This is a genomic window from Paenibacillus sp. MAHUQ-63, assembly GCF_028765165.1.
GTDB lineage: Bacteria > Bacillota > Bacilli > Paenibacillales > NBRC-103111 > Paenibacillus_E.
Map to the genome: position 1 here is coordinate 287,742 of NZ_JARADB010000003.1, position 115,343 is coordinate 403,084.

Annotated in this window: 97 protein-coding genes (2 of these 97 cut by a window edge); 22 read left to right on the forward strand and 75 right to left on the reverse strand. The window is 53.2% G+C overall.

What is annotated here, in order from left to right:
• On the forward strand, positions 1–487 hold the 3' end of the coding sequence (locus PUT07_RS17620) for a UxaA family hydrolase (protein ID WP_274469634.1). 674 nt of this gene lie to the left of the window's left edge; only the last 487 of its 1,161 coding nucleotides appear in the window; its start codon lies beyond the left edge, outside the window; the stop codon is at positions 485–487.
• Here PUT07_RS17620 and trhA read toward each other — a convergent pair.
• The 3 genes from trhA to PUT07_RS17635 all read right to left on the reverse strand — a co-directional run bounded on the left by trhA (position 482) and on the right by PUT07_RS17635 (position 2,966).
• A complete protein-coding gene (gene trhA, locus PUT07_RS17625; protein WP_274469635.1) occupies positions 482–1,126 on the reverse strand; it encodes a PAQR family membrane homeostasis protein TrhA in 645 nt (214 codons plus the stop codon). The genes PUT07_RS17620 and trhA overlap by 6 nt on opposite strands.
• A 110-nt stretch (positions 1,127–1,236) precedes the next feature.
• On the reverse strand, positions 1,237–1,866 hold the full coding sequence (locus tag PUT07_RS17630) for a glycerol-3-phosphate acyltransferase (protein WP_274469636.1): 630 nt from the start codon (positions 1,864–1,866) through the stop codon (positions 1,237–1,239).
• A complete protein-coding gene (locus tag PUT07_RS17635) occupies positions 1,863–2,966 on the reverse strand; it encodes a glycosyltransferase (RefSeq protein WP_274469637.1) in 1,104 nt (367 codons plus the stop codon). The genes PUT07_RS17630 and PUT07_RS17635 overlap by 4 nt, the downstream gene beginning before the upstream one ends.
• Positions 2,967–3,147: 181 nt before the next feature.
• Here PUT07_RS17635 and PUT07_RS17640 point away from each other — a divergent pair, with 181 nt between their 5' ends.
• The 5 genes from PUT07_RS17640 to PUT07_RS17660 all read left to right on the forward strand — a co-directional run bounded on the left by PUT07_RS17640 (position 3,148) and on the right by PUT07_RS17660 (position 9,153).
• On the forward strand, positions 3,148–3,666 hold the full coding sequence (locus tag PUT07_RS17640; RefSeq protein ID WP_274469638.1) for a hypothetical protein: 519 nt from the start codon (positions 3,148–3,150) through the stop codon (positions 3,664–3,666).
• Between the two features lie 2,637 nt (positions 3,667–6,303).
• Positions 6,304–6,513 carry a hypothetical protein gene (locus PUT07_RS17645; protein WP_274469640.1) on the forward strand — a complete coding sequence of 70 codons (210 nt, stop codon included), beginning with the start codon at positions 6,304–6,306 and terminating at the stop codon, positions 6,511–6,513.
• A gap of 20 nt (positions 6,514–6,533) precedes the next feature.
• On the forward strand, positions 6,534–7,292 hold the full coding sequence (locus PUT07_RS17650; protein WP_274469641.1) for a hypothetical protein: 759 nt from the start codon (positions 6,534–6,536) through the stop codon (positions 7,290–7,292).
• A 121-nt stretch (positions 7,293–7,413) separates the two neighbouring features.
• Positions 7,414–8,289: an AraC family transcriptional regulator gene (locus PUT07_RS17655; RefSeq protein WP_274469642.1), complete on the forward strand. Its 876-nt coding sequence runs from the start codon at positions 7,414–7,416 to the stop codon at positions 8,287–8,289.
• 45 nt (positions 8,290–8,334) lie between these two features.
• Complete coding sequence (locus PUT07_RS17660) at positions 8,335–9,153, forward strand: helix-turn-helix domain-containing protein (protein WP_274469643.1); 819 nt, start codon at positions 8,335–8,337, stop codon at positions 9,151–9,153.
• Between the two features lie 421 nt (positions 9,154–9,574).
• Here PUT07_RS17660 and PUT07_RS17665 read toward each other — a convergent pair whose 3' ends face one another.
• From PUT07_RS17665 to iolD, 10 genes are all read right to left on the reverse strand, one after another.
• Entirely contained in the window at positions 9,575–9,745 is a 171-nt protein-coding gene (locus tag PUT07_RS17665) for a hypothetical protein (RefSeq protein ID WP_274469644.1), read from the reverse strand.
• A gap of 24 nt (positions 9,746–9,769) precedes the next feature.
• A complete protein-coding gene (locus PUT07_RS17670; protein WP_379239926.1) occupies positions 9,770–10,741 on the reverse strand; it encodes a formylglycine-generating enzyme family protein in 972 nt (323 codons plus the stop codon).
• A 147-nt stretch (positions 10,742–10,888) separates the two neighbouring features.
• Complete coding sequence (locus PUT07_RS17675; RefSeq protein WP_274469645.1) at positions 10,889–11,899, reverse strand: LacI family DNA-binding transcriptional regulator; 1,011 nt, start codon at positions 11,897–11,899, stop codon at positions 10,889–10,891.
• A 94-nt stretch (positions 11,900–11,993) separates the two neighbouring features.
• Positions 11,994–12,806, reverse strand: a complete 813-nt coding sequence (gene iolB / locus PUT07_RS17680; protein WP_274469646.1) for a 5-deoxy-glucuronate isomerase — start codon at positions 12,804–12,806, stop codon at positions 11,994–11,996.
• A 17-nt stretch (positions 12,807–12,823) separates the two neighbouring features.
• Positions 12,824–13,867: an inositol 2-dehydrogenase gene (iolG, locus tag PUT07_RS17685; protein WP_274469647.1), complete on the reverse strand. Its 1,044-nt coding sequence runs from the start codon at positions 13,865–13,867 to the stop codon at positions 12,824–12,826.
• The gene (fba, locus tag PUT07_RS17690) at positions 13,864–14,742 is read right to left on the reverse strand and encodes a class II fructose-1,6-bisphosphate aldolase (protein ID WP_274469649.1); all 879 of its coding nucleotides are present in this window, start codon (positions 14,740–14,742) and stop codon (positions 13,864–13,866) included. Before fba ends, iolG begins: the two co-directional genes overlap by 4 nt.
• A gap of 50 nt (positions 14,743–14,792) precedes the next feature.
• On the reverse strand, positions 14,793–16,238 hold the full coding sequence (locus PUT07_RS17695) for a CoA-acylating methylmalonate-semialdehyde dehydrogenase (RefSeq protein ID WP_274469650.1): 1,446 nt from the start codon (positions 16,236–16,238) through the stop codon (positions 14,793–14,795).
• Between the two features lie 42 nt (positions 16,239–16,280).
• Entirely contained in the window at positions 16,281–17,291 is a 1,011-nt protein-coding gene (gene iolC, locus PUT07_RS17700) for a 5-dehydro-2-deoxygluconokinase (protein ID WP_274469652.1), read from the reverse strand.
• Positions 17,292–17,298: 7 nt separating this feature from the next.
• Positions 17,299–18,207 carry a myo-inosose-2 dehydratase gene (iolE, locus tag PUT07_RS17705; RefSeq protein WP_274469653.1) on the reverse strand — a complete coding sequence of 303 codons (909 nt, stop codon included), beginning with the start codon at positions 18,205–18,207 and terminating at the stop codon, positions 17,299–17,301.
• 18 nt (positions 18,208–18,225) lie between these two features.
• The gene (gene iolD / locus PUT07_RS17710) at positions 18,226–20,091 is read right to left on the reverse strand and encodes a 3D-(3,5/4)-trihydroxycyclohexane-1,2-dione acylhydrolase (decyclizing) (RefSeq protein ID WP_274469655.1); all 1,866 of its coding nucleotides are present in this window, start codon (positions 20,089–20,091) and stop codon (positions 18,226–18,228) included.
• Positions 20,092–20,321: 230 nt separating this feature from the next.
• On the opposite strand from iolD, the gene PUT07_RS17715 reads away from it, so the two are divergent.
• The gene (locus PUT07_RS17715; protein ID WP_274469656.1) at positions 20,322–21,116 is read left to right on the forward strand and encodes a CPBP family intramembrane glutamic endopeptidase; all 795 of its coding nucleotides are present in this window, start codon (positions 20,322–20,324) and stop codon (positions 21,114–21,116) included.
• Positions 21,117–21,253: 137 nt separating this feature from the next.
• Here PUT07_RS17715 and fdhA read toward each other — a convergent pair whose 3' ends face one another.
• From fdhA to PUT07_RS17745, 6 genes are all read right to left on the reverse strand, one after another.
• On the reverse strand, positions 21,254–22,468 hold the full coding sequence (fdhA, locus tag PUT07_RS17720) for a formaldehyde dehydrogenase, glutathione-independent (RefSeq protein ID WP_274469657.1): 1,215 nt from the start codon (positions 22,466–22,468) through the stop codon (positions 21,254–21,256).
• A 257-nt stretch (positions 22,469–22,725) separates the two neighbouring features.
• A complete protein-coding gene (locus tag PUT07_RS17725; protein WP_274469658.1) occupies positions 22,726–24,003 on the reverse strand; it encodes a polysaccharide lyase family 7 protein in 1,278 nt (425 codons plus the stop codon).
• Between the two features lie 715 nt (positions 24,004–24,718).
• Positions 24,719–25,720 (reverse strand): aldo/keto reductase, encoded by a 1,002-nt coding sequence (locus PUT07_RS17730; protein ID WP_274469660.1) that lies wholly within the window; start codon positions 25,718–25,720, stop codon positions 24,719–24,721.
• Positions 25,721–25,959: 239 nt separating this feature from the next.
• Positions 25,960–26,106 (reverse strand): aspartyl-phosphate phosphatase Spo0E family protein, encoded by a 147-nt coding sequence (locus PUT07_RS17735; protein ID WP_274469661.1) that lies wholly within the window; start codon positions 26,104–26,106, stop codon positions 25,960–25,962.
• Between the two features lie 150 nt (positions 26,107–26,256).
• Positions 26,257–28,095 carry a PAS domain-containing sensor histidine kinase gene (locus PUT07_RS17740; protein ID WP_274469662.1) on the reverse strand — a complete coding sequence of 613 codons (1,839 nt, stop codon included), beginning with the start codon at positions 28,093–28,095 and terminating at the stop codon, positions 26,257–26,259.
• A 146-nt stretch (positions 28,096–28,241) separates the two neighbouring features.
• A complete protein-coding gene (locus PUT07_RS17745) occupies positions 28,242–29,135 on the reverse strand; it encodes a phytanoyl-CoA dioxygenase family protein (RefSeq protein WP_274469663.1) in 894 nt (297 codons plus the stop codon).
• A 170-nt stretch (positions 29,136–29,305) separates the two neighbouring features.
• On the opposite strand from PUT07_RS17745, the gene PUT07_RS17750 reads away from it, so the two are divergent.
• On the forward strand, positions 29,306–30,163 hold the full coding sequence (locus PUT07_RS17750; protein WP_274469664.1) for an AraC family transcriptional regulator: 858 nt from the start codon (positions 29,306–29,308) through the stop codon (positions 30,161–30,163).
• A 39-nt stretch (positions 30,164–30,202) separates the two neighbouring features.
• Here the strand turns inward: PUT07_RS17750 and PUT07_RS17755 are convergent, their stop codons facing one another.
• Positions 30,203–31,402: an ATP-binding protein gene (locus PUT07_RS17755; protein WP_274469665.1), complete on the reverse strand. Its 1,200-nt coding sequence runs from the start codon at positions 31,400–31,402 to the stop codon at positions 30,203–30,205.
• Positions 31,403–31,611: 209 nt separating this feature from the next.
• On the opposite strand from PUT07_RS17755, the gene PUT07_RS17760 reads away from it, so the two are divergent.
• Complete coding sequence (locus PUT07_RS17760) at positions 31,612–32,769, forward strand: glycosyltransferase family 4 protein (RefSeq protein ID WP_274469666.1); 1,158 nt, start codon at positions 31,612–31,614, stop codon at positions 32,767–32,769.
• A gap of 15 nt (positions 32,770–32,784) precedes the next feature.
• Positions 32,785–34,098, forward strand: a complete 1,314-nt coding sequence (locus PUT07_RS17765) for a UDP-glucose dehydrogenase family protein (RefSeq protein ID WP_274469667.1) — start codon at positions 32,785–32,787, stop codon at positions 34,096–34,098.
• A gap of 337 nt (positions 34,099–34,435) precedes the next feature.
• Here the strand turns inward: PUT07_RS17765 and PUT07_RS17770 are convergent, their stop codons facing one another.
• From PUT07_RS17770 to rbsK, 22 genes are all read right to left on the reverse strand, one after another.
• A complete protein-coding gene (locus PUT07_RS17770) occupies positions 34,436–35,155 on the reverse strand; it encodes a ThuA domain-containing protein (protein ID WP_274470864.1) in 720 nt (239 codons plus the stop codon).
• A 23-nt stretch (positions 35,156–35,178) separates the two neighbouring features.
• Positions 35,179–36,237, reverse strand: a complete 1,059-nt coding sequence (locus PUT07_RS17775) for a Gfo/Idh/MocA family protein (protein ID WP_274469668.1) — start codon at positions 36,235–36,237, stop codon at positions 35,179–35,181.
• Positions 36,238–36,259: 22 nt separating this feature from the next.
• Complete coding sequence (locus tag PUT07_RS17780; protein ID WP_274469669.1) at positions 36,260–37,297, reverse strand: LacI family DNA-binding transcriptional regulator; 1,038 nt, start codon at positions 37,295–37,297, stop codon at positions 36,260–36,262.
• Between the two features lie 34 nt (positions 37,298–37,331).
• Positions 37,332–37,886: an HAD family hydrolase gene (locus PUT07_RS17785; protein ID WP_274469670.1), complete on the reverse strand. Its 555-nt coding sequence runs from the start codon at positions 37,884–37,886 to the stop codon at positions 37,332–37,334.
• Complete coding sequence (locus PUT07_RS17790) at positions 37,876–38,895, reverse strand: ABC transporter ATP-binding protein (RefSeq protein WP_274469671.1); 1,020 nt, start codon at positions 38,893–38,895, stop codon at positions 37,876–37,878. The genes PUT07_RS17785 and PUT07_RS17790 overlap by 11 nt, the downstream gene beginning before the upstream one ends.
• A 2-nt stretch (positions 38,896–38,897) precedes the next feature.
• A complete protein-coding gene (locus PUT07_RS17795; RefSeq protein WP_274469672.1) occupies positions 38,898–39,941 on the reverse strand; it encodes an ABC transporter ATP-binding protein in 1,044 nt (347 codons plus the stop codon).
• Between the two features lie 29 nt (positions 39,942–39,970).
• Entirely contained in the window at positions 39,971–41,116 is a 1,146-nt protein-coding gene (locus PUT07_RS17800) for an ABC transporter permease (RefSeq protein WP_274469673.1), read from the reverse strand.
• A 2-nt stretch (positions 41,117–41,118) separates the two neighbouring features.
• Entirely contained in the window at positions 41,119–42,117 is a 999-nt protein-coding gene (locus tag PUT07_RS17805; protein WP_274469675.1) for an ABC transporter permease, read from the reverse strand.
• A gap of 76 nt (positions 42,118–42,193) precedes the next feature.
• The gene (locus tag PUT07_RS17810; protein ID WP_274469676.1) at positions 42,194–44,167 is read right to left on the reverse strand and encodes an ABC transporter substrate-binding protein; all 1,974 of its coding nucleotides are present in this window, start codon (positions 44,165–44,167) and stop codon (positions 42,194–42,196) included.
• A gap of 790 nt (positions 44,168–44,957) precedes the next feature.
• Positions 44,958–45,932: a substrate-binding domain-containing protein gene (locus PUT07_RS17815; RefSeq protein ID WP_274469677.1), complete on the reverse strand. Its 975-nt coding sequence runs from the start codon at positions 45,930–45,932 to the stop codon at positions 44,958–44,960.
• Positions 45,929–47,692 carry a sensor histidine kinase gene (locus tag PUT07_RS17820; RefSeq protein ID WP_274469678.1) on the reverse strand — a complete coding sequence of 588 codons (1,764 nt, stop codon included), beginning with the start codon at positions 47,690–47,692 and terminating at the stop codon, positions 45,929–45,931. The genes PUT07_RS17815 and PUT07_RS17820 overlap by 4 nt, the downstream gene beginning before the upstream one ends.
• Complete coding sequence (locus PUT07_RS17825; protein ID WP_274469679.1) at positions 47,689–49,296, reverse strand: response regulator; 1,608 nt, start codon at positions 49,294–49,296, stop codon at positions 47,689–47,691. Before PUT07_RS17825 ends, PUT07_RS17820 begins: the two co-directional genes overlap by 4 nt.
• A 139-nt stretch (positions 49,297–49,435) precedes the next feature.
• Positions 49,436–50,440 (reverse strand): ABC transporter substrate-binding protein, encoded by a 1,005-nt coding sequence (locus tag PUT07_RS17830; RefSeq protein WP_274470866.1) that lies wholly within the window; start codon positions 50,438–50,440, stop codon positions 49,436–49,438.
• A 72-nt stretch (positions 50,441–50,512) separates the two neighbouring features.
• Positions 50,513–51,511 carry an ABC transporter permease gene (locus tag PUT07_RS17835; RefSeq protein WP_274469680.1) on the reverse strand — a complete coding sequence of 333 codons (999 nt, stop codon included), beginning with the start codon at positions 51,509–51,511 and terminating at the stop codon, positions 50,513–50,515.
• Positions 51,512–51,527: 16 nt separating this feature from the next.
• Positions 51,528–53,024 carry a sugar ABC transporter ATP-binding protein gene (locus tag PUT07_RS17840; protein ID WP_274469681.1) on the reverse strand — a complete coding sequence of 499 codons (1,497 nt, stop codon included), beginning with the start codon at positions 53,022–53,024 and terminating at the stop codon, positions 51,528–51,530.
• 824 nt (positions 53,025–53,848) lie between these two features.
• Positions 53,849–54,748, reverse strand: coding sequence for a hypothetical protein (locus PUT07_RS17845; RefSeq protein WP_274469683.1), 900 nt, complete (start codon positions 54,746–54,748; stop codon positions 53,849–53,851).
• Between the two features lie 180 nt (positions 54,749–54,928).
• Positions 54,929–56,539 (reverse strand): extracellular solute-binding protein, encoded by a 1,611-nt coding sequence (locus tag PUT07_RS17850; RefSeq protein ID WP_274469684.1) that lies wholly within the window; start codon positions 56,537–56,539, stop codon positions 54,929–54,931.
• A 43-nt stretch (positions 56,540–56,582) separates the two neighbouring features.
• Positions 56,583–58,856, reverse strand: coding sequence for a helix-turn-helix domain-containing protein (locus PUT07_RS17855; protein WP_274469685.1), 2,274 nt, complete (start codon positions 58,854–58,856; stop codon positions 56,583–56,585).
• A 231-nt stretch (positions 58,857–59,087) separates the two neighbouring features.
• The gene (locus PUT07_RS17860; RefSeq protein ID WP_274469686.1) at positions 59,088–59,969 is read right to left on the reverse strand and encodes a carbohydrate ABC transporter permease; all 882 of its coding nucleotides are present in this window, start codon (positions 59,967–59,969) and stop codon (positions 59,088–59,090) included.
• A gap of 10 nt (positions 59,970–59,979) precedes the next feature.
• Positions 59,980–60,936 carry an ABC transporter permease gene (locus tag PUT07_RS17865; RefSeq protein ID WP_379239942.1) on the reverse strand — a complete coding sequence of 319 codons (957 nt, stop codon included), beginning with the start codon at positions 60,934–60,936 and terminating at the stop codon, positions 59,980–59,982.
• A gap of 63 nt (positions 60,937–60,999) precedes the next feature.
• Positions 61,000–62,622 (reverse strand): extracellular solute-binding protein, encoded by a 1,623-nt coding sequence (locus PUT07_RS17870; protein ID WP_274469687.1) that lies wholly within the window; start codon positions 62,620–62,622, stop codon positions 61,000–61,002.
• Positions 62,623–63,178: 556 nt separating this feature from the next.
• Positions 63,179–64,081, reverse strand: coding sequence for a ribokinase (gene rbsK, locus PUT07_RS17875; protein WP_274469688.1), 903 nt, complete (start codon positions 64,079–64,081; stop codon positions 63,179–63,181).
• A gap of 243 nt (positions 64,082–64,324) precedes the next feature.
• On the opposite strand from rbsK, the gene PUT07_RS17880 reads away from it, so the two are divergent.
• Entirely contained in the window at positions 64,325–65,083 is a 759-nt protein-coding gene (locus tag PUT07_RS17880; protein WP_274469689.1) for a phytanoyl-CoA dioxygenase family protein, read from the forward strand.
• Positions 65,084–65,121: 38 nt separating this feature from the next.
• Positions 65,122–65,964: a helix-turn-helix domain-containing protein gene (locus PUT07_RS17885; RefSeq protein ID WP_274469690.1), complete on the forward strand. Its 843-nt coding sequence runs from the start codon at positions 65,122–65,124 to the stop codon at positions 65,962–65,964.
• Between the two features lie 63 nt (positions 65,965–66,027).
• Here the strand turns inward: PUT07_RS17885 and PUT07_RS17890 are convergent, their stop codons facing one another.
• The 7 genes from PUT07_RS17890 to PUT07_RS17920 form a co-directional block, all read right to left on the reverse strand.
• Positions 66,028–66,855, reverse strand: a complete 828-nt coding sequence (locus PUT07_RS17890) for a carbohydrate ABC transporter permease (protein ID WP_274469691.1) — start codon at positions 66,853–66,855, stop codon at positions 66,028–66,030.
• Between the two features lie 13 nt (positions 66,856–66,868).
• Complete coding sequence (locus tag PUT07_RS17895) at positions 66,869–67,612, reverse strand: carbohydrate ABC transporter permease (RefSeq protein WP_274469692.1); 744 nt, start codon at positions 67,610–67,612, stop codon at positions 66,869–66,871.
• Between the two features lie 166 nt (positions 67,613–67,778).
• Positions 67,779–69,119, reverse strand: a complete 1,341-nt coding sequence (locus PUT07_RS17900; protein ID WP_274469693.1) for an ABC transporter substrate-binding protein — start codon at positions 69,117–69,119, stop codon at positions 67,779–67,781.
• A gap of 312 nt (positions 69,120–69,431) precedes the next feature.
• The gene (gene glpK / locus PUT07_RS17905; protein WP_274469694.1) at positions 69,432–70,943 is read right to left on the reverse strand and encodes a glycerol kinase GlpK; all 1,512 of its coding nucleotides are present in this window, start codon (positions 70,941–70,943) and stop codon (positions 69,432–69,434) included.
• Between the two features lie 2 nt (positions 70,944–70,945).
• Entirely contained in the window at positions 70,946–71,890 is a 945-nt protein-coding gene (locus tag PUT07_RS17910) for a transketolase family protein (RefSeq protein WP_274469695.1), read from the reverse strand.
• A 1-nt stretch (position 71,891) separates the two neighbouring features.
• Entirely contained in the window at positions 71,892–72,737 is an 846-nt protein-coding gene (locus tag PUT07_RS17915; protein WP_274469696.1) for a transketolase, read from the reverse strand.
• Positions 72,738–72,750: 13 nt separating this feature from the next.
• A complete protein-coding gene (locus PUT07_RS17920) occupies positions 72,751–74,184 on the reverse strand; it encodes an L-fucose/L-arabinose isomerase family protein (protein ID WP_274469697.1) in 1,434 nt (477 codons plus the stop codon).
• A gap of 273 nt (positions 74,185–74,457) precedes the next feature.
• Here PUT07_RS17920 and PUT07_RS17925 point away from each other — a divergent pair, with 273 nt between their 5' ends.
• Positions 74,458–75,501, forward strand: a complete 1,044-nt coding sequence (locus tag PUT07_RS17925) for a LacI family DNA-binding transcriptional regulator (RefSeq protein ID WP_274469698.1) — start codon at positions 74,458–74,460, stop codon at positions 75,499–75,501.
• A gap of 65 nt (positions 75,502–75,566) precedes the next feature.
• Here PUT07_RS17925 and PUT07_RS17930 read toward each other — a convergent pair whose 3' ends face one another.
• Together PUT07_RS17930 and PUT07_RS17935 are read right to left on the reverse strand one after the other, a co-directional pair.
• On the reverse strand, positions 75,567–75,989 hold the full coding sequence (locus PUT07_RS17930; protein WP_274469700.1) for a universal stress protein: 423 nt from the start codon (positions 75,987–75,989) through the stop codon (positions 75,567–75,569).
• Positions 75,990–76,063: 74 nt separating this feature from the next.
• Positions 76,064–77,272, reverse strand: coding sequence for an MFS transporter (locus PUT07_RS17935; protein ID WP_274469701.1), 1,209 nt, complete (start codon positions 77,270–77,272; stop codon positions 76,064–76,066).
• Between the two features lie 168 nt (positions 77,273–77,440).
• On the opposite strand from PUT07_RS17935, the gene PUT07_RS17940 reads away from it, so the two are divergent.
• From PUT07_RS17940 to PUT07_RS17965, 6 genes are read left to right on the forward strand one after another with little or no spacing between them, the layout of a single operon-like run.
• Complete coding sequence (locus tag PUT07_RS17940) at positions 77,441–79,000, forward strand: spore germination protein (protein ID WP_379239949.1); 1,560 nt, start codon at positions 77,441–77,443, stop codon at positions 78,998–79,000.
• A gap of 18 nt (positions 79,001–79,018) precedes the next feature.
• Positions 79,019–80,212 (forward strand): Ger(x)C family spore germination protein, encoded by a 1,194-nt coding sequence (locus PUT07_RS17945; protein WP_274469702.1) that lies wholly within the window; start codon positions 79,019–79,021, stop codon positions 80,210–80,212.
• Positions 80,213–80,217: 5 nt separating this feature from the next.
• Positions 80,218–80,460 (forward strand): hypothetical protein, encoded by a 243-nt coding sequence (locus PUT07_RS17950; RefSeq protein ID WP_274469703.1) that lies wholly within the window; start codon positions 80,218–80,220, stop codon positions 80,458–80,460.
• Between the two features lie 30 nt (positions 80,461–80,490).
• Positions 80,491–81,594 (forward strand): GerAB/ArcD/ProY family transporter, encoded by a 1,104-nt coding sequence (locus tag PUT07_RS17955; RefSeq protein WP_274469705.1) that lies wholly within the window; start codon positions 80,491–80,493, stop codon positions 81,592–81,594.
• 16 nt (positions 81,595–81,610) lie between these two features.
• Positions 81,611–82,729: a GerAB/ArcD/ProY family transporter gene (locus PUT07_RS17960; RefSeq protein ID WP_274469706.1), complete on the forward strand. Its 1,119-nt coding sequence runs from the start codon at positions 81,611–81,613 to the stop codon at positions 82,727–82,729.
• 7 nt (positions 82,730–82,736) lie between these two features.
• Complete coding sequence (locus PUT07_RS17965; RefSeq protein ID WP_274469708.1) at positions 82,737–82,937, forward strand: hypothetical protein; 201 nt, start codon at positions 82,737–82,739, stop codon at positions 82,935–82,937.
• 866 nt (positions 82,938–83,803) lie between these two features.
• Here PUT07_RS17965 and PUT07_RS17970 read toward each other — a convergent pair.
• From PUT07_RS17970 to PUT07_RS18020, 11 genes are all read right to left on the reverse strand, one after another.
• Entirely contained in the window at positions 83,804–84,778 is a 975-nt protein-coding gene (locus PUT07_RS17970) for a 2-hydroxyacid dehydrogenase (protein ID WP_274469709.1), read from the reverse strand.
• Positions 84,779–84,819: 41 nt separating this feature from the next.
• On the reverse strand, positions 84,820–86,034 hold the full coding sequence (locus tag PUT07_RS17975; protein WP_274469711.1) for an MFS transporter: 1,215 nt from the start codon (positions 86,032–86,034) through the stop codon (positions 84,820–84,822).
• Between the two features lie 26 nt (positions 86,035–86,060).
• Positions 86,061–87,632, reverse strand: a complete 1,572-nt coding sequence (locus tag PUT07_RS17980) for a response regulator transcription factor (protein WP_274469712.1) — start codon at positions 87,630–87,632, stop codon at positions 86,061–86,063.
• Positions 87,629–89,422, reverse strand: a complete 1,794-nt coding sequence (locus PUT07_RS17985; RefSeq protein WP_274469713.1) for a sensor histidine kinase — start codon at positions 89,420–89,422, stop codon at positions 87,629–87,631. The genes PUT07_RS17980 and PUT07_RS17985 overlap by 4 nt, the downstream gene beginning before the upstream one ends.
• A 91-nt stretch (positions 89,423–89,513) precedes the next feature.
• Complete coding sequence (locus tag PUT07_RS17990; protein ID WP_274469714.1) at positions 89,514–90,341, reverse strand: carbohydrate ABC transporter permease; 828 nt, start codon at positions 90,339–90,341, stop codon at positions 89,514–89,516.
• Between the two features lie 29 nt (positions 90,342–90,370).
• Positions 90,371–91,243 carry a carbohydrate ABC transporter permease gene (locus PUT07_RS17995; RefSeq protein WP_274469715.1) on the reverse strand — a complete coding sequence of 291 codons (873 nt, stop codon included), beginning with the start codon at positions 91,241–91,243 and terminating at the stop codon, positions 90,371–90,373.
• A gap of 129 nt (positions 91,244–91,372) precedes the next feature.
• On the reverse strand, positions 91,373–92,506 hold the full coding sequence (locus PUT07_RS18000; RefSeq protein WP_274469717.1) for a Gfo/Idh/MocA family protein: 1,134 nt from the start codon (positions 92,504–92,506) through the stop codon (positions 91,373–91,375).
• 20 nt (positions 92,507–92,526) lie between these two features.
• The gene (locus tag PUT07_RS18005) at positions 92,527–93,327 is read right to left on the reverse strand and encodes a sugar phosphate isomerase/epimerase family protein (RefSeq protein ID WP_274469719.1); all 801 of its coding nucleotides are present in this window, start codon (positions 93,325–93,327) and stop codon (positions 92,527–92,529) included.
• 50 nt (positions 93,328–93,377) lie between these two features.
• The gene (locus tag PUT07_RS18010; RefSeq protein ID WP_274469720.1) at positions 93,378–94,712 is read right to left on the reverse strand and encodes an extracellular solute-binding protein; all 1,335 of its coding nucleotides are present in this window, start codon (positions 94,710–94,712) and stop codon (positions 93,378–93,380) included.
• Positions 94,713–94,870: 158 nt separating this feature from the next.
• Positions 94,871–95,884, reverse strand: coding sequence for a glycosidase (locus tag PUT07_RS18015; protein WP_274469721.1), 1,014 nt, complete (start codon positions 95,882–95,884; stop codon positions 94,871–94,873).
• Between the two features lie 557 nt (positions 95,885–96,441).
• Complete coding sequence (locus tag PUT07_RS18020; protein ID WP_274469722.1) at positions 96,442–96,933, reverse strand: CBO0543 family protein; 492 nt, start codon at positions 96,931–96,933, stop codon at positions 96,442–96,444.
• Positions 96,934–97,024: 91 nt separating this feature from the next.
• On the opposite strand from PUT07_RS18020, the gene PUT07_RS18025 reads away from it, so the two are divergent.
• Positions 97,025–97,870, forward strand: coding sequence for a hypothetical protein (locus tag PUT07_RS18025; protein ID WP_274469724.1), 846 nt, complete (start codon positions 97,025–97,027; stop codon positions 97,868–97,870).
• Between the two features lie 42 nt (positions 97,871–97,912).
• On the opposite strand, the gene PUT07_RS18030 is transcribed toward PUT07_RS18025, so the two are convergent.
• Entirely contained in the window at positions 97,913–98,368 is a 456-nt protein-coding gene (locus PUT07_RS18030; protein WP_274470871.1) for a GNAT family N-acetyltransferase, read from the reverse strand.
• A gap of 260 nt (positions 98,369–98,628) precedes the next feature.
• Between PUT07_RS18030 and PUT07_RS18035 the strand changes: the two genes are divergently transcribed.
• Positions 98,629–99,255, forward strand: coding sequence for a nitroreductase family protein (locus tag PUT07_RS18035; RefSeq protein ID WP_274469725.1), 627 nt, complete (start codon positions 98,629–98,631; stop codon positions 99,253–99,255).
• Positions 99,256–99,378: 123 nt separating this feature from the next.
• On the opposite strand, the gene PUT07_RS18040 is transcribed toward PUT07_RS18035, so the two are convergent.
• The 9 genes from PUT07_RS18040 to PUT07_RS18080 all read right to left on the reverse strand — a co-directional run bounded on the left by PUT07_RS18040 (position 99,379) and on the right by PUT07_RS18080 (position 110,466).
• Positions 99,379–100,359, reverse strand: coding sequence for an aldose 1-epimerase (locus tag PUT07_RS18040; RefSeq protein WP_274469726.1), 981 nt, complete (start codon positions 100,357–100,359; stop codon positions 99,379–99,381).
• 1 nt (position 100,360) lies between these two features.
• Entirely contained in the window at positions 100,361–101,392 is a 1,032-nt protein-coding gene (locus PUT07_RS18045; protein ID WP_274469727.1) for a LacI family DNA-binding transcriptional regulator, read from the reverse strand.
• A gap of 91 nt (positions 101,393–101,483) precedes the next feature.
• The gene (locus tag PUT07_RS18050; protein ID WP_274469728.1) at positions 101,484–101,798 is read right to left on the reverse strand and encodes a MocE family 2Fe-2S type ferredoxin; all 315 of its coding nucleotides are present in this window, start codon (positions 101,796–101,798) and stop codon (positions 101,484–101,486) included.
• Positions 101,795–102,892: a fatty acid desaturase family protein gene (locus PUT07_RS18055; protein WP_274469729.1), complete on the reverse strand. Its 1,098-nt coding sequence runs from the start codon at positions 102,890–102,892 to the stop codon at positions 101,795–101,797. The genes PUT07_RS18050 and PUT07_RS18055 overlap by 4 nt, the downstream gene beginning before the upstream one ends.
• Before the next feature lie 849 nt (positions 102,893–103,741).
• Positions 103,742–104,575, reverse strand: coding sequence for a nucleotidyltransferase domain-containing protein (locus PUT07_RS18060; RefSeq protein WP_274469731.1), 834 nt, complete (start codon positions 104,573–104,575; stop codon positions 103,742–103,744).
• A 68-nt stretch (positions 104,576–104,643) separates the two neighbouring features.
• Positions 104,644–107,277 (reverse strand): GH116 family glycosyl-hydrolase, encoded by a 2,634-nt coding sequence (locus tag PUT07_RS18065; protein WP_274469732.1) that lies wholly within the window; start codon positions 107,275–107,277, stop codon positions 104,644–104,646.
• Positions 107,278–107,330: 53 nt separating this feature from the next.
• Complete coding sequence (locus PUT07_RS18070) at positions 107,331–108,209, reverse strand: carbohydrate ABC transporter permease (RefSeq protein WP_274469733.1); 879 nt, start codon at positions 108,207–108,209, stop codon at positions 107,331–107,333.
• Positions 108,210–108,226: 17 nt separating this feature from the next.
• Positions 108,227–109,120 (reverse strand): carbohydrate ABC transporter permease, encoded by an 894-nt coding sequence (locus PUT07_RS18075; RefSeq protein WP_274469735.1) that lies wholly within the window; start codon positions 109,118–109,120, stop codon positions 108,227–108,229.
• A gap of 77 nt (positions 109,121–109,197) precedes the next feature.
• Positions 109,198–110,466: an ABC transporter substrate-binding protein gene (locus tag PUT07_RS18080; protein WP_274469736.1), complete on the reverse strand. Its 1,269-nt coding sequence runs from the start codon at positions 110,464–110,466 to the stop codon at positions 109,198–109,200.
• A gap of 403 nt (positions 110,467–110,869) precedes the next feature.
• Here PUT07_RS18080 and PUT07_RS18085 point away from each other — a divergent pair, with 403 nt between their 5' ends.
• Entirely contained in the window at positions 110,870–111,871 is a 1,002-nt protein-coding gene (locus PUT07_RS18085) for a LacI family DNA-binding transcriptional regulator (RefSeq protein ID WP_274469737.1), read from the forward strand.
• Positions 111,872–112,910: 1,039 nt separating this feature from the next.
• Here the strand turns inward: PUT07_RS18085 and PUT07_RS18090 are convergent.
• The 3 genes from PUT07_RS18090 to PUT07_RS18100 form a co-directional block, all read right to left on the reverse strand.
• Complete coding sequence (locus PUT07_RS18090; RefSeq protein WP_274469738.1) at positions 112,911–113,795, reverse strand: carbohydrate ABC transporter permease; 885 nt, start codon at positions 113,793–113,795, stop codon at positions 112,911–112,913.
• A gap of 17 nt (positions 113,796–113,812) precedes the next feature.
• The gene (locus PUT07_RS18095) at positions 113,813–114,703 is read right to left on the reverse strand and encodes an ABC transporter permease (protein ID WP_274469739.1); all 891 of its coding nucleotides are present in this window, start codon (positions 114,701–114,703) and stop codon (positions 113,813–113,815) included.
• A 117-nt stretch (positions 114,704–114,820) separates the two neighbouring features.
• On the reverse strand, positions 114,821–115,343 hold the 3' end of the coding sequence (locus PUT07_RS18100; RefSeq protein ID WP_274469741.1) for an extracellular solute-binding protein. Its footprint extends 1,196 nt past the window's final position; the window shows 523 of its 1,719 coding nt (coding positions 1,197–1,719); the start codon falls outside the window, past its right edge; its stop codon occupies positions 114,821–114,823.

Genomic DNA, 115,343 nt, shown 5'->3' on the forward strand with positions numbered 1-115,343 from the left:
CGATATGCGCGGCGGCAATCCGAGCCCCGGGAACATCGCCGGCGGGCTGTCGACGATTGAGGAGAAATCGCTCGGCTGCATTTCCAAATGCGGCACGCATCCTATCGAAGATGTGATCGGTTATGCGGAGCAAATCCCCGGGCACGGACTGTTTTTCATGGATTCGCCAGGGAATGATATCGAATGCGTATCCGGGATGGCTGCCGGCGGCGCACATATCGTCTGTTTTACGACAGGGCGAGGAACGCCTACGGGGGCCGCTGTCGTCCCGGTCATTAAGATCACGGCGAACCAATTCACTTATTCCTCCATGGAAGACAACATGGATGTGGATGTGAGCGATATGCTGGCGGGCACTCTTCATTTGAACCAAGCCGGCGAACGTATATGGCGCGAAATTTGCGAGGTGGCCGAAGGTAAGCTGACAAAAGCCGAAATTCTGGGCCATCAGGAATTCAGCATTAACCGGATCGGGCCGAGCTTATAACAATGCCGGCATCACAAAGGAATACACGGCGATAAAATGGCAGCCGCTCCCGGCAAGCACGAAAAGATGCCAAATGGCATGATGAAAGCGCAATCTGCGCCAGAGGAAGAACAATAGTCCGATGATGTACATCATCACGCCTGCTAAAACCCAAACCATCGCCACATTGGGCAGCAGCGCCTCCAGCGGAACGATGAACGCTCCCATGAATCCGGCCATCAGCAGGTATGTGAGCAGCCCCCAGGGGATGAACCGCCGAATGATGAAGCGAATATAGCGTACGGCGCACAGAGCTAAAGCCCATATGAGCAGCAAAAGCGTATAGCCCAGCTTACCCTGCAGCGTAATCATCAGAAACGGCGTATACGAACCGGCGATGGCTATGAAAATCGCGGCATGATCCAACCTCTCGAAGCGCTGGCCCCACTTGGGCGTCCGGGAACAATGCAGAAGCGTTGAAGACAGAAAGACGAGGCAGAAGGACAAGCCATATATGGTGCAGCTGACGGTGTAGGCAAAATCCTCGAAAACCGCGGCCCGCTGCAGCAGCAGCACAAGCCCGAATGCGCTTAGCGCCGCCCCGATTCCGTGACTTAATGCATTTAGGCGTTCTTCTTTTAAATGCAGGCTATGATCCATACAAAGGGGTCACTCCTTTCCCAATTACGCCCTAGTTTCTCCCATGAGAGGAACTAGTATGTAACCGAAACGGTGTGACCCCTTTGTCATTCCATGCGCTGCGCCGGACTCTATTCCCCTTGTTTGGAGCCCTTTTTGTTCAAATAATACGCCAGCTCCTTTCGATGCTTATACACGATCAACGCCATATTCCCCAGCCAAATCCATAACAGCGGCCCGGCAAAATCTCTCACGAATAGATACGGGCCCAACAACAGGACGCCGAGTACGACCTGCAGACCGTCCGTCGTGGAGGAAACCGGGCTGCCTCTCTTCACTGTCTTGGTAACGGCCATGCTGGCTGCCAGTATGACTGCCAAGACAAGCGAAGCTTCGAACTTCGTGAGCGCGCTCCAGACGCCGAAAGTTACGGCGATCGCCTTACCTCCTTTTCCTTTCAGAAACGGCGAAAAAGCGTGCCCGACAATAGGTGCAAGCGCAACAGGCACGATCGCCAATCCTTGCACCCGGGACTGCTCGAGATGGATTCCGAGCAGCCAGACAAGGATGGCATATCCTTTGAGGAAATCCAGCGCTATGCCTGCCAGTCCGATTCGGTACCCCGCCGCTTTCCATAAATTCAATGCTCCCGGATTGCCGTCTCCGACGTTTGTCAGGTTGTGCCGGGCAAGGCGGCCGAGCCAATACGAGAACATGAGCGAACCCGATACGAATGCGCAAACCGTCCATACGAGGATCATGGCTCCCGCCTGCTTCCTACGCGGACCTGTCTGCCTTTCCACGCCACGTGTCCCCGGAAGACGACTTGATATGCGGAATACGCCATGACCGCAATGAGAAATAACGTTGAACATATATGCAGCACCAGCATGATCCATCCAAAAACACCGATATACCTGACCAAATAAAACATCTGCAGCGTGTAGATCAGATAGCCCATGAATAACGGCAGCCACCACGAGGTGCCCAGAAATAAAAAGAACGATTCCGAGACAATCAGGCCGACCACCCAAACAGCGATCAGCGCGATCGTCCGTCCGGTTAGCTTGGATGTGCCAAGCACCGCGCCTTTGCCGAATCCCTGTACTTGGCTCTCCAGCCCTTGGGGATACATGCGGAAAGAGACCAAACCATAGCCGATGAAATTGGTTACCGCGATACCCGCCTTCCGGAAGGCAGCACCCAGATTGAGATCGTCCAGCATTTCCGATTTGATGCCCTCGTGGCCGCCGATTTTCTCGTAGTCCTCCCTTGTCGTAACGATGCAGGAACCGTATAGCCCTTTCCGGGGATTATTCCTCTCGAATGGAGACGTGAACGCAAACACGCCGAGGAAATTGAAGATAAGCGCCAGCCGCTCCACAAATTTCACCGTATAGTGAAAAGGCACTACCGAAACCGCGCCGCCGGCCTGATGCCGCGCCATGACGAGCGATTCCAGCGCTCTTGGCACCAACCGGATATCGGCGTCCAGGAATACGAATACATCCCCGCCGGCATGCAGATAACCGTTCCAAACAGCCCAGTTTTTACCTGTCCACCCTTCCGGCAGCTGGCTGTTCCGGATGACGGTCACACCATAGCTCTCCGCTATTTCCCGGGTGTCGTCCTCCGAGAAGTCGTCCACAACAATGATCTCGTAAGGCTCCAGTGTTTGCACCTTCAGCGCATGCAGCAGATGCGGCAGGTTGTACGATTCATTTCTCGCCGGAATAATGACGGACAGCTTCACTTGATGCATGCCTGGCACATAGGCCGGCCGAAGCACATTTTTGCGAAACAGCAGAAACCCGCAGAGACAACCGATGACGCAAATTGCCGCAATCGTCGCGTTTGCCACTTTTTAGCCCCCTCTCACTCGTTTTCTATCACCGCTCTTATCTGGTGTGCATATCCAGCTTGTAATCGATATATATGAGGAGCGAGGGAATTTTACGCCAAGGGGTGTGAACGGGAGCATGCTGTAACCATTGACGGAGCGAAGCTAGTTGTCTACAATCGGGCAGAGGAGTGATGGGAATTTGTTGGAAACGAATGCGATGCAAGATTGGGAAAGTTGGAATGACGAAACGTTGGTTTCGGCTTGCTTTGCCCCGCTTATCCGGTTGTACAAACAATTAAGCAGCGGCGATGGCGATGTGGCCGGTTTATATCGGCAAATGAGCTCTGGCCAGCAAGCGTTGTTTATGTTCCAGACGTATTACCTCCATGCGATGAAGTCTGCCGAGGAGCTGTATTGGTGGAGTGCATACTTCATGGCCCAAGGGGAACGATGGGCTGCACTCAAGGCGAAGATGCGCGAGCTTGGGGATTCTGAGTTCATTACGCTGCTGCAGGAAGTGGAAGATTATCTGCGAACTCGCGAGCATCCGTACGAGCTTTCTGAATTTGCTGCGGTATCGCGGGAGGATCTGCGATCCGATAAGGAGCTGTGCAGGTTCATCGAGTCCGCCTATAAGCGTCTGCAGCAGGTTAGCGACGGAACGATCCGACGGTTGGCGGATTGGATACGATCCGCACCTCATGTTTTTTTAACCTAGAGGTTTTTATAACTGTTCTCAAACAGGGGCGTCCGTGCAGGTTTTGTAACCTGGGACGGCCCTTTTTTTGCTTGGTCCGTGTAAGGTTGGCGGTGACGTGGTGCTGAGTAGCTGATTTGTCGGGCATGGCGCTGACGTGGGGTTGCTGATGTGTTCGGCGTGGCGCGATGTTGAGTAGCTGATGTGTTGGCGGTGACGTGGTGTTGAGTAGCTGATTTGTGGGCGTGGAGCGGTGTTGAGTAGCTGATTTGTGGGCGATGACGGGGTGCTGCTGAGTAGCTAATGTGTTGGGCGTGGCGTGGTGTTGAGTAGCTAATGTGTTGGGCGTGGCGTGGTGTGGAGTAGCTGATGTGTTGGGCGTGGCGCTGGTGTGGAGTTGCTGATGTGTTGGACGTGGCGCTGGTGTGGAGTAGCTGATGTGTCGGGCATGGCGCTGACGTGGAGTTGCTGATGTGTTGGGCGTGGCGCTGACGTGGAGTTGCTGATGTGTTGGGCGTGGCGCTGGTGTGGAGTAGCTGATGTGTCGGGCATGGCGCTGACGTGGAGTTGCTGATGTGTTGGCGATGGCGTGGCGTGGAGCAGCTGATGTGTTGGTGGTGACGTGATGCTGAGTAGCTGATGTGTTGGGCAAAGCATGGCGTGGAGTAGCTAATGTGTTGGGGTGACGTGGTGTTGAGTAGCTGATGTGTCGGGCATGGCGCTGACGTGGGGTTGGTGATGTGTTGGGCGTGGCGCGATGTTGAGTAGCTGATGTGTTGGCGGTGACGTGGTGTTGAGTAGCTGATTTGTGGGCGTGGAGCGGTGTTGAGTAGCTGATTTGTGGGCGATGACGGGGTGCTGCTGAGTAGCTAATGTGTTGGGCGTGGCGTGGTGTTGAGTAGCTAATGTGTTGGGCGTGGCGCTGGTGTGGAATAGCTGATGTGTTGGCGGTGACGTGGTGTTGAGTAGCTGATGTGTTGGGCGTAGCATGACGTGGTGTAGCTAATGTGTTGAGCGTGGCGCCGGCGTGGAGTAGCTGATGTGTTGGGTGTGGCGCTGGCGTGGAGCAGCTGATGTGTTGGTGGTGACGTGGTGTTGAGTAGCTGATGTGTTGGGCGTAGCATGACGAGGAGTTGCTGATTTGTTGGGCGTGGCGCTGGCCGTGGAGTAGCTAATGTGTTGGCGATGGCGTGGCGTGGAGTAGCTGATGTGTTGGCGATGGCGTGGCGTGGAGTAGCTGATGTGTTGGCGATGGCGTGGCGTGGAGTAGCTGATGTGTTGGTGGTGGCGTGGCGTGGAGTAGCTGATGTGTTGGTGGTGGCGTGGCGTGGAGTAGCTGATGTGTTGGTGGTAACGTGGTGCTGAGTAGCTGATGTGTCGGGCATGGCGCTGACGTGGGGTTGCTAATGTGTTTGGCGTGGCGCGATGTTGAGTAGCTGATGTGTTGGGCATGGCGCTGACGTGGGGTTGCTGATGTGTTGGGCGTGGCGCGATGTTGAGTAGCTGATGTGTTGGGCGGTTGATCTCCCAGTGGCCAGCGGAAATACAATGCCTTATTCCCGCCTAATCGAGGAAATGGCGCAGCTGTGAGGAAATACGATCCTCTATTTCGCTGATTTAGGCCTGAATGATAGGTTTCAGGCGCAAATAAGATACTCTATTTCCGCCCAACCCCGAAAATTGACCGAATCCGATCCAATAACGAATCGTATTTCCCTTGCTTAAGAAAGGAGCCTGCCTATCGACGGCTCGTTGGGCACATCAGCCAATCCGCTTGCCGTCAATGTCCATCCTAATGGAGTGTGGCGTTGAGTAGCTGATGTGTTGTTAATGCTGTCAGGGCGGGCAGTTGATCTCCCCTCCCAGCGGCCAGCGGAAATACAATGCCTTATTCCCGCCTAATCGAGGAAATGGCGCAGCTGTGAGGAAATACATTCCTCTATTTCGCTGATTTAGGCCTGAATGATAGGTTTCAGGCGCAAATAAGATACTCTATTTCCGCTCAACCCCGAAAAGAGGCCGATTCCGATCAAATAACGCATCGTATTTCCCTTGCTTAAGAGAGGAACCTGCTTATCGACGGCTTGTTGGGCACATCAACCAATCCGCTTGCCGTCAATGTCCATCATAATGGAGTGTGGCGTTGAGTAGCTGATGTGTTGTTAATGCTGTCAGGGCGGGCAGTTGATCTCCCCTCCCAGCGGTCAGCGGAAATACAATGCCTTATTCTCGCCTAATTGAGGAAATGGCGCAGCTGTGAGGAAATACGATCCTCTATTTCGATGATTTAGGCCTGAATGATAGGTTTCAGGCACAAATAAGATACTCTATTTCCGCCCAACCTCGAAAATAGGCTGATTCCTATCCAATAACGCATCGTATTTCCCTTGCTTGAGAGAGCAGGCCTGCCTATCGACGGCGCGTTGGGCACATCAGCCAACCTGCTTGCCGTCAATCGGTTACCTTCCCCCGCTGTGTCCGTTAGCCGGAAGCGATGCCACCGTATTTCCTCACCCACTGTTTCCGTTAGCCAGACGCGGGGCCACCGTGTCACCTTCCCCCCTGTGTCCCCAACCGAACACATCATGTTCACCTCATGCGATCCCTCCACCAATTGTGCTATAATAATCCATATCAACTCATTGGAGGCATTCCGACATGAAAATATACGTCATCCTCGCTTTCGACGGCGAAGCTATGGAGAATGTGTACGTAGGCACAGACGAGGAGAAAGCGCTGTCGCTTAAGCCTGACGACTTCGAGAACTGCGACGCCCTGTTCGTGGAGATTTGGGAAGACGGCGAGAAAACCGACGACTTCCGGCTAGTCGAAGAAACGGATAACGACGATACCGAGCAAGATACATAGAACGAAAGGCGGCACCGAACATGGTTCAAGCGTTTATGATACATCCCGAAACTTATACGACCTTCGATGACGAAGACGAGCTTTTGGAGCAATGCAAGGAATGGGGCTTGCTGTCCGAGAAAGCGGTCAAAACCAAGGTCTTTTATTACAAAGGCGGCGGCGCGAACATGACCTGCAGCATCGTCGGCTACGTGGACAAGATGACGGCTGTCATCGAGTTTGACAACAAGCAGCTGCACTGCATCCACCCTTCTTATCTCAAGGAAATGCAGGCTGCAGGTTACAGCCAGCGGCTGGCGGCTGGCGCTGAAGATCCGGCTGGAACAGAGGCCGAGACGCAGCAAGAAGAAGAGGCCCAGGCAAGCGCCGAAGCGGCAGCAATCGGAGAAGAAGCAGCGGAAGAGGCTGCACCGAAAGCACCGAAGGCTGCCAAACAGCCCAAAGAGAAAGCGAAAAAAGAAAAAGCCCCGAAGCTGGAGCTGCCTGAAGAGAAAGTCAAAATGATCGCGACCGTTCAAGAGTTCACGACGGTTCCGAACAATTTCTCCGATAATGACGACGAAGTCATCATCTATGAAGCGGTGTCCATTCTCGAGCCTTCCCCGCTCGACATCGGGACGGCTTGGTCCAGCCACAGCAACACGCTGAAGAAGCTGGAGCTGGCCGTCGGCGACACGATCTCCTTCGAGTGCAAAATCGTAGCCAAGAAGCTCAGCAAGCATCCTGTGCCTTACAAGATTAACAATCCTGCCAAGCTGCAAAAGGTTGACGCTGATTAACACGAAGCCACGCCTCCGCTTGGCCATGCAACACGAACAATCATAAGCTTAATCCTGCAGCATCCACGTGCCTGGATTAAGCTCTTTTCACGCTGCCGCGGCAGCAGAGGGATGTGCCTCAATGACGAATATCAACAATTTCAGCTTCAGCGAGATTCCGCTGTACTTCGCTTACCGGCGTCGAACGCTCGGCCATGAACAATATCACGGCACCTTCCACGCGCATCAAGGGGTCGAAATTCTTTATATCCACGAAGGAGAAGGCACGCTGATCGTCGACCAGCAAAGCTACAAGGTCGCAGCCGGCACGCTCTGCATCTTCCAACCGTATCAACTGCACCATATCCAAATGAGTCCGGATACGCCGTTTACACGTTCCATCGTGCACTTCGAGCCTTTCCTGTATGAATCGTATTTCGAGAAATGGCCCGGTTTATTGACGTTTTTCAAGCAAATGTATACAAGCAAGCTGCCGGCCCCCTGCATCTATGACATCGCTGACCCGGAGCCGCTCATTTCTTTGTTTCCCAGTCTGGCGGAGAAGCTGCCGGCACTGCCGAAGCAGGATTATTTGGAAGAATTCTCCTTGTTCCTCGTTACGTTCTTCCGGGCGTTCCGGCAGCTGTGGGAGCGGAGCGAAGTGCAGTTCGCTTCCGGCACGGCGCGCCACAAGCATCAAGCGGAGCGAATACTCACCTGGCTGGAAAGTCATTACACGGAGCCGCTTCGGCTGGAGCACATGGCCGGCGAGCTGCATCTCTCCCCTTACCACCTGTCACATCTGTTCAAAGAGTGCACGGGGAGCTCCATATCCGATTATGTGACGGCGCGCAGAATGCAGCAAGCGGTCATGCTGCTCACATCAACCGAGCAGTCGATCGCCCAAATCGCCGAAAACATCGGCATCACGAACAGCTCTCATTTCTGCAAAACGTTCAAAAGCCGCATGGGCAGCACGCCGCATCAGTTTCGCCTGCAATGGCGGAAGCAGCGCTGAACCGCAGCGCCCAAGCTCATTTCGTTAAAGAAGGTGCAGCCTACGATGGAGCATGAGCTATCTCATTACTATTTTCCCCCGTATATTACGCTGGCCCATATGTTCCATGCGCCCAAGGGTTGGGCGATTCATAACCGGGAGATGACGGAGTTCGTCCTGCAGTATGTTGTGGACGGCTTCGCCCGCTACCCGATCGGTGAGAACGCTTACGAGACACGGCGCGGCGACCTGCTCTTTCACCGCCCGCACGAGCGCCACTCCATCCTAACGGTGGATGACAGCCCTTATGTGTGCATCTCGCTCGTCTTCCATTTCGGCTCCGCTGCATTTCCTTACGACGAGCTGTTCAAACGCCGGCATCTGCTCGGCAACTTCGCCGACCATCCCGTCGAAACGATGCTCTCGCAGCTCGTTTCCCACTACCGGCTGCCCGGGCTCGCGCATCAGCTGCACTGCCAAAGCCTGCTGATGCGCATCTTGGCGGAAGCGGCACAAGACATGGAGGCGCCCGGGCTTCCGGCGAAATCCGATGCGGCGCAGATGCCGAAGCTCGTGCTGATCAAAAATTATTTGAACGACCACTACAACCGGAATATCCAAATGAATGAGCTGGAGAACGTCTCCGGACTCAGCAAAAATTATATTCTCGCACTCTTCCGCAAGCATGTCGGGATGCCGCCGATGCAGTATTTGACGTGGATTCGCGTCAACAAGGCGAAGGAGCTGGCCATTCAAACAAGCCTGTCCGTCAGCGAAATTGCAGGTCGCGTCGGATACGCTGACGTCCATACATTCGGGCGCATGTTCAAGAAAAAGACCGGACAAAGTTTATCCCAGTTTTGTGCGAATTTGATTTATTCATGAAGATTGCCGATCCGATATTCTTTCGGCGGTGGGTTAACCCGTTATTCTACTTTCACTCGCACCTCCAACTCAGTGGAATCACACTCTGCGTCCCGTCCGCCAATCAGCCAGTTCCCTCCGTCATCTCCTCTAACGGACACAGGAGACGCTATTTCACCAACATACTTCCGTTCTCCATTCTACCGGACTGGAGTGACACTATTTGCCCATTTTCAGCCGATTTCCGACATTTCAGGCCAAATAACGGCACCTCAGTCCGTTAGCTCCACAGGTAACCGGAATTCCGGCAAATAACGCCCGCTCAGTCCGTTAGAGCAAACCGACGACGGCAACGTGTCCACACAAAGCGCAAAGTAAAAAGCCAAAGCAAAAAGGCCGCTGCAACAGCGACCTTAACAGCGACCTTCTCACGCGTAAAACGCTACCTTTTCAGCTTTCTCCTGGCTTCCAGCTCTTTCTTCAGCGCCTGCTCGACGGATTCGGCAAGCATATCGAACTTCTCCGCAACGGTATAATTCAGCACCTTCCCGCAATGCGTGCACCGATGCATCTGAAGCTCCGTCATCCTGGAGCAATTCCCGCATCTGATCATGGCAGACTGACCTCCTGTCGAGCGTTACTCGGCATCCGCCGCACAGCGGAAACCAATATTGCCGGTTGAACTGTCCGGCGTATTTTTGCTTCGCGCCGCAACACGGTACCGGTTGCAGTACGATTTGTGGCACAGATAGGAACCTCCGCGCATCACGCGGGCTTGTCCGGAAGGCGGCCCCTGCGGGTTCACGCGCTTTCCTTTGATATGATAATCCGGGCTGAACCAGTCCGAACACCATTCCCACACGTTCCCCGCTACGTTATACAAGCCATACCCGTTCGGCTCAAAGGCGTTAACCGGCGCAGTGCCCGCATAGCCGTCGCTGGCGTTGTTTTTGATTGGAAATTTCCCCTGCCAAATGTTACACATATGCTTGCCGCCCGGCTTCAGCTCGTCCCCCCAAGGATAGCGCTTCTGCACCAGACCGCCGCGCGCGGCAAATTCCCACTCCGCTTCGGTAGGCAGCCTTTTCCCGGACCACTCGCAGTACGCCAGCGCATCCCGGTAAGACACGTGGACCACAGGATGGTCCCATCTGTCCTCGACGTGCGAATCCGGACCTTCCGGATGCGCCCAATAGGCACCTTCGACGACCCACCACCAAGGTGTTTGCTGCACCGCCGACTTCACCTTCTGAGCTGTCGCTTCGGATACGAAAAGGTGGAACACGAAGGACCAACCGAAGGATTCCGCTTCCGTCCGGTAACCTGTTTCATCGACGAATTGCTTGAACTCCCGGTTCGTTACCGTGCACGGATCTATATAAAAAGGCTTAATCGTGACCTCGCGCACCGGTCCCTCACCGTCAGCGGGAAACCCTTCCTGATCGTCCGTTCCCATCAGATAGGCACCGCCGCTTATATAGATCATCTTGGACTTGTCCAGCGGCTGCCTGACGATCCCGCCATTCTCCTTCTCGCGATAAGCAGGTTCTGCATGTACCTGCGCTGCGGTCTCCCGGCCGGCAGAACAACATGATTTGTTAGCTTCCAAAGCAAACAACCTCTCTTCATAACAAAATGATGATGGCACCCTATGAAATACTCGACATAAATAATGCTCCTCTTATACAGCTAAGCATATCACCTTCCGCACAAACAAGAAAGGTCAGCCCGCAAGTACCAGGCTGACCTTTCTCTATCAATCTCCTATTGAGGCGGTTGATTTGCGCACGACTAGCTTCGGCTCAAGCACATGCGCCGGCTTCGCTTCCGACGGATTCGTCAGCTGCCCGATTAACAGATCGACAGCCAGCTTACCCATCGCCTCGATCGGCTGAGCGACCGTCGTGAGCGGCGGGTCCGTGACGGAGGCCAAGATCGTATCGTCGAAGCCGACGATAGACAACTCCTCCGGCACGCGCACGCCGAGCTCCTTGGCGGCTTGCAGGGCGCCTATCGCCAGCAGGTCGTTGCAGCAGAACAGCGCTGTGGGACACTCGGCCTGCCGCAGCAGCTCCAGCGTCTGCCGCTTGCCGCCCTGCAGCAGATCGAAGCCGCCGGGCTTCACCCAGGCGTCCGGCAGCTCGCAGCCGGCTCCGGCCAGCGCGTCGCGGAATCCGCGAATCCGCTCCCGGGAGGAGCTGACCTTCAAGTGCTCGGCCAGCACGGCGATCCGGGTATGGCCAAGCGCCAGCAAATGCTGCCCGGCCAGCTTGCCGCCGTCGAAGTCGCCGACGTGCACCGTCTGCACATAGGCGCTCGGCATCTCCCGGGCAATCGACACGATCGGCACCGATTTATCGACCAGAGGAGCGAGCAGCTCCAGATTGTCCATCCCGGTACCGATAATCATGCCGTCCACGCTTTTCTGCTGCAGCAGCGTCAAATACCGCTCGATACGCTCATCTTCGTTATGTGTGGAACAAATCACGATACTGTAGCCGAGCTTATGCCCCTGATCCTCCACCGCATGCGCGATTTCGGCAAAGAACGGATTCGAGATATCGGGCACAAGCAGTCCGAGCGTATAGGTCCTTTTGCCGGTCAGAGCCGCTGCGATCACGCTGGGACGGTAATTCAAGCGCTCCATCACGGAGAAAATTTCGTTGCGCCGCTCTTCGCTGATCTTCCCTTTTCCGTTAATCACTTGCGAAACGGCTGCTATGGATACGCCCGCTTCACGGGCCACATCATAAATGGTTGCCTTCATTTGCTTCTCCCATCACTTTCACATTATGTTCTATTATGCTCAGAAGGCACCTAAGTTGCAACCCGCAGGCAATAACCATTCGCTTCCCACACCGCTATTCGCGAGGCTTCGCCATTAACCAGGCATGATCGGGATCGTTGTGAAACTTCCATGTGCGGACAGGGCCTGCCATCACATTCAAATAATATACTTCATAGCCCGGCGGCGCGCAGACGGGATGGTAGCCCTTAGGCACAAGCACCGTTTGCCCGTCACGAACGATCAGCGTCTCGTCCAGCGAGCGATCGTCCGTGTACACCCGTTGAATCGCGAAGCCCTGCTCGGGCTGAACATGGAAGTAATAGGTTTCTTCCAGCAGCGATTCGTCAGGCAGGGAGTCGCGGTCATGCTTATGCGGCGGATAGCTGGACCAGTGGCCGTCCGGCGTGAAAACTTCCACGACTAGAAGGCTGTCCGCAGACTCCTGTTCCGGGAGAATGTTATGGATTTGGCGCTCGATATGGCCGTATCCGCGAGTCTCAATGCCGACCTGCGACGGCTCGATGAGTCTTGCCGGATAACGCCCGAAGCCGGGAGCGGCACATACCGCCAGCTCCACATCCGTCAGCGCAGTGACCTCGTAGCGATCCTCATTCGGCACATACACGGAATAAGGCGGAATTTTCTCGAAAACGCTCATCCGCTGCCCGATTCCCCGCCACGCTGCCAGCTTCGTCGAAACATCCGCTTTCCCGCTAAGCAGGACAAGGCACACTTCCTGGCTTCCCGTTTCACGCCGCAGAGATGCTCCCGCTGCCACCTTCACGACCTCAAAACCTACGTATTCCCAGCCGGCGGACGCCGGCGTGACGCTCAGGACGACGCCTTCGCCATCCGCTTCTTTGGCTTTTACAATTAAATCCGGCATACTTCCTTCACGCCTCCTTATTGAACGACAGGCTGCTGCGTCCGCAGTTCATTAATTTCGTTGATTTTCACAGGGCGCTTCAGCTGGCTCGACAGCTTCGCAGCAAGCGCGATGCGCTCCGCCTGCAAGCCGTCAAACCCTTCTACCGCAAGCGGACGCCCGCCGGTCAAGCTCTCGATGAACATTTGCGTCTCCAGCGTGTAAGCGGCATTATAGCGCTCCAGGAAGAAATGCAGCGGCTTATCCCGCATAATTCCTTCGGCCGTGGCAATTTCCGCCGTATTCGGATGATCGTTCGTCACAGCGACGCTGCCCTTGGAACCGAATACTTCGACTCGTTGATCATAGCCGTATACCGCTTGGCGGCTGTTGTCGATGACGCCGAGCGCACCGTTCGCGAAGCGAAGCGTCACAATCGCCGTATCGACATCGCCATGCTCGGCGAAGACCGGGTCGATCAGCACGTTGCCTTGCGCGTACACTTCCTCTACCTCGGAGCCGGTGACATAACGGGCCATATCAAAGTCGTGGATCATCATATCCATGAAAATTCCGCCGGATACTTTGATATAATCCGCATGGGGAGGATTCGGGTCGCGTGAAGTGATTTTCACGATGTGCGGCTGGCCGATCGTACCGCCCTGCACATGCTCGCGAACCCTGATGAAGTTATGATCGAACCTGCGGTTGAACCCGATCTGCAGCTGTACGCCTGCTTGGCGCACAGCTTCAAGCGCCTCCTCGGTTTGTGCAATGTCCATGGATACCGGCTTCTCGCAGAAAATATGCTTGCCCGCTTGAGCCGCCTTCTTGATCAGCGGCACATGCGTATCCGTCGACGAGCAAATGAAAACAGCATCGATGTCGGGATTCGCGAGCAGCACATCGCTGTCCTGCACGACCTGTCCGATCCCTCTTTCAGCCGCCCACGCCGCCAGCTCCGCTCCGGCGAATAAATCGCTGACCGCGACAACTTCGACTTGGGGCAGTCTTAATAAATTGTCGGTATGAATTTTTCCGATGCGTCCGGCACCGATAATGCCTACTCTAATTTTGTTCATAGTCCGAATCCTCCCGCTTTCCCTGCGCTCCCGAACAACTGGATCTTCGCCTTCACTGCAGCCTTAATCGCTTCCCGCGCCGGTATCAAGTAATTGCGAGGATCATACGCTTCCGGGTGCTCGTTCAAATAGTTCCGAATCGCCGCCGTGCAAGCCGCTTGGTTATCTGTATTGACATTGATTTTGCAAGTGCCTAAAGCAATCGCTTGGCGGATTTCTTCCTCCGGCAGTCCGCTGCCGCCATGCAGCACGAGGGGCAGACCGGTCAATCGCTGAATCTCCGCCATCCGCTCAAAGCCCAGCTTAGGCTGGCCGCGGTAAGGTCCGTGCACGGAACCGAGAGCGGGGGCCAGGCAGTCGATCCCGGTCTGATACACCAGCTTCACGCACTCCTCCGGGACCGCATACATCCCCTCGGCTTCGTCCACGACCAAGTCGTCTTCGCGCCCCGTAATTCGCCCAAGCTCCGCTTCCACGGTCGCGCCAAGGACATGCGCGACTTGCGTCACCCGCTGTGTGAGCTCGATATTCGCCTCAAGCGAATGATGCGACGCATCGATCATAACCGAGGTGAATCCGGCGTGAATCGCTCTCACGCAGACCTCGTACGTCGAGCCGTGATCCAGATGCAGGGCAACCGGGACCGTAATGCCGTAATGCTCGATGAGACTCTTCACCATCCCGGCGATGCAGGGAAGGCCGCCCATATATGGAATGTACGGCTCGCTGACACCGAGAATGACAGGCGCCTCCTCTTCCTGCGCCGCTTGCAGAATCGCCTGCGTAAATTCCAAGTTATTCAAATTAAACTGCCCGACAGCATACTTCTCCTTGAGCGCCGCTTGCAGCATATCTTTCATCGAAACCAGCGTCATGCTTCCACCCCTTGTGCGTATCTGTGCGACTTATGATTTGAGCTATGGCGTTACCAACGGGCTGTTACCATTTTCTTGCGTGTATAAAATTCAACGCCATCCATGCCGTTCGCATGAAGGTCGCCATAGAATGATTTCTTCCAGCCGGAGAATGGGAAGAACGCCATCGGTGCCGGTACGCCGAGGTTAACGCCCAGCATGCCCGCATCGATCGTATCCCGGAACTGCCTTACGGCGCTTCCGCTGTCCGTGAAAATACAAGCGCCATTGGCAAAATCCGAGGCGTTCGCCAAAGCAATCGCGTCTTCCAGCGTTTCAACTCTTACGATGGAAAGCACCGGAGCGAAAATTTCATCCTTCCAAATTTTCATCCCGCACTGCACCTGATCGAAAATAGTCGGCCCAACGAAATATCCTTCACCGCCGGCTGCCGCATCTTGGCGACCGTCACGCAGGAGCAAGGCCCCTTCCTGCTCGCCGGACTGAATGTACTGCAGCGTTCGGTCCTTGTGCGAGCCCCGGATTACCGGACCAAGGAAAACACCTTCCTCGTTGCCGTTGCCGATCGTAATTTTGTCCGCCGCTTCAACCAGCTTCTGAACGAGCGCATCGCCGACACCGCCGACGGCGACGACTACCGAGCACGCCATACAGCGTTCGCCGGCAGAGCCGAAGGAAGCATTGATAATTTCTTTCACCGTCAGCTCCAGATTGGCGTCCGGCATGACGATCGAGTGATTTTTGGCGCCGGCCAGCGCCTGCACCCTTTTGCCGTGAGCGGATGCCGTAGTGTAAACGTACTCGGCGACAGGCTGCGAGCCGACGAACGATACCGCTTTGATATCCTTGTGCTCCAGAATGCCGTTCACCACATCATGTGCGCCATGAACAACATTCAACACCCCGGCCGGCAAGCCTGCTTCGATGAACAGCTCAGCCAACCGGTTCGCCAGCAGCGGCGTACGCTCGGACGGCTTCAGGACGAACGTGTTGCCGCAAGCAATCGCCAGCGGGAACATCCAGCATGGCACCATCATCGGGAAGTTGAACGGTGTTATGCCGCCGACCACGCCAACCGGATAGCGGTACATGCCGGATTCCAGACCCGTTGCGATATCCGGCAGCTGCTTGCCCATCATGAGCGTCGGCGCGCCTGCTGCGAACTCGACGCACTCAATGCCGCGAAGCACTTCGCCATAGGCTTCCGTGTAGCTTTTGCCGTTCTCTTGGGTCACGAGGCGGGCCAGCTCTTCCCAGTGATCCACGAGCAGCTGCTGGTACTTGAACAAAATGCGCGCTCTGCGCGGAACCGGAGTAGCGCTCCAAGCCGGAAATGCTTGCGCGGCCGCTCGCACAGCCTGGTCTACGTCCTCTTTGGTGGAGATCGGTACCTGCGCGATAATTTCTTCTGTTGCCGGATTATAAACAGCTTCGGATTGTGTCGAGGCCGATGTCACCCATTTCCCGCCGATCAAGTTTTGCAATACTGCTGTCATCGTAAAATCCCCTTTCATTTATGGCCGGATATGCAATCTATGTTAGGAAGCCGTAATTTCATTGCGGTTGCAGCGTTCGATATAATCATGCACCTGCTCGGCCGTAGGCATCGCATCGGAGCAGCTGTGACTGGATATGACGATGCAGGCGGCAGCGCTGCCGAATTCCATGCTCTTCTCCAGCGTCCAGCCCTGCATGACGCCATAGAGGAAGCCGGCAGCATAGGAGTCCCCTGCGCCGAACGTCTTGACGACTTTGGCCGGGAAGCTTTTGGCCCGGTGGCCTTGACCGTCCTGGGTATAGGCGATGGAGCCTTCCTTCCCATGCTTGATAATGACGATTTTGGCAGCGTAATCGAACCATTTGGCAGCTGTCACCTTGTCGTCGTGAGCGTCATTATTCTCGAAGCGCTCCATCATATCGAACTCTTCGCGCGTGCCGAGGATGATGTCGCATTTTTCCGCTGCCAGGTTATAATAAACCGCCGTTTCCTCCGGCGATGTCCATGTGTACGGACGGTAGTCAAGGTCGAAAACGATCACAGCGCCATGCTTTTTGGCATAGCTCAATGCTTGGAAAACCGCTTCACGCGATGGACTTTTGGCCAGCGCCGTCCCGGAAATCAGGAGCACCTTCGCCTTCGCGATCAGCTCTTCCTGCACCTCGCCAGGTGTAAGCTTCAAGTCAGCCGCGTTGTCACGGTACATGAGAATGCTGCAATCCGTCGGACTTTTGATCTCGGTGAAAGCAAGCCCTGTCACGGCGCCGGTCGTATCCGTCACCACATTCGCCGTATCGATCCCGTTGCGCTGCAAATAGTCCGCAATGAAGCGGCCCATCTGATCGTTGGCGATTTTGCCGATGAAAGCCGTATCCAGTCCCAAGCGTGCCATGCCGATCGTAATGTTCGCAGGCGAGCCCCCGACGTATTTCGTGAACGTCATCGTTTCCTCCATCGGCCGATGAATCTCGTTCGCATTCAAATCGATGCACAAGCGTCCGATGGCTGCAAAGTCGAGCGTCTTATTCGTAGGAAAGGTTACATAAGTCATGGATTCTCTACCTGCTTTCTTGGGATATGATAGTGTGGATAAAATCAAGCGACTTCTTCGCATAGTCATAAGCGGGATGCGCAGCGGGATCCTGCTCCCCTTCCAGCATCGCCCAGCCGCTATACTTACGGTCAAGCAGCTCCCGGAAAATCGGGGCAAAATCCAGACATCCGTCGCCCGGAACCGTGAACACGCCTTGACGGATGCACGTTACGAAATCCGCGTTCGCCGCGCGTGCCTGATCCAGCACCTCCTGACGAATATCCTTCAAATGAATATACGCAATCCGGTCGTAATGCTTGCGCAATACTGCAAGCGGGTCTGCGCCGCCGTAATACGCGTGCCCGGTGTCGAACAATAAGTACACAAGACGGGGATCGGTCAGCTCCATCAAACGGTCAATCTCTTCCGGCCGCTCCACCGCCGTGCCGCCGTGATGATGATAGGTCAACTTGAGTCCGTATTCCTGCGCAATCGCTCCTGCTGCATTCAAGCCCTCAGCCAGCGAGGACCAAGCCGCATCGTCGAAACGCAGCACTTCCTTCTCATGCGGCGTACGTCTGGGGTCAAAGTGCAGCGATCCCCCGACCTCGCAGGTGGAGATCACCTTGCTGCCCATCCCCTGCAGAAATTCCACATGCTTGCGGTAGGCCTGCAGCTCCTCTTCGCGGTACGCAGGATCGGAGAACAACACCGATTTCCATTGCGAAACGAGCTGGATGCCGCGCTTCGCCAGCTCTTCCTTGAGCAAGGCAGGATCTGTCGGGTATTTACGCCCCATCTCCGTGCCTGTCAAGCCAAGAGCTTGAATCTCGTCAACGATTTGCTCGAACGTGGTGTCCGCTCCGTGCTCCTTCACATCTTCGCCGACCCAGTTAATCGGATGAATGCCTAATTGAAAAGGCAGCTTGCCCATGTCGCTTTCCCCTCTCATTCAGATGATCGTGACTGCCCGTTCGCGGGCCTTCATGTTCTCGTGAGCCTTCACAACTTTACTGGAGACGGATACCTCCGGCACGCCTACATTCCACCAGGATTCGTAACCGTCCGTATTCGTGCCCGGAACGACCGCGATTTCGACCAGCGTTGTGATCTTCTCTTCTTTAGCTTGTTCAAGCGCTTGTTGCAGCTCCTCAGCCGTAGTCGCTTTGTAAGCTTGAGCCCCAAGACTGCGGGCATGCGCGGCGAAATCGATGCTCATGAATTCACCCGTCAACCGGCCCGTTTCCTGCGAGCGGTAGCGGAATTCGTTCCCGAAGCCGTCGCTGCCCTGGCTTCGCTGCAGATTATGAATGCATTGGAAGCCGTGGTTATTGAACAAGAGCACCGTGATTTTACGCCCTTCTTGCAGGGAGGTTACCAGCTCCGAATGCATCATCAGATAGCTGCCGTCGCCTACGAGCGCATAGACCTCGCGGTTAACCTCCGCAAGCGCGGCGCCGAAGGCTCCGGCAATTTCGTAGCCCATGCAGGAGAAGCCGTATTCCATGTGGTACGTCTTCGGTTCCGCCGAGCGCCACAACCTGTGCAAATCGCCGGGCAGACTCCCCGCCGCGCACACGATGACCGATGTGGGAGCGATCGTTGCGTTGATCACGCCCAACGCCCGCGTTTGGGCAAGGCCCGACTCATGCTCCGCTGCGTACAGGCGGTCGACCTCGGCGTCCCATTGCTGCTTGAGCGCGGCAATTTCCCCGCTGCCATAGCCGGTCTTGTAGGCCGCTTGTGCAAGCGCTTGCTGCAAAGCGCCGAGCCCCTCGCGTGCATCGGCTGAGATGGCCGTGCCGCTAAGCTTCGCTGAGTCGAAGCTGCTAACGTTGATGTTGACGAACTGCACGTCAGGATGGGCAAAGGCCGACTTCGACGATGTCGTGAAATCGGAATACCGCGTGCCCACGCCGATGATGACATCCGCTTCCTGAGCCAGCCGGTTGGCCGCAAGCGCGCCCGTCACACCGATCGCGCCGACGTACAGCGGGTGGTTCCAAGGCATGCTGCTCTTGCCGGCTTGCGTCTCGGCTACGGGGATGCCGAACGCTTCCGCGAAGGCGGTAAGCTCGCTCGAGGCGGACGCGTACAGCACCCCGCCGCCTGCGATGAGGAGCGGCCGGCGCTTGCCTTGGATCAGCTGTGCCGCACGCGCTACCGCAGATTCGGCGGCCGGCCGGCGGTCGATATAATGGACTTTCTTATCGAAAAAAGTTAAAGGATAATCATACGCCTCTGCCTGCACGTCCTGCGGCAGGGCAAGGGTCACCGCTCCGGTATCGGCCGGATCGGTCAGGACCCGGATTGCCTGTACGGCAGCGGTCATCAGCTGTTCCGGCCTTACGATCCGGTCCCAATATTTGCTCACCGATTTGAAAGCATCCGTCGCGGAAATCGTGTAATCCTGAACGGACTCCAGCTGCTGGAGCACGGGGTCCGGCTGCCTCGAAGCGAAATTATCCCCCGGCAGCAGCAGCACGGGAATCCGGTTCACCGTCGCCGTTGCCGCGGCTGTAACCATATTGAGCGCGCCTGGGCCGATCGAGCTCGTGCACGCATAGATTTGGTGCCGGTTCCGCTGCTTTGCGAAAGCGATTGCAGCATGCACCATGCCTTGTTCGTTCTTGCCCTGCACATAGGCAAGGCTGCCGGCGCTGCGCTCCAGCGCTTCGCCAATTCCCGTTACGTTACCGTGGCCGAAAATGCCGAAAACGCCTTCAACAAACTTCTGCTCAACGCCGTCAACCGAAATATACTGGCTGTCCAAAAATCGCAGCAGAGCTTGGGCCATCGTCAATCGGATTGTGCTCATGGGTATCACGATCTCCTTTTTTCTCCCGAGGGATTAAGCGCTTAATCTCTCATAGTCTAAGCGCTTGATCCCCTTCTAGGTTAAGCGCTTAATTTGATATTACTACAGCTCTTCGAATGCGACAACTATTTTTTTCCTGCGTATATGTTCTTACACATAAAGTCTATTTCCGGTAACTGGCAAATATGTTGATTACGCGAGGAAATACGCTGAAACGAGGTGCAGAATACATGAGAAATATACGAATCTTCTCCCTCATCGCACTGGGCTGCGGATGGATAGGACGGCTGATAGACTTGAAGGCCGGCATGGATGCCGGCGGCAGTCTGGGGCAGCTCCTATGGATCGTCTGCCCGCTGTTGTGCATGGTTGTGCTGCGGGCGTTCGGGGGCGATGGCTGGAGGGACCTGGGGATTCGGCCGCAGGTCCGCGAACAAGCGCTCTTTTACGCGATCAGCCTCCTGTTCTCCCCCTGCTGCGCACTGCTCATGATGTGGATCGTTCAAGCCAATGGACTCGGTACCGTCACGTTCTCAGCACCGGTTCTGGCTGCGATCGGCACGGCTTTGCTGCCCAGCTTGCTCAAAAACCTATTCGAAGAATTCGCCTGGCGCGGTTATTTGGCCCCTAAGGTATACGGGCGAGGTTGGCCTACATGGCTGGCCCACGCGTACGTCGGCCTGATCTGGGCGGCCTGGCATTTGCCCTACCTGCATCTGTTCGTAGATCCGACAGCCGATTGGTTCTATCCGCGTTTCCTGCTCGGTATCGCCGCACTCTCCGTCGTCTATGGGGAGATCCGGCTCCTGACAGGCAGCGTATGGCCGGCGGTCGTCATGCATGCGGCCGGTAATGCCGTTATCGACACGCTCATTCTGCGCAAATACTTCGTCATATCCAAGGAATATGAATATATCCTGATGCCAAGTCCTGACGGCCTGCTCGCCATCGTGTTCGCCGCCTTGACCGGCTGCTGGCTGTATGTCATCCGCATGCGGCGGTCTGCTAGCTCCTCAGCCGGCTGACACAGGCGAGTTTTCCCCTGCCGTGAAGGCAGCTCGGGGTCATCGGCGTAATCAACCCCGGATTGCCCCCGGCGGAAACGGCAAAAAAAGACATTCACCGGCCGAACCGTTCGTTCACCGGGAATGTCTCTCATCTTCTATTTCACAAGTCCGTGCGGATCGATAACGTACTTGCGTGAAACTCCGCGATCGAACGCCTGATAGGCATCCGGCGCCTCCTCCAGTGAAATCTTCGTCGCATTCACGGCTTTGGCGATTTGCGCCCGGCCGCTAAGGATAGCCATCATCAGATCGCGGTTATACTGCATGACCGGCGTTTGGCCTGTGACGAACGTATGAGATTTCGCCCAACCGAGTCCGATGCGAATTTTGAGCGTGCCGATTTTGGAATCTTCATCGACGGCACCGGGGTCGCCGGTTACGTACAATCCCGGAATGCCAAGTCTTCCGCCGGCTCGTGTAACTTCCATGATGGAATTGAGCACGGTTGCCGGCGCTTCTCCATGCGCCTTCCCATGGCCATGCGCCTCGAAGCCTACGCAGTCAATCGCGCAATCCACTTCAGGCACGCCCAGTATCTGCTCGATTTGCTCCGCCAAATTCGCGTGCTCCCGCAGATTGACCGTCTCGCAGCCGAAGCTCTTCGCTTGGGCAAGCCGTTCGGCGTTCAGATCGCCGACGATGACGACCGCTGCGCCCAGCAGCTGTGCGGAATGTGCCGCAGCCAAGCCGACTGGGCCGGCCCCTGCCACATACACGGTTGAACCCGGTCGAACGCCGGCGCTAACCGCCCCATGATAACCTGTAGGGAAAATGTCCGAAAGCATCGTGAGATCGAGAATTTTCTCCATCGCCTGCGCTTTGTCCGGGAATTTCAGCAGTTGGAAATCGGCGTAAGGCACCATCACGTACTCGGATTGTCCGCCAACCCAGCCGCCCATGTCCACATAGCCGTATGCCGAGCCGGGACGGTCCGGGTTCACGTTCAAGCAGACGTTCGTGTTGCGTTCTTTGCAGTTGCGGCATCGCCCGCAAGCGATATTGAACGGCACGGAGACCAGATCGCCTTTGCGGATAAACTCCACATCACGTCCGACCTCGATCACTTCGCCGGTAATTTCGTGTCCTAGAATAAGCCCGGAAGGCGCCGTCGTTCTGCCTCTCACCATGTGCTGGTCGCTTCCGCAAATATTCGTTGTGACCACTTTCAGAATAACGCCATGCTCACATTTCCGACCGACGTTTAATGGGTTGACGCCAGGCCCATCGTGCAAGACGAGGTCCGGAAATGCCGTATCCCGCACTTCCACGCTTCCCGGTTTGTTATACACAACCGCTCTGTTTCCTGCCATACGCGTATTCCTCCAATTGAAAATAGGTTTGTGGATAAAGCGTTTCCATAAGTACAATGCATTTCAATATATGAGACAAGCCGGCCGAAGTATTCGTCTTCGTCCTACTTTTCATTGTACAGCCCTTCCGGGACGAAGTAAGTAGCCAATACTATCAATCTAGTGGCCGAAATCACCATCATGCAGCCGAAAAAAAGAGCCTGCCGTCGGCTCTTCAACTAAGAAGACGCCGACATGGCAGAGCTCTTTTAGCGAAACTATTGATGGGTAACCGAGTACTCATACACCCAATTCTCGGCATATGCGTCCGGACTCTCGCCCGGTGCTGTGGAGTCGTTGGATTGGGTGTAGTTGCCGATTTTGAAGAAGCAGCCTGTCACATCTTTCGTTTGCGTATAAGGTACGGGTTGACCGTTGTACTCATAAGAAATCACACCGTTCGCGACGATGATTTTCACCGTAAATAATGTCCCTAGCGTATAGTTGCTATCGAGCAAATAGCCGTGCGAATTGTTTCCGTCCGTGATGTAAATTTTGGCCGTCGTCGATACGCCGCCGGGATTGTTCCCCTCCACGCGGAACACGGTTACGTCATCGTCGCCGTCATGAATTTGTCCGACAACAGTGTGCGGTTTCACAGTCGTCAGGTGAGTGACCTTTTGCTTAATGTACATAGTATGTGTCTTGCCGTCGTTACTTCCCCAGGCCATCTGGCTGCTGGAATCGCCGCTCGTATATAGATCATTCATCTCACGAAGCTCACTTCTCGGGTTGTTGGATCCGGAGGTCGTGACAGCGCCATGGTTGGCCCGGAATTGAACCGCATAGCCGTCGGCATCGTGCACCACTTTGAACCAAGGGTCAATGGAGTACGTATCAAGGGCAGGTTGCAGCACTTCCAAGGGGCTTGTGGAACCCGATTGTTTCGGAATCGGGAGTGTGATCTTCCAATTTTTCAAGTAAAGGACTTGGGAAGGCAGCGTTGGTGCGTTTGGCGGCGTAGATGTTGGTGCGGGAGTCGTAGTAGGCGTTGGGGTTGGCGTCGAGCCTGAGCTGCTGTCCAGTGTAAAATCATCAAAACGGGCGTCCGAAGACGTTGTTCCTCTGGCGAAAATGACGGCGCTCGTATTGGACGCACCGGTCGTAAAGTTGACGGTAAACTGCGTCCAGGCTGATGTGCTGCCGCCGGCTGTGACTTCGTTGCCGCCGTACGAATTCACTCCGATGACACCTGATCCGAGGATCCAGGCTTTGAGTGTATAGCTCGTATTGGCCGTCAGCCCGGAAATCGTTTGCTTATAACCGCCGCCGGTGTCGGTCGATTTCGCCGAACGGCTGCCGCTATGATAGTCGCTGGTGGAGATCGCAGCGGAACCGACCTTGGTCCACCCGGTTGCATCGCTTTCAAAGCCGGGGTTGGCGATGGCGATTGAAGCTGCCGTCACCGAAGTGACGCTGCTGAAGATAAGTGCCGTCGACAGAAGTAAAGAGAGCATCACCAAGTAATGAATCGGTTTGATGAACATAAGTCGCATAATAATCCTCCTCGTCTCTCATTCATATACAAGACTGGATTTCTGTGCAAACACACTTCCACTTTTCGAGCGATCAGACGATTTGAGCCTTCGGGAACATCGGATGATGAAATTGACGGCATGCACTTGACAGCTTCCCACCCCCTTCTATGTTCGAATTGGAATGATCAATTCCATGTAAGCGCTTAACAATGTTCATTATAGTTGCTTATTTCCCGTTTCTGGTAGTGTTTTCTTTAGGTTCACTTGTGTTATTCATCGTATAGGCGCACAAAAAAACCGTCAGCGGATGAACTTCATCTCCCATGTTAGACTTAGTCTCTAACCATTAGAGTGTAGTTCAGCAGCTGACGGTTTTTAGTGGTTCGACGCTCACTCTGGAGAGCGGCATGCCCATGCGGGCTCGCCAGGCCCGGCTAACGGACACAGATGCCGTTATTTGCGCGAAAAACATCGCTCTTCGATTCTAACGGACACAGATGCCGCTATTTACTATCAGCGGGGCCAAATCAGCCCCAATTGAGCAAAATAACGTCTCTGGTGTCCTTTAGGTGGCTAATTCGGCCCTTTTGCCTCGAATAAGGGCTGCTGTGTCCGTTAGCGAGGTGCGCGCTCGCTCTGACTCCGGCTCCTTCGACCTAGCTCACGCTGGATCGGCGCCTTTGCCGCTAGCCCGCGCTGCCCCAGCGCTCCTCGCCGCTAGCTCGCGGCGCTGTCAATTCCGCACCAGCTGCGCCGGCTCCCCGCTCGCCGCCTCGTCAATCTCCCGCAGCTCTTCGGCGGTGAGCTTGTCGCTGAGCGCCGGCCACACATCCGTGATATGATGCGGCTTGGAGGCGCCTAGTATCGCGGATGTGACGCCCTCTCGGCTCAGCACCCAGCCGAGCGCCAGCTGCGCCAACGACCAGCCCTTGCGCGCTGCGATCGGCTTCAGCCGATCGACGATGCGGAAGTGCCGCTCCTGCTCAAGCAGCGCCTGCAGCCGCTTCTCATTCGCCGCTCCCCGCGTTCCCTCCGGCGGCTCCGCGCCGAATGTGTACTTTCCGGTCAGCAAACCGCGGCCGAGCGGGCTGTAAACGATGACGCCGACGCCCTCGGAGATGGCGAACGGCAGCAGCTCCTGTTCAATGCCGCGCGCGATCAGGCTGTATTCCGGCTGAACGCTCTCGAAGCGTTCAAGCCGCTGCAGCGCCGAGATGCCGTGCGCTTTGGCAAGCTGCCAAGCGGCGTAGTTCGATGCGCCGATATAACGCACCTTCCCTTGCCGGACAAGGTCGTCGAGCGCCCGCAGTGTTTCTTCCAGCGGCGTCTGCTCATCGAATCTATGTACTTGATACAAATCGATATAGTCGGTCTTCAGCCTGCGCAGGCTGTTCTCTACCGCCCGATGAATATGGTAGCGGCTTTGCCCGGCATCGTTGGGCCCCAGCCCTACGCGGCCATGCACTTTGGTAGCCAGCACGATATCATGACGGCGCGCCCCCAGCAAGCTGCCGAGAATCGTCTCGGACTCACCGGTGGCAAGCGGGTTGTTCGTGTCCATGCCGGAGCCGTACACATCCGCCGTATCGATGAGGGTAATCCCCGCATCCAACGCCGCATCCAGCACTTCGGCCGACTCCTTCTCCCCGATCCATCTGCCGAACGCCATCGTGCCCAAGCTTATTTCCGATACCCGCAAACCGGTTCTGCCTAAACGTCTTTGTCCAATACTCATCCCTTCATCTCCCTGTCATCGTCGTTTTCCTGCATTCATTCCAACATGTGCCAGCCTGTCCCGGAAGTCATACAACGCAAAAAGGAGGCAGTCCAAGCCAGGATTGCCTCCGTCCATACGGTAGGTGAAATGATACAGTCAAAACCGAGCTCTCCACTCGGAATAACTTCATCTTATCACCTCGTTGAATAATCGTCAATCGGTCAGAGTCGAGCTCTCGGAGCCGATCCCTTGTCCGTTCATTTCATCACGTAATACCTGACGATGTATTCATCCAATTGCTGGCTGATCGCGACGACCTTCTCATGAGTGAAGCATCCGTGCAATTCAGCCTCCTGGATCATTTTTAGTCGCAAAGCTTCAATTTTTTTCAGAAGTAACTCCATCGCCATTTTCACACCAATTCTGTTCTTTTTCGTTAGTAACCCCATTATATACGAGGATGCCGCAGAAGTTTGTAAAAGTTTGTCGACGTAATTCAACGAATTTATGAAATTTTTTTTCAAAGAATTGAAACGTTGTAATCGTAGAATATACTAGATTCTTGGCAGCTCGATTTCGACGGTGGTCCCGGCATCCAGCTTACTGAGAATCTTCATCGTCCCTTGATGGGCCTCGATAATGCGATAGCAAACCATAAGTCCCAAGCCCGTTCCCTCCTCCTTCGTGGTGAAGAAAGGATCTCCCAACCGGGGCAGAAGCTCATCCGGAATTCCAGCGCCGGTATCGATAATTTTGACGGTTAGCCGGCTATGACCGAGCGGTTGCAGAACGACTCGAATGCTGCCGCCTGCCGGCATCGCCTCAACGGAATTTTTGATCAAATTGATAAAAACTTGCTTTAATTGGCCCTCATCGCTGTTCACCAAATACGCCGAATTCCGACTATAAACGAAATGAATATTCACATTATGCAGCAATGCTTGAGGTTCCAGCAAAGAAATGACATTTTCCAGAATGTCACAAACGCTTTTATGAGCAAATCGGCTGCTTTGCGGCTTCGCAATTAGCATAAACTCATTGACGATCGTGTTAATACGGTTTAATTCGACCAACATAATATCCGCATATTCAACAACTTTAGTAGGCGCCGCACTTTTGATCAGCTGCAAAAAGCCGACAAGCGATGTAAGCGGATTGCGAATTTCATGCGCAATGCCCGCCGCCAGCTGACCGACGACTGACAGCTTCTCCGATTGCCGGAGCATCTCTTCAGCGACCTTGCGCTCCGTAATATCGCGCAGCACGGTTTGAATGACTGGCCGGTCCAGATAAGAATGCAATACGACCGACGAAGCTTCTACCTCAATATGCTCGCCATGCAATCCGAGGAGGTTCACTTCAATGAAAGGGATGAAATTATCCATCAAGACAACTTCTTTGATCCGGCGTGTCACCCTTTCATAATGATCCGGGTGCACAAAATCGTAAACGGATTTCCCGATCAGCTCATCCGGCGCTTGCGCCCCCAGCAATTTCATGCCGATATCGTTGACATAACAAATAATGCCCTCCTGATGAACGACAATCGGTTCCGGAAGCAGCATCATCATGCGCCTATACTCTTCGTCCCGCTCACGAACGATGCTCTCCATCACTTTCTTATGGGTAATGTCCCGGCACAGCAGCTGAATGGATGACTTGCCCAAATATTCGATAGGGACAGCCCGGATCTCCACATCGATCACTTGCCGATCGAGCCGCAGCAGCCTTTTCTCCATCACATCGCTAAAATGCCGTTCTCTGAGAATCAGTTCAATCTGCGCCTGCATCTCTTCACGCTCATCCGGATGGATGAAATCCAAAGCGATACTGCCAAGCAGCTGCTCCGGCGCTTCTGCCCCCACCAGCTTCAGCGCCGCCGGATTCACGTAGGTGATAACGGACTCGCCGTACACGATAATCGGTTCCGGGGACAGCTCGACCAAATTCCGGTACCGTTCCTCGCTTTTCCTCAACTTCTCGTCCTTCCGCTTCCGTTCCGATATATCTCTAGCCACTACCGCTAAGGCAAAAATCGTGCCTGCCGCATCCTTCAGTGGGGAAACGGTGATACTCGCATGAAACGCATCGCCGTTTTTTCGCAGCATTAACGTTTCATAGCATTGTGCGCAATCCCCTTGGGCAACGCGCAGATGAATGCTTTTGACGCGTTCGGCCTCATCGCTAGGGACAGCGATCAGCTGTTTTCCGTATATTTCGCTGTTAGTCCAACCGTACATATGTTCATACGCTTGATTTACCTTCAACACGCGATGATCCAAACCGGTTATGGCAACACTTGCATTTGTGTGGTAAAAGCAGACCTCAAATAGCTGATTGATTTGGTGCATCCAATCCGTTTGCAATACTTCTCTCTCTATCCTTTTATCCATGCTGATACTCCCACCCTATCCATCACACTAGCTGTTAAGTATCAATTCTATATTTCTCTTCATTTTCCTTTCCTTTTGAAAGAAAACACGAAAAGGAGCCGCTCACGGGGAGCCTGCTCCTTGAACTTTATTTCAGTACGCGTTCACTAAATAGCCGAATTAGGGACCGGCTGCTCCGGCGTATGTTCCATGCGATTGTTCAGCCAGTCCTCCAGCGTCGCTACCCGTTCCGGGTATTTGTAGCTGCGAGCCAGGAAGCCTGCGCCATGCTGCGGCATCGGGTCCTGATCGGTAGGCTGATAGCGGAGATCCACGCTCCATCGCACCTCATCTGACCTGTTCGGTGTGGACATATGCAAGCAGCGGTCATTGAACAAGATCGCGCTTCCTGCCGTCACGGGCAGCACGACGGTTTCGGTTTTGCCCAGCTGGCTTTCATGTAAAGCCGTATAACCCGTGCCAGTCTCCGATTCCCGGTGCCACTTCAGTAAGCGCTTACGATGCGTGCGTGGCTTAATATGCAAACATCCGTTCACTTCATTGGCGTCGACAAGCGGTATCCATACCGTAATTACGGGATTGGAGTTCGCATCCGGCCAGTACGATTTGTCCTGATGCCACGGGACGGCGCCGGCGGCGACTTTCGGAATTTTCGGTCTCGTATTGTAGACCGGGTTGGAGAACAGCTCGCCGCCGATGAGCGATTCCACCGCATCCAGTATTTTGGGATTGCTCATGAGATGGAAGTAACCGGGGATCCGGTCTCTCCAGCTTCTGCCGTAATTCAGGAAATGCTCCGGCGTTAAATCTTGAAAAAGCTCTGCTAACCGGTACTTGAACGGCCTGTCTTCGAGCGTATCCGTAATTAAGCCTGCCTGCAAGAGTTCGTTCGCGATCGCAGACACCTTGGCCGTCATCGCTTCGATCGCCGGGGCCATATCATCTTCCTGTAGTAAATTCGGCAAAACGAGGTACCCTTCCGACTGATAGAAATCGAACTGCTCTTTACTTAAACTTCCGCCTGAATGTTGGGCTGACATCACAATCATTCCTCCTTAGCGTTATTCTACACAATATAAATGTAGCACCTGAGGAAGCAACGGTATTTAGCCGGAGGTTCAAAGATTGATCAAATCTTCCGGCAACTTCTTTTCAAGCAGCAGGAGATCAAGTATAGTAACACTAACGGCTATGTATGGAGGGATGTTCCGTGTCTGCAAGGCATTTAACCGAAATCAAGCCGTCCATTCGGGTGGCTCATCATTATCGCTTCCCAAATGAGAGAAACGGCAGCGAATCGGGACGAATCGGCTACTGCTATGCGTTCCACCTCGTATCCGGCGGCAAAGGTACCGTTACCGTACCTTCCGGCAGCTTCCCGGTCGCGAAAGGCGATCTCCTATATTTCCCTCCGACCATGAAGCATGCCTTTCATTCCGACGCCCTTAGTCCCCTTTCGACATACAATATATACTGCGACCTATGGCAGGCCAACCCGGAAGCCGCCCAACGGCATCTCGTTTGGAAAGATGCCGACTTCGACACCAGTCTGCTTACGGTCATCGTGCCCAATGACGAGCTTGACAGCTTGCCCAACCTGCTCCATTTGCAGCATCAAAGCCCGATAACGGACTTGTTCGTCCGAGTCGTGGAGAAGTACCAAAGCGACGCCTCTTACTCCGGTGCAATCGCCAAGAGTCTGCTGCATGCTTGGCTGCTGGAGATCGTACAATTCAATCATCATGCACCGTTCGTTGACTTCCGCATCAAGCCGCTGCTTGACGCCATCAACAAGAATGCCGGATCGTACGAAGCCTGGCTGCAGATGAGCAGGCTGAAGAAAACGCAGTTTCACCAGCTGTTCAAGCAAGCGACCGGCATGTCACCCAAAGCGTATTGGACATCCGTGATCATGAAACAAGCCGCCGCAGCCTTGCGCGAGAGCAACCGCTCGGTTACCGACATCGCCGAAGACTTCGGCTACTCTTCCATTCATCACTTCAGCAAGCAGTTCACGCTTTATTTCGGCATTGCGCCGTCCCAATACCGGAACCGGCAGCGGTCATAATCCAAAGAAGCTATCCCGGCAACGGGATAGCTTCTTTGATTATAAAGCGGCGAGCAAACGCTCCCGGTCGCAAGCCCCCATCGCCAAATGAAGCAGGTGAGCCAGCAGCTTCTTCTGCTCCGGATTCAGCCGGGTGAACACACGGGGTTCATGCTGGCACAAATCCCGGATGGCGGCTTCCAGCTCCGCTTTCCTCACGGTGTCCTCCGGCTTGTCCGTAAATGCCGGAAACGCCTTGGCTTCGGCGAATTCCTGAAGCACATGATCGGATAATATTTGCAAATAAGGTCTTCTTTTCAGCTTAATGAACGCATTGATTTCTTCCAGCAGGAATTGAAAGGCGTCGCTTTTCCTGCTGACACCGAAAGCCGCCTCCACCTGACCGCTCTGGTCTTCACTTTCGAAGTCGAAGTAATCGAAGAGCTTGCTTTGAATATAAACGCTATGATAGAACGAGTCTCCTTTATTATTAAAAGTTGTCGGCTGCTTGTGCTTCTCGTCCCGGTGAGAATCGATGAAATACAATTTCGAATATTCCTGATTGATCCGGTCCTGCCAGCGAACGTATTTGATTTTGAAGACGGTTTGAGTGCCGGGATCAACCAGCGTAAAGCATTCTTTCTCCCCGATCAGGTCCGCGTAATTCAACGGTTCGCCATTCACGCGCAAGGCGAAGCCCTTGTCCGCATGCAGCTCCAGGAACCAGCCGAACTCTTTGCACAGGAAAGCGAGCAATTCCTCTGGAACGAAATCTTTCATTATATTATGAAACGTAACGGTTGTCCCCGGATCATCATCCGTCAGCTCCGCTTGGGTTACTTGGTAGATGTCCAACCGATTGCCGGCAATATGAATCGTATACGTATTCTTGAGGAAACCGTCCTCATAGGTCGTTCTCCAAATCGCATCGGTAGCGAACCGATGAAAGGTCAAGCGTCCGATCCCGTTCTTCCCGTGCATGGCCGAAGTCGTTCGGGTCCGCCTCTCCGGATCGATCCCTTTCTCCGATTCATAGAACGGCGTAAACTTCCGCTCCAGCTCCCTCCTGTCAATGCCATAGCCGTTATCGGCAATGACGATATAATCGATGCCGCCGAGCACATTCGGATGAAGCGTGATGTCCACTTCGGTCGCCTGCGCGTCAAACCCGTTCCAAATATATTCTGAAATGGCCTGCAAATAATCAAATTTACGCAGCGTTTTTTCGATCCCTTTTGAGGATATTTGTATTTTGCCCACAACGATCTCCTCCTTAACGAGTGAACTCTGCCTGCCTCTCTATCATATTCCAAATCTCTCAATCCGTATGTCGATTTCTGAAAGCCTATTGAAATTGATTTTCGACAAAATCGGGATACCGCTTTTAAAATTAATTAACACCAGGTTAACGTTCCACGAATAAAACGGTGCTACGCTTGACGTATCCAGGAACGACAGGAGGGATCCCTATGCGCCTTGCGTTGTTTACCGATACCTATGTTCCTCAAATGAATGGCGTTGCCCTAACGCTAGGACGGCTCACTGACCATCTGCACCGCCGTGGCATCGAACATCTTGTCTTCACGCCGAAGTGCACCGATGAAATGGCTTACTCCGAATTAATCCGCCCCGTTCCGTCTGTCCCATTCTTTCTGTACCCGGAATGCCGGATCGCCCTGCCCAATCTGCTGTCGCTTCGCAGCGAGCTTGACCGATTCCGTCCTCACCTCATCCACTTGGCCACCCCGTTCAATATCGGCTTATGCGGTCTGCACTATGCCCGCAAGCACCGCATCTCACACGTCGCTTCCTACCATACCCATTTCGACCGATATTTGGTTTATTATCGCATGAAACGCGCCATCCCCTTCTACTGGTCCTATATGAAGTGGTTTCATCAGTCCTGCGACGCTATCTTCGCTCCATCCGCCGATACGATCCGGGACCTGCAATCGCAAGGCTTCGCCAACTTGCTGCTATGGTCGCGAGGCGTGGATTGCAGCTTGTACACCCCGGAGCGGAGAAGCGATGCCATCCGCGCGAAGTACGGCATAACCGCTCCGTTCCTTCTCCTCTATGTAGGGCGCATCGCCCCTGAGAAAGATATCGATACGCTAAGCGCCGTCATGCGCGAGATGCCGGACTCCTTGAAGTCACGCGTTCATTGGCTCGTCGTCGGCGACGGTCCGCAGCTCCCCGAGCTGCGCGAGCAGGCTCCCGGCAATGTCACCTTCGCCGGATACAAGCAGGGCGAGGAACTGGCCGAAATCTACGCTTCCTCGGATCTCTTCGTCTTCCCTTCCAGCACCGAGACGTTCGGCAATGTCGTTCAAGAGGCGATGGCATCGGGACTCCCTGTCATCGGCGCGAACAGCGGCGGCGTTCGCGATATGGTTGCGACCGGACGTACGGGCATGCTCTGTACGCCCCGTGAGCCCGAATCGTTCATTCGCGCTATCGAGGCCTGCGTCGACGGCTCCGAGCAGCTGGCCGGTTACCGGCAAGCTGCCAGAACATTTGCTTTGGGCCGCTCATGGGAAGCTATTTTCGACGGCTTGCTTCAGGACTACGCACAAATGATCGATGCCCGGCGCATCGGAAGCAAACCGGGATTCTATACCGCTTAGGAGGGAGGAACTGCCATGCGCTTAACGATTGTGGGAACGGGATATGTCGGGTTGGTGGCTGCCGTATGTTTGGCCAAACTGGGCCATGAAGTCATTGCGGTCGACCGGGAGTCCATTATTCGCGGATTAATGGAGAGGAACCTGCATGTATGGGAACCTCAGCTGGAGACGGAGCTTGAGGCGTGCTGTGCCAGTGGCAGGCTGCACTTCGAGACCGACTTGCTTGCGGCCTCGGCGGACACCGACGCCTTGATGATCGCCGTCGGCACACCTACCCGCGAGGATGGTCATACGAATCTGAGCTACGTGTATGAGGTGCTTGCACATCTGATGCAGTCCGGCGTGTGCCCTCCGCTGGTCATCGTGAAGAGCACCGTGCCGGTCGGCACCTGCGACGAGCTGGAGGAGAGCCTCCATGCGGCCGGACTGCGTACGGAAGTCGCCTTCAATCCGGAATTCCTGCGCCAGGGCAGCGCAGTCCGCGACTTCATAGAGCCCGACAGAATCGTGCTCGGCTGCAAGTCGGCGCATGCCGAGGCTCAGCTCCGGGAGCTGTATGAAGGGATCGAAGCGCCTGTCTATGTCTGCGACAGACGAAGTGCCGAACTGGTCAAATATGCGTCCAACGCCTTTCTGGCGATGAAAATATCGTTCGCCAACATGATGTCCGACGTCTGTGAAGGATATGGCGCCGATATTCGGGACGTCATGCACGGGGTAGGCGCGGACCGGCGGATCGGGCCGGAGTTCCTTCAAGCTGGCGTGGGCTATGGCGGTTCCTGCTTTTCCAAAGATTTGCAATCCCTGCTGACCTCCGGGAAGCTTGTCGGCAGCTCGCTCCCCCTGCTGGAGGCAACCGCCAAAATCAACGATCAGCGCATCCCGCGACTGATCGCCAAGCTGATTTCTCTATGGGATAGCCCCATGGGGAAGAGACTGTGCGTATTAGGCATCTCGTTCAAGCCCCAGACGAATGATGTCAGGGACGCACCGTTCCTCACCCTGCTCGCGCAATGCAAGCGGCATGGCATCGAAGTGCGCGCCTACGATCCCGTCATTCGTCAAGTTGCCAAGGCTAACGTCGACGTGGTCGATTCCCCATACGCCGCAGCCGCCGGGGCGGATGCCGTCATGATCATGACGGAGTGGCCGCAGTTCGCCGAGCTGGATTGGCCGTACCTGCTGCATCTGATGCGGCGTCCGCTGGTGCTCGATGGCCGCAATCAGCTGCCGGGCGACGTCGTCTCGCGCTTAATGGATATAGAAGGCGCGGTCTACATGCCCATCGGTCGCCCCATGGAACGCCAATCCCATTATCAGCGGAAATAAAATTTGCCGATTGCGGAGCCTGGCCGGGCCCACAATCGGCAAATAACTCCGTTGCCATTCCAAAGAGGCCCTTAATCATCGAAAAAGGGCCCCTGTGAGGCTGTCGATTAACTGTGCGCAGTTTTAACGTAAACGGACACATGCAGAGAATGTATGTGATTTTTCGAATATATATACAGAATTAGGGCTCAAATCACGTTTTGTATATGAAATTCCGAATAGAATCGACTGATTCTTGGTATGTGCCGCTCATTATGTATGATTTTTCGCATACATTTTGTGGTCTCCCACAAGTAATCGACAGTCCCCCTGAGTTCTTTAGCTATCGCCGAACCGTCTACTTCTTAATCGCCTCCAGTGGGGCATGATGCCCGTAGAACGTTTTCTCCCGACGGACCGGAGCCGTCCATTCGACCGCATTGGCGATCACCCGGTGCACATCTTTGTTGTGATAGGTAGGGTATGTCTCATGACCCGGGCGGAAATAGAAAATGCGTCCCTGTCCACGGCGGTACGTGCAGCCGCTGCGGAACACTTCACCGCCTTCGAACCAGCTGACGAAGATGAGCTCATCCGGCACCGGGATATCGAAATGCTCGCCGTACATTTCTTCTTCGGCCAGATCGATATAAGGTCCGATTCCGGCTACGATCGGGTGCGAAGGGTCTACGACCCACAAGCGCTCCTTCTCATCCGCTTCTCTCCACAGCAGGTCGCAGGAAGTGCCCATCAGCTTGCGGAACAGCTTGGAATGATGGCCGGAATGCAGCACGACCAGCCCCATCCCTTCATGCACGCGGGCGCAAATCCGGTCCACGACGTGATCCTGAAACCCTTGATGATCGACATGCCCCCAATAAATAAGAACGTCGGTCCCGTCCAGAACCTCCTGCGTCAACCCATGCTCGGGCTCCTGGAACGTCGCTGTGCGAATGTCGAAGCCCGCTTGCCCGATGCCGTCGGCAATGGCGCCGTGCATTCCTTTGGGATAAATCCGGGCAACCTCCTCTTTGCGCTGCTCTTGCAGGAACTCATTCCAGATCGTTACTTTGATCATCATGCCCACTCCCTTATCGTCATCTATAAGCTTCGCGTAACCCCATCCTGCGCGGAATCAATAATCGCTTGCAGCACCCGCTGGTTCCGGTAACCGTCGGCAAACACGGGCAGCAGCGAGGACGGCGCCTGCTCCAAATAATCGATGAAATCCTGCAGCATCGGCTTCATCTCTTGCTCATCCAAGTGAATGACTTTCTCGGTGAGGGTCAGCTTCTCGCCCTCTCTTAACGTCAAATGGACCTCATTCGGCTGTTCCACACAGATGCTGACCGTGCCGAGATCCCCGAACAGCGTAACTTGAAATTGGTTTTTCGTACCGATCGCATTCTTATGCGTATAGAAAGAGCCCATCACGCCGCCTTCCAACACGCACTGAAACCCAGTGAAATCGTCGACATCCACAGCCGTGAGTTCCCCTGTCCGGGGGTCCTTCCTGTGATCGATGAACGTGCTCATCAGCCCGCTGACCTGCTGGAATTCCCCGACGAAGAAGCGTGCCGCATCCACCATATGCGAGCCGATGTCGGCTAATATGCCGGATCCCGCCATTTCTTTGCTGAACCGCCATGTGTAGCCTTTATCGAACATTGGGGCGTTTTCTTCTTGCAAATAGTGTGCGGCTATATGCCGGATCGGACCTAAGGCTCCTTGGTCCACAAGCTGTTTGACGTACTGGAAGCAGGGGCGGTAACGGTACGAGAATCCGATCATGCATGGAATGGGATTGCGCTCATACAATTCCGCCAGTTCATTCGCTTCTTCGATCGTACGTGTAAAAGGCTTCTCGGAGAAGATCGGCTTCCCGCGTTCAATCGCATATTTCAGAATATCGTAATGATACTTATTGGATACTCCGGACAAAATAACGTCTACTCGCGGATCGTCGATCAACCCCCTGTAATCGGTGAACCTTGCTTCATCCGGCAAATTCAAACGATCGCCCGTTGTCCGGACCGCCTGCTCGTTCACGTCGCAGATCGCAGCCACTCGCGTGCGGGGAACTTTGGACAACTGATTCATGTGATAGTCGCCGATTCCCCCAAGTCCGATAATGCCTACGTTCCATACCTCTTTCTGCATCTTCCTTCCCTCCCGTTACGCTCTAATCTTCCTGATCAATCGTCTGGCAGGAATTTCGCTCGATGATTTTACTGGCGATGATGACATTGCGGGGAGTGTTCCCCGGCCGTACGCCCAGTTGGCTCATCAGCAGCCGAACGGACTCCGCGCCCAATTCCGAAGGGAGCAAGTCCATGCTCGTGAGCGGCGGGTTCGCCTGCACCATCATGGACATATCGCCGCATATGACGAACAGCGAGATATCTTCCGGCACGCGGAGCCGCAAATCTTTGAGCGCGTTGAGCACGCTGAACGCCGTACGGTCGTCGTCCGCAATGATGGCGGTTACTCGCTTCTTGGATTCGCCGATGACGCTCATCGTCTTCTCATACCCGTAATCCATGTATTCGTTTGAACTCATATCCGGCTTATGATGGATCATATGCGGTTCCACCTGCAGCCGGTAATCGTTCATCGCTTGCATGAAGCCCCTTATGCGATCGATCGAGACGGTCATGCGCTCATTGGCATTCAGAAACATGATGTGGCGGTGCCCACGGCCGATCAAGTATTCGCATATTGAATAAATGACTTCCCGATTATCGTTGTCCACGCTGTAAACGTCACGAACCGTCGCGTTCATCACCCGTCCAACGGTAACGAATGGAATTTGTTCGCTATCCAGCAGTGCAATTCGCTCATCATCGGTCACGGGCTGCATAACGACAGCCCCGTCGATCGGGTAGCTCGACAGGAACGGGGTCTGGACCTTCATCTGCGGAATCATATCGAGCAGCACCCGGTACCCGTAGTAGGAGGCTTCGAGGATAACGCCGTTAATGAACTGTGTATGGAAGGCGCTGAAAAGGAAGCTGCCATGCGGGATCGTGAGCCCGATCGCCATCGTCTTTTTCGTTACCAGGCTGCGTGCGATATGGTTAGGCACATAATTCAACTGCCTGGACACACTCAGTACACGCTCCTTGACCTCGTTGCTGGTCGGTCTTTTCTGGCTGAACACATTGGACACGGTCCCTTTCGAGACTTTCGCCAGTTTGGCGACATCATCGATTTTTGCCATAGCCACCTAAACATCCCTTCAACTAACGTTCCGGTTATGCCAGCTTCGCATTGAGTTCCTCAACCAGGTCGATAAGCTCAAGCGGATCGTTGATCGTGTATCGGGGGATTTCGCTCTCATCCGCATGCAGCTTCGGATAACGCGGCGTCCAGCTCAGGAAAACGCTCGTGATGCCCAATTGATTCGCCCCCTTCACATCCCGGCTCAAGTTATTGCCCACCATGATCATTCGCGGAATGTCTTCCAAGGTTAGATCCAACGCGCCAATCGCCGCCTTGAACATGCGGGGACTCGGCTTGTAAGCTTTCACCGTTTCGGAGTACACCATGGTCGTGAAATAGTCATACAGGCCGTTTTGCGTCAAAATGTTTTTGAACGACTGCGCGTTCCCGTCCGCAACGATAGCCAGCGTATACCCCCGCTCAGCCAGCGTTTTGACCATCACATCCGCGCCGGGAATCACGTTCGCCCGAATGACGATATCGTGGTCATCCCGAATCTCCGTCCCTTCATCGATAATCGTATCTCCGCAGTCCAGCAAAACGATCAGCTTCTTGGCATTAGGGTTCAACTCTTTGTCATGACTCATGGGTTACACCTCTCAGCACTAATTGGCTCGCATAATGGCATGCGGCATAATGTTCCTCTGTGATTGCCTGCAATTCCGGCTCCTCCCGCATGCATTTATCGGTTTTATACCTGCATCTGGGATGGAAATGGCACCCGCTCGGCGGATTCGCCGGATTCGGGACCTCACCCTCCAGAATGATCCGCTCCTTCTTCACATTGGGATCCGGCTCTGGCACCGCCGACAGCAGCGCCTCCGTGTACGGATGCAAAGGATCGTCAAACAGCGCATCCACTGGCGCGAGCTCAACGATTTTGCCCAAATGCATCACCGCTACTCGGTCGGAAATGTTCTGCACGATGGACAAATCATGGGAAATAAAGATGTAGGTGATCTGCAGCTGCTCCTGCAAGTCTTTCAGCAGATTAATGATTTGTGCTTTGATCGAGACGTCGAGCGCCGATACCGCTTCATCGCAAACAATAAGCCTCGGCTGGGAGATGAGCGATCTGGCGATGGCGATCCGCTGCCGCTGCCCGCCGGAGAACGCATGCGGATACCGGTCGAGATAGCTTGCGTTAAGTCCTGTTTGCTGCGCGATCTGCGTAATTTTCTCATCCAGCTCCGACTTGGAAAGCTTGAAATTCGCCAGCAGCGGCTCGGCAATAATATCATAAACACTCATTCTCGGACTAAGCGAAGAGAACGGGTCTTGGAAAATCATTTGAATATCTTTGCGGTACTTCTTGAACTCCTTGCCTCTCAATCCGAGGAAATCGACCTGCTCCCCGGTTTCGGGATGGTAGTAGACCGAACCGGAAGTGGCGTCCATGCCCCTGACGATGCACCGGCCTAAGGTCGTTTTCCCGCAGCCGGATTCGCCGACGATACTGAGCGTCTCCCCCTCCATAAGCTCGAAGGAAACATTGCTTAGCACACGGACCGAGGTTGGTTTGCTGAACAATTTGTTTTGGGATTTCACCTGGAAATCCTTATTTAACCGGTCGACTTTCAAGATCGATTTGGCCATCCTTATTCTCCCCCGCCCTCATGCTTGTAAAGAAAGCAGCGAACCATATGGTTCTCCGAAATAGCCGTTTTCGGTACGGCTTGCGCATTGCAAACGCCATCGATCCTTTGTTGGCAGCGGTCGTAGAAACCGCACATCGGAGGCATGTTCGTCGCCACAGGCACCGTTCCGTCGATGGATTCCAGTCTTGCGCGCCGGTCGGTGGACAACTTAGGCATCGATTTGAGCAGTCCTTGCGTATAAGGGTGCTTCGGATTGTTGAATATTTCCTTCACGGGAGCCTGTTCCACGATTTTCCCGAGATACATGACGGCCACTTCGTCGCACATTTCCGCAATAATTCCGAGATCGTGGGTGACGAGCAGGATGGCCATGCCGAACTCCCGCTGGAGCTGCTTCATCAGCTCCAGCACTTGAGCCTGAATCGTCACGTCCAGCGCTGTCGTCGGCTCATCGGCGATGAGCAGCTCCGGGTTGCACGACAAGGCCATCGAGATCATCGCCCGCTGCCGCATCCCGCCGGAGAATTCGTGCGGATATTGATCGAAGCGTTTCTCTTGGTCGGAGATGCCGACTTTGCCGAGCATTTCGAGCGCAATGCGCTTGGCTTCCTTTTTATTCTTCGTGCGATGAATCAGGATCGATTCCATGATCTGATTCCCGATCGTATACATAGGGGAGAATGCCGTCATGGGTTCTTGGAAAATCATCGCGATTTTCCTTCCGCGAATGGAGCGAATTTGCTTGCTTCGCGGATGCAGCGACAGCAAGTCGAGCTCATTCAAATTTTTCTCCGATTCAGAGTGATACACAATCTTCCCTGTCGTCTCGCACTCTTTGGGATTAATCGAGATGATGGCCCGGCTTGTTAAGCTTTTGCCGCAGCCGGATTCGCCGACGAGCCCCAGCGTTTGGCCCTTGCGGATTGTGAAATCGACGCCATCCACGGCCTTCATCTCGCCGTTATCCATCTGAATGCGAATCTTGAGGTCTTGAACCGACAGAAGAGGGCGATCGGGTAGTGAAACGGAAGCTTGCGATGCCATACTTTCCCCTCGCTTTGCGCTAGATTGGATTATTTCTTGTAAGGATCCGCCGCATCGCGCAATCCGTCGCCAAGAAAGTTGAACGTCAATACGGTTACGATGACGAAGCCCAACGGGATCAGTTTCCAAGGATAGAGGGCCACGTTCTCGATTTGCTGGGCTTCCTGCAGCAGCACGCCCCAACTGGTCGCCGGCGAGCGGATGCCGAGGCCCAAGAAGCTCATCGCCGTCTCGCCCAGAATCATGCCGGGGATCGCTAACGTCGTGGCCACGACCAAGTAGGAAATAAATCCGGGCAATAAGTGCCTGATAATGATCTTGGCATCGCTCACACCGGCTATTTTGGCGGCAAGCACGTATTCCTCATTTTTCAAGGAAATGAATTTCCCCCGTGCTACCCTCGCCAACTCCGTCCAGCCGATGAATGCGAAAATGATGACGATGTAGAGATACATGGTCACGACGGGGATCCTGGCCGGAATCGCCGCCGACAAGGCCATCCATAGCGGCAGCGTCGGGAACGAGCGAATAATTTCTATCGCCCGCTGAATGACCGAATCGATCCAGCCGCCGAAATAACCGGATACGCCGCCGATGAATAAGCCAAGAACGAAGGAGATGGCGACCCCGATGAGCGGTATGCTCAGTGAAATCTGACTGCCGAGCAGCACACGCGATAACAGGTCTCTGCCCATTCCGTCGGTGCCGAATAGAAAAATGCGGCCGGGCGCATCGACGCCGAATAAATGAATGTCGGTTTTGAACAAGCCTAGGAATGTATAGCTCTCCCCTTTCACGAGAAATCGCAGCGGGTGACGAACCTTCTCGTCCTGTACGAAAATCTTGCGCAGCGTCACCGGATCCCGGCCGCTCTTGAGCTCGTTCACGAACGGTCTGAAGTGAAACTTGCCTTCCGCATCGTGAAAGCTTAGTTTCACCGGTGGCGCATTCACATACTTGCTGTCATAGCTTTGCAACCCGTATGGCGCGAGAAATTGGGCGAAAATCGCCGCAAGATAGAAGCAGGCCAGGATGACAAGGGAAATACGGGCCAGCTTGTGCCTCTTTAACCGGCGGTACATGAGCCGCCATTGCGAGCTATGCGAAAGGTCGTTGCGGGGGGCTGCCGCCGGCGGCGCTACACCTTGTTTGCCTGGAATAGGAATTGTTCTCATGGTCAATTACCTCTGAACTCTGTGCGAATTTTTGGATCGAGCCATGCCAATAAAATATCCGAGATCAATGTCCCAAGCACGGTCAACACCGCCATGAACAGAAGCCAGGTGCCGGCCAGATACATATCCTGTGCAAGCAGCGCATTGTACATCACCGGTCCTTGGATCGGCAGATTGAGCACGATGGCGGTAATCGTCGATCCGGTGAAAATCGAGGTCAGCGACCAGCCGATCGTGCTGACGATCGGATTCATCGCCGCTCGCGTCGGGTACTTGAGCAAGATTTTCGTTTCCGACACCCCTTTGGATCTCGCCGTCACGACATTCGGTTTGTTCAGTTCGTCGAGCATCTGCCCCCGCATAACGCGAATCAGCTCCGCCGTATTAGCCAAGCCGATGACGATGACAGGAATGATCATGTGCTTCAGCAGATCCAGCACTTTGTCCATCGACCATGCGGCATTCACGAACTCACTGGAGAACAAGCCGAGCAAAGGATCGCCGAAATAAACATAGGACAAGTACATCAAAATAATCGCCATGAGGAAATGCGGCGTCGCCATGCCGAGAAATCCGATGGCCGAGAATATATAGTCACCGATCGAATATTGTTTCACCGCACAGTAAATGCCGATCGGAACCGCAACCGCATACGTGAAAGCCATCGTGACCAACGAGACGATAATCGTCAGTCCCATGTACTGCGATATGACAGTCATCACCGGCTTGTTGTAAGAGAACGAATATCCGAAGTCAAATTTCGTAATCATATTGCTCATCCAGGCCAAATATTGGATAAACCAGGGCTGATCCAACTTCAGGCTGGCTCTCATTTCGGCGATATTTTCCTCTGTCATGACGTCGCCGGCCACCGACATTTTGGCCGCATACGTGGAGACATAATCGCCTGGCGGAAGCTGAATGATATAGAAGACGATCATCGAGATAAAGAAAACGACCGGGATAACCAAGATAATTCTTCTCAAAATATATTGGAGCATCTCTACCCAATCCTCTCCGTTTCATTCGAAGACAGGGGGAGGCGTGCTCCCCCCGCTTCATCATGCCAACGATGCTTTACTGTTTGATGAAAAATTGCGCCGGATGCCCGTGGCCCAAGCTGCGGAATTCGTCCGAATATACGAGTTCTTTGGGCACGTTGCCCATCTTGTTGGAAACGACAACGAGGCGCGGAGTCGGGCCGGCATAGCCGATGACCCATTGGTTTTTCTGATGCAGCTTCACGATTTCGTTACTCCATTTCACAATATCTTCTTTGGTGGTGGAGGCTTTTACTTTATTCCAATAGTCCAGAATGAGCGCTACGTCGCCTTCCGGCTTCACGCCTTCTTTGCCTCCGGATGAAGAATACAAGCCGTAATGTCCGTACCAAGGCGTAAGCACGCGGAGCGGTACGAGCGTATCCGGGCGGAAGGCAACGTTGACCAGGGAAATGTTTTCTGTCGTGGCCGGTATTTTATTGGCATACTTCATTTCCTGATGAGTCCCTTGATCCACAACTTTGAGATCGACTTTAATGCCGACGGCTTCGTAATACTTCTTCACAAGCTCCAGGAAGCTCGCCGTGTTCGTGCTGCCTTCGATGATTGTAATCGTGAGATCCGAGCCGTCCGTGTTTAGGCGGAAATTATTTTTATCGCGCTGGGTTAACCCGATCTGATCCAACAATTGATTCGCCCGATTCACATCGAACTTGCTCCATTGATCGGCCCAGCCTGCTTGGTAGCCGACAAGTCCTTCAGGGACGGAAGCCTGCTGCGGGGCGCCCAACCCGTTCGTGACGATTTCGGAAATTTCCTTCCGGTCTACGGCGACGGACAGTGCCTCACGGAAACGAATATCTTGAAACAGCTTGCGGAGATTCGGATCGGCGATCGTTTGATTCAGCTGTATGCCCGCGCTCGACCAATTCGGTGTCGTCCACGGCAGCACTTGGAAGCCGGCCTTTTTCTCATTTTCCTTGAGTACGGTGAAATCTTTGAAATCGAAATCGAGCAGGTTATAGTCCCCGGCAAGAGTTCCCAGGATCCGTTGGGCGGGATCTTGCACCTTCGTCGCCACGATGCGGTCCATGTAAGGAAGCTGATTGCCTTCCTTGTCAACTTTCCAGTAATACGGATTGCGCTCCATAATAAACTGATCGCTGTTCGGATCGTTCTTCGCTACCCACGCCCGCAAGGTTGGGATTTGCGGATTGACCCAGTAATAGTAGCCCGTTTGGACCAAGAACGTTTTGACATCTTCGTAGCCCCACTTTTTCGCAATCTCCAGCGCTTTGTCTTGGCCGACAAATTCGGGAAGAATCGTCTTCTGGAAGTGCGCCGGCGCGAAGAACCACTTGTTGTCGATCGCAACGCGCTCCAGGAATTGCACGCTCGGATACTTGTGCGTCACTTTGAAGGTGTAGTCGTCCACTTTGGTGACCTTCGCCAAAGCCTTTTCGCCTGTGACAGGATCAACCGAGTAATAGGCGTCGTATATTTTTTTGCCGAACGTCTCTTTGGTCAGCATATGCTCCCAGTAGAACAGCACGTCGTCGGCCGTGAACGGCATACCGTCCGACCACTTCATGCCTTTGCGCAAATGTATCGTGAATTCCGTTGAATCCTTGTTCACTTCGTAGCCTTTGGCCACGTTAGGCTCAATCGTGCTGCCATCCTTGTTGAAGCGGAATAGCGCCTCTTCCGTCGGCTGACCTACGGCCCAGCGGTCGTTCGGCCCGCTCCAAGGCATTTTCCAGTCGCCGCCGTATTTGCCGATCTCTTGGGTAACCGTTTCCACCATAATGTCTTCCTTCGCCGGCATCCTTTCGGCGACAGGTTTCAGCGTGCCTGCGCTGACCAGCTTGGTTAGCATCGGCGCTTCTTTGTACCCGTCCGTTTTGACGGGAGCCGAGGCTACCGGAGCCGTTGTCGCCTCCTTGCCGGCCGGGCTGGCCGTTGGACTCGTTTCGCTTGCGCTCTCACAGGCTGTAAAAAAGGCTGCAATCAACACCATCATCAAGCCGACATAGAACCTCTTCGTGTTCAAGCCTATCCCCTCCGTAATTTAATTGACATTTCCATCTTTCTGAATGCTGCCGGAAATCAGGTCTCTTCACCCCCTAGGTATAGTTCAACTAGTTTCGACTGCGTTCAACTGCACATACAGGAACAGCGTGTATTAAACCGGTTTAATTAGGATGACGGCTTTACGGAATTGAACTTTCTTCTGAGTTATCTAGGAGGGAAGTTAAACCGGTTTAATCAGCTGCAAACAACGATATAAGCCTGTAATCCGGAAATGAGTGAAGCGCTTAATCTCACATGCGGTTAGGACACTGGGGAGCGGTTAAACCGGTTTAACCGTGCACAAATCCGATGAGCGATTATTTACACGTGATAGAGTGCTGTCCTCTGCGCTCGTAAGAATCATTTGGTTAAACCGATTTAATCATGGCCGCCTACATTTGTAAGCGCTTTATAGTTGGTATCGTACAGCGGATTCCTCTAAAATGCAACAGCTTTTTTTGGAAGAAATTAGTGTCGATAAACAGCGAAAAACCGCGATTCGTTTCGCGGTTTTTCGGGCGGATTCGATATGAGATTATCTAGCGGACAGACGAGACGCTATTGTCTCTTCTTGCCCAGTTCCTCAAATCTAACGGACAGGAGAAACGCTATTCAGTTTTTTTCAATCATATTGCTAATCATTCAGGACTGATAACGGCAACTGTGTCCGTTAGAGACTCAAAAGCGCTTATTTTCACTGAATAGCGGTAACTGTGTCCGTTAGGGTCAGCCAAGTCACACTCCCGTCCACCCCAGCTAGTTACACAACGCTATGGCTGCTTATCCACAATCGGAAACAGCAGCTTCTGGTTCTGTTTGCTGTACATATTACTTTTCCATATGACCTCGGAGCCCGTGTCGATCCATAACTCCGCTTTCTTGCCGGCACTCAGCTGTACGGCCGTTTTCAACGCTACGTAGCCCATATTGAACGGCTTCTGCACGACGATGGCTTGAATGATCTCCTCCTCGAGAAAGCCGATCTCTTCGTAGGAGCTATCGAAACCGATGAGCTTCACCTCCCCGGGCTTCCTCAAGTCGCGCAGCGCCTTGGCGGCGCCAAGTGTCGACGGCTCGTTCAAACCAACGATCGCTTTCAATTGCGGATAGTCCGTCAGCAGCGCTTTCGTAATCGCATAAGCCCGATCCGAAGAACCTTCGCTATAGAGCGTATCCAGCAGCCTGATCCCGTTCTCCTTCTGAAGTACTTCGCGGAGACCTTTCTCCCGCTCGATTGAAGTGGAGGAACCTTTGACGAAATTCAATATCGCAACCTGGCCCTTCTCCGGGAGGGCTTGAACGAGCGCATGAGCAGCCTTCCTCCCTGCTTCTGCGTTGTCTGTTGCAATGAAAGACTTGGATATACCGCCCTTCAAGCCGGAGTCGACGGTCACGAGCGGGATGCCTGCCCGTACGATTTCCTGGGCGACGGGCACGGTCCGCTCATAATCCAAGGCTGCCAGAACGATAGCCTTTGGCTTCAAGGCGATCATCTCGCGCAATATTCGAATCTGCTCGTCGACATCCTTCTCCGCATCCGTTCCGACGACCTTCACCTCCGTCCCCGTCTCTGCGGCGGCGGCCCAAACGCCTTGCTCGACGACCTGCCAAAATTCAATGCCTCTGTCAACCGTCTTCGGTACGAACACGATCGGCCGGTCGTTCCCTCTTGCAGCATTCAAGCTAATGATATAGAGGAGTATAGCTGCAATTCCAACGAAGACGGGTAAAATCCAGCGTTTCATGACTCCACCCCTCCCGTTCCGGAACGGGGAATTCGCAATGTCACCGTCGTCCCCTCTTCAGGCTCGCTCTCAAAAGTCAAGCCGTAGCCGTGACCGTAAAACAGCTGAATGCGGTGATGCACATTGCGCACGCCCAAGCCTTGCTCCTTCGTCCCGCTAAGCAGAGACATCACCTTGACTTGATCCATACCGAGACCGTTATCGCTTACGGTAATATGAATGTCGCCGTCAACCAGCTTCCCGGCAATACGGATGTGCCCATGCTCTTCCATACGCCTGATGCCATGGTAGATCGCGTTCTCAACGAGCGGTTGAAGAACGATCCTCACAATGCGGCAATCATACAGCTCACTGTCAACCTCAATCTCATACGAGAACTTCCCCGTGTAGCGCATGGATTGAATCGTGAGATAATTGGACAAATGTTCCAGTTCCAAGGAGACGGGCACCTCCTGCTCCCCCTTGCCGATGCTGTAGCGCAGCATTTTCGATAATGCCATCGTCATCCCGACGACCTGCTTCATCCTGTTCGTTTCGGCCATCCATATGATCGATTCCAGCGTGTTATACAGAAAATGCGGATGAATTTGCGATTGCAGCGCTCTGATCTCGCTCTGTCTGAGCAGCGCCTCCTCGTGAACAATCCGCTGCATCAGATCTTTGATTTTCATAATCATGACATTGAACGACCGCGCCAGCTTGCCGATTTCATCCCCCTGGGCGATGTCCGCCCGAATATCGAAATTGCCCTGCTCCACCTGCTTCATGTTCGCCTCCAGCCGCTTGATCGGTCCGCTTAGCGTATAGGACAGCACGATGGAGATACCGAGTGCGACAATCAAACAAATGCTCCCCCACAACGCAGTGGACAGCTGAATATTTTTCTTATTGCCGACCAGCTCATCGGGGTATGTGACACCGACGATTTTCCACCCGAAATTTGTCGTTCGAATCGACAAAATCTTCTTATGTTCGCTATCGGGCAGCACAAGCTGTCCATCCTGCGAAGCCAGAATAGCGTCGATCGGCTCGCTTTTCAAATTCGTGTGAATGATTTGCTGCTGCGGATGATAGACGAGATCGCCTTTGGAATTAACGATGAAAATATATCCTCGCTTGCCGAGCTGAATACGGCTGAACAAATCGTTGATGATACTGTAGTTCAAATCAACCAGCAGTACCCCGGTTGCTCCGGCGCTATCGTCCCCACGAAAGGTTTGGCTCATGGAGATAACCCAAGGATATTCTCCGGGGTACACATGCTCGACTTGTGACGAGGAAATATAGATCGAACCGTTCTTCGCTTTGGTGTACCAATCTTGAGCAATCAAATCCGGGTAGCTTTTCACGGATCCGTGAGACCTGTCGGCGATCACGGTGCCGTTAGAGCCGACGAACAAGATTGCGCTAATATCGTTGCGGGATTGAACGATGACGTGCAGCGAATTCTCGATGGCGGCAACCAAGCTCCGGCCACTCGCGGCATGGGGGTCCGGCATGGCCAAATATTGCCCGATCTGCCCGTTGCTCGTCAACAAGGAGGAGATGCTTTTCATATTGTCGATGTACGTCTCGATCGTCGTCCCGACCTGATTTATCAGCTCATTGGTATACTGGACGGAATTATCCGTCACGGAATCCGACGACAGCCGGTACGTGTTATAGCTGAGAATAAGCGTCGTACCGATGATCAGACAGAAGAAGGCCGATGCGATGCTCGTATGAATGGATTTAAACCGGAAGAATCGCCTTGGTTTCAAGTGAGTTCCCCTCTCACGGAGGCTCTGTATTCTTTGGGTGTCATGCCATGATGCCGTTTGAAAATGACGCTGAAGTACTGCGGATCGCCATACCCGACTTTTGCTGCGATTTCGTAAGCTTTCAGGTTCGTTTCGACAAGCAGCTCCTTCGCCTTGGCCAGCCTGACCCGGGTCACATATTCGATGAAGGATATCCCCTTCTTTTGTTTGAAAAGACCGCTGAAATAATTCATACTCATATACGCTTGCTGAGCGGCGTCGTTCAAGGTCAAATTTTCATTGGCGTAATTTTCCAGAATGAACACTTCCGATCTATGCATCAACGAATCGACATCTTGCGCCATCTTCAGGGTCACTTGTTCAAACAACTGCACACACAAGGTCTCCAGCCACACTTTGACTTCGTCCAGCGTCTTATACGCCCTGACCTGACCCAGCAAATCGCCGGACGCCATAACATCCAATCCGGAATCTTCGAACAACGGAATAATCGAGACCAGGAAGCGCTGCACATAAATATAGCAGCGGTCCACAGACGATTGGGAGGCGCGCAGCTCGTTCATCCATTCCTGCAGCAGCAGGCTGAACATCTCCCGGCTTCCCGTTTTCAGCGCTGCGATCAGCTTGCGTTCCCATTCTGCGTGATGAATCTGGAGCTGCCCTTTGCCATGCACGATATCTTCAATGGAAATAATTTTGTTTCTGCCGACCAGAAACCGGTAATCCAGTGCCGTTAGCGCTTCGGAATACGATTTGGCAACCTCCTCCGGATGGAGATAGGGCCGGCCGATGCCGATCGATACAGGCAGCCTCACATATTTCTCGATGCATTCGGCAGCCTGCTGGGCATACTTCTGAACAGCCAACATGAGCGAAGAGCGTTCTCCGGAGAAGAGAATGCCGATCTTCTCATCCCTTGTCCGAAACACGATGCCCCCTTGCTCCAATTCGAATATTTCTTGAACAATATTATAAACGGCAAACCGCAGCAGCTCGGCTTCCGAACTACGTCCGGCGTCATAAGGATGTTGAAACTGTTCTACATCCAGCGATAAGGCCACGTAATACGGACCGGGCAGAGATAATTGAAAAAAAGCGAATTTCGCATGAATGTCGCTTCGCTTCACTTCCGTCGAAACCATGCGTTCCAGGAATTGTTCGCGCAGTAAAGGCAAACTCAAGTTCAACTGGCTTTGCAGTCTGAAAATATCCGCATTTCTTAGCTTCTTCTCATCCAGCTCTTTCCGCAAAAGCGCCAGAATGTTTGTGAACTCCTCCTGGCTGACGGGTTTCATGATATAATCGTACACTTTCAGCTTCACGGCTTGCTTCGCATATTCAAATTCACCGTAACCGGTCATGATGACGACGGCGATATCCCGGTACCGGTCGGCAACCGCAGCCGCCAGCGCAAGTCCATCCATGTGCGGCATGGAAATATCGGTTATGATCACGTCCGGCCGCCGGTGCTCCAGAGACTCCCACGCGTCGCGTCCATCCCCGTAAGAGCCGATCAGCTCAAACCCGCAGTCCGTCCAGTTCACGGTTGCACGAATACTTTCCCGCACCGCTTCCTCGTCATCGACGATGATTATTGTATACATGAGATCACCTCGGGTTACGAAACGAATATACCTGCTATAAGCGGCTTTCCATAGTTTCGATAACAGCGCTTACATTTCCTGTTTATTCCCTCAAAAAAGAGGCTGCCCTGTCAAGGAACAGCCCCCTTCCGCGTGGTAACTAATTGTACAGCAGCGCTTTGATTTCGGGCGAATCGAGATTCGATTTGTCGTACCAATGGAAGCCGGTATCGATCATTTTCTCAACCTTCTCCCCTTTGCTTGCCATGACAGCCGCTTTGACGGACCAATATCCGATGCCGATCGGGTCCTGCGTGATCGCGCCGGCCATTTTGCCGCTCTTGATCGCATCGATTTGCGCCTTGCCGGAGTCGTAACCGATAATGACGATTTTATCGTTCTTGAGTTCCGTTACCGCGTTGACGACACCGATCGCAGAACCTTCGTTCGCTCCGAAAATCCCTTTCAGATTAGGGTGCCCCTGAATAATGGCTTTGGCCAAATCGGTCGATTTCAGTTGGTCTCCGCCGCCGTACTGGATGTCGACGATCTTGATGTTGGGGTGCTTCGCTTTCATCTGCTCCACGAAGCCGTCTCGGCGGTCAACGCCCGTGCGGCTCGTTTGGTCATGCACGACAAGCGCGACTTCGCCGGCATCGCCGATCTTCTCCGCCATTTTGTCGGCGGCTAGCGCTGCGGCCTTCTTGTTATCCGTCGCAGCCGTCGTCACCGGAATATCACTGTCAACGCCCGAGTCGAACCCGATGATCGGGATATTCGCCGATTTGGCTTTCTGCAGGAGCGAGACGGACGCTTTGCTGTCCAGCGCGGCGAAAGCGATGGCCGTCGGCTTTTTGTCTAAAGCCGCTTGCAGCATCTCGATTTGTTTATCCACCTGCGATTCGGTCTCCGGTCCTTCGAACGTTATCTGCACGTCGAATTCCTTGGCCGCTTTCTCCGCACCCTGCTTCACAGCTTGCCAGAACTGGTGCTGAAAGCCTTTGGAGATCACCGGAATATAGGCTTTGGCGCTGCCTGAGGATGAGGTTTGTACGGCAGGCGCTGCGCTCGAACTCGCCGGTGCGCCGGAGCCGCAAGCTGTCAGAAGTGAAGCTGTAAGCGTGAATACCGTCGCTGCCAAAATCATTGTTTTCATTTTCTTCATCATGTCATCGTCTCCCATATCATTTTATTGGTATATAAATTCCTGGAAAGAATGAATACCTTGGGCGAGTGGTCAGCCTGCTTTGCGCCGGCGTATAATATCGGCGTAGACGGCGAGCAGGACGACAATTCCGACGATCACCGTCTGCCATTCTTGCGGCACGGATAAGATTCTTAGGCCGTTGGTCATTACGCTCATAATTAAGGCGCCGATGACCGTTCCCAGAATGGACCCTTGGCCGCCGCTTAAGGAGGTGCCCCCGATAACGACCGCGGCAATCGCTTCCAGCTCATAGCCCATACCGAGTGCGGGCTGCGCCGAATCAAGACGCGAGGCGATCATGACGCCCGCGATGCCGCTAAACAAGCCGGTCAGCACATAGATGGCTATTTTCCACTTTTGCGTGTTCACACCGGATAATCGCGTGGCCTCCTCGTTGCTGCCGAGAGCGAAGTTATAGCGGCCGATGACCGTCTTGGTCAGCAGCAGGCTGGATATGATCGCCAGTCCGAAGAAGATCAGGATCGCATTAGGTACCGCGAAGCCTGGAATCACTTTCTCCAGCGCCGTTCCCATGGCAATTTCGCGAAATGCCGGCGTTTCGTTGAAATAAATCGGTTTGGCGTGGGAAATGACAAGTGACAACCCTTTCGTAATCATCATCATGGCGAGCGTTGCGATGAAAGGGGGAATATTCATTTTCGCTACCGCAATTCCGCTGAATAGACCGCATACGAGACCGGCTGCAATCCCTGCTGCGATGCCGACCGGTATCGGCATGTGCCAATTCGTAATGAAGACTCCCGTCATAACGGCAGCGAACGTCATCACCGTACCGACGCTAAGATCGATGCCTCCCGCAATAATTACGAATGTTGAGCCTAAGGCCAGTACACCGATTACAGCGGTCGATAAAAGGATGCCGACAATGTTCGAGAACTGCAGGAAATTGCTGGAGGATACCGAGAAAATGACCACCAATATCGCCAAGCTGGCGAAAGCGAGCAATTTCTGAGTAGCCGCCGTCTTCCGGAAAGCCAGCTTCGGGTTTTTCATACTGCTTACTTGCATAATGGACCGTCCCTTCTTAATTTCGGCTTGTCGCTAGGCGCATAATATTTTCTTGGGTCGCTTGCTCGCCAATCAGCTCACCGGTTATTCGGCCTTCGCACATGACGAGAACCCGGTGGCTCAGGCGCAAAATTTCCGGCAGCTCGGAAGAAATCATCAGAATCGCCTTGCCTTGCTGCGCCAGCTGTTCCAGCAGCGCATAAATTTCCGCTTTCGCCCCGACGTCGATCCCTCGGGTCGGCTCATCGAATATAAGCAGCTGACAATCCCGGTACAACCACTTGCCAATGACGATTTTCTGCTGATTGCCGCCGGACAGAAACTTGGCCTTTTGCCGGATGCCCGGCGTTTTGATTTTCAACGCTTCTACATAACTGGCCGACACTTGCTCGATTTCGCCTTCTCGCATCCAGCCGAATCGCATCAGCTTGGTCAGGGAAGGCAGCGCCATATTCGCCCCGACGTCCATGTCGACTAGCAGGCCATAGCGTTTACGGTCCTCCGATAAGTAGCCGATTCCATGCTTCACAGCGTCGTGGGTGCCCCGAATGCGCACCTGCTGTCCGTTCACATAAATCTCGCCGGCATCCAGCCGGTCTGCGCCGAAGATCGCTCTCGCCACTTCAGTGCGCCCCGCTCCCATTAATCCGGCAACTCCGACGATTTCTCCGGCCCGGACCGTGAATTGGATGCCTTCGAACGCTTTGGCACGGCTCAGCCCTCTCACTTCAAGCACCGTCTTCGCTTGGCCGGGCTTCTCCGGCTTACGCTTCTCAACTTGAAGCTCCCGCCCTACCATCATGGAGATGACGCTGTCCATGGACGTATCTTTCGTTTTGACCGTGGCAATGTAGCGGCCGTCCCGCATGACGGTGATGCGGTCGCTTATGACACGCAGCTCTTCCATGCGGTGCGAGATGTAGACGATCCCAACGCCTGAACTGCGCAGCCTGGCAATCATGCGGAACAACTCGCCGATTTCGGCGTCCGTCAGGGCAGCGGTAGGCTCATCCATGATGAGAACGTCGGACTTGAAGGACAACGCCTTGGCGATCTCGATCATCTGCTGCTTGGCTACGCTCAGCTCGGAAATTTTCATGCGCGGGTCCAGATCCAGATTCAGCTGCTCCAGGAGCTCTACCGTATCCGCGTTCATTTTCTTCTCATCCAGCAGCATTCGCACCTTCCTGCGGGGTTCCCGGCCGATAAACATATTCTGCGCAATCGTCAAATCGGGAATTAAATTGAGCTCTTGATGAATGATAGAAACGCCGAGCGATTGCGCCGCTTTGGTATGCGGGATGTGCACCTCCCGGCCTTTCAGGAGCAGGCGGCCCGCGTCTTTCTGATAAATGCCGGTCAAAATTTTCATTAGGGTCGACTTGCCTGCCCCATTCTCGCCTACCAATGCGTGGACCTCTCCGGGCGCCAGCTCGAATTGACAGTCTGAAAGCGCCTGGACGCCAGGGAAGCCTTTGTAGATTCCTTCCATTTGTACGAGCGGATGTGTCACTGCTGCCCCTCACCTCGATATCGTTGTACTGATTACATCTTAGCTGTAAACGCTTTATCTGAGAGTGGAGTATTTTCCTGAAAAAGTTGAATATTTACCGATAGATGGGTGGAATGGTTGGATGGGATGATGCGGGGATGTCAAAAAGACCTCCGTTCCCAGCCATTCCGAGGAATGAGTTGAGATGGAGGTCGGTGAAAATGCAAATGCCGAACAAAGAGCAGCGTTAAGTCATGGGTAGGGCGTCCATAACGGGAAGTTCTCCCGTTAATCTACCCTGCTGATGAGCGCGCGGGTAGGATAACGGGATATTCTCCCGTTAAATCTGCGAAAAGTGGCTGCTGTTTGCGAAATCTGAGATTTTTAGCAGGAGAAATTCCCGTTATTAACTTCCTGAGGCAAAAAATCGTCAATATAACGGGAGAATTTCCAGTTAATCAAACTGATGCTACTTTTCCTATGAGTGACTTTTGGCGGCCTTTGCAACTTTTATTGAACTCGAGTGACTCCGTGCGTCTTATATACAACTTCTAGCGATTTCAAGTGACTCTGTACGTCTTATGCAACTTCTAGTGATTCTAGTGACTCCGTGCTCCTTAAACAACTTCTAGTGAATTCAAGTGACTCCGTACGTCTTATGCAACTTCTAGTGATTTCTAGTGACTCCGTGCACCTTATGCAACTTGTTGTGAATTCGGAATGATCGCCTATGGGTTTCCTTGGTTTCCTTGGTTTCCTTGGTTTCCTTGGTTTCCTTCGTCGCCTTGGTCCCGTCGCCTTGATCGCCTTTGACTTCCCTACCCGCGTTTCCTCCCAACAGCATGTCACAGCTGCGGCACCTGAAACCCGTCGGATTCAGCATTCACATCCGTATACCCGGCGCGCAACAATGACAAATACGATGTTGGGTTCGCGGCATGCCGGTAGATCGGCATGGCAGTACCGGCCATCAGCCCGTCATAAGCTGCATTTAATGCAGTTCCTACGCCTCCGTCATTATTGACTCCTCGCTTCTCACGGGGCAATTGGGTAGCTGGGTGCGCAGCAGAGAACATGACATACCAATATCTGTCATCAGCATCGATTTCAGGGTACCCTTCCGTGGTGCCGTTTTCTTCATACAAGGAAATCCCGCGCAGAAACTTTCCATTATTGGCAGTCATGACCATAACGCCTTCCTCCTTACTTTCGATAACATCGATAATTTGCGGCAAAATGTCTTTGGAATCCGTCAGATTGTGCTGAATCGACCAGCCATGCCACTGCTTTAAAGTTGCGAGATACCCGGCAGCCTTGTCACTCGCCGCAGGAAAGACATCCGAATTAAATGAAGCGGCGCTTGGTACATACTGCTTGCCATCCCACTTCAAAATGCTTGGCATTTGCGGTTCTTCCACCATTTCAGCATCCTGTTCATCTTCGGCAGGCGCTTTCGGCTCCTTGTGCATTAACCGGGCATTCCATTCGCCTTCCCATTTTAAGCTGGAACCTGCGCCCGACCATTTCAATTGCACGATTCGGTCATTCACTGCTGAATCCCGTTTATTTTGTACGATTTGACTTACGGCCTTATTGCCAATCGTTCTCTGAAGCTGAAGGACTCCCGTTGCAGTGAACGGATTCATTCCCAGCGCTAAGCTGCCTGGACGTGCAGACTTCATTGGACTTGGTGTATGGGATCTATCAGAAATCGGCGTTCTTCTAGCAACATGATCCGAAAGCATGCGTTTCGATTCCTCCCTCAGCCTTACGTTTCTATGAAAATATTACCAAAATAATGGGTGGAAGAGAAGCCTGCGGATGTTCTGGCAGGAAGCTGCGGATGCTCTAGCAGGGAAGCTGCCGATATACCCGCAAAAAATCAAAAACCCTTAACCCTGCATCGGACAGGGCTAAGGATCCGGTTACCTTTTCTCATACCTGGCAATCGCCAGTCTTTGAATCTCTAAAGCGCGATCAATTTTGGAAGCCTTAATCTTGCTTACGTAGCTGTCGAAGGCGTTCACGGGCTCGACGCCGAGAATCATTTTGAGCGACATCTCGTCAACCAGCGTCGTCACGTCGTTCATGATGGACGACAGCTCGGCGCTCTCCATCTCCGTCTTCGGAATTTGCGGCATCATATGCCGGTCCACATTCGTATCCGCCCAGACCATGATCGCCGACCGCTGCTGCGGCAGCGTATAATATTGCTCCATGTAGCGGATGTCCTGGACGAACGGCCCGAAGTAGCTCGCTCGCGTATACATCGCCAAAGCCTGCGCAGGCGCCAGCTTATCGGGATTTTTCAGCACTTCGTCCGAATAGGTTGGGTACCCGTCCTTCATCACGTAGCTAAGTCCTTCGATGCCGAAGTTGAACAGCATGTGCCCCTCCTCGCCATACCCGTAATCGAGCAGCTTCACCGCTTCTTCCGCGTGCTTGCTCTTCGTCGAGATCGCGACTCCGCCTGTTCCGACGTACGCATAACTGCGCTGGCCGAATTCCGGCTTGTCGCCTTTCTTCAGCACCGGATAAGGCGCCGCATCGAACAAGGCATCCTTCTCTTTCTCCACCACAAGAGGCTGCCATTTGCCGATGCCCGCTCCGGCGTTCCAGATCGTCGCCCCGCTCCGGCCGTTAATCATATTGGAGTCCATCGTTTTCGTATCGACGGTGGCGATATTTTTATCGATCAGCCCCTCGGCGTACCATTGGTGCATCGTGGCCAGAAACTGCTTGTACCCTTGCTCCATCGGCCCGAACTTCACTTGTCCGTTATCGAGGTAGAACCCTTTTTTGACCCCGTAAGCCCCTACAAAAGCTCCGCCCTCAATGCCGAACAACGGATTGGGAACGCCCAAGAACGTCAAAGGAGCCTCTACACCCTTCTTCTCCTTGAACGCCTTCAGCACGGTATACCATTCATCCATCGTCTCCGGCGTGTCGAGTCCGAGCTCGTCCAGCCAATCCTTGCGAATGATCGGTCCTTGGTACGTGCGCAGCAGATCATCCCCCCGAATGAATGGGAACACATAGTAGCTGCCGCTGTCCGTCTTCACCTGCTTGTCGATATCGGGATGCTCGGCCAAAAACTTTTTCAAATTCGGCGCATGCTGGTCAATCAAATCGTTCAGCCGCCTAATATAGCCATCCTTAATGGCCTTCTCCGGCCCGCCCGGGAAGCTGTCCCACTCAAACTCCATCATATCCGGCAAATCTCCGGAAGCCAGCAGCACATTCATCGCTTCTTTGGCCTGATTGGCCGGAGGCTGAATGAATTTGAGCCGGACGCCGGTCCGCTTCTGCCACTCCTGGAAGAAAGGGACATCCTGTGTATTCGGCTTCACGCTGGCTGCATTGCCATTAAGCTCGGCCCAGTAGGTCATCGTTTGGCGGGCGGCATCAGGCGGCACGGATGCCTTGGTCGCTGCCGGCGGCTCCGGCGTAGCGGACGGCGATACCGCCGAGCAGGATGTCAATGCGAGAGTGCAAATCACCGCTAGCAGGAAGATTGATTGTGGTCGTAAACTCATCTGTTGAACCTCCGTAAGCTGGAATACCATGGCGGCGTGCTTGTCAGTGCATTTCTTTATATTTGCCTGGCGTGATGCCCTCATATTTCTTGAAAACGCGAATGAACGTCGCCACTTCATTATATCCGACGCATTTGGCAATGTCCGAAATCGAATCCTGCTTGTAGCCGATCATCCGCTTCGCCTGCTGAATGCGGAATCTCGTAATATAGTCCAGCAGCCCTTCTCCGGTCTGATCCTTGAACAGCTTCGAAACGTAACTGCCTTTGAGCTCGAACCGCTCGCCGATCGTATTCACATTCAGATTCGCATCCTGATAATGCTCCTCGATGTATGCCATCACTTTGGCGATCAGCTCCCGCAGCGTCTCTGCCCGCTCCTTGGTCAGATTCGTCTCCACCTTGGCGGCGGCGAATGCACATACCTCCTTGAGCAAGCTGAGCAGCTCCTGCTGCATCTCGAGAATCGTGTCGCACGCGATGATGGAGTCCATCCACAACGGATTATCCCCCAGCAAGCGGCTTTCACCGTCCCCAAGCTCGTTGATCGCCTTCACCATCGTCCCGACAAGGTTGAAAATCAAGCATCTGGCCAGCGTCAACGAGACAAGCGGCTTATTGAAATTCCGCTCCATGATTTCGCTCATACTGGCGGCAGCCTGCTCATAATCGCCGATCTTGATCAAATTGATGATCTGCTGCTCCACCTGCAGCGGATAATAGTAGCCGAGTTGGAGCTTATCGGCCGTATCGATGCGAATCTCGTCGTACGTAATGATTTCGCGTTTGCCGCGAACCATTTTGTACTCCATGGCATCCAGCGCCTCGCTATAAGCTTCAGCCACATTAAACAGCGAAGAATGAATGCCTCCGATCGAAATCGTGAGATCCATGTGGAACCGCAGCAGGAACCGTTGAGCCTCGGCGGCAATCCATGCCAGATCTTCCTTCAGCTTGGCGGGGTCCTTATCGGCGAAATTCACCAGGCAGACCATCATCTCATCCACTTCAGCCATATAACCATGATGATGACGATGTCCGACGAGCTCCTCGACGACATTCGTAATAATGAACTGGATCAGCTTCCTGCGCTCATTCAGATCCATGCCGGGCAAATTGTTGGATAGATTATCGTTGTTCTCGACGGCGAAGAGGATAACGGCAAACTCGTTGGAGACGAGCTCCATATGAAAGGATTTGAACGCCTCCTCATAAGAGATGAGCGTGTCGATCTTCCCTTTCAGCAGCCGGCCCAACATATTGGAACGCAGCACGTACTGATGGGACTGCAGCTGCATCGCCATCCTCTCTTTCTCGCTCCGCGTGTCGGATATCGCCCGTTGAATGAAGCTCAATTCATTCCCGTCGATCCGCGCTTCGGACGTACTCTTGTCCGACACCGACTGCACAAGCCTTTGGATCGGCGAATAATTGCGGCGCATGAAGAACCACGTCAAAATGACTGCGCCTATTAGCGAGATTAATATACTGACGTATGTGAAATTGCGGACATACTCCGCCTTCTCCCAATAAATGCGGCTAGGAATCAGCAGCACATACTTCAGATCGGAAACGGCCGATTGCATATAGAAAAGTTCCGACTCCCCGTTCTTCGCCGGCGTGTACGCTACGTGATCCCGGTCGAATACCTGCTCCATGATCAGGTCGGGATTCACCGAGCCCGGCAAATTGGAGAGCAGCACTTGATTGTCATGGTTAAGGATTAAAATTTGCCCGCCGCTGAAGCCCGAAATCGTTTCCATGGCTTTCTGGAACCGTTCCATATCGGCCATTACGACGACGGTACCCGTCTGATTGCCGTTCAAATCCTTAGGCAAGTGGGCAATATACGCGATGGACGTCTGAGGATCCGCCGAATCCGCGTGTGGCAGCAGCAGGAACTGATTGTTGGCTGCGTTGTTGATCGTATCCAACCACTGTTCGTAACGCATAGCCCCCGTATTATGGATCGTATCCCACGCTGTCTTCATATCCCGGATGTTGCCGGGTCTCAGAATCGAACCGTTCTGATCCCAGGTCACATAAAATTCGTCAACCGTCGCATAGGACGTCTGGTACATGCGAAACTCTTTGACAAGCTGAAAAGCCAGAAATTGATCGTCGCCTTCGCGAACGTTCGAATACATCAACGTTTGGAGCTTCGTGTTCCACGTAATCTCCATATTCAATCGTTTCATGAGATCGATTTGCGTATCGATCGTGTACCGCACTTGCTTAAGCAGCGAATCGTTCGCCCGGTGAATTTCGCTTTTCAGCGCGTTGCTGGATTGCGAATAAATAATTAAGCTCATCATCATCGGGATGAACAAAACAGCACTGTAAGAAATTAACCACGTGAAAATAATACTTTTGCGCTTTTGCCATAAAAAACCGAGTTTAATATGGATCTCCTCCCATTGAATGATCGATATAGGTCTGCAGGGATTAACTCCACTTACCTATATTATACCGCGATCTGCAAGGGGAGGAATGTTCAAAAAAGCAAAACGAATTGACAAAAGCTCTATTCCAAGCGAAATCGCCCGATTTTACCCTTTCAATGAGCCGACCATAACCCCTTTGACGAAGAAGCGTTGAACAAAAGGATAGATGCAGAGAACCGGCAATGTCGCTACCATAATCGTTGCATATTTGATCGTTTCCCCGATCTGATGGCGGTCGCCCGCGTCCGCCCCCACTGACATGCTGTCCGTCGAGTTGGCGATCAAGATCTCCCGCAGCACCAGCTGCAGCGGGAACAGGTCACGGCTCTTGATGAAGACGGAGGCATAGAACCAGCCGTTCCATTTGTCCACCGCATAGTACAAGATCATGACGGCGATAACAGGCATCGAGAGCGGGAGAATGATCCGGAACAAAATCGTAAAATGATTCGCACCGTCCATTTTGGCCGACTCCTCCAAGCTGTCCGGGATGGACATGAAAGCCGTGCGCATGATGATCAGGTTGAATGTACTCATGGCGAAAGGAATGATCGTCGCCCAGAGGGAATCGAGCAGTCCGACATTTTTGACGACCAGATACAGAGGAATCAGCCCGCCGTGGAAAAACATCGTAAAGACGATGATCAGCATGAACGCTTTGTTCCAGATGACATTTTTCCGGGACAGCACATATGCGCCCAGCGCCGTCATGAGCAAATTAACCGCAACGCCTGCCACGACGATAAACATCGTATTCCGGTAGCCGATGAGAATGCCCGGGTTTTTCATGACGCCTTTGTACGCTTCCAGAGAGAAACCGAGCGATTTCAGCAAAATGCCTTTGTGGGCCACCAAACGGCCGGCGTCGCTTAAGCTTGCGAAAAGAACATACAGCAGCGGGTACAGCGTAACGATGACGAGCCCAAGCAGGAGCAAATAAATCGCGATGTCGAACAATTTTTCGAGCAGAGAGAACTGTTTTTTCATTGCTTTCACCTCACCATAAGCTGCTTTCGTTAACTTTGCGGCTGATGTAGTTCGCGGAAACTAGAAGAATCAGGTTGATGACCGAATTAAACAAGCCTACGGCCGAGCTGTAGCTCCATCCGAACTCCAAAAGCCCTTTCCGGTAAACGAAAGAGGAGATCACGTCAGCCGTTTCATACGTAACGGGGTTGTACAACAATATAATTTTCTCGAATCCGACGTTCAGCAAATTCCCCATCCGCAAAATAAACATGATCGCGATCGTCGGCATAATGCCCGGCAGTGTAATGTAAACGATCTGCTTCCAACGGCTGGCGCCGTCCATTCGGGCCGCTTCGTACTGCTCCTGGTCGATCCCCATCAGCGCAGCGATGTAAATGATCGACTCCCAGCCGACGCGCTGCCATATTTCGGAGAGGATATAAATCGGTCTGAACAGCTCCGGCTTCTGCAGCATCGCTTGGCCGTCATAGCCGAACAGCATGGCAATTTTGTTAATCACGCCGTCCGCATTCGTGAAATCGGTGATGATGCCGCAAATGACGACCATCGAAATAAAATAAGGCATGTACGTGATCGTTTGCGCAACGCGCTTGAACATTTTGCTCCGCACCTCGTTAATGAGGAGTGCCAAGATGATCGGCGCCGGGAACTCGAATAATAAGGAATAGAGCGAAATGACGACCGTATTTTTCAGGATGCGCCAGAAATAATAGGAGCTGAAAAAGTCCTGAAAATGTTTAAAGCCGATCCAGGGACTACCGAGTATCCCCTTCATTGGCGAATATTCTTTGAAGGCAATTAAAGCCCCGTACATCGGTGCGTAGTGGAAAATGAAATAATACGCCAGCACGGGTATCATCATGATATACAAATATTTATTCAGCATGAAATCGCGAACATAGCGGTTAACCGTCACTTTTTTACCGGCAAGCTGGGCTCTTTCCAGTCCTCTGGTGTTCTCCATCTTCATCCTCACCCCAATTCATAATCAGGAGAGAGGGCTTATACAAGCCCTCTCCGTCTGTCTTTAACGCTTGTTGTAACGGTCAAGCGCCGCCTTCTGGATCGCGATGGCGCGATCGAGGTTCAGCGACTTCATTTTCGCAATGTAACTCTCGTATTGGCTCACAGGCTCATTGCCCAGAATGATTTTGAGCGTCATTTCGTCAACCAGTGTGTTGATGTCATTCATAATTTTCGCGTATTCGGAGCTTTCCTCAGGGGTTGGCGTGAGCGGCGGCAGACTGTATTTGTCCACATCCGTCTTCTTCCAGATGTTAACGGCCTCTCGCTGCGTCGGCAGGGTGAAGAACTGCTCCGCATAGCGTTTATCCTGGATGAACGGCCCGTTGTAGCTGCCCCGCACATACATCGACATCGCTTGTGCCGGCGCCAATTTGTCCGGATTCTTCATCAGCAGATCGGTATACTTCGGATAGTCGTTCTCCATGTTGTAGGAGACGCCTTCCGTACCGAAGTTGAAGAACATGCGGCCTTCGTCGCTGTAGCCGTAATCGAGCAAACGGGCTGCCAGTTCCGGATCCTTGGCCTTGGACGTAATCGCCACGATACCGCCGGAGGAGTAAGGCTTATCCTTCTGGCCGAATTTCGGGGTGTCGCCTTTCTTGAGCACCGGATACGGCGCTGCCACCAGCTGCACTTTCGGATCTTTGGCTTGGATGAGCGGCTGCCATTTGCCGATTCCGCCGCCCGCATTGCCGATGCTGGCTCCTGTGCCGCCGGATGCGAAGGAGCCGTCCAGCGCTTTCGTATCGACCGTCGCGATATTTTTGTCCAGCAAGCCCTCTTTATACCAGGAGTTGAACAAGCTTAGATACTCCTTGAAGCCTTTCTCCGCAGGGCCGAACTTAATCTCCCCGTTTTCCAAATAAAATCCGCGGTTCACGCCAAAAGCTCCGAGGAAGGCGCCGTTATACGATTCATTGAAGAAGCGCGGCTTGGAGATGAAGGAAAGCGGTGCGGCAGCGCCTTTCTTCTCTTTGAACGCTTTGAGCGTAGCCGTCCACTCATCGATCGTTTCCGGTACCGGCAATCCCAGCTCGTCCAGCCAATCCTTCCGAATAATCGGGCCTTGGAAAACCTGGAGATACTCATCGCCGCGGATGAACGGGAACGCGTAATAGCTGCCGCTGTCCGTTTTGACCATTTTGTCGATTTCCGGATGTTCCTTCAAATATTTCTTCAAGTTCGGCGCGTACTTATCGATCAGATCATTCAATTTCAGAATGTAACCGTCCTTGATCGCTTTCTCAGGTCCTCCAGGGAAGTCGCTCAGGAAGTTGTATTCGATCATATCCGGCAGATCGCCGGATGCCAGCATCACGTTAAGCGCCTCTTTCGTCTGCCCCGTCGCCGGTGCCGTAAACTTCAGCGGCACGCCTGTTTTCTTCTGCCATTCCTGGAAGAAAGGCACATCGGAATGCGCTGTTTTTACACCCGTCAAGTTCCCCGTCAGCTCGCCCCAATAGGTCAGCGTTTTATCCGTTTTAATCGGGTACGTCGTCGCGCTTGCTGCCGCAGGCGCTCCCGTTTCTTTCGTCGCAGGTGTGGATGCCGTCTGAGAGGAGCAGGCGATCATTACCGAGCTCATCATGATGACGGTCATCGATGAAGCTAACATTTTCTTCATTCATGGACCCTCCATTAAGTTTATGGGTGAGATGCATCTCTTCCTTAAGCCTACTGGAAGGCGGCCGCTAAACCTATGCGTAAATTGCAGAAACGAATGGTTAATTTCGGACTCCGCCATTGACGATTTCACAAAAAGCATCGCCAATTTCGCAAAATGAGGCGGAAGAAAGCGGTCAGTCGTCCAATCCATCACGCTTAATGCCCGCAAGAAAGCTCGGCTCCTCCTAGAGAGCCAAGCCTCTACCGAGAGTCCCGCCCATAGCGGGAATTTCTCCTGTTAAATACAGCCTGGCGGATCCTCGAAGGCTGAATAACAGGAATTCCTCCCGTTATTCAGCCCATACTCGCAGCCTTTACGCGAAATGGGGATAAATTAACAGGAGGAATTCCCTTTATTCGTACAACTGGGCTAATTTTCTCGCGAATAACGGGAGAAATTCCAGTTACGACCTGCGGCTGACCAAGAAAAGCTCGGCTCCCTCAACGAGAGAGCCCCGCCCTGCCGCAGTTCAAAAAAAAGCTGCCGAGGATATCCTCGGCAGCTTTCCGGCATGCTACAAGTCGTTCAGTTCTTCTAAAGTGGGCATGCCCGCTTGAGCGCCGAAGCGAGTAACGGACAGCGAAGCCGCCCTCACCGCGAACTGTGCGGCATCCGATACGGCGAGGCCGCCGGCCCAAGCGACGCAGAAAGCGGCATTGAAGGCGTCGCCCGCTCCGGTCGTATCCACGACCTGCACGCTGGGCGCCGCTACGGTATGCAGCCTGCCGTCTTGCAGCAGCGAGATCCCTTTGCCTCCGCGGGTTACGAGCAGCTTAGGCCCTGCTTCCTCCCACCGCTGCATGCCCGCTTGCAGCTCGTCCTCGCTTGCGTAAGCAGCCCCGCTGAGCAGCTCGAACTCCGTCTCGTTCGGCGTGATGAAATCGGCGAGCTGCAGCAGCGCTTGGGGCAGCTTCACCGCCGGAGCCGGGTTAAGCACCGCGGGGACGCCGGCCGAACGTGCGATCTGCAGCGCCGCTTGCACGGCTTCGAGCGGAATCTCCAGCTGCACGAGAAGCACATCGGCTTCTTGGATGAGAGCCGCGTGCCGGGTCACGAGCTCCGGCGTTACGCGCCCGTTCGCGCCCGGAACGACGACGATGCAATTATCTTCCGGCGTATGCATAATCGTCGCCGTCCCGGTTGTCCCTTCCATGCGCACGACGGCTTCCGTATGGATACCATGCTGCTCCAGCTGTGCTAGCAGCACGTCGCCGAAGGCGTCCTGACCGACAGCGCCGATCATAGATACGTGTGCCCCCAGCTTCGCACAGCCAACGGCTTGATTGGCTCCTTTGCCGCCGGGAATCGTATGTAACGCATCGCCGTGGACCGTCTCTCCGATTCGCGGCATTTTCCTCATCGATACGACCAAATCCATATTCAAGCTGCCTACAACCGCTATACGTGAATGCTTCAACCTGATTGCCTCCTTGATATCTGTTACTAGTGCCATCTCCATACTTGTCCATTCTCATACCTTCAACCGTGTTCTACTAGCGTATCATTCATACGGAAGGTTTTCCAACCGAATTTTATTTATCAATTGCAGACACAAACTTTTGATTGCCCGTGCATTTCAATCCCCTTCTGAATCAACTACGATTAAGTTAATAAACAGCTCTTCACATCAGTTTAATACTCAATCTAGGAGGCTTCTTGTATGGATATTCAAGCGCAGTCAGCAAGGTTAAATCCGCTAACGCCGGAACAAATCAAACAGTACCACGAGGACGGGTATCTCATCATCAGCAAAGGGTGCAGCGATGATCTGATCGATGCTTTTAATTCGCACATTCATTCGATTCGTTCCTCCGATGCGATGCCCGAGTGGGCGAAGCCAAGAAAAGGCGGAGCCGCAGTGGATGACAAGGACCGCTTCTCCGTCCGGCTGTTCAATCCTCACCTGCATGACGGTTTCGCACTGCAGATGATGAAGCTGCCGATTGTGCGCGGTGCGTTGGCCCAAGTTCTCGGCGATGAAGCGTCCGGCGTGCAAAGCATGTACTTTTACAAAGAACCCGGATCCCCCGGACAAGCGGCGCATCAAGATTATTATTATATCAAGAATGACCCGAATACGCTGACCGCCGCCTGGGTCGCCATGGAATATACGAATGAAGAGAATGGCTGCTTGTATGTCATTCCCGGTTCTCAGAAGCTCGGCATTCTGCCGCATGGAGATGTGAAAAATTTACAAGAGCACGAAGCTTGGACCCACGAGGTGGAAGGCATCGATTTGACGAAGGAAATTCCGGTTATTTTGGATAAGGGGGACGTCTTGATATTTGACAGCAACCTGATTCACTCCTCTACGCGAAACCGATCCGAACGTTGGAGACGTTCCTACGTATGCCATTATATTCGTCACGACTCCACAATCGAAAGAGAAGATTTGAAAAAGAAAATCCCCCTTGTATAATGAAGGAAAAGGCTGTCCGAGAGGGATGGAATGAACGTATGGGAACAGATGCCAGGGTGGAAGTCCTTCCACCTTTTTTGTTTGTAACCAGCGCCTACGCAGGCAGTGTGGTTTATGGCCCCGGAGGGAAATACGGACCGCGCATCCAAATGGATTTGCAGCTTGTCCTGCTGCATAGCGGCTCCATGACGGTAGAAATTGACGGCGTTCCCCACTCGGTTCCGACCGAGAGCGTTGTTCTGCTCAAACCGGGACACGAGGAGCTGTTTCATTTCAATGAGAAACGGGACACGTGGCATCGATGGATCGCGGTAACGACCGAGCCGCTTTCCGCGCATGCAGAGACTTACTTCGAGTCGCTGCCCCTGTACATCCCCTTGACGGCTCGGCTCAATCAGTTGACGAATATGATGATGTCTCTGCAAAACGACGGATGCACGCCGGCGGATGAAGTCGTGAAATCCCTCGGCCGTTCCGCCGTGTGGTTGTATGCGACAGAGCACAAGCATTTGGGACGGAATCACCTGAAGCATCCGGCTGTTCTTCTTGCTGTGGAAGCGATTCACGAAAGATTCGGCGAAGAGCTCAGCCTGAGCGATCTATCCAAGATTACCGGCAAAACGCCCGAGCATATCATCCGCCTGTTCCAGCGCGATGAAGGGGTCACGCCAATCCAATATTTATGGCAGTACCGGGTCAAAAAAGGCTTGGAATTGCTGCGCAGTACAGGCCTGAACATCGGTGAAATCGCCGAACAGTCCGGCTTCAAAACCTCTTACCATTTCGCCCGCACCATCAAGCGCCATACCGGTCTGACGCCTAGTGAAATTCGTAAGGAACACTACAACAAGCCCTTTCGCTCCGGAGAACCGAAACTATAGGCTTGCCGCCAGACAGATAAAGCCCGGCCGGCGCTTATACAGCGCACTGCCGGGCTTTCATCGTTAACCTTTCACCGCACCTGCGGCCACGCCGCTGATGAAATATTTCCTGCCGACGATACTCAGAAGAACCAATACGGGAACCGCCATTAGAAATGCTCCCGTAATCGGCGTAGCATAATCCTCTTTATAAGGATTGTTCATCGTCGAGATGCCGACTGAAAGGGTCATTTTGTGCTCGGAAGTTAGAAAGATCAGCGGGCTCAAATAATCGTTCCACGAGTTCATGAAGTTGAGAAGCCCTACAATGCCGATACCGCTCATGGACAAAGGAATTGCAATGCTCAGGAACGTCCGCCATTCCGTAGAACCGTCCACCCGTGCGCTCTCATACAGCTCGGAGGGGATTGCCGTCATCACTTGGCGGATGAGAAAAATATGAATCGCCGATATGGCCCCCGGTAAAATGAGAGGAAAGAACGTATCCAACCAGCCCCACTGTCTGAACATAATGAAGCTCGGAACCAGTGTCATCTGCGACGGAATCAGAATTGTTGCTATCACGATCGTAAACAGTATATGTTTCCCTTTAAACTCATACCTGGAAAAGCCATATGCAACCAATGCATTACCTATCATAGAGAGAACAGAAACCGCTGCAGCAATAAAAACGCCGTTGAAAAATTGCGTCCAGAACGGGATTTTATCAAACAGCAGTATAAAGTTGTCTAGCGTCGGATGGAACGGAATCGGATTCAACGGGGAAGCAACGATATCATCATAGGTTTTGAACGACATTCCGATCATATAGAGAAAAGGGAGACTGAATAATAAGCTCAATGCAGTCAAAGCAGTGTACACAACGATGCGGTGAATGCGGTTTGCTGTCAATGCGGTCTCCCCTTTACTTTTTTTCTTGAAACAACTTGATTTGAATAAGCCCAACAACGAGTAATACAACGGTAAATACATACCCAACGGCAGACGAATAGCCGAAGCTTTGCAGCCGGAAGGCTTGCTGATATATGTACATGGTCGGAAATAGCAGCGATTGCTCCGGCCCGGACTGGCCGGGTCCGGCCAGCACGAACGGCTCGGCGAACATCGTGAACGAACCGATAATTGCCTGAAAGACGATAAAAGTCAGGATAGGTCGCAATAGCGGCAATGTCACATAACACACTCTTTGGCAAGCATTGGCTCCGTCAATTTTGGCTGCCTCGATAAGTTCCCTGGGAATGTTTTGAAGGCCGGCCAGAAAGTAGAGGATGTTAATGCCCAAATACCGCCATGTCAACAAAATGATCAAAGCGGGCAGCGTCCACTTCGGGTTTTCCAGCCAACCGATCGGGTTGATGCCGACAAAAGCAAGCAGTGTATTCAGGAAGCCGAAGGATTTGTTGAAAATAAATCCGAAAATGATCGCCACCGCAACAGCCGATGTAATGTTGGGCGTAAAAAAGAAGGTTGCAAACCATCCCTTCTTCCGTTCTACGAAAGGCTGGTTGATTAACAGCGCAACCAGCAGCGCAATCGGCAGAATGATAAAGACGCTGCCCCCCGTCGCCTTCAGTCCGTTCCACATCGATTTCCAGAAAACATCATCATTCATTACGAGCGTATAATTTTTGAAGCCTGCATAGGTCAACTTGCTGACACCCTGTTATAGGCTGAGCCAGAAGCCATACAGCGTGGGATACAAGCTAAACACGAAGAAGTAAATGAAAAAAGGACTAATGAACAGATACGGTGCAAACTTCAACCACTTTGACTGTTTGATTGGCAATGTTCAGCCCTCCTGAATCCTTGGCCGTTTAACCGGCAGTCTCATTTTTCTTGATAAGCTGCTTCAGCTCGTCATCAACCTTCTGCAGAAACTGTTCGGGCGTCAGCTTGCCTTCTTCCAGTTCAAACCGGTACTTATTCCACGCATCCGCGAACAAAGTCCGCCACCACGCCTGGTTCTGGTTCGGAGCTACAGCGACCAGCTTCCCGTACAGCTCTCCCAGATCCTGACCGTTGAAGTACTTCGTATACTTACTCTGCTCATGCAGTCCCTTCTCGTTAACCGAAGTTAGAAGCGCAGGGAACAAGTTAACGATTTGGAATCGTTTGACCGAGTTTTCCGGGGTTAGTTGGGCGAGCTTCAGAAACTCCCAGGCCAATTCTTTATTTCGGGAATACTTGGAAATCATCAACCCGGTTCCGCCCCATACGGTGGTCGGAACCGACTTGGGTCCGCCCAGAGGCATAGGCGCAGCCGCCCACTTTCCTTCCAGCTCCGGTGCGTTATCCGCCAGCAGATTGACCCACCAATCCGGACCGAAAGCAGCGATGTAATTCCCTTTCTTGAACTGATCCCAGTAAGCCGGACCGTCGTAATAATTTTTATCCATAATGCCGTCCTTCTTCCATGCATACATCCGTTTCAAAGCGGTCTGGCCTTCGGGCGTATTAAATCCGGGCTGCCCGTCTTTGGTAACGATGTCTCCGCCCTCCTGCTTGATGAACAACTCGAAATACGTTTGGTCCCCTCCGGTTTTCGTTGTTGAGTTTCCCGGGAAAATATATTTTTTATCGCCGATCAATTTCTTCGCTTGCTCCGTAAATTGATCCCATGTCTTTAGCTCCGCTACGTTAATTCCGGCTTTATCGAATAAATCTTTCCGATAATAAAGGGCAGAAGCGGTTGCAGCATGCTCGATTCCGTACTGCTGGCCGTTAATGGTGTATAACGCTTGCCGTCCTTTGGACATCACATCAGTCAGGTTGCTGCTTTTCAAATAATCGTCCAAAGGCACGAAGGGGATGTCACCGCGAATAAATTTAGGGAACTGCGATTGTTCGATATCGATAAGATCCGGTGCGCCATCCCCGCCCGACTTGGCAATAACCAAGTATTTATCGACAAGCGCTGTGCCTTCCATCAAATTAATATCCACGGTCACTTCGGGCTGCCGTTTCTTGAATTCTTCCTTGATGGCCTCAAAAAAACGCTTATGAGGCTCTGCAAACACCCATAAGGTTAACTTTTTCCCGGCTGCAGCGGTTTGCTCAGCTGTAGAAGCAGGCTCTCCGACATTCGGCGTACAAGCGGTTAAGGCTAACGTTAACGCAATTGCTGCAGAAATCGATGGCCACATTGTTCTCACCATGGATACACCCTTTCCATTTTTTTATTATCAGAGAGATGATCTATCATTCAAATCATAATGTATGCGTTTACAGTTGGGAATGCACGAACAGCCGTTATATTGTGTCTGAGATTGATATTCGACGTATTCATCATTCGCCGGAAGCGTGCTGGAGCAGCCGGTAAAGCAGGTGCAGAAGAACATAAAAAAAAAGACAAAAAAACCTGCGAGATAAGGAAACAAAACTTGATTTATCAAGATTTGCTTCCTTATCTCGCAGGCATTCTCATGTCGTCTGTGTGTCTAATGAACTTATTTCCAAATAAATACCGTTTAACGCCGTTCCGCTGGGTCAGCTAATACAGATGCCACTGCCTTATGCCAGCCTGCACAATAAGCAGCCCGCGCTTCTTCTTTCATCGCCGGCACGTAATGCCGGTAGCTGCGGCCGCCCGAGGCGCCGATGCTTCCAAGTGACGGCCAGAAGCCGATCCCGACGCCGCCCAAATAAGCCGAGCCCATGGCGGACAGCTCCGCCACCTCGGACTTCACGACCGCCCTGCCGAGCAGGTCGGATTGGAACTGCATCAGGCTCGCATTGCCGGAGGCACCGCCGTCTGCCCGCAGCTCCATGAGCTCGACACCGGTTTCTCGCTCCATCAGCTTCACCGCATCATATACCTGATAAGCGATGCTCTCGAGAGCAGCCCGAATGATATGGGCTTTGGTCGTTCCCCGGTTCATCCCGGTGATGGACGCTCTGGCGTACGAATCCCAATACGGCGCGCCGAGCCCGACGAAAGCCGGGACCAAGTAGACGCCTTCGCTATCCGGTATACCCGCAAGCAGCTGCTCCATCTCCTCGAACGAGCTGAACAAGCCCAGATTGTCCCGCACCCAGTTCAAGCTGTCGCCGGACGTACGGATAACGGCTTCCACCGCGTAAGTGACTTTGCCTCCCATGCCCCAAGCGATCGCGCTTACCAGCCCGTTCGCGGAATCCACCGGCTTCTCCCCTACATTCATCAGCACGGATGTTCCAGTGCCGTAAGTCGCTTTGGCCATGCCGGTCTCATAGCACTGATTGCCGAACAAGGCCGCCTGCGAGTCGCCGATCACCCCTGTGATCGGTACGCGGCAATCGCCGAAGAGCGCCGGATCTTCCGTATACCCGAAAATTTCATCGGAAGCTTTGACTTCGGGCAGCAGCTCCGCAGGCACGCCGAATAGATCGCACAGCCCGCCATCCCACTCCAACGTGTGAATATTATAGAGCGATGTACGGCTGGCGTTGGTGTAATCGGTCGCGTGTACTTTGCCGCCGGTCAGCTTCCAGAGCAGCCACGCGTCGATCGTTCCCGCGAGCAGTTCCCCTGCCGCCAGCTTCTCGCCGGCTCCCTCCGCATGCTGCAGCATCCACCCCCACTTGGCCGCGGAGAAGTAGGGATCCAGCAGCAGCCCCGTTGCGGCGCGCACGGAATCCTCGTGGCCGGCCTGCTTGTAGCCGGCACACAGGTCGGCGGTGCGCTGGCACTGCCACACGATGGCGTTATACACGGGATCGCCTGTCGTGCGGTCCCACAGGACAGCCGTTTCCCGCTGATTCGTGAGTGTTAACGCGGCAACCGAGGCCGGAACAATCCCGGCCGAAGCGATCGCCTCAAGCGCAGTGCGTTTGACATTGGCATAGATCTCTGCCGGATCATGCTCGACCCAACCGGGACGCGGATATATTTGCCTGTGCGCGGCGGAGCTTCGGGCAACGATCTGCCCGGTACGATCGATCACGAGCGCTTTCGTGCCCGACGTACTTTGATCGATGGCAAGCAGATACCCTTTCTCCATCGTCATGACTCCCGCCTGCCCAGCAGCTCAAGCGCAACGCGCTTCAAATTGCCGGCAGATATGCCGTAATGGTTGAACACTTCGGCCGTCTTCCCGGCGATCGCCGGCTCATCCGGAATCCCGATGATCCGCATCGGAACGGGGCAATGCTGTACGACGACTTCCGATACGGCTGCGCCAAGTCCCCCATGAATGCTATGTTCTTCGACGGTAATCAGATGGCCGGTTTCCCGGGCAGCGCTTAGAATGGCCGCCTCGTCGAGCGGTTTGATCGTATGCATATTGAGCACACGGCAGGACACCCCCGCCTCCTTCAAGGCTTCATGCGCATCCAACGCCACGCGAACCGTCTCGCCTGTGGCGATGATCGTGACCTCGCTGCCTTCGCGCAGGCGCACCGCTTGGCCGATGACGAACTCATAATCGTCCGAGTCATACACATCTTCGACCGCATTGCGGCCGATTCTAACGTAGGCGCCGCCTTCGTAGTTCACCAGCGCCTCCGTCATCCGCTTCGTTTCGTGCCGGTCCGCCGGGAGCAGCACGGCGATTCCCGGAATGGCCCGCATAACGGCCAGATCCTGTACCGAATGATGGGACATGCCGAGCGCGCCGTAGCTGACTCCCCCGCTAATGCCTACAAGCTTCACATTCGTTGCCGAGTAGGCGACGTCCACTTTGATCTGTTCGATGCTCCGCATGCTGAGAAAGCACGCCGGCGAAGTGACGAACGGCTTCTTGCCGCTGTGGGCAAGCCCCGCGGAGATGCCGACGATATTTTGCTCGGCGATGCCCACCTCGACGAACTGTTCAGGGTACGCCTTGGCGAATGGAGCCATGGCGGCAGAGCCTCTGGAATCGCTCGCAAGCACCATAATCGAGCGGTCATGCTGCGCTTGCTCCAGCAGTGTCTCACAAATGACCTGCCGATTCGGAATCGTGTTCATATCAGCTCACCTGTCCTTTCTGATCGTAGCTGCTTTGCAGCGCGGTGAGCTCGGCCAGCGCTTGCTCCAGCTCGGCTTGGTTCGGCACATGATGGTGCCAATGCGGGACGTTCTCGGCAAAGGATACGCCCTTGCCTTTGACGGTGTTCGCCATCACGAGCGTCGGCTTGCCCCTATGGGCCGGAATCGCTTCGAACGTCTTGACCAGCGCCTGCATGTCGTTGCCGTCTATCGAAACGACGTGCCAGCCGAATGCGGCCCACTTGTCCTCCAGCGGATCAAGTCCCATCACCTCTTCGGTCGAACCGCTGATCTGCAAGCGGTTGCGATCGATAATCCCGATCAGATTATCCAGCTTGTAGTGAGCTCCCGCCATAGCGGCCTCCCATACGGAGCCTTCGGCCTGCTCCCCGTCACCCATAAGGCAGTAAGTGCGGTAGGAAGCGCCGTCTTTCTTGGCGGCAAGGGCCATGCCCACGGCCACCGCCAAGCCATGCCCCAGCGCGCCTGTGTTCATTTCTATGCCCGGCACCTTGTTGTTCGGGTGTCCGATCAGCTTCGTACCGAATTGGCTGAACGATGCCAACTCCTCTCTTGGGAAAAAACCGCGGTCCGCAAGAATCGACCAGAGCGATTCGACCGAATGTCCCTTGCTTAGAATGAACCGGTCTCTGTCCGCCGCTTTAGGGTTGGCCGGATCGATGTTCATCACGCGGTAGTACAGCGCCGTTAAAATATCGGTATTGCTGAGCGAGCCGCCCGTGTGTCCGGTCTTGGCCCCGGCAATCATTCGCAATAAATCCATCCTGATTTGCGTCGCTTTCGCTTGCAGCGCTCTTATCTCCATAGCTCCTCCTTATTTACAGGCCTTTGCCGCGCAGCCATGCCTGAATTTCGCTTTCTGTCGGATCGACGGGATCGGGGGTCAAGCCCGGAATATACGAACAAGCCTCATAAAGAGCGGGAATAACGTTAGCATGAATGCCTACCGAATGGTGCACATAAGGCCCTTTGACCAGCTTCTCCTCCCATAGCGGCCAATCATTCACTTCCACCCACACGTACGAACCGCGGGTGTAAGGCCCTTGAATGCCCTGGGCTTTCCCCAGAAACAGCTGATAATCGCCATGATCGCCGTCGAACCGGGCCAGCGTCATGCCGCCGCCGCGAATTTCCCCTTCATGCGTGCCTGGGGAGTGATCGTCGAACAAGAAATGCTTGCGCAGCTTCGGCTTATTCTCGACGGAAAGAGATACCGGGAAATTCCCGCAGTGAAACAGCAATTCGCCGTTGGCATTGTCAGGATGGCGCACCGTCAGATCGGCGAAGAAGGTCGGCGCCTCGTTCATCGCAGCGGCCTGCACCATGACCGAAGTGATTGCGCCATGGATATCGGTTTCGCACGTCACCGGAATTTGCTCGTCGGTCAAGATCGCGTTCGCCAAGCATGGCATGATGCCCATCGCATCCTGCAGCGAGGACCAGCATTGAATCGCAATCGCCGTGCTTCCTGTCTGCTGCGCATACTGCCTCATCGCCACTTTCAAAGCAGCGATCCGCCTTACATCGGCTTCCGTCACTTCGGACCAGTCCAGCTTCTCCTTGATGTAGTCGATCGCTTCCGCCAATTCCGAGGATTGGCCGTTCTCAATACGCTTGGTAGCGCGTTGAATATCAACGAGTGTGATCGGATGCAGCTCGATGCCGAAGCGTTCCAGCAGTTCTCCCTCGTTGCACATCATCGTCCAGAAGGATGCGGGTCTTGGGCCGATTTGCAAAATACGCAGCGAACGGAACTGGCGAACGACATTGGCTGCCGAAATGAAATTTGAGAAGCCGCGCTCAAAAACGGGATCGTTCACCCGGGTATTCGTAACATAAGAGAAAGGCACGTTAAAGCGCCGCAGCACCTTGCCCGTCGCGAACAGTCCGCACTGCGTGTCGCGCAGCCGCATGCCGTCTTCCAGCGGAGCCTCGTCGCGCGGCCCCCAGAGCAGAACCGGCTTGCCGAGCGCCTTGCCGACGCGGGCAACCGTATCCTCGGTGCCGAAGTTGCAGTGCGGGAAAAATACCGCATCGACACCTTCCTGCTTGAACCGGTCGATGATCAGATCGGCATTGATATTATCGTCATAGAGCAAACCTTCCGAGTTGATCCCTTCGAGATCGACGATATCGATGTCGAGTCCGAAACTCTGAATTTTCTCGCGGATCAGCACTTTGTACTTAAATGCGTCTTCTGCACTGAAAACGAACCTGCGGGTAGGCGCGTAGCCCAGCTTAAGTTTTTTCATGAGGAAGCCTCCTGTTTTGTTTAGGTAAACTTTTAGTCCAATTGACGAAAACTAGGACTAAACTTTTCACTTAATTTTTTGTCTTGTTTAGTTATTTTATGAATAAATCTAATCTAACATGCCTATAATAGGACGTCAACGCCGTTTTTTAATTAAGTTTAGTTATTTTTTTATAAACGATTTAGTCGAATTACAATTCACCTATTGCATGAGCTGCGTATTCACGATAAACTAAACTCACTCAACTAATTTAGTGAATGGGGATTGTTCAATTTGAAGATGGAAGATATAGCGAGGCTGGCGGGCGTATCCAAATCGGCCGTGTCGCTTGCGCTTAGCGGCAAATCGGGCATTAGCACGGAGACGCGTGAGCGCGTGCTTGAGATCGCCAGGGAAAGCGGATATTCCCCCAAACCCCGGGCAGCCGCTGCGGATACTGCTCTTAAATCCCTATCTTTTTTGGTGTTCACCAACTCGGGAATCGTGCTTGAATCTTATTATCAGCAGCCCTTCTTCCGGGAGCTGATTCATTTCATTGAGGACCGCTGCCGTTCGAAAGGCTATTCGCTGCTGTTCTCCTCTGTCGACCGGGAACATCTCGAGCGGGAGGTACGTTTGCTGGCGGAGGATCGTCAAACCGACGGCATCATTTTGCTCGGCAATAACTTAACGCCGGAGGAAATCGGAGATTTGTCGCATCGCTTGGGACCCCATCTGGTCGTGCTCGATAACTGCTTCGACAAGCTGCCGGTTCATTTCGTGGCCATTAACAATTTCATGGGTGCTTACCAAGCGGGGACTCATTTGTGGGAAAATGGACATCGGGAGATCGGCTATATCGCCTCCAATGTGCGCATCCAAAATTTCGAGGAGCGTAAAACGGGGTTTCTTGAAGCCTTGCAGGAGCGCGGATTGGATATCAACCCTGCGCATACGTTTGCCGTGGCGCCAACCATGCTCTCCTCTCAGGAGGATCTGAAAGGCCAGCTGCAAGCTTACATGGCTGAGAACCGCCCGCTTCCGACGGCCTTTTTCTGCGAATGCGACTACATTGCCATCTCGGCATTGAAAACGTTGAACGATCTCGGCATCCGCGTTCCGGAGCAGGTGTCCGTCGTTGGCTTCGATAATATTTCGGAATCACGCATCGTTTCACCGGAGCTGACGACCGTTCATGTCGAGAAGCAAAGGATGGCCCAGCTGGCGGTCGATCTGCTCATCGAATCGATCGAACAAGGTGTGGAGGCCACCTCCAAGGTCCGGGTAGACACCCGACTGGTCGTTCGCCAGTCCTCCCAGGCTCCGCGCACGGACTAATGCGGCGCAGCCGTTTCAAATAACAAAGGGTGTCCCAGCCAATGTATGGCTTGGGACACCCTTTGTTATTTGATAATCAATACCGGGCAATGCACATGCTTGATGACGCTGTGGCTCACGCTGCCGAGAAGAATCTCCGATACGAGCCCGACGCCGCGGCTGCCCATCACGATCAAATCGTGCAGATCCCCATCTGCCTTATGGCAGATCACGGCAGCCGGGTCGCCGGTCAGTGTAACGCACTCGAACTCCAAGCCGTTGGCCGCTATCGCCGCCGAAGCCAGCCCAATAATTTTCCGGCCTTCTTCTTCAAGCGCATCAACGAGCGGTACGCTGATCGGCGGATCATTCAATGTGATCTGCGGGTGCACATGAAGCACGGTCAATTTGGCCTGCGGTGACAGCTGTTTGATTAACCCGATGGCGTGATGAAGCGCCCGGTCGGATTGCTGTGAACCGTCGATAGGAACAAGAATGTTTGTATACATACACGATTCCTCCTTTGATTCTCACATTCACGTTAACGTTATATATAAAGTGCAAATTGACGGGGAACTTTGAGTTAGTGCCCTTCCGCGTGATCGACGTGCTTCACATGCTTATGATTCATGCCCACGAAAATGACGGAAAGAAGCACGAAACAACCGCCTACGATGAATGGAACGTGCGGATTGTACCATTCCGCCAATTTCCCTGCCAGCCACGGTGCTGCCGCAGCCCCAAGGAAGCGAAGGAAGCTGTATGCCGCGGATGCCGTGGAACGCTCGACAGGAGCGGCATTCATAACCGCCGTCGTGATCAGCGTATTGTTGTTGCCGAGGAAGGCACCCGCTGCAATAACTGCAACGATAATAACCTCATTCGTCGATGTCCAGATCCCCATGGCGATCAAAGTGGCCGCGAACAGCGTCAGCTGCACGCACATGGATTTAACCGTTCCGTAGCGCTTCTGCAGCTTCGGTGCCATGAAGATGGAAGTGATCGCCAGCAGTAAGCCCCATCCTAAAAATACATACCCCAAACCGTGTTCTTCCAAACCCATATGAAACGGCGAATAGGCCAGCAAGGTAAAAAAACCGAAATTATACAGAAGTGCGGTAATGCCGAAAATGCGCAGCGGGCGGTGCTTCAAAGCGCGGAAAGGCTCCATTATTGACGTTTTCTTAACTGGTGCAGCCGAAGATGGGGTTGCCTTCGGCATGACGAGGGCAATGAACAGAAAGGCAATGACCATCAAACTGGCAACGCCGAAGAATGGCCCCCGCCAAGAAATCGATCCCAATTCGCCGCCTAGCAGCGGTCCGACGGAAATGCCAAGTCCGATGGCCGTTTCGAATAAAATAATGGACTGCGCAACACCTGTTCTTGATAAAGATACGATAGCGGATAATGCAGTCGCCACGAACAGCGCGTTGCCAAGTCCCCAACCGCCGCGCAGCCAAACGAGCTGCCAGATGCCATTGGAGCCTCCGCCAAGCGCGGAAAATACGGCAATAATAACAATCCCTAACAGCAGCGTTCCCTTCAAACCAAGTCTGGATGAAATGACCCCAGTTATGAGCATGGCGACAGCCATGACCAAATTATAACTGGTGAAGAGCAGTGTTACATCGCTCTGTGAAGCATTCAGTTTATGAGCGATGGCAGGCAGGATTGGATCGACAAGCCCAAGTCCCATGAAGGCGATAATGCTCGCGAAAGCGACGGCCCAGACAGCTTTCGGTTGATTCAACATATTTGCTCTGGATTTGACCTGTGTGTTAGGTTGCATGATCTTTCTATGCTCCTCTTCATTAAGGATAATGCTTTCTCATCGATTATCATATTCCTTTATAACGTTAACGTCAACGTTAAATTCGTCCGAACTTTTCGCGCATACCTCAGGAAAGTTAAGGAAATGATACTAGAACAATATCCTAGAGCTTGGGGAAAAAACCATATGTTCGCACATTGGCTGCGCTCCAAAAAACATTCGCCGCTTCCGCTAACCAAAACAATTGCCGAACCGCCGGCATCAATGCCAATATTCATGACGATTCACGAAAATATCGATTACGTCCGCCAGACGCTCGGAAACAGCACGGATATCGTATTCCGCGAGTTCTCCTACGGCGCCGTGACCGAGCCTGTGGCCATCGTCTATACCGACGGCCTTGTCGATGGCAACGTCGTGAATGACTTCATCATGCGGTCATTGATGTCCGATCAGCTGGATCCGGATCCTGGGCTGAGCCCCTTCGAGCTGTTGGAGCTGCACACGCTCACCATCGGTGAAGTCCAGCAAGTGTATGACATGAAGAAGCTGCTCCATCACCTTCTATCCGGCGACTCGGTCATTCTGATGAACGGCTATGACTGCGGTATCGCCGCCAGCACCAAAGGCTGGAAAGACCGCGGCGTAACGGAAACGAACGTAGAAACGGTTGTCCGCGGTCCGCGGGAGGCTTTCTCCGAGTCCATCCGCACGAACACCGCACTTATTCGCCGAAAGATCAAGGATCCGAATTTGTGGGTGGAAACATTTCAGGTCGGTAAGGTGACCCAGACCGATGTCGTGCTGATGTATGTGAACGGGATTGCTGCGAAGTCCCTCATCGCCGAGGCCCGCAACCGGTTAAATCAAATTCAGATTGACGGCATATTCGAGAGCAGCAATATCGAAGAACTGATCCAAGATGAAGTTATTACACCATTCCCGACGGTTTATAATTCGGAGCGCCCGGATGTTGTCGCCCTGGAACTCATTCAAGGCAAAATTGCCATCCTGGTCGACGGAACCCCCTTCGTGCTGATTGCTCCTGCGTTGTTCGAAACGTTCCTGAAGGCTTCCGAAGACTATTATCATCGCGTGGACATTTCTACCTTAATCCGGGTGCTTCGTTACGCCGGGTTTCTTATTGCCCTATTAGCCCCATCTTTCTATGTTGCCATCACAACGTTTCACCAGGAAATGCTGCCGACCCAGCTCCTCATCTCCCTCGCGGCGCAGCGGGAGGGTATCCCGTTCCCCGCCTTCATCGAAGCTCTCCTGATGGAGATAACGTTCGAGGTGCTGCGGGAAGCCGCGCTGCGCATGCCGCGAAGCATCGGGTCGGCGCTGTCTTTCGTCGGAACGCTGGTTATCGGACAGGCAGCGGTCGATGCCGGCATCGTTTCGGCCGCGATGGTCATCGTCGTGTCCATTACGGCGATCTCCAGCTTCGTCTTTCCTTCTTATGACTTGTCTAACGCCATCCGCATTTTACGATTTCCGCTTATGGCACTGGCCGCTTCGTTCGGCTTTTTCGGAATACTCGCGGGCCTGCTCGGGCTCATCCTGCATCTGAACTCCTTGCAATCGTTCGGAGTGCCCTATCTGAGCCCATTCGCGCCGATGGAATTGCATAAGCAAACGGATGCCCTGTTCAGAATGCCGTTTCAGTCTATTTTCTCCCGTGTCCGCACGGTCAGCGCTAACAACGTTGTGAAGAAAGCCAAACGAACTCGGTTCAAACCTTAAAGGGGGGCAGCGATCCCAATGATAGCCAGGATGCGAATCATCGCTTGCTTACTCGTCATCGTCCTGTTGGTAAGCGGCTGCTGGAGCCGGAGGGAGCTCAACGATATTGCGATTGCCGAGGGCGTAGGCATCGATATTACCGATCATCAGTTTGAGCTTACCGTTCAAATCGTCAATCCGGGCAGTGTCACCAAAGCGATGGGAAACCCGAACATTCCGATCATTGTGTATTCTTCCAAAGGCGTCACTTTGAACGAAGCGGTGAAAAGATTGACCTCCTCCATTTCCCGGAACATTTATTTCGCTCACATCCGGATTCTTGCCATCTCGGAAGAGCTGGCTGAGCAAGGCATTGTTGAAGCGATGGACTATCTCATGAGAGGCAGCGAATTCCGCTCCGATTTCGATGTTGTCATTGCCAGGGACACTACGGCGAAGGACTTGTTAAGCATCATGACACCGCTGGAACAAGTGCCTGCCAATTATATTTACAACTCTCTGGAAGCCGCCAAAAAGGAATGGACTTCAGCGGTAACGATCAAACTCGACCAGCTGTCGAAAGCGATCGTTACCCCCGGCAGAAGCCCGGTCATCTCCGGCATCCAGATCGTCGGCGAGTATAGCTCCGGCTCCGGCAAAGCGAACATCAACTATACGACGCCGAAAGTGCGGCTGCAGTACTCCGGCAATGCCATCTTCAAGAGAGATCGGCTGGTGGGATGGCTGAATGAGAAGGAGTCCCGCGCATACTCGGTCATTACGGACCAAGCGAAGCGCTCTTCCATCCATGTGCCCTGCCCGGAAGGCGGCAATATCGGCATCGATATCGCGCGGGTCAAGAGCAAGGTCCATGCTGTAGTAACGAACGAAAAGCCTGAAATATTTATCGAACTCATGGCTGAAGGGAATGTGTCCGATGTGGAGTGCAAAATTGACCTGCTCAAAGTTGAAACAATCGCGTATTTGGACCAGCAGATCACGAAACTGATGGAGGATAATCTGGAACACACCATCAAAAAAACCCAACAGTTAGGAACCGATATATACGGCTTCGGCGAAGCGGTGCATCGTGCCGACTACAGATACTGGAACAAGGTCAAAGACAATTGGGAGCAAGTATTCAAACAATTAACCCCTCACCTGAAGATCGTTGCCAGAGTTAGAGGTACGGGGACATTAGGGGATTCCGTTGTAAATGATGTAAAGGAGTAACGGTTATGTTAATCGGCATCTGTGTATTCGTCATTACCGCCCTCATTGCGTGCTATGAGATTCCACGCTTGTGGAGGCAAGGCTGCAAGCAAGAGATCTGGATCTACAGCTCGCTCATGCTGCTCGGGAATGTGCTTGCTACCATGAAGGGCATGCATAAAACACTGCCCAACCCGGCTGATTGGGTTACCTTTCTGATGATGCCAATCACCAAACTTTTACTGCAAATCGGGTTGATCACGAAGTAAAATAGGCAAGGCATAGGGAGGCAGTCCCTCATGAATAACGAGAATTCGTTGACGGCTCGTCAGCTCATGATTTTAGTCTTTTTGGTTGCGGTGGGTACGACCGTTCTCGTCGTCCCCTCGCTCTTAGCCATGGAATCGAAGCAGGATGCCTGGATCGCCGGCATCGCAGGCGTCGCCATCGGCTTGCTTTTCATCCGCATGTATGTCAGGTTGGCGAAGATGTTCCCTGCCCAGTCGCTTTTCGATATGAATGAAACCGTCTTCGGCAAGTGGCTGGGGAAAGCCTTCACGCTGCTGTATGTGTTTATCGCGGCCGTTATCAGTGCTCAAGTTCTATTCTACATCGGCGCGTTCATGACCACGCAAATCATGCCCACGACACCGATCCAATCCATTCATATTCTCATGATTACATTCGTCATTATCGGGGCCAAGCTGGGCGTCATTATTTTAGCGAGAACCGCAGAAATCTTTTTTCCATGGATGGTTTTGCTGCTGATTTTATTGTTTATTTGTGTCACCCCCCAAGCCGATGTCATCAACCTACTCCCAATTGGCGAAGCAAGCCTGATGTCCATCGCTCGTTCTTCGTACTATATCGTAGTGTTTTCTTATTTTCCGATTGCCTTTGTCCTCTGCCTCATCACCAACCAAGTGAAATTGCCCGTTCGGTTTTCCAAAGCATTCACTTACGGAGGGATAACGAGCGGGGTAGTGCTCGTGCTGATCACTTTGTTCAGCATCATCGTAATGGGACCCGATCAGTCCTCGCGGCAAATCTATGCGACCTATGCGCTTGCCAAAAAAATCAGCGTCGGCAACTTCCTGCAGCGGATCGAGGTAACCGTTGCCTTCTTATGGTTTATTTCGATCTATTTCAAATTGACCCTGTACTTCAATGCCGTGCTTCAAGGCATCGCCTCCCTGTTTCGGCTTCAAAACTACAAAGCCTTTGCGACGCCGACAGGCCTCATCATCACCGTTCTTTCGCTGTTGGTGTACCCGAATGTCGCATACAGCCATCATTGGGATGAGTTTACGTGGATTCCTCTAGCCACCTGTATCGGCTTCATTCATCCCGCGCTATTAATTGGGGTCGGTTACTTACGCAAGAAAATGACGAATAACAGCTAGACAAGGACGTGTTGTCATGAACAAAGAAACGATTACGCCGCGTCAATTTATGATCATTGTAATCCTGTTTTCAATAGGCACATCCATTCTGGTTATACCGGCTTCGGTGGCTGCGGACGCCAGGCAGGATGCCTGGATGCCGCAGCTGTTCAGTATTGCTGCAGGAAGTATCCTTGTCGCGTTATATGCCTGGATTGCCACACAGTATCCGGCGACCTCCATATACGGCATTAACGATCGGGTATTCGGCAAATGGCCGGGAAGGCTCTTGACATTGTGCATATCTCTATTATGCCTGTTGTTCGGTGCGCAGGATGTCTTTTATGTGGGTCATTTCCTTGTAACCCAAATCATGCCGACGACGCCGATTCAAGCGATTAACGTCTTGTTTATGGCGGTCGTTGTGTTGGGTGCAAAGTCGGGTATCGTCGTCTTTCTAAGGACCGCAGAAATTTTCTTTCCCTGGATTGTGCTCTTGTTTATTCTGTTCATGACCATGAATGTGCCCAACATGGAGCTAAACAATCTTTTGCCTGTGTGGGAAATACCTCCCCTCCCTATTGCCAGATCCGTTTTTCGAATAACCAGCTTCACCTATGTCACCTTATTCATTGCAATCGGTCCCCTCATCCATCAAGTCACTAGTGTTCACAAAGTCAAAGCAGGTTATTTCGCAGGTGTCGTCATCAGCGGCATCATGATGGTGCTGCTCGTCTTGTCCAGCATCCTGGTGCTGGGTGCCGACAGTACGGCGATGCAAAAATTCCCTAGTTACGCGCTCGCTCAGCATATCAACATCGGGCACTTCCTGCAGCGCATCGAGGTTGTCGTCGCCTTTCTGTGGCTGGTGTCGATTTACTTCAAAATGTCGATGTTTTTTTATGCCACAATCAAGGGACTGGGTCATGTTCTTCAAATGCGAGACTACAAAACGCTCTCCGTACCGATCGGACTTATCGTTACCGTGATCTCGTTCATCGTCTACCCCAGCAACGCCTATGAGCAGAGGTGGGACAATCAGACGTATCTGCCGCTCGCCCTTCTCATCGGGGTCGTGTACCCGGTTGCGATCGTGCTATTCGGCAAGCTGCGGAAGCAGCTCCCGCTCGCCAACAAAGAGCCCGTTGGCGAGTAGCTGCTGCTTGCCTCGCGAGCGTACTCGGCGGCGGGCCGCTGGGTGCGGCTATGGAGCGGCTGCGCAGCTGCTCGCTCAAGCGGGCGGCGCCCACGGTGGCGGCCCACCGGGTGCTAAGCGGGCGTTCCCCGGCGGCAAGCTGCCGCTCCCGCTGCTAACGGACACAGCGGACGCTATTCGCGGCGTGTCCGCAGCCGCTCGATTCTAACGGGCACAGGCGCGCTTATTTGGCTATTTTTGGGGCAAAATCTGCCCCAAAGGCGCAAATAACAGCGCTGGTGTCCGTTAGAATATCAATTCGGCTCATTCCGGCCGAATAAGCGCATCTGTGTCCGTTAGCCAGGCTCGGACACTCTGGAGCGGCTGCGCAGCTGCTCGCTCAAGCGGGCGGCGCCCACGGTGGCGGCCCACCGGGTGCTAAGCGGACGTTCCCCGGCGACGAGCCGCCGCCCCCGCTGCTAACGGACACAGCGGACGCTATTCGCGGTGTGTCCGCAGCCGCTCGATTCTAACGGACACAGGCGCGCTTATTTGGCTATTTTTGGGGCACAATCTGCCCCAAATGAGCAAATAACAGCGCTGGTGTCCGTCAGAATGCCAATTCGGCTCATTCCGGCCGAATAAGCGCATCTGTGTCCGTTAGCCAGGCGCGGACACTCTGGAGCGGCTGCGCAGCTGCTCGCTCAAGCGGGCGGCGCCCACGGCGGCGGGCGGTCGGGTGCTAAGCGGGCGTTCCCCGGCGGCAAGCCGCCGCCCCCGCTGCTAACGGACACAGCGGACGCTATTCGCGGCGTGTCCGCAGCCGCTCGATTCTAACGGACACAGGCGCGCTTATTTGGCTATTTTTGGGGCAAAATCTGCCCCAAAGGCGCAAATAACAGCGCTGGTGTCCGTCAGAATGCCGATTCGGCTCATTCCGGCCGAATAAGCGCATCTGTGTCCGTTAGCCGGGCTCGGACACACCGCCCCCGCTCCGTCCCCTCCCCGGACGGACACCGCCTCTTCGCCGCGCCCACCCCCGGCGAACACAAAAAAGGAGTTAAGCGCACAAACCGCTTAACTCCTTAACAGCCGCTACTTCCTAAGCTCCGGAACTACGTTCGGAGGCACTTCGCCCAGCACGCCTTTCACCAGATTCTCGGCCGCCAGCATCGCCATATCGAACCGCGTCTTATGCGTAGCCGAACCGATGTGAGGCAGCGTAACGACATTAGGCATCCTCAGCAGCGGATTATCGGGAGCGACCGGCTCCTGCTCGAACACATCGAGCCCCGCTCCGCGAATGATCCCCTGCTCCAGCGCTTCAATCAGCGCAGCTTCGTCTACCGTTTGCCCGCGGGACGCGTTGATGAAGATCGCCGACTTCTTCATCAGCGCCAACTCCTCGCGGCCTATGAGACGGGCCGTATCCGCCGTAAGCGGCGTCATGAGAACGACGAAATCCGATTCCCGAAGCAGATCCTGCAGGGAACGGTAGCTGACGCCCAAGCTCTGCTCGGCCGCCTCTTTCCGGCTGCGGTTATAGTAGACGACATCCATGCTGAAGCCGAATTTCGCGCGTCTGGCGATCGCTTCCCCGATGCGGCCCAAACCGATAATCCCCAGCTTCGCGTGATGCACGTCGATGCCGAATATTGCCTCATCGCTGCCTTTTTGCCAACGACCGGCCTTCACGTAGGCATCCAGCTCTGGGATTCGTCTGGCCGAGGCCAAAATGAGCCCGAACACGGTATCCGCTACCGTCTCATCGAGTACGCCCGGCGTGTGTGTCCCGAGCACCGCTCTCTCCTTCATAGCAGACAGATTCAGATTGTTATAGCCGACCGATACATTGCTGACGATTCGGAGCTTGGGAGCACGATCCAGCAGCTCCTGATCGATGCTTCCGCCGGAAATCAGCAGCCCGTCAACGTCGGATAACGCTTCCAAAAGCTGCTCACGCGGCATCTCATCTTCTCTATCCCATTTGGTATATTCGCAGTATTCTGCTATATACGCTTCCACTTCGCTTGGAACTTGCTTGGCAAGAAATACTTTAGGCCGCCTCATACTCAAAACTCCCTTCTAGTCTATGTAAGAATCGTACCATACTAGAGTTCTAGAAAACCAGTTTTTTCATGAGGCCGTTTCCTGCTCCTGGCCAGAACGAACATGACGGCGAAACCAGCCATGCCCAGCAGCGCCAGCAGCGCGCTTACGTTGTACATCGATTTCGCGCCCAATTCCTGGTAGATCCAGCCCCCGGCAAGCCCGGCGACGATACCGGACAATCCGCCCCAACTCAGCGCATATACCGCTTGGCCTGACGCCCGGTATTCCGGCGGGATCAACTGCGCCGTCAACTGCGTCCCGACATAATAATAGCCGGCGAACGTAATGGCGTTCAGCGCTTGAATGAACATAATTTGGTACGGCGATACCGCCTCGGCCATCATATACCAGCGCAGTGCGTAAAGCAGACTGACAACCGCAAGACACAGGATCATCGTCCGCTTATCCTTCCGCAAGAATCGGTCGAAAAGTAGGTAAACCGGAATTTCGAATATCGAGGCAAAGAACGCCGACCAACCGATTAAAGCGCTCTTTCCGCCAAGATCGGACATATAGATGGAGACGAAGGTGTTGTTCATCGCATTAGGAATCGAGATGAGAATTCCCATCCCAACGAACGCCATAAACCACTTGTTCCCCATAATTTGAAAATATTTGCCGCGCTGAACACCGCGCCCGCTCCCCCCGCTTCGTGCACCGCCCGGCAGCATCCATGCGAACAGGATCGATAGCCCGAGCAGCAGACCGCATACCGCCCATAGCCGATGAATGCCCAGCCAACCGATGACCGGTCCAGCCGCCAGAGCCATTAATGCCCAGCCCAGCGATCCCCAGAGGCGAAAGGCGCCGAACTTGCGGCCGGTACCCTCGATGGCTTCGAGAATAAGCGAGTTGCTCTGCGAGAACAGCGGAGTTTGAAAGAAAAAGTAAATGAGCAGAAACGTAATCATAAGCGCATATGAGCTTGTAACAAATACCGACTGCAGGCTCAACAGGCTGCCGATGAGCAGTACCGTGAGGATGCGCCTGACATTGGCAAGCCGGTCGCTCCAATATCCCCAGAACGGATTGGCAAGAAGCGAGATAACAGGCCCGCCGGCCAACAGTAAACCGATGGCGATGGAGGACATGCCGAAGTCCTTCAAGTACAGCGGGAAAAACGAACTATACACGGCTAACGCGCCGTATACAACAAAATTGAAGCCTTTGATAACACCAAAGGGCCGCGCTGCGGCCATTGAAAGTGCTGACATCGATGTGCTCTATCCTTTCCGAGGACTTACGTCGTATGTGCGAGCTTTCGATATTGCGTTGGCGTAATTCCGGTGTAAGTTTTGAAAATGGCGCAAAAATATTTGTACTCTTTGTATCCGACACTCTCGGCGATTTCGAAGACGCGGTCGTCCGTTTCCGTCAGCCTCGCCTTCGCCTGCTCAATGCGCACCTCATTCAAATACTCGGCAAACCCTTTGCCGAATTTCTGTTTGAACAGGATGCTGAAATAATTCGGTGTGATTTTCAGCCAAGCCGCGACCTCGGAAGCTTTGATGTCCTTGTTGTACCTCGCTTCAATGTACGACTTCACCCTGTCGGTCAGCCAATGATTCTTGCCCGTGAGCGAATTGTGCACAAGCGAATACATGGCCTCCAGTTCGGTTTGAAGCAGCGATTCCATCGCTCGATAGGAGTTATGCACGAACAAGTCCATCTTATGGGTATGGAACAGATCCGGATACCCGGTCAAATCGATTCCCGTCGACCGGAGTCTTCTCTGCAGCATAATGACCAGCTCTTGCAGCGCATGCCAAACTTCCTTAATCAGACAGCCGCTCTCCCGGAAATCCTGCAGCGCCTTATGGACGCGTCTGTCCAGATCGTCATAGTTCTCTTGGAAAAGCGCCTGAATCAAGCTCTTCTCCAGCTCCAGCAGATCCGGTTGGGGGTGACCCTTCCTCGCAGCAAACTCTTCATTGTGGAACACAACGGGAGCGGCTGCGGGAAGCACGGCAAATTGCAGCAGCCCCATTGCCTCCATCGCGCTAGGATAAATCTGCTCTGCAGCGCTGAAGGGCTGTGAAACGCCGGCATACAGCTGCACCCCCGGAGCCAGCCCTATCGAGTTCAAGACATGATGAAGCTTATCGCTGTTATCCGTAAGAGGCGCCGCACATAAGGTAAGCAGCAAGTTCGGGTGGTGGAAGAATGAGAGCGGTTCCAGTCCGCATGTTCGTAAGGCATCGTCCACAGCCGACTCCCACAGGGCGCGCGATTCCCTTCGCTGCTCTTCGGATGAGCTGTCCACCCAAGCCGCATAATCGGCGATCTGAGTCGCGATCATCCGGCATACGGCGGAACCGCCTGCCATTATGGAAGGGACGTAGGTATCGTCCCGCGCCGCATCCCGATCCTGCAGCTTCGATTTCAGCCACTTGCGGCTGCGCTCCAGCTCCTGCTCGTCATGCTGCAGACGCTCTTGTGCAATTTCAACCCCGATGCGCTCCACCATGCCCATGAGCTCTTCGATATTGACCGGCTTCAGCAAATAATCTTCGATGCCCAGCCGCAGCGCCTGACGGGCATATTCGAAATCGTCATACCCGCTGACGATGATGACTCGCGTTCGAGGAAAGCGCTGCTTCAGACCTTTGGCCAGCTCGAGTCCGTCCATGCCGTCCATATTAATATCGGTAAGCACGACATCCACCGGCGTTCGCTCGATACATGCAAGAGCTTCATAACCGTCATAGGCCTCTCCGACCACCTCTACGCCGATCGATTCCCAATGAATGGTCTCCCGTAAACCTTGGCAAATAATCGGCTCATCATCTACGATTAGCAACTTGATGGTCATCGTTCTCCCTCCTGCTCATTCATCCAGTACGGAATTCTTATGCGAATGCATGCTCCGGCACGCGATGGCTCATGTGGAATCGTAATGCCATAATCGCTGCCATATTCCAGCGAGATGCGTTCGTGAATGTTGCAGATCGCATGGTTCATCACATCCTCGTTCCCTTTCCGTGTAATCAGAATTTGCCGAATCTCTTCCAACTTATCCTTGGCGAATCCGATACCGGAGTCGAGAACGTCGATGAATAAATCCCCCTCTTCGGTATAACAACGAACGTCAATTCTGCCGCCTCCACGCGGGAATCCATGCTTGATGCTGTTCTCCACGAGCGGTTGGATGATTTTCTTGAGCAGGACGGCATTATCCAGCTGAGCCTCCAAATACAGCGTAAACTGAAGCTTGCTGCCCATCCGTTTCTGCTGCAAATTCAAATAAGCACGAACGAAGTCCAGCTCACCTGCCAATGTCGTATACCGTTTCTCGCTAATTTGACCCATTCGGAAAAAGCGCGATAACGTCTCGATCAGTTGGCTCGTCTCCGGCGCTTTCTCCAATCTGGCCGTCCACCTGATCATATCCAGCGTATTATATAAAAAATGGGGGTCCATCTGACTTTGCAATATTCGGAGCTCGGAATCCTTTTGTCGGATCTCCAGCTTATACTTTTTATCGATGAGCTCTTTGATCGTCATAACCATATTGTTGAACTGCCTGCCCAGCTCCCCTACCTCATCTTGCGAGCGAACCTTCACTTGTACCGAGAAATCGCCTTTCTTCAGCCGCTGGGTCTGTCTGCTCAGCTCCAGCATCGGGCGAATCATAGCAAATTCAAAGCCGATCAATGCCAACAGCCCCAAGATGACGATAATCAAAATGAGAAATTTCAACGACGCTTTGATCGCTTCCGTCTTCTGTACGATCGCTTGATCCTTGACCAGCGCGACAATGTTCCACCCTGTCGATTTCATACGCTGACTGAACACAATATACGAGACCCCGTCTTCCTCGAGCGAAAAGACTTTGTTCGCCGCTCCCGCATTCACGCCGCGAAGCAGCGCTTCGTCCGGATAGGGACGGCCGATAAGCGACTCATCCTGGTGGAGCAGAACGCTGCCCCCAGGCCGGATCATAAAGATGGAGCCTTGATCTTTGAGCACTGCCGCCCTGAGCAGGTCCGTAATTTCCGACTCATCCAGCCTTACAATCACTTGCCCGACCGAACGCGAAGGGGTTTCGAAGGAATTGATGGTGCGAACCATGGAGACGACCCGTTTGCTGCCGGTCCAACCGCTTTCCAACTTGTAGGAATCCGTCCAGATCACCCGGCCCTTGTTCGACTGGGCAAGATCCAACCACGGCTGCTCCAGCCCTTTGACCGGTTCGCCCATCTGCAGCTGGTTGCCGCCTGTCCCTTGCAGCGAGATCGACTTGATATACCGCTTCGACATGATTTGGAAAGCGATGAATCCTTCGATCACGGTTTGGTCCTTGTTCATTTGCTCCATATTGCTTGGAGTCGTCGGCGTTTCCATAAATCTGCGGAAATTTTCCTGATAAATCATATAGTCGGACAAATCTTCAATCGTCTTGATTTTTTCCGATAAATTCAGCTCGATCGTATTCAAATTTTTCTCCATCGCGTCGATGAACTGCTGGCGCAATATCGCGTCATAACGGCTCAAGATGACATTCCCGATCAGCAAGGACGGAAGTGTCACCAGAAGCACGAAGATGGCGATCGATTTTCTTCTTAAGCTGAAATGCAGGAAAGGATATCTGTTGAATCTCATGAAGTTCCAGCCCCTAACCGGTCTAATACCTCTCATTTTACTACAAAACGGAGACAAGCTGCCGAGAAGGTTATGGAAAGCCGAGCCGCCGCTATCCTTTCACGGCTCCAGCCGTCATCCCTTGCACCAGCTGTTTCTCCATCGCCAGGTAAAAGCCGACGAGCGGGATCAATGCCATCGATAATGCGGCCATTTGCAGCGTCTGGAACCTCGTTTCCGTGCCGGCGAAGTTCGCCAGACCGAGCGGCAGCGTCTTCAGCGCCGCTTTATTGATCAGCACAAGCGCGAACAGGAACTCATTCCAGTTGTAAATGAAGTTGATGATGATGACGGTCGCCAGCGCCGGGCGCGTCATCGGCAGAATGATGGACCAGAAGATCCGGTACAGCCCGGCACCGTCCATGACCGCGGATTCCTCGATGTCCTTGGGGAATGCCTGCATGAAGCCGACGAGAATGAAGATCGTAATGGAGAGATGGAAGGCCGTATAGGGAAGCACCAAAGAAAGATGCGAGTTCAACAGGCCGATTTTTTTCATAATGATGAAGATAGGGACAAGCGTAGCATGAATCGGAATCGTCATACCGATGATGAACAGCCCGTAGACCCAGCCGCGCAAGCGAAAATGGAACCGGGATAAAAAGTAAGAGGTCAACGCTCCGAGCAGCACGGTCAACAAGATGGCGCCCGCTGTCACGATGACGCTGTTCCAGAAATAGGTGCCCAGATGAGCGACTTTCCAGGCATTCGCGTAGTTGCTGAAATTCCAGATCTTGGGCAAACCGATCGGATTCGTGGCATACTCTTCCTCAGACTTGAATGAGCTGACAACCATCCAGACGATCGGAATGATATTCAATGCGCCTAACAGCGCTAGTACAAGATGAATCAACGTTTTTTTCTGCAGAGATGTTTGCATGGCTCCTCCTTCCCCGGCGAGACAACCGGTCAGCCGTTTCTTCGTGTAATGAGTTTGGCTGCGTATATGGCTATGAGGCTGAAGAGCAGAATCAAGATCGAGACGGCGCTGCCAAGCCCGAAATCACTATTATTGAACGCTTGGGTGTACATGTAGATGGTCATAACTTCCGTATTATGGGCAGGTCCGCCGGCTGTCATGACATAGATCAGATCGAAAACGCGGAAGCTGTTGCTGATCGAGAAGATGAGCGTCACCCAGATCGTCTCTTTCAGCATCGGAAGCGTAACGAACCAGAAGCGCTTCCAGCCTGTCGCCCCGTCCATGACGGCGGCCTCCCGCACTTCCTCCGGAATGTTCTGTAAACCCGCCAAGAAAATAACCATATAGAATCCGTAATTTTGCCATAAGTACGTAATGCTGACGGACAGCATCCCCCAACGCGGGCTGCCCAGCCAATTCTGTTTCCAGCTGTCCAACCCGAACAAGCCGAGCGCATTGTTCAGCAAGCCCGATTCGGTGCCGTACACCATATTCCAGATCAGCGATACGATAACCGCCGAGATGATAACCGGCAGGAACAGGATGGAACGGTAAACCTTAAGCCCCCGGAGCGACCGGTTTAACAGCAAGGCAAAGAACAAGCCCGCAGGCAGCTGTCCCAGAATGCCGCTGAACATCATGAACAGGTTGTTCGATACGCCTTTCCAGAAAATGTTATCCTTCAAGACGGATATATAGTTATCCAAACCGACGAAGGACATGTCGGACAATCCGTTCCAGTTGAAAAATGAATAGTAGAACGACATGACGACGGGAAGCATCGCTATCCCGATGTAGATGGCCAATGCCGGCAGCATGCCCAGTGCGATCGTCCACCCCATTCGCTTCGTTACATTCATCGTTGGCCCTCCTTCTCTCTAGATGTTTAATTGCTATCGTGAAGCCGCGTTACGCGCCCGGATGCCAAGAAAGACGGAACGCTAGGGCAAGCTCCGCCTTTCTGGCAGCGATATCCGCTCACCCGCAGCTTACAGTGGAACCGACAGGGAGCGCGATGCCGCTATAATTTCCGATGCCGTCGTTTCGCGTCCGAGCGTATCGGACAAATACAAGCCCTCGCTGATCAGCATCGTCGCAAGCGCGATATCCGCCGTCGGCAGCAGTTCGACGCGCCCTTGGAGGGCGGCGATCCAGTGCCGCTGCGACGAATCGTACGCATCCTCGTGCTCTCTCATGCGATGCCAACGGATATCCATCCGGTTCAGATCGATCTTGCTGTCCAAATCCATATCGGCCACCGTCGTATGAAAGCTGAAATCCGAGGTCATCTCGCCCGAATGATACGCGGGTAGCCGAATGCCGCCTTTGGAGCCGATGATGCTGCTTCCTTCGACGCCTCCCAGATGAACGGCCCACGCTTCAAAGATGTCCAGTGTCAGCCCTCCGCGGAAGGTAACGAACCCGAGCGCCAGTTCTTCGACATCGAAGCCGCTCTGCTCCCGTCTCTGCGGATCCATGTCCATCTCTTGAATCAGCTTGCCGGTCACTCGCTCAACCTCGGTTTCTCCGAGCAAATAGAGCATCTGGGCGATATGATAGACACCCATATCCAGCAGCGCCCCGCCTCCCGCACTTGCTTTCCGCGTGAAATTCGCGGTGCCGAATCCGTCGACGTACGGCCTGCCCCGGCGACGGAAGCCGTTCGAACGGGCGTGGAACAATTTGCCCAGCTTGCCGTCCTCAATCAGCGCCTTGGCCGCTTTCGTTTCTTTCTTGTACAGCGTGCTAAGCTGGATATGCAGCTTCCTGCCGCAAGCTTGAGCCGCGTCGATCATGCTCTTGCCGTCATAGTAAGAACCGGCAATGGGCTTCTCGCAATACACATGCTTGCCTGCCTGCAAGGCGGCAATCGTCAACGGCGCGTGAAAGTTGTTATGCAAGCAGACATCCACCGCGTCGATATCGTCCCGCGCAAGCAGCTCTTTATAGTCGGTGTATACATGGGGAACTCCGAATTTCTCCGCAGCCCGCCGTGCTTCCCCTTCATTGATATCGCACACGGCGACAACCTCGGCTCCTTCGATTTGGGCGTATTGCTCCAAATGCGATTTCCCGATAATGCCTGTGCCGATTATTCCAATTCTGATTGTGGCATATTCCATGTCGTACGCCTCCAGGTAGCTTATCCTTGGCTCCGGCAAGCCGAAGCCAGGATTCGTTTCATTGCAGCCAGCGCCCACTCGATCTCGGTATACGGATCGGAAGCCGCGTTATACTCAATCGCCCAACACCCTTTATAGCCCATCTCGAGCAGCTTGGAGACGGTAAGCTCCGTTGTGTCGGAGAGAACCGTACGCTTGTCCATGTGGGTATGAGTCACCCACGGGGCTACGAGAAGGTCTCCTTGCTCGCTGCCTTCGATCCAGCGGTTCAAATGCAGCAGAACGCCATACCCCGGATGGTCGACCGCTTCAGCGAGCTGCTTCATCCATACCGGATCGAGCGAAATACCCGTATGATTCTCCGGCCCCACCGTAAATCCGTAATCCGCAGCGATCTGCGCATATTCCCGGTACCGGCGCACCGTATAATCGAATTGCTCTTCCGTCACTTCGCCAGGCCCCCGGTTCGCATCAATGCGAACCGTATGAGCTCCGAGCAGTTTCGCCGCCCGCAAATGCGCCAGCGCATTCAAGTGCAGCAGATTGCGGACGTCCGGATCGGCGTCCCACAGATGAGCGCGGTCTACCGCCAGATTCGCAAGCGTTAACTGCCGCTCATCCAGATTACGCTTGATCTTCAGCAGCTCCTCGTCGTCGGGAAGCTGCCAAACCGGAACTTCGCGGTCAGCGAAGAAACCGTTCCAGAGATCAACCGTATCCAATCGGTACCGGTGTTTGACCGTCTCGAGATAGCCGTATATATTCATTTCTCCCTGACTTAACAGCTGATAGAAGGAGAATGCCCCGATGGATGCTTTCATCTCCGCCATCCTTTCTGCTTGGTACCTCCGCCATGAACCGAGGCAGGCCGTTATTTTTTCACTTTATCCATCGCATCTTGCATCTCTTTGGCAATTTGCTCCGGTGTCTTTTGTTTCATCGTAATGGCTTGCAATCCGTTCTCAATCGCATCCTTAACGGAAGCCGGCATCACGCTGTCAAAGACGAGCGCATCGCCCGATTTGGTGAGCTGCAGCATTTCTTTCAAATATTTGCTCGTATCTGCCGGCATATCTACCTTGGCCGGTACGACAATCCCTTTGCTCATCAAGCTCTGGTACAGCTCTGGAGCGTAGAAATATTTCAGGAATTTGATCGCCGCATCTTTCTTCGCGCCCTTCAATTCCTTGCTGAGGCCGATGCCGTATTGAATGACGCCGGCGCTTTTGCCTGCCGTGCCTTTGCCGCCTTCAACGGACGGGAACAGCGCAATGCCGATATTGTCGCCGCTTTCCGCATTGCTGACGCGGAATTTGGTATCAATCGTCGAGGAGGTGATCGTCATGGCCGCTTTCTTCTGCAGGAAATAATCCTGCACCTGCACTTCGTCCATCGTATTCAAGTCCGCATTGAAAGCGTCCAGCTTCGTCAACTCATCGAAGATGCCCAGCGCTTTCACATAGTCGGCATCGGTAAACTTGGCTTGACCCTGCTTCACCTTCGTCAAGAAATCCGTTCCCGCTACGCGGTCTTCGACGGCTGACATCACCGAGGATTGCAGCGGCCATCTGTTTTTGTTGCCGATACCTAACGGAGTAATGCCGGAAGCTTTAAGCTTTTTCACAAGATCAAGGAACTCCGTATAGGTTTTCGGGAATTCGTTGTAGCCGACTTTAGCCAGCATGTCCTTATGGTAATAAATGATATCGACGAACGTCATTTTTGTCGGAATCGCGTATTGCTTGCCGCCTACGTTATAACCGGCCAGCGCTTGCGGAGGCAAAATATCTTTCCATGTATCCATAATTTCATCGAGCGGCATCAGCACGTTGGCATCGATGTAAGGGTCCATGTCGACGCCGGGATATAGAATGAACATATCCGGCATGCTGTTCCCTGCAGCTTCCGTACGAAGCTTGGTCCGGTATTGGGCGGAAGGGATATCCTGCATTTCGATTTTGATCTCCGGATTTAATTGCTGAAACTTCTGGATGCGCTCTTTGTATAGTTGGTTGTCTACGTTAGGGGTTGACCAGTTTTCCTCAAAGCTCAGCGTCACTTGCTCCTTGGCGGCCGGGCTGTTCGAAGCCTTCGCTCCGCCTGCATCTTGCGCCGCCGGTTCCGTGCCGTTCCCGCACGCCGTCAGTGTCAACAAAGCCGCAGAGGCGGCAACGACCACCGATTTTCTAATTAATCCTTGAATCATACAATCCCCTCAATTCATGTTATTTTATTTTACATAGACTTCACAAGAAAATTATAGAACAGACCCGAAGGGGTGAATATCCCATTCAAATACGAAATTATCCGGATTTTTAATGTAATATTTTCGCACACAAATGTAAACTCCCCTGTATCCTTCCATTAGTTACCACGCAGCATATAATCGACCAAATCATCCACAGGTACTGTAGCCAATGCGATAGCGGTATCCGTCACACCATAATAAATGTAGAGGAGACCGTCTTTGACGACGTTGCCTGTCGGGAAAATGACATTCGGGATTTGGAAGCCGAATTTCTCATAATACGTTTCGGGTTCCATGATGAAATGATGGGTTCTGGCAATGATTTTCTCGGGATTCTCCAAATCGAGCAGCAGCGCGCCTACCCGGTATACCGTATCCTTATCGACGCCATGATACAGCGTGAGCCAGCCCCGGTCCGTGCGAACCGGCGGTGTAGACCCCCCGATCTTCTTGAACTCCCACTCCTCGTTCTCCGCTTTCGCGAGCAGCTTCGGTTCTTCCCAAGTCAACAAATCGTCCGAATACGTAATCCACATCGCCGCTTTCTCCGTACCGTAAGCCTCGCCGACGTACTCTTCCGGCCTGCGCAGCAGCACGTACTTCCCGTTAATTTTCTCAGGGAATAGAATGTTGTCGCGATCGTTGATGTCCAAAGGCGTTGTGTCGCACAAATACTCCCAATGGATCAAATCCTTCGACGTCAGGATGCCCGAACGCGTGAGCCAATGCTCGGGCTTCTCCCCCCAGCCGTCCGGGTACTTCGGTATGGAGCGCTCCGGTATCCCGGCTCCCGTCGGATAATAATTCATAGCGCAGGGACGAAGGGCGTAGTTCAAATAGAACGTATCGTCAATTTTGACGATGCGCGGATCCTGTACACTGCCATACGGGAAGCCGAGCATGTCGGGAGTCACGATAGGCTCCTCCACCACGTGGCGGAAGTGCACGCCATCTTCGCTTTCCAGCAATCCCAGGAAATTTTTGCATGGCGTCAGCGATTCCGCCGTTCGTTCGATCATATAAAACTTATCGTTATGGATAATGACCGCCGGATTAAAAACCGTAACTTTTCGCCAATCGTAGAGACCAGGCACAACAATCGGATTTTCTGGATGTCTGGTGATTTTCACTTGATTTCCTCCTAGAAGTCTGATGCATGTTAGAATGATCACGCTTACTTCAATGATCGCTTTCCAACAGATCCACGATGTTAGTATTAACTTCGCTTCATGTAACAAATTATATAAGCATTATTCCGGTTCTCATATCCCACGCATTTACGATAATATCCGAAAAAATATAAATAAGTTACGCGCAGACGGATGGAAAAGTCGATTTGGCGACGCATTTCCTCCATTTTTGAGATAATAATGAAATCGCTTCCAATTATCAGGAAGACATGCATGGCGGCAATGCGATGCCGGCCGAAAATATAAACGGCGGCGTCAGAATACGTTCTGGGCACCGCCGTTTCATCAAATTTGCCGCACACCTTGCGCATAATCGCTTGGGCATCCGCTAAAGTATCAGCTAGGCGGATTGTATTCTGCGGTACTTGTACGATTGTATTCGATTTTTCGAATACATTCTTCGCATTCTGCCGCACACGCACCGATTGTATTCGATTTTTCGCATACAAAGCTCGGTACAAGGCCGATCTCTCACAACAAAAAATCCCCCGACAACTTCATCCGACACGCATGTCCGTGAGGTCATTGGGGCTTCGGTCGAACAAGCCGTTTCGCACTAAAACTTTATAATAGACATACACCAGTACATAAGCGAGCGCATAACTCAGAAATGTCCACCCTATATTCCAATGATTGCCATACTCTACTTTGCCGTATTGTAAGGCCACCCACTCCAATCCCGTTGTAAGTAGACATAAACAGATGATTTTCAACCATACATGGCGATGGTTATGGCGTATCCAATAGATCATATACCCGGCGAAAACAGGATACAGGCCGATATCCAACGGAAGCGCAGAGAGCGTCTCATCATTTTCAATCAAGGGTGTAAAATCCCAAAATTCCAGATGATACCCCATATCATTGATCAATGCAGATATCGTGGCTGTAAATGGAAAAATGAGCAGAACGACAATCCGCGCTTTCTTATAGAGATAGATCCCGAAAATCCATGGGATGAAGAAACCGACGATTATATTAAATAACATAAAATCACCTCTCTCTATATTGACTATTATCCCCTCAATCTGGATAACCTATCCAAGTGACATTATTTTCCCAAAGAATAGGGAGTAGAACGTGAGCAGTCATTCCTATTGGTATTACGGTCTTAGCGCAGTAAGCTTGATTCTGCTTATCTACATATGCCGGAAAAGATCTATGGAACGAAGTCTTCTTTTGTTTCTCGCGATGGTGCAAATTACTTATTTCATTGAGACGGTCATCTATATTTTTCTGGACAGTTATGCATACACGCCTGAAATTATCCAGCACAGCACATACTTTGACAGCAATATAGGGGCTCTCGCATCCAATTTATTCATCGTTCCTGTCCTCGCTGTCCTGCTAGCCACTTTCCGCTTAGGCTGGGCATGGGTGCTGTTATTCGTCGGACTATTGTGCGGTACAGAGCTGTTATTTCTAAAGCTTCACATTTACTACCTGCATTGGTGGCGGGTATTTTACACGGCAATCGGACTGTTGATATTTTTGCCCAGCACAAAAAAGATATATCCACTCCTGCTGCGCCCTTTAGAGGGATGGCTGCATAGCTTGTTTTTGTTTCTTTGCACCGCTCCTATCCTCGGGACGCTTCATATTATGCCGATCATGTTTCTGATGAACCGTTCTTACTCGCTCGGCTGGTTTGACGATAAAGACCACGACACGACTGCTTTTTCATCGATCTACTACTTGGTCGCCACTTTCATCCTCATGATCTTTGTGAAAATGAAAATGAAGCTGTGGCTGAAGCTGCTGCTGCAGGCAATCTGCTTTATCATCATTACCGTCGTGCTGCACATGTCCGGAATCTTGGATATCCGTGCCAAGTGGGATCCTTGTTATTATGTACTGTTTCCGCCGGCCGTTTCTCTCATCGCCATGAACATTAGCAAACGGTTGTCGAACGGACCTAGCTCCTAACAAAAAAAGGCTGCCGGTTGCTTCTACCGGCGGCCTCCCTAATTATAATTCTTTGGTCATAAAAACACTGTTAGGATCTTCCTCATAATCGGCAAAAGGGCCGCATTCCTGGAACCCGAAGCTGGCGTACAGCTTAATGGCCGGCTGAAACTCCTCCATGGAGCCTGTCTCCAGGCTCAGACGCTGATACCCTCGGCGCTTGGCTTCTTCCATAATATGTTCGAGTACTCGCCGGGCTACGCCTTTACGCAAATGATTGGCAGCGGTTCGCATCGACTTCAATTCACCGTGCTCACGGTTCAGCTCCTTTAACGCTCCGCAGCCTACCAGCTCATCCTGCTCCCATGCGCTCCAGAAGGTGACGTCAGGCCGTTTCAATCCGTCCAGATTCAGCGCATGCATACTCTCCGGCGGGGATAGCGCCGACATGTTCTGCAGGTGTTCGTTAATGAGCGCAGCCACCTCCGGACCGCTAAGATCGTCCAATTTGATTGTCAAATTTGCCACTTTCCTATCTCTCCTTTTGCCCTGAATGTGTTCTGCCGAAAGGCGCTGCGTTCAGCGTACGCCCCGCTCTTGAAATATCATTATATATGTTCGTGATTCATAACCATAAATGCCATTTATAGATCATTCCGATCTAATTTCAAGAACGGTTGCATATACAAAAAAACAGATTGACATTCTTCAGGATTCGACATATGATTCTCCTATATTAAATATCTTAATTTAGAGATAATATAGGAGTGAGCACATTTATGAGCGATTTTATGTCTATTGTAAAAGAACGCCGATCGGCCAACGCCTTCATCCCGAATATCGAAATCCCGAACGAAGATTTAAATGACATTTTGAATACGGTCAAATTCGCTCCCTCCGCCTTTAATCTTCAACACGCACACTACATCATCGTAAAGGATCCGGCCGTCAAAGAGGAAGTATACCAAGCGGCCAGCAAACAATACAAAGTTCAATCCGCTTCCGCGGCCATTCTCGTGCTCGGCAATCTGAATGCCTATCAAGACGTCGCCAGATTAAACGAAGGATTTCTTCAGCTCGGCGTGCTTAGCAAACAGGAATATGACATGACGGTTGACAATGTTACAAGTTTCTATGAAGAACGCGGTGCCGCCTTCAAACGCGATGAAGCGATCCGCAATGCCAGTCTGTCCGCTCAGCTATTCATGCTGGCAGCCAAAGAAAAGGGCTGGGATACGTGCCCGATGATCGGGTTCGATCCGGACAAGATGCGTGAGGCGCTGAACATCCCTGACGACTATGTGCCTGTCCTGCTCATCGCGATCGGCAAGGAATTGACGGAGAAGCGCAGGCCACGGGGCTACCGTAAACCGGTCGGCGAATTCGTAAGCTTCGATCGTTTCTAAGGAGGCTGGGCGCGAGCTCGCCTTGCTACGAACAACTTCAAGCCAACAAGACCTTCTTCGCCCCGCCGGGATAAGGTATTGTTGGCTTGTTTGATTTCCTTCACCTAAGCTATCGCCTCGCTGCTAGACGAGCTCCACCCACAGCCCTGTCGACATCTGCACCTCTTCTCCAGGACTCAGACCCCTGGCACCCGTTAGCTCGTCTGGGTAATGCAAATTAAAAGCATCCGTTACACACGTGTAGGGTTCAATGGAAAAGGCATCCGCCCAGCCCGGTTTAAACAGCAGCACAACCGGAAAGCTGCGGTCCGGCTCATACGCAATCCGGTACCCGGCTTCCTTCATCTCCAAGCGGCATATGCGATCTTCTTCACTCAGTGTAAACATGAAGCAGCCTGCTTCCGGATAATCCGCCAGAGCAACGCCTCGGCGCCATTGTCCGCACAGCTCCGTCGCCGATGGCTCGCCTGTGACGAACGATAACGGCGTTATGGGCCACTGCTCTGCGGCTGGAACCACGAGCGTACACGGACCGCTCGACGCCGGGACGGCCAAATAAGGATGCAAGCCAAAAGCAAACGGCGCGCGTTTGCTTCCGTGATTGACCGCCGCAATATGCATATCCAGGCGTCCCTTATCCAGCGTGTACGTCACGGTGAAGCTGAGCTCATGACCATAATAAGCCAGAATGTCCGGATGATCCTTGAAATGAAAGGAGCAAGTCACATAAGCGCCATTCTCTTCAGCGGCGCCATAGCCGTCTACGATCCATGGCTTCCGCGACAAATCTCCGTGCAGATGGTAGTGCGGCGGTTCATTAATCGGCAGCACATACTCCGTGCCTTCGAAGGAAAACCGCCCGCCCTTCACCCGATTCGGCGGAAACAGGATCGGGATGCCGTACCACGTGCGGATGCCGCTGTTACCGATGAACGCCGTCATATCCGGGGGCGGCGTGATAACCGGCTTGCCCCTGCACGCATAGGCAATGAGGTTGTTTCCACATTCGGGTATTAGTGTGGCTTTGGCCTGACTATAGCCATCATGGAGTTCAATTGCGGTGTAATCACCGTAATCTCTGATCTCTACAGCGTATCCGCTCATGCTACGGGTTCCTTTCCAAACATTCGGGAATGATAATGCTCGTCTCCGTATATAAATACTCGCTTTCCGGCCGTTTGCCCGAGAAAATCAGATCATACATAATGCGCAGCGAAGTGTAGCCTTGCCTTAAGGGATTTTGCATAATGGTAAAATCAATCAGACCCTGCCGCAGCCACTGCTCGACCTCGGGCAGCAAATCGTTGCAAACCATCCGCAGCTTGCCGCCAAGACCCGCTCGCATGACGGCATCCAGACAACCGGCCACATCGCCGGTCGCCATGTAGATCCCGTCGAGATCCGTATGCCGGGCGAGCGCATCGCTCACTTGAGAGTGCGTATCTGCATAACGGTCGTACGATTGTATCAGCTGAACGATCTCCATCTCCGTGCCGCTCAGCACATCGCGAAATCCGTTCACCCTGGACCGGTGAGCCTGAAAGCTCATGCTGCTGGCCAGGACCAGCACACGGGCTTTGCCCCGCAGCATTCGGCGCATGAGTCCCGCTGCGATTTGACCGCTGCGGTACAAATCCTGCCCCACAAAGCAAACTCGTTTGGATTCTCCGACATCAGAGTTGAACGTAACGACGGGGATGCCTTGAGCTGCAGCATCGTTAATACGTGCCCGGATGAGCTCATCGTCCATTAAGGAAACCAGGATCCCGCTAACGCCTTCGCCGATCAGCTGTCCGATCGCTGCCGCGCCTTCTTCCGGCCGGCGGTTATCGACATACCGGTATTCCACAGCGATGCCAAAATCTTTCAGTTCCTCAGCGGCGGCCGTAATGCCGCTTCTAACCTCGCCGAAAAATGCAATCTCTTTCGGCGGCATGACCACCCCGAACTTGACGGGGTTTTTGTTCAGCGCTAATGCCTTGGCGGCCATATTGGGCACGTAGTTGAGCTCATGCGCAATAGCCATGATGCGTTCGCGAATTTGCGGTTTGACGCCAGGTCTTCCGTTCAGCACGCGATCCACGGTGCCTCGGGACACGCCGGCTTTCTCAGCGATTTGCCTGATCGTTACTGTCATCGTGTTCTCTCCATTCTTCATTGTGCGCGGGCACAATTTTCATTATGAAGGATGGCATGGAGGTTGACAAGCTACCGCTGCAGAATTGCCCTTAAATCTGGATAAACACTCTTTGTCCCTCGATTTTGACGGGATACGTCTGCAAATTCACGCAGACGGGCGCCCGCTTGGCGGCCCCTGTGGGGATATCGAATCTGCCGTTATGCTTCGGGCACTCAATCACGCTGCCGATCACCAGACCCTTGGACAGATGAACCTTCTCGTGCGTGCAAAATCCGTCGGATGCATAGAATTGTCCTTGCTCCGTACGGTAAATGGCAAATGTTCGATCGCCATGATCGAAGCGAATCACATCCTCCGTCTCAATGTCATCTGTTCCGCAAGCTTCTACCCATTCCATACTCATGATGTTTTCTCGCTCCTTATCTCGAGGTTATGCTCGATCCCGTACATATAGGGCCGCGCCGTACTTGGAAGCGGCTTTATGACCACATAGGACGGATCTTGCTTTTGCTTGATTAACGCATCGATTACTTCTTTCAACGCAGCCCACAGGCTTGTGCGCGCCGACGGGCAATCGCTTTTCATTTCCTCATGCAGCTTGGGAAGTGCGTGATACGGCACCATCGGGAACATGTGATGCTCCGTATGGTAATTCATATTCCAGTACAAGAAGCGGAACACCGGATTCATGTACACGGTACGCGTGTTCAAACGGTGGTCCAGTACATCCTCATAGAGGCCCAGATGCTGGCACATGCCGAACAGCAAGACGACAATATTGCCGTAGAAAGAGGGCAGGAAAATGAACATCGCAGGCAGGATGCTGCCCGCATACAAGCAAGCCGCAAGTACCGCGGCAAGGATCAGCATGTACACGCGCGCTTCCCGGAACACCTTCCGGTACTCGGATGGCGCAATGTACACCTTCTCGTGCTCTTCGAGCCGGCCGAACGTGTGAAGCACGAATCTTTTGACTTCAATCGGCCCGCCGTATAGGTGAAAAATTTGCAGCATAATAATCCGCCAGATCGGAGGCCTTTCCGTCAAAATTTCAGGGTCGCGCCCAACGATGATCGTATCGGTATGATGCCTTGCATGGCTCCATCGCCATGGAGTAGCCGATCGCAGGACCATGAAGGAAGCGATCTGATACACCGCCTCGTTCATCCATGGGGTCTTGAAGGCTGTGCCGTGTCCGCATTCGTGCCATCTGGAATCCCCGGGCGTGGCGTAGAAAATGCCGTACAGCAGAAACGCCGGCACCGCCCACCAGGTTCCCCATGATAGATAAGCCAAATACCCGAATACCGCCAGCGCGCCGAACCACACGATCGTATCGCGGATCGCGGGGCCGTCTTTGCGCTTCATCAGCTCCTTCATCTTGGCCCGTGGAATCGGGCTTGCATACCACTCCGCCGAAGCAAGACCGCGCTCTTGCGCGCGTTGGTTTTCCGGACCGGTCAAGCTGTAGTCCCGCTTTTGAACAACAATTGCCACTTGCTATCCCTCCTTTTACAGCTCCTTATCAGTTTATGTGCCCGGGCACAGTTTAGAATAAAAAAAATGCCCCCGTCGATAAGCTTCAACCCTGGGCCTTTCCCACGCTAACGGACACAGGTGCCCTTATTCAAGGAACATAGGCTCCTCTGTTATTGTAACGGACACCAGTTACCGTCAGAATTAGCCCGCAGATCGTGCAAATAAGGTCCGCTGTGTCCGTTACAATCAAGACACAATTCTTCTTGGGAATATAACGGCCGCTCTGTCCGTTAGATATGCAGGCCAAGCGCTGAGGGAGTGGAGAGGCGATCCTTCACTCGGATCACCCGTAACTGGAATTTCTCCTGTTAAAAAATCGAAATTCACCTCACGCTGCAGTCATAACTGGAATTTCTCCCGCTAATTCCGCCAAAAGTGCCGCAAAAGCTCAACTAGTGCTGATTTTAACTGGAGAGTTTCCAGTTATTCTTTCTGTAGAAGAGTTAGGTGGTAGAATAACGGGAGTTTTTCCATGTATCACCCGGCGCGTTTGAAACGACCAGCATATTGCGCGGTGGGGTGGGGCTAAGACGGTGGGAGGGTTAAGCTTCGGAGCTGCGAAAACTCCTGTATGGCACGCCCAGGTTCAGGGCTTCAGGTTGCTCGGACTCCGTTTTACAGACCAACCGCACCATTCCGTGCCCGGGCACAGTTTTTATTATAGACTGATTCACGTAGCGTAGCAAGATGCAAATACGAGACGTGGATCAGCGCATTCCCTCCATTTGTCCGCCAACACCTGCATGACAGGCAGCGAACGATAATGGTGAGAATGCGCTGATGGCGCCACCCGCCGCCACGTGCGGCTTAATGGACAAGCTCCCTCGTTTCACCGGCGAGCTCCGCGAACAGCTTGATCGTCTTCGCCAGCTCGGCACGATCCCCGGCTAGACCGGCGAAGCCCGCCTGAACCCGCCGCTCGAAATCCGCAGGCGCCGCCGCCATTCGGCCGCAGCGGGCCACAGCCCCTTTCTCGTTCAGCAGGTACTCGCCGTTCCAAGCGAACAGCACCTGCACCAGACAGCTGACGGCTCGAAACAGATGCCCGGCTGCATAAGACACATCCAGCCGGCTCTCCGCTTTCTTGGCATTCGCCAATGAGAAATCGGCTTCCCATAGAAACTTGGCGATGGTCGCATGGCGCAGCGCATCCGGATAAACGGCGGTCTTCGCCTTCAGCTCGGCGACCACGCCCTGCGGGTCCCAGAGCGGACGGCATCCCGCCGCCTCGCCCATATAAATCGACGTGCAGAAGCCGTGCGGATGACCCGGCTGATAATGGATGTCGATTCGCCCCTGCAGGCAGTCGTCCACGACGCCGGCGACCTGAACCGCGTCGCGATACAGGATGTCGACGGCGAACCCGCCGACGGTCAGCCAACCGCCGCCGTTAATCCATGGCCCCCATCCGCCGATCGGCGTGATGAGGTCCGTGCGGCGCTGATCGTCGAGCGCAGCAGCTGCTTGTTCCAGCGCTGCCGTATCGATCGGGCGCTCAGGCCGGTAATAGACGCCAATGTCGATATCCGACTCCGGCGTTTCCGTCCCGCACGCCCGCGAGCCGCCGAGTACGATGGCGGCAATGCCTTCCACCCCGCGCAGCTTCTCCACAGCCTTTTGAATCACATCGCTCGCTTCCATTTGTCATCCCTCCATAGGAAAACCGAACCGGCACCCACCCAGCTGCCGGTCCGGCTCCAACATGTTCATTACAGAAATTGTATGACAAGGGTCTTTTGCGGTTCAAGGGTCACTTTATGTGTAAACGAAAGTTTCCCTGCACCGGCGTTCGGATCACCGCATTCGAAGGCAATGTCGGCGCCGCCGAGCGTCACGCTCGCTACGTCCCTGCCGGCCAGCAGCCGGCTTCCAAAGGAGGACAGCCCGAGCTCGCCCCATTTGACCTCCAGCTCGATTCGGCCGCAAGAAGAGCGTATTTCGCCCCATCCTTCGTTCAAGCTCCAGAAGCTGCGGTAATCGTCTTCATGCCATTTCGGACTGAAGCCGATGTGCCCTTTCACCATATCGTACTCGAAGCCGCTTAACGCAAGCAGCAGGCCATAGGAAGCCATGGACCGCGCATAGTTGGAGCCGCACTCGAACTCGTTCCACGGGTTGCGGCGCTCACCGTCGTACCGCTCGCGAATCGCTTTCACCACCCGCAAGCCCTCGGTAATAAAGCCTTCGTAGATCATATGGCAAGCGGCCTGATACTCGAAACCGTTCATGCATTCCTCTGCATAAGGGACAGGCACGATCGGACTGTTATCGTCAGGCCAAGAGCAGATGACAAGGCCGGATTCATCGTTCAATCCATAAATGCGGCACGCATTCGGATGATTGCCCAATTGCTCGATGAAATTGTTCTCATAAATCGACTGCACGGCTTGCTTTACTTTCACCGGATCTAGCACGTTGCCAAGCCCTACGAGATGCGCGAACCATTCCCCGAGCACTTGGTCGATGCCGCAGCCTTCTCCGATTTGGTACTTGAGCTCGCCGGCCTCATCGTTCCAATATGCGGCTTCGGCGCCGTACCGCTCAAGCACGGACCGGTCCTGAAGATTGACCAATTGATGGAAATACCGGCCGTTGAATAGATGCTCGTTCGTCCACGCCGCTCCTTTGCGGCTGAGCGCTTCGTATTCCGCCGCTTTGTCGGGCTCGCCGAGCGCTTGTGCCATTTCCGCAGCCGCTTTGAGCGCCGTCACATACATACTGGTCAGCCATGAGTTCGGACCGAACAGCTCCATGTCGAGCGTATGATGCTGGCGCCCTTCCATGACGCCGTCCTTGTCGGCATCCCATCCGTCCTCGTTCCCCTCGTCCCAGGCATATTCGAGCGCCTTGCGGATGTTCGGCCAGAGCGAACGCAGCCACTGCGTATCCCCGGAAACCTTCCATTCGCGATACGATTTAATAATGCCGCCCATCTGCCCGTCGACGGCTGCCCTGAACGGATTGTCGCGCGTTGTCCGCTCGGCCGGCAGCATGAGCCGGAACGCCATTTTGCCATTCTCGAACTGAGCATGGGTGTAATCGATCTTCCGCATCGAGCGGGCCAAAGCCGGGAATAGGAAAGCCGTCGCTTGTTCGTAATTCCATACGTGCGTGCAGGAGCCTTCGCAAGATCCTTCGTTCGTATGAACGCCTTCGAAACCATATAGGGTACCGTCGGTCAAACGCAACACAGTAGGCGATTTCAGAATCGAAATGTTCCCGCTGATGGCATCCAGCACCACATCCGGCAATGTGGAAGCGAACAGTGTTTCTTTAAATAATCGCGTCTCCGAATAGAGGCGCTCATAATGATCTTTTATATATTTCGCCGTTGCCGTTGAATCACTGAACAACGTCGCATAATAGTTTTTCCAGGAAGGATGCTTGTCGCCGCCAGGATTCCAGAAATTCACATAATTCGGAAAGTTCCACGTGAGAATGAAGCGGAATGTCGCCTTCCCGCCCGGCGCTACCGTGCGATGCCCGCTGAGCAATCCGACGTCCTGATGCTTCTCGTGAATTCTGCGCGGATCCTGCTCGCTCGGCAGCTCATAGTTACGTTCCTGAAAGCGTCCCGGCCGGCGGAAATCTTTCCAGAATACCGTCAAGTTATCGAACCAGCTCCCCCTGAACCAGTAGGTTTGATAGCTGACATCGTCATGATCGGCAAGCAGCGTCATATCGCCGAATTCCGGCTCGCTATCCTGATAATGTGCGGATGTCAAGCGAATCGCCTGCCGCCCGTCCACCAGGACAGCTTCGTTGTAGGCCCCCTTGCGGAACGGGTTGGTCAAATTGCCGACGACGCTAAGGTCCAATTCGTCCGCAGAACGGTTCGTCACTTCATACTCCAGTATGGCGCATGGAAGCGAAGAATCTTTGTCATTCAGGGGAATGAACGGATTAAACGCCGTTAGCTTCACGTGTATAGGATCTTGCTCATCGTCGAAAAGCAGCTCTGCGAACGGGAACTCCCCTCGGAAGGATGTATTCGCAAAGTGCGGGAAGCCGGCCATATTCTCCCGCCTCGGCCCATAGCCGTAGCCCTCGAACTTCCCCTTGCCTTCGCCGGTATACGGGGTCTGCAGGTCGCCGTTCAGCACTTTAGTCAGGACGACCTCCCCGCTCCGCTCCGCCTTGACGGCAAAGAACGAGAATCCGTTAAAGCTCAGCTTATTAGGACGGTTGAAAATTTCCCAGTCCAGCAGCCGGCCGTTGCCGGCCAATCCGATGCTGCCCGTACCTATGCCGCCAAGCGGGAAGGAGATTTGACTCGTTTGGGAACCCTTATACACGAAATGTTTATCCATGCGAAATTGATCCTCTAGCCCATTTTTACTCATCGAACAGCCTCCTCAAGCTCCATCATATAATGTAATGAAAATTCCGGCAGCACTTAGGTTTTTAGACCGCCGGCCGTAATGCCGTCCAATAAATATTTTTGCCCGAAAATGTAAAAGAGCAGCGGAACGACGAGCGACAACGTCACGCCGGCCAAAATGGCGGACAAATTACCGGTTCCGAACGCGCCCGTCAATGCGGTCATGCCGATCGGCAGCGTCATCTTCTCGAAAGAATTCAGGAATATGAGCGGACGGAAGAAATCATTCCAATGTCCGATAAAGCTAATGACCGATGTAACGGCTACGGCCGGATACGACATCGGCAGAATGACTTTGAGGAATACCCATAACCGGCTTGCGCCGTCCATATAAGCCGCCTCGTCATAAGCGCTGGAAATCGACATCATCGTCTGCCGGATCATGAAGATTCCGAACGGATTAATGAGGCCTGGAAGAATGAGCGCCAAATGCGTATCCACGAGCCCCAGCTTCGACATCATAATAAATTGCGGGATGATGGTTACTTGCCCCGGAATCATCAACCCTGACAAAAAAATTAGAAACAGCGCGTTCCGTCCCGGAAAGGCGATTCGCGAGAACGCGAAAGCCGCCATGCTGGAGATGAAAATATGTCCGGCCACGATGATCAAGCAAATCTTCAGCGAGTTGGTAATGAAATCGAAAAACGGCACTTTCGCAAACACCTCTGCATAGTTGCCGATATGCCACGCCGTCGGAAAAATGGCCGGCGGCAGCGAGAACGAATCTTTCGGCAAACGCAGCGAGGTGGAGAATATCCACAGGAACGGAGTGAGCATGAGAAAGGACAGCAGCAGCAACATGCCGTCCAGCGCCATGCGCCCAGGCCGGAACCCGCGCATCACGCCCCGGTTAACCGCCGTCCCTGCCCTCTGCAGATTGGAGGCCCCCACGTATATCAACTCCTCTCTTAATCCCGATCGTAATTGACCCATTTGCGGCTGATCGCAAATTGGACCATCGTTACGCATAAGATGATGACGAACAAACTGAGCGACAGTGTGGAAGCATAGCCCATCTCATGATGCTGGAACGCCACTTCGTAAATGTACATATTGACGGAACGGGATGCATCGCCGGGTCCGCCCCCCGTGATCAAATACGGCTCGTCGAAGATTTGCGTCGCCCCGATCAGCGTCGTCACCAGCACGAAAAATATCGTAGGCGAAAGCATCGGCAGCGTGATCGAGCTGAAACGCTGCATGCCGCTCGCCCCGTCCATCTCCGCTGCTTCATAGAGGGTGGCAGGAATGCTCTGCAGCCCGATCAGGTAGTATAGGAAGGCGTTGCCAATAAATTTCCAGAAGCTATAGATCGCCACCGCCACGTAAACCCAGAACGGCGATTGCATCCAAGCGATCGGATCGACGCCTAATAAGCCCAAGCAATAGTTCAGAATGCCGAAATCCTTGCTGAACATGAACTGCCAGGCGACGGCGACGGCAGCGGAAGTCGCCAGCACCGGGAAGTAGAAGACCGTGCGGTACACATACTTCCAAGCGCTGGCAACCGGCCGATTGACGGCAAGTGCAAGCAGCAGACCCAGAATCGCGTGCATAGGGGTGAGTATCAAAATATACTTGAGCGTATTGCCATATGTCAGCAGCAGCCGTTGGTCTTCAACCAAATGCTTGAAATTATCAAAGCCGATCCATTGAGCCGGGGTGATGACATTATATTTCGTAAAGCTTAAGTACAGGGTTGCAACAACGGGTTCGCCGATGAACAGCGTAAAGAATAGCAAGGCAGGCGCCAAAAATAACAATCCGGCAATCAGATTAGACATCGTGCGATGCGTTACCACGCTTGATCCCTCCTAGAAATCGGTGCACCGGCTGGCGGAAAGTTGCTAACCGTCAACCGGCGCGCCCCGATGCGCCGTCATTTTTTCAGAATGGCGTCGATTTCTTGTTTGGCCTTCTTCATCGCTGTCGCCGCATCGGACTGATTGGACAGAATCTCCGATACATGCCGGTCGAATACACCTTGGATTTCCCCGTACTGCATCGGCGCTTCCACCGCTTTGGCAATGTCCGCGCTTTCTGCATACACCTTCCAGTTCTGCGCCGGCGTCTTAGGTAGCACTTCATTCATGACCGAGATGCGAGTTGGAATCGATGTGTTGGAGAGCGTAGTTTTCTGCGAGTAGACCCCGCTTAAGAAAGCGGAGAGCTTATAGGCAGCCTCCGGATATTTGGTAGATTTCAGCACGGGGAACGCGCCTGATCCGAAAATGACTTTGTTCGTCTTGAACGTCGGCAAAAACTGGACATCGATATTAGTGAATTTATTTTTATCATAAGTGCCGAACGGCCATTTGCCTGCGGACATCATGGCAATCTGCCCGTTCATCAGCATTTGAATTTGATCGTCTTTGGGCCCGGGAACCGGGGAAACTTTGTATTTATAAATGAGATCCTGGAAAAATTGCATCATCTCGATCGCATTCGGATCGTCTAATTTGCTCGTGGTCATATCGTCGTTCAGCACGCTGGCGTTATTGTTAAACAGCCAGGCGGAAGCGCCGAAATAGTAATTCGGGATGGCGAAACCGTACGTTTTCTTGCCGTCCTTCTCCGTCGTCAGCTTCTGGGCGTACTGGAGGAAATCATCCTTCGTCCAGCCCTTGGCAGGTACGGTTAAACCGGCCTGCTTCAGCAGCTCCGTATTGAAATGCATCACAACATTGTTCCAGTCCCAAACGAAGCCGTAGGTTTTATGATCGATGACGAACGGGGATTGAAGCTTGGGATGCAGATCCTTATAGTTATCCAACGCCGCCTCATCGGATTTCATATAGGTGTCGAGCGGAAGCAGTAAATCCTGTTTGGCGAACATCTGAATGCCTTCGATCGCAACGCGAATGACATCGGGCGATTTGCCGCCGGCAATCATCGTCTGAATTTTATTGAAATAGTCCGCCCAACCGCTGCTGACGACCTCGACCCGTTTCACGGTAATGTCCGGGTTCAGCTTATTAAATTCAGCCAAAATCTTGGAGAGCTGCTCCTCTGACGCCTCATTCTTACTCCAGACGAGCGTCAACTCGGCCTTGCCGGATGTGGAAGACGCCGGTGTACTTTCGGAACTGCAAGCTACCAATGACCATCCTAATGCAGCAATCAGCAGTAAGACCCAAACCTTTTTCATAGAGGGCACCATCCTTAACAGAATGTAATGCCGCACTCCCGGAACAGCAGCACCGGTGCGGTCTGATGAAAGCTCTGGATGCGGGATGCGAATCATTCGAGGTCAACACCCCCTCCGTTCACGTGAACGGAAAAGGCTAAAAAAAATGTTGGCGATTCAGCCATGTCGATAAGGGCGTCCCCTTCACGAACGATTATTGCGCGGAGCTCCTTTCACATGCCTCGTGCACGTGAACGAACCCATCTTATCAAATCAGGGATTTTTTGTAAACGCTTTTATTCAAATTCGTTCTTCCTGCCTATGAGGTTGGTACTCAAGTACGTTCACGAGCACGGGTATTGACCGGCATGCGCCGTTACGATACGATAAGACCAGCAGATCGCTTCTACGGAGGTCCATAGTCATGAACGTAACCAGCAAACAGATTGCCGAACTGTGCGGAGTTACCCGCGGTACAGTAGACCGCGCCTTGAACAACCGTCCAGGCATCTCTGCGGAAACGCGCGACAAAATTATGCGCGTCGCCGAAGAACTCGGGTACCGCCCGCATTTCCTCGCGCAAAGCCTTGTTAAAGGTCATACCAAAACGCTTGGCATCGTTTTATTCGATATTCACAATCAGATCTTCTCTCAGCTCTTTCATGCATTCGAGGCGGAAGCTCGAAGAAGGGGCTATATTGTCTATCTCGTGCTTTCCCATCGCGATAAGGAGCTGGAATGGGAATATATCAATAACCTGCTGGACCGACGCGTCGACGGCATCGCCCTGCTTCCCGCCAACGACAGCAAGAAGTTCGAGTCGTTCTTGCTGCGCTCGCGTACCCCGATCGTCACCTTCGGCAACCGGCTGACAGGCCCGTTCCCGTACATTTGGATACACGACAAGCAGGCGATTCACGATTCCGTGTCGTATCTGGCCGGTCAAGGCTACCGACATTTGATCTATATTAGCCCACCGCTCATGCGCAAGGGCAAAGAAAACATTTATGTCCCTGAGCAGCGGTACCAGGGCTTCATCAGCGCTTGCGTGGACATTCCGGATATGCGCTTCGACGTCATTGCGCAGAAGCATTATTTGTCGGAATTGGAAGCTCTGCTTGATCGCACGGATAGCAAATGCGCCATCCTATGCTCAAGCGACGTGTATGCACTGGACGTGCTGAAATGGCTGAAGGCCCGCAAGATTCGCGTGCCTGAACAGGTCGGCCTGATGGGCTTCGATAATATCGACGTGCTCAAATATATCAATCCTTCATTGACGACGGTAGATTACAATGTCAATGAAATCGGTACGCAGCTGGCCGACCTGCTGATACGCCGTATTAACGATACGGAAGTGCCGGCCGAGACGCTGATCGCCCATCATGTGCTGCCGGGGGAGTCCGTTGCGCAAAGCCCCGGTTAAAGCCCGCTGCCGGTATATCAGTCTGGACATCTGATGCGCCATGGGATTCCGGGAATGGCAAACCTCCGAAATAAAAAGAATCCGGTTTCTCATTAAACCGGATTCTCAATAAACGGAATCGGCGCTGCATCACCGCCTCTTCTGAGCACTATCCCTTCTACTCAGGCACCTTCGGGTCGCCGCCTCTTCTGGGCACTATCCCTTCTGCTCAGGACGCTTTCAGGTCAGCACCTCTTCTGGGCACTATCCCTTCTACTCAGGCCACCTCCGGGTCACCGCCTCTTCTGGGCACTATCCCTTCTACTCAGGACGCTTTCAGGTCAGCACCTCTTCTGGGCACTATCCCTTCTAATCAGGCCACCTCCGGGTCACCGCCTCTTCTGGGCACTATCCCTTCTACTCAGGACGCTTTCAGGTCAGCACCTCTTCTGGGCACTATCCCTTCTACTCAGGACGCTTTCGGGTCACCGCCTCTTCTGGGCACTATCCCATCCGTTCAGTTCCCCTAACTTGTCTGTATATTGCGATCGTATGTAATCGTATACTGCCTCCTAACTCAAAGGGATAGTGGACATAACTCGCGCTCGCTCGAACCTATCCCTCCTGACTCATGGGGATAGCGGCCAGAAGCTCGCTCGTACCCGAACCCCCCCTCCTGACTCATGGGGATAGTGGCCAGAAGCTCGCTCGTACCCGAACCCCACCCTCCTGACTCATGGGGATAGTGGCCAGAAGCTCGCTCCCACTCGCCCCCCCCCTCCTGACTCATGGGGATAGTAGGCGTAGGTCACGGGGATAGTGGACATTGTTCTCGCGCACGGGCGATTAGATCGAACGGCGGGGCGGGTTTCAACATGCCAGGTACATAAGGTAAGCCGCAAAAAAATAGACCTAGCCTTAGGCTAGGTCTAACACTTTTGTTACATCGCCAAATGTGAGCTGCTAAGGTTGAGCTTTTCTCCATGAGCCAAAGGGATAGCGTCCGTAAGCGCTCAAGATGAGAGCGCTGGTCAGCTCCACCGACCGATACTACCCACTCTCACTCCTTCACAGAGCCTAACGTAATGCCGTGAATGAAAAACCGCTGCAGAAACGGATAAATCACAAGCACCGGCAGCATCGCGATAAAGATTTTGGCCGCGTTCAGTGTTTGGTTGGAAAGCTCGCTCATCTTCTGGATCTGCTCCGCCGTCATCGTATTGGCGTCCACAATGACGACAAGCTGCTGAATGTAGGTTTGCAGCGGATAATGGTCCGCGTTCGACATCAGCACAAGCCCGTTGAAGAACTCATTCCAATGGTACACGATGCTGAATAAGGTAACGGTAGCCAGTACGGGAACCGCCAGCGGAATGAATAATTTGACCAGCATATACCAAGGTCCCGCTCCATCCACCAGCGCCGCTTCTTCCAGTTCCTTCGGTAAATTGCGGAAATAGTTAATGACGAGTATGACGCTAAATACCGGCACACTGTTGCCGAGGACAAGCGCCCAAATGTTGTTGATGAGCCCTAACGATTTCACCGTCTGGTACCAAGGAATTAACCCTCCGTTAAACAGCATCGTGAACACAAGGATCCACATCAGCACGTTGCGGTAAGGCAAATCTTTGGCATTTTTGGACAGCGGGTAGCCCATCAGTACGATAATAATAAAGTTAAGGGTCGAGCCCAGGACAACACGTTGGATCGAGATCCAGAACGAGTTGAAGAATTTGCCGTCGCCCATAATTTCCCGATACGCATTCAAGTTAAATCCAACCGGCCAAAAGCTGACTCTACCGGAGGAAGCCGCCGCATTGTCGCTTAACGAGACGGCCAGCGTGTACCACAACGGCAGCACACAAAGCAGTGCAATACCGACAAGCAGCACGATCAGAACAATATCGAATGCTCTGGAGCCCAACGTCGTTTCTCTAACCATACCCATGCTCCTTTATGTTAAAAAATACGATAATTTGCGAACTTAGCAGCCAAGAAATAAGAGGTTGTAATGAGTAAAAAGGAAATGACGGATTTCATAAGTCCCATCGCTGTTGCCAGCCCATACTGCAAATTCAGCAGCCCTGTGCGGTATACCCAGGTGTCGATGATGTCCCCGCTTGAGTAAACAAGTGGATTATACAAGTTAAATATTTGATCGAATCCGGCGTTAAGAACATTGCCAAGGGAAAGTACTGCAAGCAAAATGACCGTCGTCATCAAGCCGGGAAGCGTGACATGCAGCAAGCGCTGCCAGCGCGTGGCCCCATCGATCGCCGCCGCTTCGTACAGAGCGGGATTGATTCCGGTTAATGCAGCCAGAAAAATAATCGTATTAAAACCGAATTCCTTCCAAACGTCGCTGCCGACGATGATGAACGGAAACAACTCCGCCTTCCCGAAGAACAGCGTCGGTTCAATCCCGAGAAAGCCAAGAAAGGTGTTCACCGGACCTTTGTAGGATAAGATATCGAGCAGGATCCCGGATAGAATGACCCATGACAAAAAGTGCGGCAAATAAACGATCGTCTGCACCCATCTTTTTAAAATCGCAAGGCGCAACTCGTTCAACAGCAAGGCGAAAACAAGCGGCACGATCAAATTGGCGATAATTTTCATAACAGCGATAAATAGCGTATTGAAAAATACGGTTTTGCTGTCGTTCAGTGAAAACATGTATTTGAAGTTTTCCAAGCCGACCCATTCGGAGTGAAACATCCCCTGACCCGGATTAAAATCCTGGAATGCAATGACAATGCCGAACATCGGCACGATACTAAACAGCGTCAACCAGATGAAACCAGGCAGAAGCATGAGATAGTAGTGTTTGGCGAACCCTTTCGTAACCATCCGGTCTATCACTTCCGTTCTCGATATTTAGAGGAAAGGCGCCAGAGCTCTCTGACGCCTTCGCATGCTTTAAAGACTTCGAGGTTAAACGCTTCAAGGTTAATCTTCCAACAAATGTTATTTCAAGTTTTCCTCGATCTCAGCTATAATCTGGTCTCCACCCTGCTTCTTCCAGTCCTGTACGAACTTATCGAATGTATCAAGCGGTGCGGCGCCCATGATGATTTTGAGGAACGTTTCCTTCTCCAGCTTGTCAAGGGATGCCCAGCGGCTTTCCATCGTTTTGGTCTGGGAATATGTCACGCTGTACGTTTTCTTATACGGCTTCTGCAGCGGCGATATACCGACGAATGTGGAGTACATCCGTTTCCATGCGCCAAGGTCGGCATTCGGGTCCCAGTACTGGATGTCGTTCTTGTCGTAAGGCTCAAGTTTAACTTTTTTCACTTTCTCGGCATCGGCTTTGAGCAGTTTGTATCCGGGAATATCCAGATCCTCCGGCTTTTTGGTGCCAGCCAGCACTTCTTTCATCATTTTGTAAGTAACATCCATTTCATCCATTGGCGCAAAAACGATACGCAGCGGATAGTTTCCGATTGCCACTTTCACATCGAACTTGGACTCGTCACGCAGCAGCAGG

What these genes read in the sequence shown, in the direction of transcription:
- PUT07_RS17950 (WP_274469703.1), top strand. Translation starts at nt 80,218, where the DNA reads ATGTTAATCGGCATCTGTGTATTCGTCATTACCGCCCTCATTGCGTGC.
- PUT07_RS18090 (WP_274469738.1), bottom strand. Translation starts at nt 113,795, where the DNA reads ATGGTTAGAGAAACGACGTTGGGCTCCAGAGCATTCGATATTGTTCTG.
- PUT07_RS17630 (WP_274469636.1), bottom strand. Translation starts at nt 1,866, where the DNA reads ATGATCCTCGTATGGACGGTTTGCGCATTCGTATCGGGTTCGCTCATG.
- PUT07_RS17990 (WP_274469714.1), bottom strand. Translation starts at nt 90,341, where the DNA reads ATGCAAACATCTCTGCAGAAAAAAACGTTGATTCATCTTGTACTAGCG.
- fdhA (WP_274469657.1), bottom strand. Translation starts at nt 22,468, where the DNA reads ATGGCAGGAAACAGAGCGGTTGTGTATAACAAACCGGGAAGCGTGGAA.
- PUT07_RS17790 (WP_274469671.1), bottom strand. Translation starts at nt 38,895, where the DNA reads ATGGCCAAATCGATCTTGAAAGTCGACCGGTTAAATAAGGATTTCCAG.
- PUT07_RS17830 (WP_274470866.1), bottom strand. Translation starts at nt 50,440, where the DNA reads ATGAAGAAAATGAAAACAATGATTTTGGCAGCGACGGTATTCACGCTT.
- PUT07_RS17815 (WP_274469677.1), bottom strand. Translation starts at nt 45,932, where the DNA reads ATGAAACGCTGGATTTTACCCGTCTTCGTTGGAATTGCAGCTATACTC.
- PUT07_RS17945 (WP_274469702.1), top strand. Translation starts at nt 79,019, where the DNA reads ATGATAGCCAGGATGCGAATCATCGCTTGCTTACTCGTCATCGTCCTG.
- trhA (WP_274469635.1), bottom strand. Translation starts at nt 1,126, where the DNA reads ATGGATCATAGCCTGCATTTAAAAGAAGAACGCCTAAATGCATTAAGT.
- PUT07_RS17825 (WP_274469679.1), bottom strand. Translation starts at nt 49,296, where the DNA reads ATGTATACAATAATCATCGTCGATGACGAGGAAGCGGTGCGGGAAAGT.
- iolD (WP_274469655.1), bottom strand. Translation starts at nt 20,091, where the DNA reads ATGAGCACAATCCGATTGACGATGGCCCAAGCTCTGCTGCGATTTTTG.
- PUT07_RS17695 (WP_274469650.1), bottom strand. Translation starts at nt 16,238, where the DNA reads ATGACAGCAGTATTGCAAAACTTGATCGGCGGGAAATGGGTGACATCG.
- iolE (WP_274469653.1), bottom strand. Translation starts at nt 18,207, where the DNA reads ATGGGCAAGCTGCCTTTTCAATTAGGCATTCATCCGATTAACTGGGTC.
- PUT07_RS17675 (WP_274469645.1), bottom strand. Translation starts at nt 11,899, where the DNA reads ATGAAGGCAACCATTTATGATGTGGCCCGTGAAGCGGGCGTATCCATA.
- PUT07_RS17740 (WP_274469662.1), bottom strand. Translation starts at nt 28,095, where the DNA reads ATGGATAAAAGGATAGAGAGAGAAGTATTGCAAACGGATTGGATGCAC.
- PUT07_RS18060 (WP_274469731.1), bottom strand. Translation starts at nt 104,575, where the DNA reads ATGGAAGCGAGCGATGTGATTCAAAAGGCTGTGGAGAAGCTGCGCGGG.
- PUT07_RS18080 (WP_274469736.1), bottom strand. Translation starts at nt 110,466, where the DNA reads ATGAAAAAGGTTTGGGTCTTACTGCTGATTGCTGCATTAGGATGGTCA.
- PUT07_RS17885 (WP_274469690.1), top strand. Translation starts at nt 65,122, where the DNA reads ATGGGAACAGATGCCAGGGTGGAAGTCCTTCCACCTTTTTTGTTTGTA.
- PUT07_RS18040 (WP_274469726.1), bottom strand. Translation starts at nt 100,359, where the DNA reads ATGAGCGGATACGCTGTAGAGATCAGAGATTACGGTGATTACACCGCA.
- PUT07_RS18035 (WP_274469725.1), top strand. Translation starts at nt 98,629, where the DNA reads ATGAGCGATTTTATGTCTATTGTAAAAGAACGCCGATCGGCCAACGCC.
- PUT07_RS17660 (WP_274469643.1), top strand. Translation starts at nt 8,335, where the DNA reads ATGGAGCATGAGCTATCTCATTACTATTTTCCCCCGTATATTACGCTG.
- PUT07_RS17995 (WP_274469715.1), bottom strand. Translation starts at nt 91,243, where the DNA reads ATGAATGTAACGAAGCGAATGGGGTGGACGATCGCACTGGGCATGCTG.
- PUT07_RS17935 (WP_274469701.1), bottom strand. Translation starts at nt 77,272, where the DNA reads ATGCAACCTAACACACAGGTCAAATCCAGAGCAAATATGTTGAATCAA.
- iolB (WP_274469646.1), bottom strand. Translation starts at nt 12,806, where the DNA reads ATGCCGGATTTAATTGTAAAAGCCAAAGAAGCGGATGGCGAAGGCGTC.
- PUT07_RS17980 (WP_274469712.1), bottom strand. Translation starts at nt 87,632, where the DNA reads ATGACCATCAAGTTGCTAATCGTAGATGATGAGCCGATTATTTGCCAA.
- PUT07_RS17920 (WP_274469697.1), bottom strand. Translation starts at nt 74,184, where the DNA reads ATGAAAAAACTTAAGCTGGGCTACGCGCCTACCCGCAGGTTCGTTTTC.
- PUT07_RS17880 (WP_274469689.1), top strand. Translation starts at nt 64,325, where the DNA reads ATGGATATTCAAGCGCAGTCAGCAAGGTTAAATCCGCTAACGCCGGAA.
- PUT07_RS17800 (WP_274469673.1), bottom strand. Translation starts at nt 41,116, where the DNA reads ATGAGAACAATTCCTATTCCAGGCAAACAAGGTGTAGCGCCGCCGGCG.
- PUT07_RS18065 (WP_274469732.1), bottom strand. Translation starts at nt 107,277, where the DNA reads ATGAGTAAAAATGGGCTAGAGGATCAATTTCGCATGGATAAACATTTC.
- PUT07_RS17985 (WP_274469713.1), bottom strand. Translation starts at nt 89,422, where the DNA reads ATGAGATTCAACAGATATCCTTTCCTGCATTTCAGCTTAAGAAGAAAA.
- PUT07_RS17845 (WP_274469683.1), bottom strand. Translation starts at nt 54,748, where the DNA reads ATGCTTTCGGATCATGTTGCTAGAAGAACGCCGATTTCTGATAGATCC.
- PUT07_RS17765 (WP_274469667.1), top strand. Translation starts at nt 32,785, where the DNA reads ATGCGCTTAACGATTGTGGGAACGGGATATGTCGGGTTGGTGGCTGCC.
- PUT07_RS17915 (WP_274469696.1), bottom strand. Translation starts at nt 72,737, where the DNA reads ATGGAGATAAGAGCGCTGCAAGCGAAAGCGACGCAAATCAGGATGGAT.
- PUT07_RS18010 (WP_274469720.1), bottom strand. Translation starts at nt 94,712, where the DNA reads ATGATTCAAGGATTAATTAGAAAATCGGTGGTCGTTGCCGCCTCTGCG.
- PUT07_RS17975 (WP_274469711.1), bottom strand. Translation starts at nt 86,034, where the DNA reads ATGTCAGCACTTTCAATGGCCGCAGCGCGGCCCTTTGGTGTTATCAAA.
- PUT07_RS17715 (WP_274469656.1), top strand. Translation starts at nt 20,322, where the DNA reads ATGAGAAATATACGAATCTTCTCCCTCATCGCACTGGGCTGCGGATGG.
- PUT07_RS17850 (WP_274469684.1), bottom strand. Translation starts at nt 56,539, where the DNA reads ATGAGTTTACGACCACAATCAATCTTCCTGCTAGCGGTGATTTGCACT.
- PUT07_RS17955 (WP_274469705.1), top strand. Translation starts at nt 80,491, where the DNA reads ATGAATAACGAGAATTCGTTGACGGCTCGTCAGCTCATGATTTTAGTC.
- PUT07_RS17665 (WP_274469644.1), bottom strand. Translation starts at nt 9,745, where the DNA reads ATGATCAGATGCGGGAATTGCTCCAGGATGACGGAGCTTCAGATGCAT.
- PUT07_RS17735 (WP_274469661.1), bottom strand. Translation starts at nt 26,106, where the DNA reads ATGGAGTTACTTCTGAAAAAAATTGAAGCTTTGCGACTAAAAATGATC.
- PUT07_RS18095 (WP_274469739.1), bottom strand. Translation starts at nt 114,703, where the DNA reads ATGGTTACGAAAGGGTTCGCCAAACACTACTATCTCATGCTTCTGCCT.
- PUT07_RS17870 (WP_274469687.1), bottom strand. Translation starts at nt 62,622, where the DNA reads ATGAAGAAAATGTTAGCTTCATCGATGACCGTCATCATGATGAGCTCG.
- PUT07_RS18045 (WP_274469727.1), bottom strand. Translation starts at nt 101,392, where the DNA reads ATGACAGTAACGATCAGGCAAATCGCTGAGAAAGCCGGCGTGTCCCGA.
- PUT07_RS17770 (WP_274470864.1), bottom strand. Translation starts at nt 35,155, where the DNA reads ATGATCAAAGTAACGATCTGGAATGAGTTCCTGCAAGAGCAGCGCAAA.
- PUT07_RS17650 (WP_274469641.1), top strand. Translation starts at nt 6,534, where the DNA reads ATGGTTCAAGCGTTTATGATACATCCCGAAACTTATACGACCTTCGAT.
- PUT07_RS18000 (WP_274469717.1), bottom strand. Translation starts at nt 92,506, where the DNA reads ATGGAATATGCCACAATCAGAATTGGAATAATCGGCACAGGCATTATC.
- PUT07_RS18020 (WP_274469722.1), bottom strand. Translation starts at nt 96,933, where the DNA reads ATGTTATTTAATATAATCGTCGGTTTCTTCATCCCATGGATTTTCGGG.
- PUT07_RS17730 (WP_274469660.1), bottom strand. Translation starts at nt 25,720, where the DNA reads ATGAGTATTGGACAAAGACGTTTAGGCAGAACCGGTTTGCGGGTATCG.
- glpK (WP_274469694.1), bottom strand. Translation starts at nt 70,943, where the DNA reads ATGGAGAAAGGGTATCTGCTTGCCATCGATCAAAGTACGTCGGGCACG.
- PUT07_RS17775 (WP_274469668.1), bottom strand. Translation starts at nt 36,237, where the DNA reads ATGCAGAAAGAGGTATGGAACGTAGGCATTATCGGACTTGGGGGAATC.
- iolG (WP_274469647.1), bottom strand. Translation starts at nt 13,867, where the DNA reads ATGAACAAAATTAGAGTAGGCATTATCGGTGCCGGACGCATCGGAAAA.
- PUT07_RS17865 (WP_379239942.1), bottom strand. Translation starts at nt 60,936, where the DNA reads ATGGAGAACACCAGAGGACTGGAAAGAGCCCAGCTTGCCGGTAAAAAA.
- PUT07_RS17725 (WP_274469658.1), bottom strand. Translation starts at nt 24,003, where the DNA reads ATGCGACTTATGTTCATCAAACCGATTCATTACTTGGTGATGCTCTCT.
- PUT07_RS17795 (WP_274469672.1), bottom strand. Translation starts at nt 39,941, where the DNA reads ATGGCATCGCAAGCTTCCGTTTCACTACCCGATCGCCCTCTTCTGTCG.
- PUT07_RS17860 (WP_274469686.1), bottom strand. Translation starts at nt 59,969, where the DNA reads ATGAAAAAACAGTTCTCTCTGCTCGAAAAATTGTTCGACATCGCGATT.
- iolC (WP_274469652.1), bottom strand. Translation starts at nt 17,291, where the DNA reads ATGACTTATGTAACCTTTCCTACGAATAAGACGCTCGACTTTGCAGCC.
- PUT07_RS17785 (WP_274469670.1), bottom strand. Translation starts at nt 37,886, where the DNA reads ATGAGTCATGACAAAGAGTTGAACCCTAATGCCAAGAAGCTGATCGTT.
- PUT07_RS17780 (WP_274469669.1), bottom strand. Translation starts at nt 37,297, where the DNA reads ATGGCAAAAATCGATGATGTCGCCAAACTGGCGAAAGTCTCGAAAGGG.
- PUT07_RS18050 (WP_274469728.1), bottom strand. Translation starts at nt 101,798, where the DNA reads ATGAGTATGGAATGGGTAGAAGCTTGCGGAACAGATGACATTGAGACG.
- PUT07_RS17655 (WP_274469642.1), top strand. Translation starts at nt 7,414, where the DNA reads ATGACGAATATCAACAATTTCAGCTTCAGCGAGATTCCGCTGTACTTC.
- PUT07_RS17745 (WP_274469663.1), bottom strand. Translation starts at nt 29,135, where the DNA reads ATGTCAGCCCAACATTCAGGCGGAAGTTTAAGTAAAGAGCAGTTCGAT.
- PUT07_RS17930 (WP_274469700.1), bottom strand. Translation starts at nt 75,989, where the DNA reads ATGTATACAAACATTCTTGTTCCTATCGACGGTTCACAGCAATCCGAC.
- PUT07_RS17645 (WP_274469640.1), top strand. Translation starts at nt 6,304, where the DNA reads ATGAAAATATACGTCATCCTCGCTTTCGACGGCGAAGCTATGGAGAAT.
- PUT07_RS17970 (WP_274469709.1), bottom strand. Translation starts at nt 84,778, where the DNA reads ATGAGGCGGCCTAAAGTATTTCTTGCCAAGCAAGTTCCAAGCGAAGTG.
- PUT07_RS17855 (WP_274469685.1), bottom strand. Translation starts at nt 58,856, where the DNA reads ATGATGATGAGCTTAATTATTTATTCGCAATCCAGCAACGCGCTGAAA.
- fba (WP_274469649.1), bottom strand. Translation starts at nt 14,742, where the DNA reads ATGACGCTGGTTTCGATGAAAGATATGCTGCAAGCGGCGCTCAAGGAG.
- PUT07_RS17760 (WP_274469666.1), top strand. Translation starts at nt 31,612, where the DNA reads ATGCGCCTTGCGTTGTTTACCGATACCTATGTTCCTCAAATGAATGGC.
- PUT07_RS18005 (WP_274469719.1), bottom strand. Translation starts at nt 93,327, where the DNA reads ATGAAAGCATCCATCGGGGCATTCTCCTTCTATCAGCTGTTAAGTCAG.
- PUT07_RS17805 (WP_274469675.1), bottom strand. Translation starts at nt 42,117, where the DNA reads ATGCTCCAATATATTTTGAGAAGAATTATCTTGGTTATCCCGGTCGTT.
- PUT07_RS17900 (WP_274469693.1), bottom strand. Translation starts at nt 69,119, where the DNA reads ATGGTGAGAACAATGTGGCCATCGATTTCTGCAGCAATTGCGTTAACG.
- PUT07_RS17835 (WP_274469680.1), bottom strand. Translation starts at nt 51,511, where the DNA reads ATGCAAGTAAGCAGTATGAAAAACCCGAAGCTGGCTTTCCGGAAGACG.
- PUT07_RS17940 (WP_379239949.1), top strand. Translation starts at nt 77,441, where the DNA reads ATGTTCGCACATTGGCTGCGCTCCAAAAAACATTCGCCGCTTCCGCTA.
- PUT07_RS17960 (WP_274469706.1), top strand. Translation starts at nt 81,611, where the DNA reads ATGAACAAAGAAACGATTACGCCGCGTCAATTTATGATCATTGTAATC.
- PUT07_RS17910 (WP_274469695.1), bottom strand. Translation starts at nt 71,890, where the DNA reads ATGAACACGATTCCGAATCGGCAGGTCATTTGTGAGACACTGCTGGAG.
- PUT07_RS18085 (WP_274469737.1), top strand. Translation starts at nt 110,870, where the DNA reads ATGAACGTAACCAGCAAACAGATTGCCGAACTGTGCGGAGTTACCCGC.